The sequence below is a fragment of the Natrinema sp. H-ect4 genome (assembly GCF_041894845.1).
Taxonomy (GTDB): Archaea; Halobacteriota; Halobacteria; order Halobacteriales; family Natrialbaceae; genus Natrinema.
Genome location: NZ_JBHDYC010000011.1, coordinates 56,780 through 169,351, shown reverse-complemented (window position 1 = coordinate 169,351; position 112,572 = coordinate 56,780). Strand labels below are relative to the sequence as shown.

The window sequence follows — 112,572 nt, the reverse complement described above, 5'->3', positions numbered from 1 at the left end:
TTCGAGTCGTTCGCGACCCTCGCGACGTTCGTCGGGTTGCCGGCGGATCTCGCTCTCGGCTACGGGCTCTTTCTCATCGCCGGAACGACGGTCTGGCCCCTGTTGTTCCTCTCGCTGGGCGAGTACCTGCCGGGCGAGCTCACCCTCGTCACCGGACTGTGGTATGCGACGGTCATTTCACCCGGGTTCGCGCTCGCCTTCTATACCGGACAGACCGGTCTCGAACTGGTGACGTTCCTCATCTTTGTCCCGCTCGCTCACTGGATCTACGGGCTCGGACTCGCGGGAACGATTACGTATCTCGGTGGTCGTCGACGCCGTCCGTCGACGGGGGAGGACGAGCACGAATGAGCGACGGTAACGGCGCATCTCCCGGCTCGGACGAACCTCCCGCTGCCGACGAACCGACCGCTACTGACGTCCCACCCATCACCGACGAGACGGGACCGGTGGAACCGACCGCATCCGCCGAGTCGCTGCTGTTGACGTACGCTGCGCCCTTTCTCGGTGTCGTCCTGATCGCCATCGGGCTCCCCCTCGCAATCGTCGGCGGCTACGTCGTCGTTCAGGACGGCGTCGGCCTCTGTGGGGAACCCACGCTCACGACGACACCGGCCGACGAATACGAGGGGGCGTTGGCGACCATCGAGACGTTGCCCGCCGAGGAGCTCTCGGCGGCCGAACGGACGGCCCTCGAGGAGGCGATCGATAGCCCGCTTCGGGAAGGGAAGGTTACCGGCGAACTGGCGAACCGGGAGGCGCTGCTCGAGGGAGCGATCGTCGAGTACGAGGGCGATCGCTACTACGTCCAGATCGCGTCCCTGAACTCCTGCCTCGAGGTCGCCCCGTTGCTCTTCCCGATCGGTGCCATCGCAATCGTCGTGGGAATCCTCGGCGTCCTGACGCCACCGATCTATCGGAAGATGGCCGGTTTCGAGGAGCGCATGCGGAACGGTCGGACGGAGTGAGCGCGCTGCCCAGTCACGTCCGAGCGGCGAATTCGAGCGAAATCAGCGAGTTGGGTGGCTGGTGGCCAGAGCGGTCGCCAAACAGGCCGCATCGATCCGATGTTAGTCGCTCGAGTCGGACGATTCGTCCGTCCTGTTCGGCGTGTCGTTCGTCATCGGACTGGGCTGGGGTGCGATGACTTCGCCGTCGCCCGGCTGTTCGGCGGCGTAGGAGAACTGTCCCTTGCCGTCCGGGGCTTCGCCCTGGGTCCAGGGGTACTCGGGATCCGGCTGTGCCTCCCGCCTGGTCGACATGAACGTGTAGTTGAACTCCTGATTCTCCTGTTCCTGCGGAAAGCTCGCGGGCACTGGAACCGGGTCGTCGAGCGTCTCGAGGGCCTGTAGCCACTGGTTTTGGTGCATGGTGTCCCGAGCGATGAGATAGGAGAGCATGTCCTTCATGCCGGGATCGTCGGTATACTCCCAGAGCCGCGTTGCGAGGGTCCGACCGGTCGATTCGGCCATCACGTTCGCGTAGAGGTCGCCGGCGAGGTTCCCCGACGCGACGATGTAGTTGCCGGTGAACGGGGCACCGTTACTGTCGACGGGCATGGCCGATTCACCCGCCGAGAGGAACTGGCGCGGACTCTGCCCCGTCATCGCCTCGGCCGTTGCCGCGGTCTCCTGGGCGTCCTCGCTCATCTGCTGAGACGACCCCCGGAGATTCTTCGTGACGGCCGACGCGAGCATCTCGATATGGCCGAGTTCCTCGGCAGCGGTCTCCATCAGCAAATTTCGATACTCCTCGTACCCCTCGGGGAGGGCCCAGGCCTGGAACATGTACTGCATGGCGACGCGCATCTCACCTTCCTGGCCGCCGATCGCTTGCTGGAGGAGCTTCGCGAAGTGCGGGTCCGGTTCTTCGACGGTGACCTCGTACTGGAGTTCCGGTTCTTGGAAGAACATCGCACTCGTTCCTGCCCACATCCAGTGGGATAAACCACTGTTCCGGCTCCGTCTGAACCTTTTACCGACTGGTAATTGATTGATGCAGATCACTCAGATCCCGTGGAACGGACGCTGTCAGTTCCGCTACCGTCGATCAGTGGGCCACGGGGCAGTGAGACAGTAGTGAATCCGCCGAGGCCGTCCCGTCACTTGTATTCGATCGGCCACCGGGGGTTTTTCTATGCTGGCTGTGGTACAAATCGGTCCCTGAGGTGACCCTGGTGGGTAACACCGACGACAAACAACGAGCGGCGGCGACGTGTGAACACTGCGGAGAGATCGGTATCGTCCAGATCTGGCCCGACGGCACTCTCCAGCCCCTCGGCCAGACGGATTTCTGCGACTGTGCGTCTCCCACGCTCGAGGTCCTCGAGACGGATCTCGATCACGACGAGATACCGTGACCTCGTCTGCAACGGATGGGCGAAACCAGTCGGACGACCAGCCCCGTCACACCGACGCGCCGACGTAGAGGACGACGACGAGGAAGATCCAGACGGCGTCGACGAAGTGCCAGTACAGCGAGACGGTCGCGACGGACGTGTCCCGATTCGGGCCGTAGTGACCCCGAAGCGCCCGCCAGCAGAGCACGGCGATGCCACCGACGCCCAGCGTGACGTGGAGGCCGTGGAGCCCGGTCAGTCCGAAGAACGCGCTCCCGAAGATGCCACTTGCGAGCGAAAATCCCTCGTGAGCCACGAACTCGTAGTACTCGTAGATCTGCCCGGCGAGGAAGACGAGGCCGAGTCCGAGCGTCGTTCCGAGCAGCCCGATGAATCGTCGTCGGTTGTCGTCCTCGAGCGCCTTGTGCGCGTAGTGGAAGGTGACGCTGCTCGCGATCAGGATGGCTGTGTTGACGACCACGAGGGAACCGAGCAGCGGCGGGAGCGTTTCCGGTGGCCACGAGCCGATCCTGACGAAGAAGTAGTAGATAAAGAGCGCGCCGAACGTCGAGACGTCGGTCACGAGAAAGAGTAGCGTCGTCGAGACGTACGACTCGCGCGATTTGAGCGTTCCCTGTGCGTCTCGAGCCGGTGCCAGAAACGCCTGATCGACCCAGCCCGCGATGCCGGCCAGCAAGACGATCGCTCCGACGACGGCGAGGCCGATGCCGATGAGCGGCGGAACGAGGCCAGTTTCGTTCCCGAGAATAGAGATCGCGACCCCACTGTACAGCCCGGCGGCTCCCGCAGCGGCGACGAGCGGCCAGCGACTCCGGTGGTCGTGCTCGTCGTGGTCACCGTGGCCGCGATGGTCGCCGTACTCTTCGGGAGCCTGCCCCTCGGGAACGCGATGTCCGGAGCCGTCGGCTCGAGGAGGGCCGTCATCGGACGTATCGGTGCGTCCACCAGAGTCCATATCCCCGCTTCTACGTCGGCCCCGAAAAAGGCTCACCGCGTACAAGCAATGAGGGATGTGTTAGAGTTGCGGCCGCGATTTCGGATCCCCACAAGATCGGTTCGTCGACAGTCGAGTCCCCGTTCCCGGCCCGATCCCGAACCACTGGAACCGGCCGGCTCAGTAGAAGTAGTCGGCTTCCGAAAGCTGGACGTAGCGACCGTCGCGGTACTTGAACTTCTGGCGCTTGTACGCCGTGAGGATCTTCGCGGCGTCGATTCCGGCAGTGTAGCGCCTGTTGATCAGGACGTTGTCCGACCCGTTGCCCTGCATATCGTTGACGGTGTCGAAGGCCCAGTCCCAGTCGTCGGGCCCGTAGTCCGCGACGATGTCCGCGAAGGCGACGTTCCGCAGGATCTCGTCGCCGATCGCGCGCTTCCAGATGTCGTTGTAGTTCGCGATCGAGTCCGTTGCGGCGAGTCGGCCGGCTATCTTGCCGGTGCGGACGGCGACGTGGTAGCCACCCTCGTGGAACGCCGAGGTTGTCCCCATCGCGCCGCCGGCGACGGCGATATTCGCGCCGACGGGCGACTCAATTGGTCGCGTCGAGGAGATCGGATACGTCTCGGTGCCCTTTGACTTCCCGCGGTCTTTGACGCGCGGAATGTCCTCCTCGATATCGTACTCGTCGCCGTACTCCTGCTCGAGGAGGCGACTGATGTACTCGGCACCCGAGGGGATCCGGTCGTCGTCCGGTCGCAGGAGCTTGTAGGAGCCGGGATTCTCGACGTCGGCGAGGTCCATCCCGATGGGCATCGTCAGGCCGACGCGGGCGACCGTGCCGTCGTTCGGGAACACCCACGGGTAGGCGGTCTCGCCGGGCATGTACCCCCACCAGAATGTGAGTCGGTCCTCGAACGCTTCGAACAGTTCGGGGGGAAACTCCCGATACTCCTGATACGCGATATGATTCGCGTCCGGCGGCGAGAGGTGATCGGAGACGCTCCGGCCGGGTGCCGTGAACTGGTCGAGCGCGTCGAGCGTGATCCGTCGCTGTGGGCCGTCCGCGAGGACGACGTACTGGGCCTCGAGTTCGTCGCCGTTCGAGAGCGTCAGCGTGTGGGTCGGTCCCTTCGGACCGGACGCTCGCAGATCGGTCTCGAGATCCTTGACACCGGTCCCGACGCGAAGGTCGGCACCCGCATCGGTCGCGCGCTCGTAGAGCCAGTCGTCCATGCGCGCGCGGTGGAAGGTGTACCCGAATTTGGGGTAGCTGGCCTCCATCCCCGTCGTCCGCAACTCGACATTGCTGTTCGGGCCGACGAACTCCGTGGCCTCGAGCTCCCGGTGAATGACCTCGTCGGGAATCTCCCGGTAGTCGAACTCCATGATGTCGATCCAGTAATCGAGCATCCCGGCGGCGTCGGTCGAGTCCGGCCCCGGCCCATCCCGGTCCTCTCGGGGCACTCCCTGCTCGAAGAGTACCGTTTCGGCACCGTGGGTCGCGGCCTGCTCGGCCGCGGACGCACCAGCGGGGCCGCCGCCGACGATCGCGACGTCTACGCGTTCCATACGCCGTGAAGACTCAGTGGTCCATTATAAAAACTGCGAGGCGAATGTCTGCGCAGTGGACCGGTTGTCGAATCGGTCCGTCCGCAGTGATATCACTCGGATGACTACTATTATGGCATCCGCGAACGGTCAGATCGGTTCGTCGACGTTAGAAGAAGCCCCTGAGAAGCACCAGCAGGACTCCGGAGAGGATGACGAAACCGAGGAACCCGAAGAAGATGATCGCCGCCTGCCGTCCGGTAAGCGTTTCGCCATCGAGGAACTCGTCTGAAGGCATTGCAATCAACTTCGCATCTCCCCCGCTTAAACATAATGATCTGATTACTCGGCTCGCGGTCGGAGACCGGCCTGGAGGGCCCTAGACCTTGTTCAGTGGCTACGATACCGAACGACGGGTTTCCCACGCCTGACCGCTGAGAAATCCATCTCTCACATCGAGCACCGTGCCGCGAGACGAACGTTTTTGATCGCACTGGACGAGTCCACGGACATGAGCGATACTGCCGCGCCGGACGTGCTCGTCCTCCGGAAGGGGACTCACGGCATTCCGATCGAACAGTACGCCGACGCGATTCGCGACCGACTGCCGGACCACACCGTCGCGCTCGCGCGCACGCCGGCCGAGGAGCGCGATGCGATCCGGGACGCGACGTTCGTCACCGGCATGACCCTCGAGGCGGACCTGCTCGACGCGGCCGAGAATCTCTCCGTCTTCGCCTGTGCGTACGCAGGGACCGGCCACCTTCCCCTCGAGAAACTCGAGGAACGAGGCGTCGCGGTGACGAACGCTTCGGGCGTCCACGGGCCGAACATCGGCGAGCACGTGCTGGGGTCGATTTTGCACTTCACCCGACGGTTCCACGTCGGCGCGCGCCGCCAGCGCCGCCGCGAGTGGCGACATTACAGGGCGCGCGAACTGCAGGGATCGACGGTCACCATCGTCGGATTGGGCGCGATCGGACGGGCGGTCTGTGACCGGCTCGAGCCGTTCGGCGTCGAGACGATCGGCGTTCGCTACACGCCCGAGAAGGGCGGCCCGACCGACGAGGTGATCGGATTCGAGGGCGCGGCGTTCGACGACGCGCTCGCGCGCACGGACTACCTCGTGCTCGCCTGTCCGCTGACGGAGACGACCCGCGGTCTGCTCGACCACGAGGCGTTCGTGACGATCGATCCCGACGCCGTGCTGGTCAACGTGGCCCGCGGCCCGGTCGTCGAGACGGACGCGCTGGTCGAGGCCCTGCGGTCGAACTGGATCCGCGGCGCGTCGCTTGACGTGACCGATCCCGAACCGCTGCCCGAGGAGCACCCGCTCTGGACGTTCGAAAACGTCCAGATCACGCCCCACAACGCGGGTCACACGCCGCAGTACTACGACCGGCTGGCCGATATCGTCGCCGAAAACGTCACGCGGATCGACGACGACGGGGCCGACGCCGATCTCGAGAATCAGGTTCTCCCCTGATCGGTGACGGCCGAACGGTTCCGTCACCGACCCACTCGAACGGTGTCATCATCCGTCCGTCCCCGCGACCGAACTCACTTTTTTAGCTGTCTGCTGCGAAGTATACGTATGGAACTGATACTACTGACCGTTCGCACGCGAGCGGAGGAGCGACGATGACACTGACATTCGATGGAACAGTTCTGGTTCCCGTCGCCGATCCGGACGACGGGGAGCGAACGGCTGTGGCGCTCGCGCCGCACCTCTCACCCTCGAGTACGGTGCTCGTCGTCAACGTAATCGAGAAGGCCGGCGGTGCGCCCGACAAGGCCTCCGTCGAACAGCGCGAGGAGTACGCTCGGGATATTTTCGAGCGCACTCAGGGGCCGCTCGAGGGGGCGGCCGGAACGGTCGAGACGGTGATCCTCTTTGGGACCGACGTCGTCGAGACGATCATGGACGCGGCCGAGGAGCGACGCGTCGACGCCGTGGTCTTTGAACCTCGGAAGGGAAACCGGTTCGTGGAACTGCTCACCGGCGATGTGGCCCGTCGGCTAGTGAGGCGGGCGTCAGTTCCCGTCGTCGCGCTGCCGCGAACCGACGACTAGCGACTACTATATCGCCCCGTCTCCCGCCTTCACACCACCCTGCTTCGTTTCTTCTCGGCGGCCGGTCTTCGTCTCGAGTCGATTATTGCCGATCGGCGAGGACGACCCAGCCGGTCTGGTCGACCGTGACTCGATAGTCGGCGTACTCGAACGTGACGCAGCAGGCGGATCGGTCGGCCGTTCCCATCGGCTGGAACAGCGAATCGAGCGCGGACGGGTCGATCACGTCGTACAGCGGTCCGAACTCGTCGGCGATCTCGAGCGCGTCCAGTTCGGAGTTCGTGGCAATCGCCTCGACGACCGCCCCGGAAAGTGACTGATCCGGATCTGCCTGATACGTCCCGTTTCCGCCTTTCGGTTGCGACTCGTCGGTCGGGGTTTCAGTTTCCATACCCATCCTATCGGTGCAACGGGGGAAACGATCCCCCTTGGAGGGTCAACGATTTAAGAGGGGGCACGCTCGCGGAGCGTGTTTCGGAGCAGGTTGGCCTGCCCCCGCCGGAGGCGAGCGGAGAGGGCCTGATCCGAGATGTCCAGTTTCGCGGCGACCGCCGAGAGCGTCGTCTCCCGCGGCACGTCGAAGTAGCCCTCCTCAAGCGCGATGAGAAGCGCTTCTCGCTGTCTGTCCGTGATCTCGTACCGATCGCCGGACTGCGTCGATTCGCTGAAGATCCGTTCGATTCGGAACGGAATGTCCCGTTCGCGACAGGCGTCGCGGTAGGCGAACAGCGCCTCGCGAGTCGGGACGCGAGCGCGGATTCTCGTGCCCTTCGTGACAGTGACATCCAGATACGCGATATCGTATTCGGCAGCCGTCGGATAGGTCAGGTGTTTCTCGCCCCGTTCCGACAGCGTGCCGCTGTAGAGACGGCGGTCGCCCGTCGCCTCGAGGAGGGTGAACTCGGAGACGGTCTCGTCGTCGCCCAGCGCGTCGTCGACGCCCTCGAGGTCCTCGCCGTCGGTCCAGAAGATGAGCTTCGTCTCGCCCGCCGCCGAGTAAAAAATCTCCTCGACGTCGATTCTCGAGACGGCGTCGGACACTCGTCGGAGGATCGGCGTCTCGATCTCGAACTCGACGATGAGGACCATAGATAATCGTCGGTTCCTACGGGACGCACGACTGTTATACTGTCACAGTGATCGGGCCGGTCCGCACAACGCGTGCACAGCACGGCCCGCCTCGAGCCGCTACGTGGGGAAGAAACCGGTCGAACGACTAGATGTAGCCGTTCTCGAGCAACAGTTCGCCGTTGAGGACGCTCGCGCCGGCGGCACCGCGGATCGTATTGTGTGCGAGACAGTTGTACTGGAGGCCAAACGGCGACTCCTGCAGACCGCCCGCGGCGATGGCCATCCCGTCGCCGAGCGTGCGGTCCATCCGCGGCTGCGGTCGATCCGGCTCCTCGAAGACGTGGATGAGCGGGTCAGGCGAGGAGCGCAGGTCGAGCGAGGGGTACTCCCGCATGGCCTCGGCCGCCGCCTCGGGGGTGAGATCGTCTTCGGTCTCGACCCAGACGTTCTCGAGGTGGCCGTCGATCGTCGGGATGCGATTACACGACGCCGAGACCGCCATGTCGTTGTGGCTGAGCGACGCGCCGTCGAAGTCGCCGAGCAGCTTTCGGGACTCCGTCTCGAGTTTGTCCTCCTCGCCGCCGATGTAGGGGATGGCGTTGTCGATGATCTCCATCGAGGAGACGCCGTCGTAGCCCGCGCCGGAAACGGCCTGCAGCGTCGAGACATGGACCTTCTCGAGTCCGAACTCGGTCAGGGCCGCGAGTGTGGGGACGAAGGTGATCGTCGAGCAGTTCGGATTCTTGACCATCGCGCCGTCCCAGCCGCGCTCGTCGCGCTGGACCTCGAGCAAGTCGAGGTGTTCGGCGTTGACCTCCGGAATCACGAGGGGAATGTCGTCGTCCATCCGTCCGTTCGAGGAGTTCGAGGAGACGACGTAGCCCGCGTCACAGAATCCGGGCTCGACCGCTGCGCCGACGCTCGAGGGGAGCGACGAGAACAGGAGGTCGATATCGTCGGGAACCTCGTCGGGGTCGGTCGCCGTGACGGTCGAATCGGCGACATCCGCCGGGATGGGGCTGTCGACGCGCCACTTCGCGGCCTGTCGATACGTCTTGCCGGCGCTGGCGTCGCTCGCGGTCAGCGCTGCGATCTCGAACTCCGGGTGGGGGTCGAGAAGCTGGATGAGTCGCTGTCCGACGGCGCCGGTCGCACCGAGTACGCCTACTCGTACTGCCATTTTCCGCCACTCCGAGTCGTGTCCGCAAAACCGTTTGGGTTTTCGGTAGCGCGTGTCAATCGACGGAGGCACCGACCGGAGGGGATTCGAACAGTGCTCTGGGAAACGCATCCGATCCGAGAGCTCTGCCATCGCGAGACAGCGGATCGCGACGGTCGGATAGAAGATATTAAGAAACGGGAGCGGCTCCTAGCGACCGATGCACTACCGACAGGATCGACTCGAGGCCGCCAGCCAGAGGTGGTCCCGATGACGAGTTCGACCACGAGTACGAGCGATCGGGGACTGCTCGAGACGCGGTTCAGCATGGGTGCGGCGGCCCTCGCGGCCGTCGCGGCACTGTTGGCCCTCGCCTTTGGCTATCTCGGGTTTATCGACGGCGTGTTGCCGGGGATCGGCTACCAGCTCTCCATTTTGACGGGTGCCGTCGGGCTCGTGTTCGGGCTCGGCGTCGCCCTCGTGGCGCTCGTCGCCGCGTTCTACATGGAACCCGGCCTCGACAAATAACTCGATTTTTCGGTCGCGTTACGACTGATTCTCGATTGCTGACGCTTCATTACGATTTCGACTGTCAGTGAGTCGAAACGCTGACGCTACGCGCGAACTGTCCAGTAACGGTGTGGCGCATACTGCCGATCGATGGCGCTCGAGCGATCCGACCGGGTCCCGCGGCTCGCTGTCGGTCGACGTAACGACTGTTCGCAGTGAAAATACCGACTTAGGCGGGGACTTCCGCGCCTTTCTTTCGAGTCACGTAGCCCGCGATGCGGTTGCGGACGCCCTTGGACTCGACGTTCGTAAGTTTCGTGACGCTCTCTTTGTTCTGCTCGAAATCGGTCGTGAACGCCTCCGGATACCGCTCCAGGAGGAGGGTCCCGGTCTTCTTGACGTAGGCCGGTTTGATTGCCATGTGGAGTGGTTCCGTCCAGAGGCTCTTAATCCCTTTCTCTTCGCCGCTCCGGAATATCGATCGAGTCACTCCTCGCTTCGAGGCTACCACTTCGAGTGCTCCCGCACTCGCTCGAGCGCCTCGCGCTCGCGCGGTCCCCCGGCCCGATCGACGACGGAGGCGCAGTACGCGAGCTGATCGCGGAGTTCAGTTTCGTCGAAGTCCGCAACCGAGAGCCGCGAGGCGGCGACGGTCGCCTCGATGACGGCTCCGAATCCGCGGTCGATCGTCGGGACCCGTTGGCTCACGGTCTTCGACTCGAGTGGGGTGAGCGTCCACGTCTCCCAGTCGGTGCCGCCGTCGGTTCCGGACTCGACGCGCTCGACGCTCACGCGCGACCACGCGCTCGCGGACTCGAGGATCGGCTCCTCGCGTTCGACGATCGAGAGGGCGGCGTCGGCGAAGTCGACGGGGTCGTCAACGAACTGCACGTAGGCCTCGCCCCGTCGGTGGAAGTTCCGGCGAGTACGAGTATTCCCCCAGGTCCGTGCGGTGACGGGATCGCCGGCGCGAAGGCCGAGCGCGGCGGCGTTCCACAGACCGTTGGGTCCAAGCGTGGTCACGACCGACTCGGTGACGCCCGAGAGGGTGACAGGCCACTCCGCCGGCGCGGATTCGTCGCATTCGCTTTCGGCCGTCCCATCGGCGCTATCGTCGTCCACCGCTCGGCTCTCACGCATCGTCCGATCGTCGGTCATAGCTCGATCGCCTCGTGCTCGAGCGCGACGAACAACCCTGCCGCGGTGACGTCCGCCGTCGTCCCCGGGTTGATCCCGCGATCGACGAGGTCGTCGGCGAAGGCCTCGACGGTGTCGCGATCCGTCTCGAGGGCGTCGTCCGCGACCAGTTCCGTGGCGCGGTCGGTCACCTCCCGGGCGGTCGCCTCGTTATGGCGCGTCGCGACGAGGGTGTCGGGCCGCTCGGCGAGCAGTGAGAGGAAGACCGCCGCGGTCCGCTCCGAGACTGTGCCGTCCGCCTCGGCGAGCCGTTCGGCGGCCCCGAACGAGCGGTCGAATCCTCGGACCCACTCACGAGCGACGTCGTCCCCCGGGACGCTTCGCTCCATGATGTCGAATAACGTCAGTCCACGCTCCTCGAGGGCCGGAATCGCGTCCGCGCCCCGACGGACGTCGAGGGCCGTCATGTCCGCGGGCGGCTCGTCGACGCCCACGTCGACGTGATCGAACGCGCGGTAGAACGACGCCGCGTCGCCGACGGTTGTCTCCCGAACGACGGCCTCGGCGACGGGCTGGGAGAGGTCGTCGCGGGCGGCCCGCACGAGCGGGACGAGCAACAGGAGCGCCCCGAACTGCGTGTTTCCGCCCTTCTGGGCGGCCATCTCCTCGACGGCCCGCTCGAACGCCGGCCCGACCGCCGCGCCGTCGGCCGCTAACTCGAGCCCCTCGCGGGCCCCCACCGCTCCGGCGAGGAAGTGTTCGAACCGCAGCTCCGCGAGGTCGCGGTGGCGGTCGACGTTGCCCGGTTTGGGCGTCCCCGCCACCTCGAGGAGCAGCGCCAGTTCCGCGTTCTGTGCCGGCGATCGCATACGTCTCGATGCGTCCCGGGACGGCTTAGGGATGGGGGTTGTGGCGATCGGGTGGCGGCCGTCGGCCGGTCTCGAGTGGCCGTCGGGTGGGCGGGTTCGCCGTCCCACTGCTTTAAGGGTCGAACCGTAAACCATGGAGTATGGGCTACGATACTGCAGCCAAGACCGATCCGGACTCAGTCATCGACGAGGAGTGGGGCGGCATGTGGTTCCTCAAGGACGCGCTCGCGACTGACGAACTCGGAATCTCCGTGCTCGAGCTCGAGCCCGGTGGCAAGGGGATGGAACACGCCGAGGCCGACTCCGGACAGGAAGAGGTGTACTACGTGGTCGCCGGGACGGTCGACATCGAGCTTCCAGACGCGGACGAGACGGTGACGCTCGAGACGGACGAGGCGATTCGACTGGACCCCGAGGAGACCCGGCAGATCCACAACGGCGGCGACGAGCGCGCGAAGCTCGTGCTGGTCGGCGCGCCGCTGTGAGGTGCCGTCGCTGTCCGCTGTACTGCCACGATTGCTGTCCAAAAGACTGGTTCTAAGCGTTTACCGATCGGGACGAGGGGCGTTTTTCGCGGCTTCGACCTCGTCCGGTTTCTCGACGCGCGAGTAGAGTTCTTGCCAGTGTTCCCTCGGCAGGCTTCCACGACGGAATCCGGCGTGCCGACGACCGTCAGGACTCGAGGTCGCGCTGTCGGCCCTTCGGCACCATCGAGCGCAGTTCGCCGTGGACGTAGAGGCCGACGCCGAGGGGTTCGAGCGCTTCGCGCTCGACGGCCTCTTCTCGCGGGCTTCGCCCGCTCGAACTGTTCGAGGCGCTGCGCGCCTCGCTTTCACCGTCTCGCGATGATCTGCCCTCCGACCCGACCCCGACCTCGTGGGCGGCGATGAGATAGCCCCAGTCGCCGTCCCACTCAAGTTCCTGGTCCTCACCGGTCGCGAATCGGCGGGCCTGCTCGCGTTCGAGTTCGATCACGCACTCGGTCGCGTGTTGGCCGAAGCGCTGGACGAAGTCCGTCGTGGGCTTCCAGTGTTCCTGTCGGGTCCGCAGGCAGGTCATCCCGATTGCCTCGATTTCGATCGGTGTCGGCGCGCCGCCGGCGTAGATCCAGATCTTGCCCGCGCCCTTCTCCCAGAAGGTGTAGTCGTCGAACGTCTCGGGCGGGATCCCGAACCGATCGGCGAAGAGAGTGACCACCTCTTCGCGCGTGGCCCGACCCTCGACGGTTCGCTCCGCTTCGGTGGTGGGCAGTCGGTCGAACCGCTGACCGTCGTTCGTCTCCGGCACGGTACCGTCGCCGTCTCGTTCGTCGCTCATTCGGCGGTCACCTCGAGTTTCGCGACGAAGAAGCCGCCCGTGTCGTTCTGGTGTGGATAGATCCGGGCCGCGTTCGCGAGACTCGAGTCGAACGCCTCGCCGTCCCACTCGGTCAGTCCCGGCGAGTGCTCGAGGCCGAGGTCGAAGTCGACGACCCGACAGGACTCGGTCTCGAGGGCGTGCTGGACGACGGTTTCGTTCTCCTCGGGCGCGAAGGTACACGTCGAGTAGACGACGGTCCCCCCCTCGCGGGTGGCCTGGATCGCTCGGCGGATGATCCCCTTCTGGATGCCCGCGACGGAGGAGATGTGCCCCTCAGACCAGTTGTCGAGCGCGTCGGGGTTCTTCCGGATCGTCCCCTCGCAGGAACAGGGCGCGTCGACGAGCGTTCGATCGAACTCGTCGAAGTCGAAGCGGGACAGCGAGTAGTTGCGCGCGTCGACGTTGGTCACCGCGAGGCTGGTCGCGCCGAGCCGTTCGGCGTTGAATCGCAGCGCGGAGATGCGCCCGAGGTTGTTGTCGTTCGCGACGACCGTTCCCCGATCGTCCATCAGGGCCGCGATCTGGGTGGCCTTCCCGCCGGGAGCGGCACAGCAGTCCCAGACCCGCTCGCCAGGCTTGGGAGCGAGGACGACCGGCGGCACCGCCGAGACCTCCTCCTGGCCGTGCGTAAAGCCGTGAAAGGAGGTCCACGTCGAACCCGGCGAGTCGGTCTCGAGGTTCAGGACGCGCGGGTTCCAGTCGGCCTGCTCGTAGGCTATGCCTTCCTCGGCGAGGGCCGCAAGCGTCCGCTCGACGGAGGCTTTGATCGTATTGACGCGGACGGCGTTACCGAGTGGCCGCTCGCAGGCCGCCAGAAAGGCGTCGAAGTCGTCGATGATCGGTCGATACCGCTCGAGTGGCTCCATCAAGCGCGGATTCGAGTGCGGAGCGCTTGTGGGTTTCGAAGGCGAGGGAAGCGGACCATCGTTGCGGTCGCGACTGTATACAGCTGCCTATCCCATCGGATCTCTCAATAGCCCTCCTAGAAACCGCTTTCAGCGAGGGTGAGAGACGTGCGTTCGTATGTCAACGGGTTCACCGAGCGACGACGAATCGGCGCGAACGCAGGCTACCCTGGAGTCGCGGGACCGTTCGATCGAGTGCCCGCTCTGTCAGCTGACCGGCGAGAGCCCGGACCACGTCTATCGCCACCTCCAGGTCGGTCACCGGAAGAGCGCGATCGCCGACGCGCTCGTCGCTGTCGTCTCGGCTCGAGAGGGGGCATCCCTCCCCGAGTGAGGGCGGCGAGCCGTCGGCGACGACACCCGGTCGTTCGCACCGTCGTGCCGCCCTCGATTTTATGCCGCTGATAGCCGTCGGTCCGAGTATGGCTGAAATCCGCGTGCAGGGACCGGAACCGGAACTCGAGGAGCCGACGCTGGTCGAGGGGTTTCCGGGCGTCGGTCTCGTCGGGAAAATCGCGACCGATCACCTCGTCGAGGAACTCGAAATGCGCTACTACGCGAGTGTCCACTGCGAGGGGTTGCCCCGGATCGGCGTCTATCGGAGCGGTGACCGAACCGCGCGCCCCCCGGTGCGGCTCTACGTCAGCGAAGACCACAACCTCATCGCCCTCCAGAGCGACGCGCCGATCGCCTCGCAGGCGGTCGAAAGCGTCGCCGACTGCCTGACCGGCTGGATCGTCGAGCAGGGGGCCACGCCGATCTACCTGAGCGGGCTCCCCGCTGAACGCGACGAGGAGGAGCCCGGCCTCTACGGGATCGCGACCGGCAACGGCGGCGAGCGACTCGAGGCGGCCGACATCGCGATTCCGTCGGAAGACGGCGTCATCACCGGGCCGACGGGGGCGCTCATCAACCGCGCCGCACAGGAAGACTACGGTAGTCTCGGCCTCGTCGTCGAGTGCAGCCCGCAGTTCCCCGACCCCGAAGCCGCGAGCGTCCTGCTCGAGGACGGTATCGCGCCGGTCACCGGCCTCAAGATCGACGTGACGGAACTCGTCGACCGCGCCGAAGAGATTCGGGCGAAACGGGAGCAGTTGGCCCAGCAGATGCAGGCGATCGGCCAGGACGAGAGTTCGCAGGCCCAGCCGTTGCGAATGTACCAGTAGTTGGGAAGGCGGGTTGTACAGACAGCGTCTGCTGCGAAACTTGTGCTCGGTATAGGCGACTCACATACCGGTGTAGATCGGTATATGGCTGATTCCTGGCAGTAATCGCCTGCAAGATAGAGAACGTACAGTCAGCACCCGGACGTAAGCGATTTTGGGCCTCAGTGTCTCCTGAGGATTCTATCTAGTTGTCGGTCAGACGCCGCTTCAGCAGGTATACTGCGCCACCAATACCCGTGAGTGTGCCACCAATTCCGAATCCGGGAACGCTCTCGCCGATGTCTCCATCGTCGTCAGTACCCGAGACATCGTTGGCGTTATCGTCGGTCTCGTCATCGGTGCCATTGGAATTACTGGCTTCTCCATCGCCCACAGCGCCGTCAGTCTCGTGGTCAAGGACAGCTATGTTCCCCTCCTGGTCAACCGAGAGGACTTCCGTGCCGTCGTACTCGGTTCCACTCTCGAGGATGGTGGTAAGCGTGATGCTGTACTCCCCAGTTTCCTCGAATTCGTGCGTCACGGTCTCACCGACTGCCGTCGCGCCATCACCGAATGCCCAGAGAAACCTACTTATGTCGCTGACGCCGCCGTCGCTCTGACTGGCGTCGAACTCGACAGTGCCATCCTCGGCGGAATCGACCTCGAACGTGACGGTTGGAACGATCGTTTCCCCCATCTCGGAGACATCGTCTCCCGTGATGCTTCGTTGATGGAATTCGACGATGTCGTCCATCGCGGGACGCGGCGTATGTCCGGTGTCCTCGTACACACGGAACGTAGCATCGATGCCGGCTTCGCGGTACGTCTCCTGACAGGTCGGGAACCGCTCAGCGATCATGTCGTCGCCGTAGATGTCGAGGGCCAGTTCGCGCAGTTCGTCGTCGGTCCAAGCGTCGTCATACGGGATAGTGTCGTTGTCGTCGTCTGCCCCCATATAGAGGAATTGGTTCACCTCGTCGAGTTCGTCGGGGTTGAACGGTTCCCCCGTGAGTTCCTCGACATCCGCAACACCGACGTGGTATGGGAGTTCGCGGCCGTCTCGCTCCGCGACCGGAAGGATCGCCATCCCGTTCAGTCCCCCAGCTGTTACCGAGACAACCTCGTCTGGGTGGAGCACAGTGAACCGGTCAGCGAAGTTGCCTGACGCCGAGAAGCCGTTGAGCATGATCCCGTCATCAACCGGGTAGTCCTCGGCCGCGAGTTTCTCTCTGGCGTGCTCACCCATCCGGAGGAGTTGCAGGTCGACCCGCTCAAGCGGACCGGAGTCGATTCCCATCGTCGTCTCGTCGAGTTGGTGGACGTAGTGCGTCCCGTCGACAGGTTCCGTCCGGGGCCGGGGAAACACCGGGACCAGCAGCGGCGCGCCGAGGCGGCTGGCAAGCGTCCCGGCACCACCCTCTGCGCGGTCGCGAGCGCGCTCCAAGTGCTGATCGAAGTCGTCGGTCGCTGTCCCTGTATTGTTCGGCTCCACCAACAGCGGTGTGTCAGGGTCCGATTCCACGCGGTCCGGCGCGTACAGGTAGTACGGATAGGTGAACCCGGCATCGGGATCGGCGTCAACAAGTCGCGTGTCGAACCCCGGCGTCACCTCCGGAGCGTCCCCGACCTGTACCGTCGCGTCGTCGGTGTCGAGCGTGCCGCCGTTGGACTCCAGTAACCGAGCCGTCAGTTGGTGATTCCCCTCCGAGAGCGGCCCGTCGTCCGGTTCGAGTTCCACATTCTCGACGACATCGCCGGCATCGAGGTTGAGCCGCGTCGACGGCTCGCCGACGACATCCGCAAAATTGTCCCGTCCGATGACCACGAACGCATCCACGTCCGTCGCGGCGGAGGTGACTGTGAGTGATGTCCCGTCCGATTTCTGGTTCTCGAACCGCACTTCCGGTTCGGGGGCAGACGCAGCCGCGCCGGATGCACCGAACAGAGTTGTGCTGGCGACGGCACCGCTTAACACTCTGAGTGCCGACCGTCGAGCGACCTGCGTCGTTTCGGTAGAAGCGTCTTCGTCGGTGATTGCTGTGTCTGCCGTCACGAACTAGAAATACTACGATTGTGATATAATTCTATTGACCGTTCTCGTAGCAGATACAGCTGACGACCGGGTGAGTGTTCAGATTCTCTCACGCTGCTCGGATCAGAATCGCTCGTTCCATGCCCGACCTTTTGATCCCACGGCAAAGCTACGATTCACGCCCCAACATCCCGAAAGTCAAGCTAACGTATATCACGACACCGGATGGTCCTAGCGGTATGTCACGCGAAACGGATCTCACACGGCTCTCCGCGATGGAGCTCGCCGACCGAATCCGAAACGGGGACGTAACGGCGACCGAGGCCGTCGAGGCCCATCTCGAGCGAATCGACGAGCGCGACGACGAAATCAACGCCTTCGTCACGGTCTGTGCAGACGAGGCGCTCGAGGCCGCGGCGGAAGCCGACCGGACGCTCGAAGACGACGAGAACGTCGGAGCGCTCCACGGCGTCCCGCTGGCGCTGAAAGACCTCGGCGCGGAGAAGGAAGGGATCCGCCACACCTATGGGTCGGCGCTCTTCGCGGACCACGTCGCGGATCGGACCGCGGCAATCGTCGAGCGCCTTGAGGCCGCCGGTGCGATCGTGATCGGGAAGACGAACACGCCGGAGCTGGGTCACAAGGGGACGACCGACAACGAGGTGATCGGCGCGACTGCGTCGCCGATCGACACCGACCTGAACGCGGGCGGTTCCTCGGGGGGCTCGGCGGCGGCGGTTTCGGCCGGGATGACGCCGATCGCGACGGGCAGCGACGCGGGCGGCTCGCTTCGCATTCCGGCCGCGGCCTGCGGGGTCTATGGGTTCAAGCCAACGTTCGGACTGGTTCCGGACGACGGGAGACCGAGCGCATTCGGCCGGGAACTCCAGCACACGACGAAGGGGCCGATGACTCGCACGGTCGAAGACGCTGCCCTGTTGCTGTCGGTGATGGACGGGCCGCACCCGGCCGACCCCAACAGCGTGCCAGTCGAGATCGACTATCAGGGTGCCCTCGAGCGCCCAATCGACGACTACCGGATCGCGTACAGCCCCGATCTCGATGTCTTCCCGGTCGCCGACGAGGTGCGCGCAGTCGTCGACGAGACGGTCTCCGCGCTCGCCGACGCCGGCGCGACGGTCGAGGAAATCTCGGTCGATCACGGCTACTCGATGGCCAAGTTGAGCGAGGCCGCGATGCCGGCGTACACGACCTCCGTCCTCGAGAGCGCGACGATCGTCGAGGAAGCCCACGGCGTCGGCTTTCGGGACCGTTCCGACGAGGTCTCCGATAGCCTGCTGGCGATGCTCCACGTCGCCGACGAGCACGGTCCCGCGGACGTCGCTCGCTCCGGGATCGTCCGGACCGGCGTCTACGACGCCGTCCAGGACGTGCTCGCGGAGTACGACCTGCTCGTGGCGCCGACGCTGTCGCGGGCCGATCTCGGGCTCCACGCCGACCTCGGCGCGGAGGCCTGGGAGTGGCCGCTGACCTGGCCGTTCAACTGGACCGGCCACCCCGTCGCGTCCGCGCCTGCCGGCCTGACCGACCGCGGCCACCCCGTCGGCGTGCAACTCGTCGGTGGCCGGTTCGCCGACGACGATGTCCTCGCGGCGAGCGCGGCGCTCGAGCGCGAGCGACCCTGGGATCATCTCTACGAGTAACTCGAGAGAGACTGCCCAGCCGACGATATACGAGCAATGTTCTCGAGGCACACATCAACACTCCGTCACACCCGCTGTCGCACGGCGAACCGCTGTCCGCAACCCAAACCCATTTTCGCGTTCTCCTCCATCGTTCGACCATGGGAACTGAAGACGCCGAAGCGATCGCTCCGGGTACGTGTCCGACCGCCAGCGGCATGCCGATGTTGGGTCTCGGTACCTGGCAGAACGACGATGCCGACCAGTGCGCCGAGAGCGTGCGGACGGCCCTCGAGACGGATTACCGACACATCGACACTGCCCAGGCCTACGGCAACGAGGAAGCCGTCGGCGACGGTATCGCGGCCGCGGACATCGACCGCGAGGACGTCTTCCTCGCGACCAAGCTCTGGCACTCGAACCTCGCGTACGACGACGTCCTCGAGACGGCTCGAGACAGCCTCGATCGGCTGGGCGTCGACTCGCTCGACCTGCTGTACGTCCACTGGCCGTCGGGAACGTACGACCCCGAGGAGACCCTGTCGGGCCTCTCCGAACTGTACGACGAGGGCCTGATCGAGAACGTCGGGGTCAGTAACTTCCTCCCCTCCGATCTCGAGGTGGCCGTGGACGTCTGCGACGCGCCGATCTTCGCAAACCAGGTCGAACTCCACCCGCTGCTCCCCCAGAAGCAGATCCGCGAGGCCTGTGAGAACTACGATATCGAGGTCGTCGGCTACTCGCCGCTGGCACGCGGGCGAGTCTTCAACCAGGCCGAGATTCAGGAGGTGGCCGCGAAACACGATGCCAGCGAGGCGCAGGTCAGCCTCGCCTGGGCGCGCGAGAAGGGGGTCACGGCGATTCCGAAAGCAACCGGTGCGGACCACATTGGCGACAACTGGGAGTCGCTGACCGTGGAACTCGATCGAGAGGATATCAACACGATCGACGCGATCGACGAGACGAGCCGCCAGGTCGATCCCGACTTCGCCCCCTGGAACTGATCGACGACACTGGTCCGCGCGGCGTTCATTTGAATCACCCTGCTCACTGTCGATAGCCGCTGTACGGTCTCACAGCGCGGTTATCAGCGACATATCACTCGGAAAGAAAAAGCAGGAAAGTTTACGGTTCACCGGCTTTTTGGCTCGCGTATGTCTACCCGCTCACAACGCGCTGGCGGCGGTGGGCTCGTCGGCGCGATCAAGGCCGACGTTCGGCGGTTACACGGGGCCTGGATGGAGATTGTTTTCCCTAGGCAACGCGGCCGCGGCCACTCCGTCATGGGTAAGTGGAAGCCCGAGTCCCTCCCGCAGAAGATCGGCTATCACGGCTGGAGCGTGCTCGGGGTCATCGGCTTGCTCTTCCTCTATCCGCTAACTGTACTCGGTCTCGGAACCCGCTTCTACGCGGCGAAACTCGACTCGACCAGGACCAGACTGGGCATCGTCGGCGTCACCGGCGTCGCGCTGCTCGGCTGGGGGCTGCTGACGATCGCCTGGGGTGCGATGTCGTACATGGATCAGGTCGAGATCCCACTCGAGGCGGTCCTCGCGGTCGCAGCGGCGAGTGGCGTCGCGACGGTTTCGACCGCACTCGCCGCGACGTTCTCGAAGGTCGGCGGCCGCGGCACGACGGCCGTCCTCGCGTACCCGTTCGCGATGACGGCGCTGTTCCTCCCGCCCGTCGTCGCCGCGCTCGTCACACCGTCGCTGCATCCCTACGTCCTCGACCCGAGCTACGACTTCGCCGTCTGGGCGCTCGACAACGTGCTGTTCGTCGGCGGTCTGAGTGACTATCTGCGCGACAATTACACGCTCGAGGGGCCGGCCTACGCCGCGATGTGGGTCGGGATCTCGTTCCCGCTGGGCTGGTTCCTCGGGACCGTCGTGGCACTGGCGAATCTGGTTCGTCCGTCGCAGTAGTTCGGTCGCCGTCTCTCATTCACCGTTCAATCTTCGTGAACGGACTGCCGATTCCCGATACCATTAGTCATCGGACTCCCAACCACAGCACATGGAGTTCGATCTTCCCACGACCGCTGCCGCGTTTATCGCCGTCATCGCAATCGGCGTCATTAGCCTAATCGCCGCGCCAATGATGGGGATGGACACCGTACTGATGATGGTCGCACCGTCGATGATCGTCTTTGGACTCATCATGCTGGGACTCGGGATCAAACACGGCGAGTACCGTACAGCGGGCCGGTAGCAACGGACAGGGAGAATTACCCGAGACGAACGATTTCGTCGATTGCGGGAGAGACGGCTCGTATTGCCACTCTTTCGAGCGAACGAAAACTGAGAAAATCGGTAGCTGTGTGTCAGTCAACGATCGCGGCGAGGCAGCCTACATGTAGCCCAGATCGCGCAGGCGCTCCATCAGGTCCTCTTTGTCCTGGGCGCGGCCCGCGCGCTCGGTGGTCCCCTCGAGGTCCTGCAGCCAGGCGGGATCCTCGTTGGCCTTCTCCGTGCTGACTTCGCTGCCCAGCGAGCGGAAGCCGGCGAAGTATTTCGGCGAAATCGGGATGTCGTCCTGTTCGACGCCCTCGGGGAGGTCGGTGTCGCTTTCGGGGACGTAGCCTTCCTCGGGGAAGTTCTCGACCGTGTCCGGGACCACGAAGTTCCAGAAGGCCTGCCACACGGCAGCCTCGTCGAACTGCAGGATGGGCTGAATGCGGTCGTGTGGCGGGTAGATGTCCGGATCGTGGCGTGGCGAGAAGAACGTCTCGTCGGCGCGGGCCTCCTGTTCGTCCCAGCGGACGCCGGAGATGACGCCGTCGATATCGTACTCCTCGAGCGCGTCGTTGAGCGCGACTGTCTTCAGCAGGTGGTTACCGACGTAGGTGTCGAGCAGGAAGGGGAACTCGTCCTCCTCGTACTCGAGGATGTTCTCGACGTGGTGTTGGTTGTGCTCGGAGAGTTCCGAGATGTCGATGTCGTCGCCGGGCTCGAGGCCGCGTTCGTCGACGTACTCGCCGACGTCCTCGTTGCGCGCGTAGATGACCTCGAGGTCCCACTCGTCGGCCCAGTGGTCGACGAAGTCGTGGATCTCGTCGAAGTGCTGGTAGTGGTCGATGAAGACCGCCGGCGGTACCTCGAGATCGAATCGGTCGGCGACCTCCTTGATGAAGTACAGCGTGAGCGTCGAGTCCTTGCCGCCGGTCCACATGACCGCCGGGTTCTCGTACTCTTCTAGGCCCTCACGGGTGACCTCGATCGCTTTTTCGATTTTGTCCTGAATGTGGGGATATGTCTCGGGATCTTCGCCGTCGCCGTCGGAATAGTCGACGTTCACGTAGTCGGGGAAGTTCTCAGCCATCTCGTAATTAGATATAATTAGGAAGTGTAAATCCTTTGGGTCGCCGGAAAACTCTGTCGGCATTCCGGACCGCGTGGGTCGTCGCGGGTCAATCGACAACGATGCGTCGACGTGGGAGATCGGACACCGTGTTTTCGTACTCCCACCGAGGACTCGAGTCGGATGGCGGAACGGGGAACAATGTCGGAGCTGACGGCAATTTTCGCCCTCCAACGGCACGGACCGTCTGACCAGCGAACGGCCACGAACGCCCGATTCGTCGCCCAGTTTATTCGCGATCGGTTGGTCGGCCGAACGTATACAGATTGGTCGAAGAAGAGGACGAACAGGGTTCAGTTAGATAGATGTGGGCGCGAATATTTCCTTCCGCGAAAAATTCTTGTATGATGTTCACGGAGGGTGGTGTGTGGGTAAGTAGCAAGGCAATGTGTGGTACGTGAACTGAACGACCCAGCGATCTCCCGAGTCAAAATCGCAACCGAGACAACTGTGGTAGCACACGAATCCGAACCGATACGACGGAGCATCGAAGTCGAGTACTGGGTGGTCGACAATGATGGACGACTGGTCGAACCCGGAGAGCTCGTCGACGCGTCGGCGGGTGCCGAACGGGAGTTCGTCGAACCATTGCTCGAGATCAAAACGACGCCGTGTGAGACGACGGCGGAGCTGCGCGACGAGCTATTCGACCGGGTCGAGAGCGTCGTGCGACGTGCCGACGAACTCGACCGGGGACTCGTCCCGCTCGCGACGCCGATACACGCTGGCGAGATTCCGGACCGCGCGAGCGACAGGACGAGAATCCAGGACCGCGTCATCGGCGACGATTTCGAGTACGTCCGACACTGTGCGGGAACCCATATCCACGTCGAACAACAACCGGGACGCGAGATCGACCAGCTGAATGCGCTCATCGCACTCGATCCCGCACTGGCGCTGGCGAACTCCTCGCCGTATTTCCGGGGTCGAAACCTGGCCGTCGGGGCTCGATCGAAACTCTACCGCTGGATGGCGTACGACGGCGTCCCTCACCAGGGTCGGCTGTGGCCCTACGTCGACGATACCGAGGAGTGGACCCGGCGTCTCGAGCGGCGATACGAGGAGTTCGTGACGGCGGCCATCGAGGCGGGAGCCGACCGCGCGACTATCGAGTCGAACTTCGACCCTGAAAGCGCGGTGTGGACGCCCGTTCAGTTCCGCGACACGTTTGGGACCGTCGAGTGGCGCTCGCCCGACGCTGCCCTTCCGAGTCAGATTATCCAATTGGCCGATCGAGTGGCCGAAATCGTCGGTCACCTCGGCGACGCCGACGTGCGAATCGAGGGGAGGACCGGTTCCGTGACCGAGGACGCGATCGTCCTCCCGGAGTTCGACGCGGTCATCGAGTACGTCACCGCCGCGATCCGAGAGGGTGTCGCGTCGGACGCGGTATGGTCCTACCTCGATCGGATGGGGTTTGATATCGCCGCCTATGAGCCCGTATCACACGAAATCGACGGGCTTGGACCTGTTTCCCCCGCGGATGCGCGCCGTTTTCGACTCGACCACGCCGAGCGCCTCGAGCGGGACGTTCGACAGACCAGTCCGATCACCGGCGACTGACGATCCACGGCGGACGATCGGTCGCCGACATCTCGCTTCGATCGACTCGAGCGGGCGTTCACTGGGGAACGTATTACTCTGTGGATACCGACGATCACTCCATGGCGACTCTCACCAACGAGACGATCATCGTGACCGGCGCGAGCAAGGGACTCGGACGCTCGATGGCGCTGCACCTCTCGGAACTCGGGGCGAACGTCGTCCTCGTGGCCCGCAGCGAAGACGACCTCGAGGCCGTGGCCGACGCGGCGGACGGCGAGACGCTGGTCGCGCCGGCGGACGTTCGCGACGCCGATGCCGTCGACCGCGTCGTCGAGTCGACGCTCGACCGCTTCGGCGGGATCGATACGCTGATCAACAACGCCGGGATCTCGGGGCTCAGTTTCGGCGAGGAGCGCCGGTCACTGGTCGAGACGAGCGAAGACGAGTGGGACCGGATTATGGACGTCAACGTGAAAGGTGTCTATCTGTTCACGAAACGCGTCCTCGAGGCAATGCTCGAGAGGGGACAGAAGTCGGGACAGATCATCAACGTCTCTTCCGGTCTCGGTCGCTACGCGATTCCGGACGCCGCAGCGTACATCACGTCGAAGTGGGGCCTCGAGGGGTTCACGCAGGGAGTCGCACTCGAGGTCGAGGACGACGGAATCAACGTCAACGCGATCGATCCCGGCGGTCGGGTGAACACGCGGATCTGGGAACATCTCCCCGACGACGAACGCCAGGAGATCCTGCAACCCGACGTGATGGACGATGCCGCGGCGTTACTGGCCGCGCAGGGACCGGACGGCGTCACCGGCGAGTCGATGACCGCCGCGGAGTGGGAAGACCGACTCGAGTGACGAGCGAACGGGGCTACGACGGACCGGCCGTCAGCACCGACTCGAACCGGGTTGCGTCGAACCGGCCGTCAGGACGATTCGAGTCGGTGCTGACAGCCGTGACAGTACGTCACGCCCGCTCGGTTCACCGTTCCACACGCGGGACACCGAACTGTCGACGAGCCGTCGGCCTCGACGCCAATCTCGTTCGCTACCACGGCGAGTACGTCGTCGTGCTCCGTGATGTCGTGAGCGTCGTCACCTCCTCGTGTCCGCGCCCACTCGTTGATTAGATCGTCGTCCCGCAGCCGCTCGAGTCCCCGGACCAGTCCCAGAAAGCACAGCGTCGGGGCGATCATCACGAAGGCCGCCACGGCGAGACGACCGAGGAGCGCGTACGGGCCCGGATCGTCCATACTCGTCGTTCGCTATCGGGACTACAAACGTCTATCGCCGGCTGGATGGCCCCAGTAGGCGGACTCTCCTCGCCCGTCGGGATTCGCGTCACCGGCGTCCGACCGCGGTGTCCGTGGATCGTGCGAGGCGTATTCACTCGGTGGGGACCACGCGAAAGACCCCGCCCCCGCCGGTAGCCGTGCCGAGCGCGTACACCTCTCCTTCGTCATCGCGACCGAAAGAGAGTAGTCGCTCGAGGGACGTTTCGCCGTCGATCTCGAGGACGGTGGTCGGCCACAGTTCGTCGCCGTCGTCGGGTCGAGTGGCGGCGAACAGCCGCCCTTCGGGCAGGAAGTCACCGAAGACGTACGCGCCCTCCAGCGCCGGGAGCGTCGAACCGCGGTAGACGTAGCCGCCGATGACCGACACGCCGCTGACCGCCGATTCCGTCGGTGGGTGCGGATACTCGATGATCGGATCGCGGAACGGCTCGCCGCCGCCGTTGCGTTCGGCGGAGCGGTCCGGACAGGTATCCTCCCGGTAGCAGTGGGTCCCCTCTCTGACGTTCCAGCCGTAGTTCCCGCCCTTCTCGAGGCGGTTGACCTCTTCGTAGTCGCTCTCGCCGACGTCCGCGACGAAGCAGTCGCCGTCGTCGAACGAGAGCCGCCAGGGGTTCCGAAAACCCCACGCGTAGTACTCGTCGAGGCCGGTCCGTCCAACGAGCGGGTTGTCGTCGGGGACGGCGTACGCCCGATCGGCCGTCCGATCGTCGACGTCGAGTCGCAGGACGCTACCCAGAACGTCCGTCGTAACATCTTGACCGCCGCCGCCTCCGCCGCCGCCCGCGCCGATGCCGACGTAGAGGAACCCGTCCGGTCCGAACGCGAGATCGCCCCCGTTGTGGAAGTCCGCCGGTTGGGGGATTTCGAGGACGACGCGGCCGGTGTCTCGGCGAACCTTCCTTCCGTCGTTGGTCGCTCGGAACGACGCGAGGATCCCCGTGTGGTCGAAATCCGCCGGCGTTCCAGACTGACGCGGTGCGCTGAAGTGGACGAACAGCCGGCGGTTCTCGGCGAAATCCGGATGGAGTGTCATGCCCAGTAACCCGCGTTCGCCACCGGTCCGGACGGTGTCGCGCAGGTCGAGAAACGGCTCGTCGCGGAGCCCGTCCGATTCGTGAGCAAAAATGCGGCCACCGCGATCGGCGACGTATCGACGATTCGCTCTGGGGGCGAACTCGAGCGCTAGCGGCATCTCCAGTCCGTCGACCACCGTCTCGAGGCCGACCGCGTTCGGGACTCGATCGATCGCGTCCAGTGCGTTCGTCGCCGTGGCATCGTCGGCTCGAGACCGTCTCGCGAAGCCGGCGAGACCCATCGTCGCGCCGACGGCCGCATTCGTCAGGAATCGCCGTCGGCTGGTGCGGGGTTCCATGGAGGGGGTCGTACAGGCTCGAGGAGGATATAGACCTATTCGGTCGCGATGAACGCTGTTCGAACTCGGAGATTCAGGATCGCGTTGCCGAGGCGTCGATGACCTCGCCGCTAGTCGTCGATGAGTCGGGGCGAGCGATCGGTTCCCGCTTCGTTCATATGGGCCGTTGTAAGTCATTTCCGACGCAACCTCGAACCGTCCTGCGGTTGCTCCGGGTAATCGTTACAATAGACCGTATCAGTCCGTGATGAACTTGTTGTCCCGCCAGTTGACGCCGCCCTCGCCCGAGCCGTGATCGCGGGGCCCTTCGACGACTTCGATGTCGGCCGGGCGGGGTTCGCCGTCGACGATCCGGGTCGCTTCGAGGTCGCCGTTGCGCTCCGAAATTGCGGTTAGGGTGCCCTTCTCGGCCGCTTCGGCGATCTCACAGAGAACGAGGAACATCTCGTATTGCAACAGCGAGTTCTGGAGGACGGTCTCTCGGTCGCCCTTGAAGGCGGCGAACTCGACGAGTTCGGATTCGATCTCTTCTTCTTCCTCTTCGTCCCAGCTGAAGGACTTCTGTCGCCGCTCGTCGGGATCTTCCTCATAGACCCGATTTTCCGTGACGCTGGCCTTGAGCTGTGCCGTCGGCGTATACTTACTGACGGACTGGTCCTCGGCGACGGCCTTGAGGATGAGCGTATTGTTCCGTCGCGTGATTTCGACGTCGTTGATCCCGTCAGGGTACTTCGCCTCGTCGATATGCTCGCGAAGGTCTTCGAGGGGCAGTTCGAGTGTCGAGTGCAGCCGATATACGTGTCTGGATTCCTCTGTTGACATTGTGGGGAAGGTGTGTACGGCGATAGTCGTGATCGTCTAGTACGAGGGCGTGACTTATATGACCTGCTATTAAATGTGTGAAATATCAAATTAAATGAATGAACGACGTATTCGTGTCGTTACGCGGCGTTGAGCGTCTCAGCGAGTTCATTACGCTCCTCGAGTTCCTCGAGGATGTCGGAGCCGCCGACGAATTCGCCATCGACGAACGTCTGCGGGATAGTCTCCCAGTCGCTGCGTTCGGACAGCGCCCGCCGGAACTCATCGAGCGACTCGAGAACGTCGACGGTTTCGAACTCGTCGCGGTGCTGGTCGAGCAGCCCGAGCGCCTTGCGGGAGTAGCCACACTGGGGCATCAGTTCGGTTCCCTTCATGAAGAGCACGACCTCGTTCTCCTCGAGCGCTTCGGCGACCTGCTCGTCGACTTCCTCTTGATCGAGACCCTGGTTCGGTGGAAATTCCATACATACCTATATGGTAGTGTGGGGGATATGCCTTGCGCCATCGGCACTCTCGATGTTGGAACTGCGGCCTGCTGTGCGGGCGAATGGAGCAAGGGAGGAACGAAGCAAAGCAGGGACGGAGCAGAACAAGAACGGAGCAGAACAAGAACGGAGCAGAGCAGGGACGGAATAAGGGAGGAACGAAGGTGGGCAGGTGTGTCTCGTGGGTGCTGGCTCAGTCAGCCGTCGCGGGCGTCTCGAGCACGTCCACTTTCTCGGCGCTGTAGCCGAAGACGTTCCGGTAGCCGTTCGACGACATGAGGACCGGGTAAAACGACTCGTCGGCGACCTGCTTCTCGCCGTCGGCGGCGGCGAACGGCGCGCCGGCCTCGACCTCGGTGAAGTTCTCGACGAACACTTCGTAGGTGTCGGCCTGATCCTTGCGGATGACGTCGGTGAGCCGGTAGACCGGGAGGTCGCGGCGGACGGTGTCGCCGGGCAACGCGCCCACTGCGGTGAGGAACGATCGCGTCAGTCGGTCGGCGTTCTCGGCGGCCGTCTCCGATCCCTGTAGTCCGCACTCGACTTCGATGGTGTCGATCGCGGAGAAGAGTCGTCCCTCCGCGAAGTTACTCGTCTCGACCATCGCCGCGACGGGCAGTTGCGGGACGATATCTTTGGCCGTCTCGTTGACCCCGTTGACGATCGCGAAGGGGTCGGCGTGGCTCTGCGTGGAGTGCATCGAGAAGGTTAGACAGCCGTCGAGTTCGTCGACGAGTTCGTGTGCAAGCTGTCCCTCGTGCGTCGTCGCGTCCGGACTGCCGGGGAACGCGCGGTTGAGATCCTCGTCGACGAACCGCACCTGTCGCTCGAGTGCCGGTTCGTTGGCGACGATGAGTTTGACGGGCCGTTCGACGGTCGGGCGGTCGTCGAGAAGGCGTTCGATCGCCCGGACGCCACAGGGTTCGTCCCCGTGGACGCCCGCCACGACTGCGATTTCCGGCGTTCCCGACCCCAACTGTGCGACTCTCATTACTAGTTAGTTCGGCTGAAAGGGGAAAGGCGATTCGGTCCTTCACAGCGTCGACCGATCGCGGATCGCGTCCGGTTCTTCGCTCGGACGGACTCGAGCACGACCGCGATACGCTGCGAGTCGCCTACCTCATCGAGGGAGTCGCCTCACTCTTCGAGGGAGTCGGCGTATTCGTACTCGACGGCTCGAGCAGTCGGTCGCTCGTCGTCCAGTCGTATCCGCCAGTCGTCGATAGCAGCCGGTTCCTCGAGGGCGTTCGTGAGCGCGGCTCGGACCGCGAGCACGTCGACTCCGTAGTAGTCGCTCGGGACGCCACGGAGGTACTGCAGTGCCGTCTCGAAGAGGCTCCGCATGCCGTCGTCGTTCTCGAAATCGACGTGTTTGTAGGCTCCCGCAGCCACCTGGACCATCCCGTGGCAGAACTTGCTCTCCGCGGTGCCGGCTCCGTAGTTGTACCACTCTGCCTGGAAGATGGGCGATGATATGGGAAGAAAGGAACTGGAGGTGCACCATATCGTATCGATGGCAGTACCGAAGGGAACGCATCGGGTCACAAATCTCTGTACTCTGTGTAAAGACGGTCACGATGTGATACCGACAGTCTAGACGTATCTATAACCGTGTTTTCACCCCTAAGTAAGTGCAATTTTATAGAACTGAGTCAAACTAGCCGATATTATTTTTATCTTGAATTAAAAAAAGTAATGTACATAGGTTGGATATCCGTATTCATGGATAATACAGAGGCAGTAATGATGTACAGTCTGTGTTTAATAACATTTGCCATTTTCACCCACATAGCAGGTACTATTTCTTTAGAAATTATAGGAGAATATGCACTTATCATGGGAATGATTCTTTCTACAATAGCAGTACTTGTGGAATTGGCAAAAGGAAATCTTGAGACATAGGCACGTAAATTCACTCTTGTATTTTATATCCAATTTGTGCGTGGCAGAAAATTATAAGTAGACATAGCTATAACAAATTCTTGCTGATAATATGGTTGATTCAAGAAGAAGCCTAATTAAGAGGATGTCCGCACTCGGTGCTGTATCATTTATCGGATCAGCATCTGCTCAAAGCGATTCAAGCAGTGGAGTTCCAATCAAGTATGTGAAAAAGGATTCTAGTGACCCAGTTACTGAAGCTGAAATCAGTGAGGTTCGAAAAGAAGTGGTCACCCAAGTGAAGAGTGGATCAAATATACATGGAATAAGCACTCAATCTGCTAAGACAAGTTCTCCGGATAAGGTACTGGTCAATGGTGATTCATCTAGTGAAGGTGAAATAGTCACGGGATATGCGATGTCGATGGTCAACGGGAAGATGGAGGAGCAGATTGTAAGAGCTCCGAAGAGAGTAGCAAACAATTCAAGAGGTAGGCTTACAGTCCAGTCTAGTAGTTCTCTTGAAAGGGCAGACTCGAGTATCGACAAATTCGTTGAAAAAGAGAAACGGAAGGCAGGACAGAAAGAGGGATTATCTGCACAAAGTGTGACTACTGCACAAACTGGGGGTCAGACAGAGCCAAGAGGCAATATTACACAGCTCGGTACCATCAATAGTCAGATGCCAGTATATGATTTTGAACCTCCCGTTAGAGATTATGTGAAAGTAGGTCAATTGCAACTCTCACTGAGTGCATTTGAGGTTAACGCCGAAGATGGGGGCTACTTCGCTACATTCAATACTACTCAAGTACCTAGCGGGTATTCTAAACAGGAGGGTGAAAGTACTGCAAGAAATGATTATACCTGGTCTCGTCAGTACTGGAATAAAACAGAGCTCGGGCTCGACCTGGTGTCAAAATGGGCACCAGATAGTGACATAACAAAAAGTATTGATACACAGCTGAATATTGGCGGTTCATTTGGAACAGGAGGAGGTTCAGTAAGCGCTGGATTGAGTGCTGACGTAAATGTTCCAGCAGTAACATTAGACGAAAAATCCGACCCAGGTGAAACGGTCGAGCATGGCTACCAATATCATAAGAAACCCTTGAATCCCGATTCAATGACTGATCATGTAACGTATGTCTCTCTTGCACACGCATACGTCAATGAGGAAGATCCCACCGCATCAACGTGTACTCCACCAGTATTAGGAGATGATGATTGGGGAACGACTCTTCTTGAGGCCGAAATGAAAGGGAAGTTTGATTATAAGCCTCATGTGGATCCTCCCCACCGTGTAGAAACGACAGGTGATACGACGATCGACGGTAGGTTAGGCTGCTTCTGATCTACAATCCTGTTTTGCCCCTGAGTCAGGGGTAAAGACGGATAGAACCGGGGTTCCTCGACCGGGATCTATCGTATCGAAGGATGGGGTGACGGCAGGGGTAGCAGGATAATGCATTGGGGCTTTCCGTCTGGTTGGGCTCTTCTTCATCACCACCCACCATCCCCAGTGGAGATGGTGTTCTGCCCCCTAACGAGTCAGGTGTAGGCAGAACAGGTGTTCCTCGAGTGGTCGATAGCAGTGAAAGCTACGTCGAGTTGGGAGTCGGTGGTAGCTTTCGTGGTGGTGTGTCACGGAGCAGGGGGATGGATATTTGGGACGCGACACAACGTCTCCCCCCGCACGCCACTTTGACAATCACAATAGCCCCGGGGCCTGTTTTTGCCAGCCTCGAGCGGAGTAGGTTGCTATTCGGGGGATACGATTTGTTATATTGAACTGTGGTGCCAGATTGCCCCTGTCTGGCCCAAATTACACCGTAAATAGCGTTATATTTGCCTAACCTACCATATTGGAAGAGAGGTTTTCACGCTGTCGACGGTGGTCCCCGTTCTCAGAACCCGATTCGAGGTCGGTACAAATATACACACGAACATATGCGGGGTTCCCGCCACCCTGTGGATTCTTTACCAGTCTCGAATAGCATTACCCTATGATCGAACAAATCTTCGATCTGGAAACGGGAATCGCTCTCACAATCATGCTCGGAACTGCTTGGGGGTTAGCGTGGGGATTGTCACGGCTGCTCAGAGAAATCAAAGCCTCGAATCAAAGTAGTAGTCGATAATCCGCTTGGGTTGGATAGGTCCGCTGCATATATCGAACTATGTGTATGCAAAGGTGAGTTGCATGGGGAAGTTTGGTTGTTTCCTCAAGCAATTGACCAGGACTCCTTTATCCGCGGTCAACGATGGGGGGAGACTCAATGGTCATGTTTGCAGTTGGTGCGCTGACGAATGCATCTTTGACGAGAGTGACGACTCCTTCCGCAACCCAATGGGCGACTTCGTAGAGCCTGAACTCGATGACTAAACCACCGACCATGAACGTGATTGAGTCTATGGCTGCCCCTAACCCAGTCAGGGCTTTTCCAGCAACTGATGAAGTTCTGAGGGAGAGGGGAAGGTTCTTGAGGCTCTTGAGCCCCCCTACGCATTGTTTTATGCGTCCGTGCCAAGGGTCGGTGAGGCCGATTATGACATCGCCATCGCTGTAGTCCAAGCGAGCATAGATTGGTGATTTCGTCCTCGCTTGCATGCCCCTTCTTGACACCAGTCACCAATAAGCATTCCTCTGGATTACTTCAAGCCCGAGTGAATACTGATGCGCTTTTCAGACCAGCCAAGAACTCGTTCTCTCATTAAGTGCTTCTCGCCACAAGGTAGAGATATAGCAGGGAGTTGTTCTCCCCGTTCTCATACTTGACAGTCGCAGCTCGGCCAATCAGCGCCCTTGAGAAGTGGGTTGTATAGGCAGGATAGTGTGAAAACCACTCGTCTCAGGCTTGTCCGAGAAGCTATCACTTATGGTGATATATGAGATGGCTGTGAGGGAAAGGGCAACTTCTAAATGGGTGTCGCTACTTGTACTACTTGGAGCGCCACAGGTACTGGCGTTTGAAGCCCGTCGCACCGCTCCTGCCATCCCGGTAAGACGCGGTCTGAACGGGGGCGCATCAAAATTATATCACGTCCTCGGATAGGATCCGCGTGGAAACGGGGGTGGAGGCGGGAAAATGTACCTTTTCACTACTTTCCATCAAGCCACATAGCGACATTTTCGCATCCCATAGCATTAAGTCGTCCAACAACGGGCTGAACTCCATCACTCTCTGGAGGAGGAGCATGAGTTTTTCCGAAGAGTCCATGGAACCAGCAGCTGACGCGTTCTCGAACGGAATCAGCATATCGCTGTTCGTATGTTGCCTGTTGTACCTCTCCCTCTCCACGTGCTACAGCAGAATATGCGCGTCCCCACCTCTTCTTCCGGGATTCCGGCGTTGTGTCCATCATCGCCTTAACAGGGCCGTCTAGCGAGGCCGAGGAGAAAGCCGTAGGATTCGCTGTAATAGTATCTGCTACAATACCAGCAACAAGATCTGCTAGAAGAAGATGAGGGTAGTAGAGTTCTGACTGAACACAGTTTGTGATTGACGGTGGGATAACATCGATAGCTGAAGCTGCTTGACACAGTTGGTCTGCTCGAGCTTGGTCACCATCGACTATGGCAATGGTGTCATTTGAAGCTATATTAAGTTCGTCAAGAATAATAGCAGAATGAACTGCTTCAGCGTATGCGAGCGTAACATCATCTTGATGAATGCAGATCCCAACCTTTCCGTTACACTGGAGAAGAAGATTTTGGACTTTTTTAGATGGTAGCGAGAGGTCTCGACTCTTTGTTCGGAACGGACGGTAGCCATCATCGTAGATTGTCTCATAGAAATTGTCAAGGAGCATAGCTTCCTGTGTCCGATTAACAAGGACACCGACTGTCACGACGATATTCTCCCGGTCTGTCGCATCAAAGCCGATAGACTGGGGGTGCAAGCTATCGTCCACCATGAAATCCTGCATTCGTGCGTACCCAGTCTGCGAACTATAGGGTAATGAAATGCACCTTATTCGTCTCCTCTATGAGTTCTCACCCCGATCTTGAACTTAGCCAACCGACATCCAAGAAAAGAAATGCTGTAACTATGCGTCTGTGCTCGCTCGAGGGACCAGCCTAACTCTCGCCGAGTACGATCGTCCCCTCTCCCCCGATACTACCCGTTACCTCTGCCGTCGTCTTGTTGACCGTAACCGAAGCCGTGTCCGTTGCTTCTAGTGTCTTGAGGTCGCGTCCGTCGTTCCGCACGGTCATTTTCACCCGGACATTGAACTCGAGGCTCTTGGACTCTCCTACGTTCTGTGGAGAGAGGTCCATCGGGTCGATCATCGAATGGTCGAATAGGTTCCCCTCGAGTGTGTAGGAATCCTCTTGAGACGGCTGTAGCGTACCAGGAACGGTCTTCCCTTCGAGTTGTTCCCAACCTACCCGCATAGTTCAACTCAAGGCGTAGAATCACCTTGTCAGGCGTGACAGACGTTTCGTACTGGTAGCGTCCGTTGACCTGGATTCTGGCCTTGTTGATCGGGTTGCTTGCATCGTAGTCCTTATCAGGGACGTTCAACCCATCCACACTGAGTTCATTTGCTTTCGCGGAATCGCTTGTAACGGCGAATCCGAGTGCTGTTACGGTACTTCCCCCCACGGCGGCTAAGACTGTTCTTCGTCTCATCCGGCCTATGCTGCCACGAATCGGGTGTTAAGAGCAAGCCAAACGTAGCCAAATACTCAAAATCAACCTCTGTAGCTTCTGGTGATTTTCCATCAAGTTCGATCTGCCAACCATGCAACTCTGTCGGATCATTTAGCGCATTCGCGACTGTTTTTCTCACTTCTAAGACGTCGACCCCGTAGTAGTCGTTCGGGACGCCGTGGAGGTACTGCAGCGCCGTCTCGAAGAGGCTCCGCATGCCGTCGTCGTTCTCGAAATCAAAGTGCTTGTACGCGCCTGCCGCGACCTGCACCATTCCATGTAGAAACGCCCTTTCTGTGGTGCCGGCTCCGTAGTTATACCATTCTGCTTCAAAGCAATCATGCGATTCGTGGAATTCGCTAGAATTGAAGAGCGCAACTCCGTGGATTACGGCTCGGCGAAGGGTCCCATGTTCCCACCCATTAGACTCCCCCCGTGTTCTTTTCCATCCGGTTGGATTACCCGAAACCGGTGGACCTACGGTTTGGTCTCGAGTATGGTCCTTCATCGGTTTCCAATAGTCCGTTCTCGGCTGTATTTCTTAGTCACGAATTGTTTACACTTGAGCAACCAATCTCGAAGCAATCGTGGGATTCGTGGTACGCGCCGTCGTTGAACAGCCGAACGCCGCAGTCGGTCGCCCGGCGGAGCGTCGCGTGCTCCCAGCGACCCGCGGACGGATCCCAGCCGGTCGGATTCCCGGCCGGCGGCTCGACGGTCGGGTCGCGGGTGTGGTCGTCCATAGTCGATGTCGGGGGCCGAGAGGCGGTAGTTCCGTCGGTTAGGCGACCCGTAGCGTGTGTAAGCACCGTATTTATCACGGTAGGGTGCCTCATACCGAACTAGATGGTCCAGCCCTACGGCCGCTGTCAGCACTGCGGGGAGCGCCTCTACGCGCACATCGAGGGCGGGTACCAGTGTCTGAACTGCGATCGGCGCTACACCGAGGCGGCCCTCGATGAGCGGATGGCCTGAACTGACGGGACTACCTCAGTGGGGGGAATCTCGGCGAGCAAGAGTGAGCCGACACGCAGCCTCGTTTCGAGATACCGTTTTGGAGACCCGTCTGGACGCGATTGGACACTACTGAGGTTCGAGCGGAGGGTCAGACGACGGACTCCCAGCGTCGGCCGAAGACGCGTTCCGCTGTCCCGCTGTCCAGTCGGCGATGGGAGTGGCAGTGGAGATCCGATATCATAGCACGCCTCTCAGGAACAGATACGGCTCACGATGGAGTACCGCTGCAAGACTGTGCCGTGTGATTGCGATACTCAGCAACGCCACTCCGAGAAGGAGAACCAGCCCACCGAACACAATAGAGACGACCAGTTGCGTTCCTTCCGGCGTCGTAGCTAATACCACTCCGGAAAGCACGGCGAATGCGTTGTTCAGGTAATGCAGGACGATCGGATAAATCGGAGCGATCCAGAGCAAATCGTTCAAATTCCGCTCTTCGAACGTAGTGTAAACCGCAACGGAAATCATCGTTAAAACCGAGTGAAACAGAACGCGATACAGGTAGAGTATGTCCGGTTCTCCGGCGTACGTGCTCGAGTGTTCGACCAGACCGAAAATACAGCCGATTACGAGAGCGATAGCGATGCGAGAATAGATCGATCTACCGAATATGGCTGCGCCGATAGTCAATGCGACACCGAATTTCAGTAACTCCTCGAAAATCGGAGCGATGATCACGATTCGTTGCACCATGTTCAACCCGACGAAAAGCACGCTCCATAACCCGATTATAGTGCAAGTGAGAGCGAAATAGATGGGTGATTCAGCCAACTCATGCAGCCCGCTCGGAGCGGAATACGACGGTCTTTCGGTATCTAGTACCGCACCACTAACAAGTGAAATCCCGGCTGGAACGAGGAGAATGAGAAGCCACCAATCGGGTAAGAATTCCTCAGGGGGAAGAATCACGCGACCGTTTCGAATTTCAAAGACAGCAGCTATTCCGCCGAACAGAACGGAAACGGCAATCCAGATCAGGGACGCAACCAGAATCACGGATACGACTCCGATGGCGACAGTTCGACGAATCGGATTCTCCCGAGCGAAATCATGATAGAGACCGACATAGAATGCCAGTGAAAATGATAGTAACAGTATAATCGTCGGTGGAGCAAGCGAGAGATCGACGCGCCCAGTGTGAAACAGATAAAGCGTCGACAGAAACGCAATCGTCACTGTCGCGGCTACCAGCCGAAAAATACGGATTGTATTCATCGTTACTCACCTCGCAATGCGGCGCTTCAGACGTCGTCTTGGGCGTCTACTTTGATAGTTACTTCATCAGCCGTATATCGCTTGTACGCCGCGTAGGCAACGTTTCCGATTCCGAGAGTCCACCAAAGAGTTAACAGGGCGACAACGATGTGTCCGAGAGCCGATCCCCAATCTTTATCCTTCACTCGGGCGCTTCGCTCCCCTTGACTTTTCACTTGGTACCCTTGCGTAATATAATCGTCAATAACTCGCTCCATCTCGCGTTGATCGTCAACCCTTCGGATTCGACTCATAGTAACTCACCTGATACGGCAGGGTTATAAATATTGATGTTTACTGACTAAACATCGCACGGGTAGATTCCATCTTTCCTGACTCTATCGCTGACTATCTCGCGTATTCACCATCCTTCACATGGCATGATACGTCTATACGTAGTAAGAAAACCATCACACGGATATAGAATAAAAGACCTTCCGAGGTGGTGGCGTATTCCGGACGTAGATTTCTCGTCTCGAGGACCGTACCGAGAGCTAAACCGGGCCATTTAACCCATGGACGGGCCTACAAAAAGGCGCGTGCGAGGGTAGCCAAGCGGTCAACGGCGGCGGACTCAAGATCCGCTCTCGTAGGAGTTCGTGGGTTCGATCCCCTCCCCTCGCACTCACCACAGTGCGCGGCAAGACGGAGCGTCTTGCCCTCGCAAACTTCTGATACCGACCTACCCTGACCGAGCTATAGTAGCCACTGAAACGATTTACATACTGATCGCAACGCTGTCGTGCGATCAGCTGTGCAATGACGTTCAGTGGCTACTATACTGCTACAGCTACTGGCTCATCGAATGTGTCCGACGAGAGACCGCCCGCTCGAGGGGCCCGACGACGACGGCTCGAGGCGCGTAGTACGACCACTTTTCACCCCCGACCGACGAGGATGGGCCATGTATGAACCCGAATCGGACCCCGATCGCGCGGCCGTCGCGGCTCGAGCAGCGGGCGAGGGGGCCGCCGTCGCGGCCGACTCGTTTCGAACCGATCTCGCCGTCGAGGAGAAAAGCGGCAAGACGGACGCCGTGACGCAGGTCGATCGCGATGCACAGGTGACCGTCATCGAGACCATCCGCGAGGCGTTCCCGGACGATCCGATCGTCGGCGAGGAGGAAGACGCGCTGAAGGAGGTCCCCGAAACCGGACCGGCCTGGATCGTCGACCCCATCGACGGGACGAACAACTACGTCGACGAGACTCGAGCGTTCGGGACCGCTGTCGCGGCCGTCGTGGACGGCGAACCGGTCGGCGCCGCGTTCGACTGTCCCGCCCTTTCCGACACCTACCGCGTCGGCCCCGAGGGGGCGTTCCGAAACGACGAGGCGCTATCGGTCAGCGACTGTACCGACCCGGAGGCGGCTACCGTCTGCCCGACGTTCTGGTGGGACTTCGACCAGCGCGACCAGTACGCCGCGGCCACCCGCGCCGTCGTCGAGCGGTTCGGCGACATGCGCCGCTTTGGCTGTGCCCAGCTCGAGCTGGCGATGGTCGCCTCGGGCGCGCTCGAGGGGACGATGACCAACCTGCGAGCGAACTCGTGGGACACCGTCGCCGGCGTTCAGTTGATCCGTGAGGCCGGCGGCGTCGTCACCGATCTCGAGGGCGACCGCTGGCGACACGATAGTGCGGGGATCGTCGCCTCGAACGGCGGGATTCACGACGAACTGCTCGCGGCGGCCCGCGAAATAGAAGAGTGAACAGAACGTTGGGCTTGGTCGGGACCGACGGTTCTCGGCCGGAGCTCGGATATCGACGTTCTCTAGCGTCGTGAATGGAACGGTGTGTTTTGGAGAACGGGTGAGACAAAGCGTCCTGCTATCGTGGCACCAGGGAATCGCCACGCCCTCCCCAACCGATTCGCTCACTCTTACAGTCGTTCGCTCATCCCTCGCACGTCTTCAGGCCGCGGCTCACCCGGCTCACGGTTCCCTGCGGCCACCGTTCGCTTTCCGAGGCGCTCACTTCGTTCACGCCTCGCAATTCGCCGCGGCCCAGCGCGCGCCACCGCACGCCGGTTGACCGGTCCGGAGCGATACGTTGTTTCCTCTATTGAGGGTTCTCGTCGAACCCGGTCGGGGAACAGTCACGCGCGTTGAAAATCGGAAACGGTAAGCGGCCCCCACTACGGGATTCGGTATGGACGATGTCATCGACCGGTTCGGGGCCGAGCGCGTCTGGGTCGCGACCGTCGCGAGTCTCGCGGCCGCGGTGGTCCTCGGCGCGCTCTTGTTCCCACAGCAGGTCTACGTCGAGATCATCTGGCAGTACTTTTGGGGCCCGGTCGTCGCCGACGCCCACAGCTGGAACTGCGCAACGTTAGTTGACGGCCAGGCGGTATCCTGTGCCGAAGCCCCCGCCGACGCCAGTCCGACCGCCGAACCCGGCTATACGTTCGTCTCCTACGCCGGTTACATCCCGACTCTGGTCCTGATGCTGACCGGAGTTATCTTCCTCGTTCGACGCCTCGAGATCGAGCGCTACCGCGCGGGCTTTTTTGCACTGTTCCCGTTCATGCTCTTCGGCGGCGCGCTGCGGGTCGTCGAGGACGCCAACGCCGCGGCCTTCGTGTACACCGGAGAGATGGCCATCGACCTGCCGTGGTCCGGCTTCATCATCAGCCCGCTGATTTACTTCACCGTCTTCTTCGTCGCGCTGCTCGCGGTCGTGAGTTCGGTCTGGCTCGAGCGAAACGACTACGTCTCGGGCTACGAGTACCCGCTGGCCGGAATTGGAACGGGCCTGCTGACCCTGACGGTCCTCTTTCTGGCCTACACGGCGGCGACGAAGGGATACGCGGAGTTCTACCCGCTGGTCCCGCTGGTCATCCTCGTCGGCGCGACGCTGACGACGGCGATCACGTGGGTCGCACTCGAGCGGTTCGCGCCGGAACTGAACCGCGGTACCGGATACATGGGGATCGTCGTCATCTGGGCGCACGCAGTTGACGGCGTCGCGAACGTCATCGGCCTCGATTGGGCGACCTCGCTCGGGCTCCCGGCGAACCTCGTTCCAAAGCACCCGATCAACCGGGCAATCGCGAACACGACGGCTGACGTGCTTCCGGCCAATATCGTCTCGATCACCGGCTCGGCCTGGCCGTTCCTGTTCGTGAAGATCGCCGCCGCCGTCTTCGTCATCTGGATCTTCGACGAGACGGTCTTCGAGGACAGCCCGCGCTACGCGGTCTTGCTCATGATCACCGTCGTTGCCGTCGGTCTCGGCCCGGGAACCCGCGACATGCTGCGTGCGACGTTCGGCGTCTGAATTCGCTTTTTCGCGTTTCGTCTCGAGTTTCCCGTCCCCTCAGCCGCTGTGTCGTCCGACGGTGGCCCCGCTCGAGTGGCGACCGCGAACGGGGGCTTTAATCGCTCGCGGCGGGAACGAGCGTTCATGACCGATACGGACGGGTGGTTCGCGGCCGTCGACCGCGACGATCCCGACGCGATGGCGGCCGCGATTCGCGAGGGACGCGCCGACGAGCCCCACGACTGGCCCGCCCTCGCGCTCGAGGCGGCGTTCGCGAGCGACGAAGACGAGTATTACGATGCCCTGCGCGACGCGACCACGGCCGCGACACGGGCCGCGGTGACCGAGCGCGAGCGGGCCGACGACCGCCAGCTCGTCCACGCGGTGCGGGCCATGGACGACTGCGATCGGACGGCCAATGAGCTCGCCGAGCGGCTGGCGGAGTGGGCCGGCACCGTCGATCCCGAGGCGGGAACCGGCGTCGAATACGCTCGCAAGCTGACACGCGGCGAGACGGACGACGACCTCGAGGAGCCTGCAATCCGTTCGCTCGCCGAACGGGTCGCCGACCTCGCCGGCGAGGCGGACGACCTTCGCGAGTTCGTCGAGCGCCAGACCCCGGCCGTCGCGCCGAACCTCTCGGCGCTGGCCGATCCCGTGCTCGCGGCCCGGTTGATCTCGCTTGCAGGAGGGCTCGAGACGCTGGCCAAGAAACCCAGTGGAACGATTCAGGTACTCGGCGCGGAGGACGCGCTATTCGCCCACCTGCGGGGGCACGCGCCCTCGCCCAAGCACGGGATCATCTACACGCACGATGCGGTTCGGGGCACCCATCCCGAAAACAGGGGCTCCGCGGCGCGTGCGGTCGCGGGCAAACTCGCCATCGCGGCCCGCGTCGATCACTACTCGGGCGAGTCCAAGCCCGAACTCGAGGCGGAACTCGCAGAGCGGATCGAGACGATTCAGGCGCGGACGACGGATGAGGACGACGAGACCGACGGAGGTGCCGACGATGAGTGAGAAGCTTCCGGCCGGGGTCCAGCGCCGCGAGTTCGACGGGTCCGAGCGACTCGCGACTCGAGGCGAGCCAGTCTACGGCGAACCCACCGACGGCGAGTGGCGTGCCTGGAACCCGAATCGGTCGAAATTGGGCGCGATGCTCGAGTTGGGAATGGAGACCGGCCTCGCAGGCAGCGAAACCGTGCTCTATCTGGGTGCCGCGAGCGGGACGACGGTGAGCCACGTGGCTGATTTCGCCGGCCCGACCTACGCCGTCGAGTTCGCCGCGCGACCGGTTCGAGATCTGCTCGAGACCGCCGAGAGCCGGGATCGGCTCTTTCCGCTCCTAAAAGATGCGCGGAAACCAGAGACCTACGCCCACGTCGTGGAGTCCGATGTCGACGTGATCGTCCAGGACGTGGCGACGCGCGGACAGGCGCGGGTGGCGCTCGAGAACCGGCGCTTTTTGGCCGACGACGGCCGGCTCCTGTTGGCTGTCAAGGCTCGGAGTGAAGACGTGACTCGAGAGCCGTCGGCCGTGTTCGAGGACGTTCGGTCAGAATTGGAGGAGGGGTACGAGGTTTTGGAGGAGAAGGAACTTGAGACCTATCACGAGGACCATTTCGGAGTCGTTGCAGAGAAAGTAAAATAATATTTTTTATAATTCTTCTCCACCTATGCCTACCGATTAAGATATGATCTAATTGATAAGGACATACCAAGAATACCTACAAATATGGTTGAAATTATGTAGGGTAGAGCCAACCCACCATTGACTGTCATAATGCATCCTGCAAGTAGGATTGGACCTCCGAGAACTAGTTGTATATGATACCGCTTCGAACCTTTGATAGCAATAAGCAGTGATGAAAGTACTACTGAGAAAAAGAGTAGTTGGATCGACGGTGAATATGATATCTCATAGTATATGAACACCACTACTAGCATAAATATTGTTTTGTGACGGGTGTTCGGCGGTTCCAGGAACTTGACTGAAATCCCCTGCTGTCAAGTTGCTGTTGGCCGTAAAGGCGCGGAGTGAGGACGTGACTCGAGTGCCGGGAGCGGTGTTCGAGGATGTTCGAGAGGAGTTAGCTGAGGGGTATGAAATTTTGGAGAGTAGGCGGCTCGAGGAATATTATATGGGCCATTCATCAGTGATGTCCTAAATATAAAAGCAGTTGAAACAGAAAGTTTCTTAAATCATGGGTAATAATTATATCCCATGGAGGAAACCAATGGCATGTCGAGGCGCAAAGTACTGAAACTCTCTGTTGGGACCGTTGGTGGCGGCTCAGCAATAATCGGAAATGCCGCTGGTAGCACAGATGAAAGAACCAGTACCGAAATATATAATCGGGCACTCGAGATCCTTAACGAGACGAATAATAGAGATAGATTTAAAAACTTTCTTAAAAATAATGGTTTCAGAGTTGAATCAAGTAGTCGGAAAATAAGTTTTAGAGATAAAACTGATACTGGAGGTATTTCGACGCAACAATTGTATGTTCGAACAATGGACGCTGAGATAACCTTATCAGAGTATTGTAGATCTCCAGAATATACCTTTGTTGACTTTTCATGGGGATTTGATATGGGTGAAATGTATCAAAGCGGAGATAAAGCAAACGATGTTATTGGTATTTACTATCCATATGACTCGTATAACAGAATTGTAGGTTCGCAACATGGCGGAGAATATGTGGAAGCTCCTGGAGAAAACGACCCGTCTGTAGGGGATCTTGATACTAATGGCGTTGCTTTTGAATGGAATGATAAGAAGCACCATAATAATGTATCTGACTCATCATGGCCTCAGCTCGGTTCGCACTGTGGCTTAAAGCTCAAAAAAGACAATCCGAGTGATCCTCCTGAAGAGCGGATTGTTATCGTAGATTACAAACATTCATATCGGCGGTATCCAGTACCAACTGCGGCAATTGAAAGCATCTCAATTAGCGTTGGGGGATTGTCAGTAGGGTTCGGAGCAAATGTTCAAAGTTGGGATGCGAACTGGGAAAAAAGTGAGAAGGAGCTAGAAAAGCATTGCGTTCCTCGAATCGGACCTTAAGAAACTTGCATAGAATTATATTGGTGTTTTTATACAGTTTATCAACTACTGTAACACATAGCGGCCACTCCAATCACTCAATAAACAATCGCTAGCGGTCCACCACCGGAGATAAATATACATGTGTGTAACCACTCGTGAAAACAATGTCTGATACAGATGGTCTCAAATTGATCATATTTGGACTTCATATCACCGTTATCGGTATCGCAGTCGATAACCCGTTTCCATTCATAATCGTCGGGTTCTTACTGTCAATACTTGGTTTTTTACGGGATCGACTTCAAGGCCTTCAAAGATCTAATTAATATAGTTGAACTCCTTGCCCTATATTGAACACCGAACTTCCGTCTAACTCCGAATAAAAACCGTACTATCAACTACTGCTATTATCTGCTACTGTCTGAGATGCGAAATATAAAACTCTCAAGTGTCGAGAGGTCTTCATGCATACTCGCCCATTTTTTTTCTAACGTTCTCGCATCGAGGTCGTCTTGGAGATACCGTTCACCGTCTTGAGTGATCGTGTACACTCCATTTCCAATGATCTGTGTGAGGCCGTACTCCTCGAGCTTCATACAACGATTGTTGATATGCTGTCAAGAGAACGGAATCGGCCCCCTCCTCCTTGATTTTTGTCGGGGTTCGCGGTCCGCTTTCGTGCAAAAACTCGAGAATCCTGTCATCGGCTAAAACCATTCAGTCGGAAGAAACCCGCATACTACTCAGATACCCGCTGACAATCAAATCATCGTCGGAAAGAAACCCACCAGTGCATGCACGACGATTCGTGAGACCCTGAATATCTCGCTCGAGCGGACGTATCACCCTCTACCTACCCACCCACGAACGGCCGGTGTGCGTGGATTGGCCTCATTGCCTTCCAGCGCGATTGTCTCGAGGCGATCGCCCGCCTCGAGCGCGACGGCGTGCCGTGCGACGAACGCGCGATCGGACAGACGCTCGAGCGAGCGTATCCCAGCGTCGAGCGATTGAGACTCGATCCGAACCTGCGTACCCTCGTCGGACGCGACCTCCTCGAGAATCGGCGACCCGAGGCCCGCGCGGAGTACCACCTCACCGATGACGGCCGCGCGCTCCTGTTGCAACGCGCCGAGCGCTTCGCTGACGCCTGCGGGATCGGCGCGGCCGAGTCCGGAGCGGACGAGGTAACCGCTCGAGAGGCGGGTGAGCGGGGATGATCGGGGCTCGAGACGCGGAGCCGATTCGGTGTCCCGACTGCGACGGGGCGCTCCCCGAACGCGATCCGCTGATCGGGTGGTGGCTCTGTGACGACTGCGAACTCGCGGTCGACGGCGACGGGAGTCAGATCGCGTGACCGGGCTGTCGAGACGCCTCGAGCGTGCAGCCCTGTCGATGGTATCGTCGCGCGGCCGCGGTGAGGGTTCTCAGCAACAGTTGTTCTGAATCAGCGTTCGACCCGCTTTTCGAAGCGACCGATGGCCTCGAGGTGATCCCTCGAGAGAGACTGCCGTGCGAACGGAGGCGATTGGTGGTTGATTACCCGCGCGTAGGGAGCAAACTCGCGCGAAAAAAGACGCGCGTCGCGACGCCCTCGTCTCGTTTGCTCTCTAGTCGTCCGTCTCGTTCATCTCGTCCTCGAACGTGATCAGCGCGTCGTCGATCACTGGCTCTTCGTCAGCTATGTAGGGGTCGTCAGCCTCGGGGAACTCGTACGTCTCGTTGTCGTTCGTGTCCTGGTGAGCCATCGCGATCAACACCTGACTCTCCTCGAGGGACTCGTTGAGTTCGATGGTCACGTTCTCGTGGTCGCCGGACTCGAGGTAGGTGGAGTTACCCAGGACCTCCCCGGGCTCGTACTCTTCGGACATGTTCGTAACGATCTCGTTCTCTTCTTCCGTCGCGTTGTCCGCGTCGGCGGGTGCGGCCGCGTGGATGACGGCGAAGCCGCCCTCGGGCAGCGACGTGTTGTTTACCACGACTGCGGTCCCATTCGATGTCTGGTTCTCGAACGTCACCGTGGCCGTTTCGTTCTCCGTTTCGTTATCTTGGACGGTCGTACCGGCGTCTGTCGCAGCGAACGCGATGCTCGCCCCCGAAAGGAAGACGAGCGCCGCGAGGACTGCGACGCCGACGGTTATTGCACGTGACATCGCATCATTGGTGCCGCCGTAGTTCGGCAAAAATCGGATGATTCGTTCGAACGTTTCGACGCTAGAAACGCTCGAATTCGGTAGAAGGGAGGTGAAAGGTAATCCGCTTATTCCGATCGTTAGTCCCGCAATCGTCTGTGTGAGATCGTGTTCTGTTGACCTCTTCTCGAGAGACACACCGGACTCCCACCAGTGTTCAGGGAACTCGACAGGGTTCTGAACTGCTGCGCTCTTCCGGCCACACTCGGAGGACCGTCGATCGACCCCGTGAGAGTCGATTTCGGGTGTCGTCGCGACGCCTCGAGATCGCGGCGCGACGCAACGGGACCTCGTCTGAACCGATCTCGACGGTAGACTCCCGATTTCGGGTCCGGAGAGGGGGGCGAAACGCTCGCTCAAGAGCACACCCTTGTCGGTAGCATCGTCGCGCGACCACGGTGACCAGTGAACGTCTCAATGAGACGTCCACTTTGGTCACGTGGCGACCGTGTTATCCGAATCACTTCCGTCCGCATAACCTGAGAATCAAGCATTACAGAACGTGAGGCTACCGAAATGCCCATATCGATCCAACCCCCAGACGAATAGTGTATGGTCCGCTATGCCGAAGAGCCCTGCGCCGACTGTAGTGGGAAGAAGATTCGACGGGCAGACGGGTCGGAGTGGTGCCCGAACTGCGCGTTGTTCGATCCGTGCCAGCAGGCCGCGTGAGACGGCCGGCTTCGAGGGGAAACGGAAAGCGGTGAGTGACAGCGGATACGACCCGATCCGCCCCGTTTCCGCCGACCGAATTCCCGCACGCTTCCGTCCCCACGAACTCTTGAGCGGCTTGATTGATCGTCGCTTTCGAGACCGCAGCGTCGAGCGCTCCAGCGAGAGACGATTCGCCGAGACCTGCGTTCCGTCGTCGACCCAATCGAGGAATTCCCAACCGACGATCCGTCCTCCATCCCGGTGACTGCCGGAACCGAACCCCTGGTTTAACTCCCGGAAGCATTGGCCGCCTACGTAACTGAAACAACCTGAGTATTGCTAGCCACAGCAACGACTCACCCGTGGCGCATCCGATACAGACGATCAGACGGAACGCGAAGGAGACGACAGGTGACCTGTGGGCCGGCGGGCGCGGCTGGATTCTCCTCGCCGTGGGTGCCGGGTGGGCGCTCTCTATCGGTGTGCGGTTTGTCTATCCCGCGCTCGTCCCCTACTTGCAGGACGACTTCGGGATCGGTCTGACCACGACAGGTCTGCTGTTGACGCTGCTCTGGGGAGCATACGCCGTCGGTCACGTGCCCGGCGGGTTCCTCGGCGACCGAATCGGCGAGGGCAACGTGGTGGTCATCAGCACCCTCATTTCGGCCGGAACCGTTCTCGTCGTCGCCACGGCCATAAACGTCTGGATGCTGTTTGCGGGAACGATCGTGTTCGGCCTCGCGACCGCGCTGTACGGACCGACTCGATTCACCATCTTCACGGACATCTATCCGGATCGTGCCGGCTCGGCCATCGGGCTGACGATGGCTGCGGGGAACATCGGAAACACGGTCTTTCCCGTCGCGGCGGCCGTTATCGCTTCGTACGCGACGTGGCGGTACGGAATCGGCGCGTTCAGCCCCCTCTTTCTCGTCGTCGCCGTCGGACTCTGGATGACCGTTCCGAACCGCACGTCGAGCGGGGAAAGCGCGGTCGACGAACTCTCGAGCGACACGCTCACACGGATCAGAAGCGGGATCACTCGCGAATCCATCCCGATCGTCGTCGCGATTCAGGTCACTGCCTCGTTCGTGATACAGGGGTTTTCCTCCTTCTATCCAACGTATCTCACAGCGGCGAAGGGGATCTCTCCGGCGGTCGCAGCGACGCTGTTCGGGTTGTTCTTCGCCGTCGGTGCGATTATACAGCCCTTTTCGGGAACCATGCTCGACCGTTTCGGCGCGCGTCCGACGCTCGTCCTGTATTTTGGCGGCTGCGTCGCCGGGCTGTGGTTGCTCCCGTTCGTCAACGGTTTCGTCCCGCTCGTCGCGGTCACGGTTCTCATCAGTAGCTGGAACGGGTGCGGCGTCGTCACGCAGACGTATATCGCGGACTCGCTCCCCGACGATATGCAGGGAACGGGACTGGGCACCTTGAAGGCGGGCTGGATGGTCGTCGGTGCGACGTCGCCCCTGCTCATCGGCACGCTCGCCGATTACGGCTCGTTCGACTACGGATTCTTGCTACTGGCTTCGGTCGGCACCGTCGGATTGGTGCTCTCGATCACGCGGCTCTAGGATCCCCAGTCGTTCGTCCCCATTTGGATCGGAATCGTGAGCCGTTTTGGCTTCCTCTCAGTCGACCAAGCATCGAGCGAGTACTGGCAAATCGGATGCGGATCGGTCGGTTTCGGCACCGACCTCGACACGAACCGGTGCTCTTCTCATTAAAGAATATAAGGACATCCGTGGTAGGTAGTGGTGGTATGTCAGATCACCCCACGATAGGAGACACCCTCGAACAGACGGTCGATCGCTATCCCGATCGCGACGCGATCATCTATCCGCGGAAAGACCAGCACTGGACCTACGCGGAGTTCAACGAGCGGGTAAATCGGTTGGCAAACGCCTTGCTCGAGGCCGGAATCGAAACGGGAGACAGAGTCGCGACGGTGCTGTACAACGGCTCGGAGATGGCGCTTACCGTCTACGCGTGCGCGAAGATCGGTGCCGTCTTCACCCCGCTGAACTTCCGCCTCCCGGCGGGTGAGATCGAGTACATCGTCAACGATGCCGAGGCGAAGATGGTCCTCTTCGAGTCCGAAACGCGGGAGGCCGTCGAGGGGGCGCGACCAAGCCTCGAGTCCGTCGCGGAGTACGTGTTCATCGACGACGACCGCGAGGACGCGGACGGTCCGGAGTACGCGCGTGGGTTCTATGACCTCCTCGAGTCCGGGTCCGCCGAACGGCCCGATGTCCGCGTCGACGAAGACGACGTCTACGCCTTCATCTACACGTCGGGAACCACGGGTCGGCCGAAGGGGGTCGTCCACGAGCATCGGGACATGGTCGAGCACAATCTACTGTGTATCGCGGAGATGAACCTCACCCGCGACGACGTGGGCCTGTCGATGATGCCGCTGTATCACTGCGCCGAACTCCACTGTAACCTGTTCGCACGGGTCCACCGCGGCGCGGCGAACGTCATCCACCACGAGTTCGAACCAGAGGCAGTGCTCGAGGCGATCGAGGACCGCGATGTGACGGTTCTCTTCGCCGCACCAACCGCCTGGAACGCGCTCTCGATGACCGCCGCCGAAATGGACGTCGATCTCTCGTCGCTCCGACTCGGACTGTACGGCGCGGCCCCGATGCCCGAACAGGTGCTCGAGAACTGCATGGAACACCTCTGTGAGGAGTACGTCCAGGCCTACGGAATGACCGAGATCGGGCCGGCCGGGATCTTCCAGTCGGCGGCCGATCAGCTCCCGAAACAGGGCTCGGCCGGATTGCCCGGACTCAATCACGAACTGCGCATCGTCGAACCTGACGCGGACCCGGACCAGGTGGTCGAGCGGGGCGAGATCGGCGAGATACTGATCGCCAGCCCGTGTACGATGCGGGAGTACTGGAACCGCCCCGAGGCGACCGCGCAGTCGCTGCGCGAGGCCGACGGGACAACGTGGTACTACACCGGCGATCTCGGGTACCGCGACGACGATGGCTACCTCTACGTCGTCGACCGGAAGGACGACATGATCGTCTCCGGCGGCGAGAACGTCTATCCTGCCGAGGTTGAAGACGTGCTGTTCACCCACGACGCCGTCGAGGAGGCGGCCGTCGTCGGCGAACCCGACGAGGAGTGGGGCGAGACGGTTGCCGCCTACGTCGTCGCTGCGGGCGTCGACGCGGCCGCCCTCGACGAGTTCATCCTCGAGAGTGATCGGCTCGCTGACTTCAAGCGGCCGCGAACGTACTACTTCGTCGACGAACTACCAAAGAATCCCAGCGGCAAGATCCAGAAGTTCAAGCTTCGCGAGGACGAGGCGGGCCTCGAGCCCGAGTCTGAAACCGTCGCGTCCTGATCTTTGCACGAGAAACCCCCGGCTCGAGGATCCGGTCGGTCGCACCGACTCCAAATCGTATTTACTATCGGCGACGAAAGCACGACACGATGGAACGCGGGTCGCGAGAATCGTTTACGCGCATGGGTACGCTGGGGATCGAAGAGGAGTGTTTCGTCGTCGACGCCGACGGACGCCCGACCAGCGGGACCGACGAACTCGTCTACGAACACGACCCGCCCGAGATCCTCGAGGGCCGACTCGATCACGAACTGTTCAAATTCGTCATCGAAACCCAGACGCCGCTGATCGAGTCTCCCGACGACGCCCGCGACTCGTTGCTCGCGATCCGCGAGGCACTGGTCGAACACGCCGAGAACCACGGCTATCGCATCGCGGCCGCCGGCCTCCACCCGCTCGCGAAGTGGCAGGAACTCGAGCACGCGGAGAAACCCCGCTATCGCTCGCAGCTCGACCGTATCCAGTACCCACAACACCGAAACACGACGGCGGGCGTCCACGTCCACGTCGGCGTTGACGACGCTGACAAGGCGGTCTGGATCGCCAACGAACTGCGGTGGTACGTCCCGATTATGCTCGCGCTCTCCGCGAATTCGCCCTACTGGAACGGGTTCGACACCGGGCTCCAGTCCGCCCGCGCGAAGATTTTCGAGGCGCTGCCCAACACCGGGATGCCGACCCACTTCGAAGACTTCGAGGCGTTCGATCGGTTCGAGCGACTGATGCTCGAGACCGAGTCGATCAACGATCGCGGCGAACTCTGGTACGACGTCCGGCCTCACACCGCCCACGGTACGGTCGAACTGCGCACGCCGGACGGGCAGGCCGATCCCGAGATCGTGCTGGCGTTCGTCGAGTACGCCCACGCACTCGTCGGGGCCCTCGCCGAGGACTACGAAGATGGCGCGAGCGGTCACCGGCACCGCCGGGAACTGCTCGATGAGAACAAGTGGCGGGCCATCCGCCACGGGCAGGATGCCTCTTTCATCGACCGCGACCTCGAGGGAACCGTCGATCTGGGAGAACTCGTCGACCGCGAGTGCGAGCGCCTCGGAATCGACGGCATCAGAGACGTTTACGAGCGGGAGAGCGGCGCGGATCGGCAACGCCGTTTGCTCGAGGAGGAGGGACCCGACGCGCTATGCGAATCGCTTATTCTGCAAACCGAGTGACTACCCCGCAAAGGTTTAACTCCGCTCGAGGCCTCGTCCTGTACGAGAACCCACATGAGCTCCGATGATACGGACGAGCATCCGGTCGATACCGACGACGGAGACGAATCGCTCGAGGGACCGGACGACTTCGTCGAGAGCGAGGCCGGCCGAAGCCCGGCTGTCGAGGAGCTCGACCAGCGCATCGTCGACCTGCTCTCGTGGATCCTGGACACGGAAACTCGCGCGAAGATCTACGTCTATCTGCTGGCGAATCCGGGAAGTACCTCCGAAGAGGTCGCGAAGGGGACCGGGCTCTATCCCAGCACGGTTCGCGAAGCGCTCGCGGAACTCCACGAGGAAGACCGCGTCACCCGCGAAAAGCGCGCCAGCGAGGGGGCCGGGAACAACCCCTACGAGTACACCGCGATCCAGCCCAGCGACCTCGTCGGCGGCGTCGTCGATCAGGTCCAGCGGGAACTGAACACCATCTTCACGCTCGATCGCGTCCTCGATCGTGAGGGTAATCGCGACGCTCGAGCCGAACTCGAGGAGCACGTCGAACCGGTGACGATCACCGTCGACGACACGACACCGATGATCGACGGCGATTCCGAGACAGAGACGGACCCCGAGACCGATCCCGATGCCGACGTCATCGAGTTCGAGGACGACATGCAGATCGACACCGTCGATACCGAATCCGACGGGTCCGATAGACCCGATAAGTCTGACGAGTCCGACGACGGCGTCGGGAGTAATACGACCGACGAGAATGACGACTTCGACGCACGATCGAGCGGCGAATAGGGTTCGACGGGTCTGCGTCCTCCCTCGTCGTTAGTCCTCGAGTTCGAGCACGTCCGGCCGCTCGAGTTCGACGTCCCGATCGACCGCGGAGACGGTCGTCGTCGGCCAGCGATCCGTCGCCGTCAGCGTCTCGATTTCCTCGTCGGTGACCAGTGCGGTATCCTCGCTTTTCGCGCCCTGTACCGTCGGGTTCCACGCGTAGGCCATCGGCGCTTCGACCGGTGCGTCGTGGTCCGGCGTGGCGATCCATTCGCGACCGGCGAAGCCGGCGGCTCCGCCCTGATGGTGGTGCTCCCACTCGCCGTCGTGGCCGACCGCGTCGTAAGCATCCTGAATGGCGGCGAAGACATCGCTGGCGGTTCCGCCGTTATCGCCCGCGCGACTGTCACTCGCTGCTGCCGTCTGCGTTGCCGCCAGCGCCGTCGTTTCCACGCGAGCGGCGGCTTCGTGACGCTCCGCGAGCCACGACGGCGGATCGAAGGCGACGGTCCGGGTGCAACTCGCGTGAAGGCCGGCCCGCTGGGCGGTCACGGAGACGAGCGCGTAGTCGCCGAGTTCGGCCCCGGTCGGCGTGTAGTGGCGGTACCGCTGTGCCCGTTCCGAGCCACCGACGAGGACGACCGGTGCTTCGATGTCTCGAGCCGAGAGAGCGATTCGCAGCGCGGATGCGACCTCGTGTTCCGTGTCGGCGGACTGCAACTCGCGACAGACCGATTCGACGGCGGACGCCGTCTGGCCGCCGAGGTCGCGATAGCGGTCGCGATCGCGCTCGGTCAGCGGTTGACGCAGCGATGTCGGATCGACGCGCTCGAACCCCGGCAGTTCGATGTCGATCGCGGCCCGCTCGTCGCTCCCGACGTGTTCGGTGATCGCTTCGGCCAGCGATGACGCATACCAGGGGAACCGCTCGATCGAGATCTCGCTCGCCTCGAGATCCGGCAGTTCCTCGGCCGCGATGCGGTCGGCTTCGATGTTGTTCGTCACGATCACGAGTTCGTCACCATCGTAGCCGACGGCTGCGACGCCGGTATCACCCTCCCGATCGATGACGCTGTTCCCGCCGGTGAGCCACGCAAACGAGTTCGGCCGGGCGAACCAGACCGAATCGAGCCCATCGGACTCGAGGGAGGCCTCGAGTCGCTCGCGTTTGTCCATGTCGGGTGCTGGCGAGGGCGGCTCTTGAATGCGGCGAACACCGAGCCATCGGTTCGCGTGAGCGTTCGAAGCGAGCGGGCACACCTCGAGCCGAAGCCGGTCGCTCAGCTGTCGGCGATAACCACTCGATTCCCGCCGAATCGGACGACTCGGTCAACCTAAGTACGGGCCGTCCTAACCCTCGACAGAACGCCCGTGTCGTACGACAATCACGCGCCCGACTCGAGACTTCGGTCGTTGATCGATCGGTTCAGCTATCCGCACCTGCTGACCGCAACGCTCGCGCTGGTCGCGGCGACGATTCTGCTGGGCGTCGCGGCGAAGGCGACCGGTTCAGGACTTGCCTGCGAGGCCAACTGGCCCCGGTGTGACGCCGGGCCGTACAACCTGCTACCGGGGAGCATGCCGAGTTTCTACGAGTGGTTCCACCGCTTCGTCTCGATGTTCGCCGGGTTCGCAATCGTCGGCTCCGCGCTCGCTGCGTGGCGGCTCCCAGACGTCGACCGGCGGGTCACCGGACTGGTCGTGGCCGGAATGGTCCTCACGCCGGTCCAGGTCGCGCTTGGCCGCGAAACCGTCCAGCAGTACACGATGGACATCCTCTCCTTGCACTTCTGGACGGCCGTGACCATCTTCACGCTCTTTCTGATCGCAACCGTCCTGGTCTGGGCGCCGCGACTGACGGGAACGCACGTCACCGGCGCGCTCGCGCTCGGAATCGTTGCACTGCCCGCACACGTCGCCCTCAGCCCGGTCGTCGGCACCGAAATCTCGAGCTACTCGCCGACGATGCAACTGATCCAGTACGCCGTGGCTCTCACGCTGCTCGGTGCGGCCGTCGTCGCCGCGTTGGTCGGTCACCGGCGGTTCACGGGACGGGCCGTTACCCCGCTACTCGCGGCCCCGCCGCTCGTGGTCGTCGTTCTCTTCTTCGGTCGGCAGGCGGCGAACCCGACCATCGAAATTCCGTACCTCGTCGCCGCCGTCGCGCTTCTCGCGACGTTCGTCGCCGGAATCGTGCTTACGCGACGGGGGACCGCCTCGAGCGAGACGTAGACACACTCTCACCGTAAAGTGGGGTTCCGTTGTGAGAGCGAGTTAGCCGAAGACGACGACGATCCCTATTCCTGCGAGAACGGCGACGACGCCCAGTCCGAGCAGTCCGTAGTTGGCGATCGGGTTCGCGGCCGTCGTCACCGAGAGGGAGTATCGACGCCGCGAAACCGGCCAGAGCGGACGGATTCCCATCGGCGTCAGCGCGTCCGTGAGGAGATGGGAAGCGATCGAGACGAAACCGACGAGGAACGCGAAGCTCACGACCCCGGCGTCGACGAATGCGGAGGAGGCGTCGACGAGGGCGGCGGTCAGCGCCGCGAGCCCGGCCCCGACGAGTAGCGCGAATAGAATCGTGTGGGTTGGGCCGCGGTGTTCGATCAGCGGCAGCCGGTGGTCGTAGTCCGGAACCGTCGACAGGGCGACGCAGACCAGACCGCCAACGATGGCGATCTCGCCGTATCCACCCAGGGCGACGATGGTGCCCAGCGGCGCGTACGCCGCGAGCGCACCGCCGTAGTGCCCCACCTGATACATGTACGACACGAGACACGCGAGCGGAGTATAAACCCACCGTCATCCGTCCGACGCGACGAGTTCGCCAGGGACGGAATCACGTCGGTTCCGGATCGGCCCGCCGCGATCGCTGGGGTTTTGACCGCTGACGGCATTCTCCCGGTCGTGCGAAACGTGACCGACAGGACGAGTAACCCGTTCGGACTCCGACCGCCGTTCGACCGGTCCGACCCGGATGACCGAACGGCCGTCTTCGGCTACGGAGACGCTAACGCCGATTTCCACGTGATTGGCGACTACCCCGGCATCCACGGCGGCGAATCCACCGGCGTCCCGTTCACCGAAACCGAGAGCGGACTCGCAATCCAGGACGTTCTTCGCGAGACGGGCTTTGCGAGCGGCCCGCGGGACGAACCCGTCCTCGAGAACTGCTTTCTGAGCTATATTCACATGTGCAGCCTCCCGGATGGGGAGGCACCGACCGCCGAGGGGTACGCTGACCTCGAGCGATTCTTCGACGCCGAACTCCGTGCGATCAACGCCCACATCCTCCTGCCGGTCGGAGCCCAGGCGACCGACCACGTCCTCCGAGAGTACACGACCCAGCGGCGACGGTTCGACCTCGAGATGGGAGCGCTCCACGCCGCCGAGATCCGCGGCCGCGGCTTCATGGTCGTCCCGATCGAGGATCCCGCGGAGTGGGGCGACGGCGATTTCGCGGCGATCGTCTCGCGACTCGAGGCGCTGTTGGCCAGCGATTACCGGCAGACGAAGGGCGTCGCGACAACGGTCGGTTGAGACGGACTGCTGTCAGTCAGTTCCAGGGCAACCACAGGACGATTCGTGGGTGAGCCTGTAAATCGGTACGGCAGACCGTCTGAACGGTGAGCGCGCCGCTCGGCCGAGCACGAACTGGGCGCTCGTTACGAGCCTACGAGTCTGTTTTCGGTGCGAAGACGAGCAGCGCCGTGCTCTCATCGATCGCGTGCGGAGAGATGTCCTGATCGCCGTCGAACTGGGCGATGTCTCCCGATTCGAGGGTATAGATTTCGTCGCCGAGCGTGAGTTCGACCTCCCCCTCGAGCAGGTGAAGAACCACGTTCGACTCTGGATGGCGATGCGCGGGCACGCTATCGTCTGCCTTGAGCCGTAATCGCACCGTTCGTGGGTTCCGTTCGTCGAAAACCTCGGCGTGTGGCGTCGTCTCGAGCTCGTCTACCGACGTGATCGCTGGCATGAGCGAACTGTGTCGGTTCTCCCAGTTGTACTTTCGGATGAACTCGTTCGGGGCGGTCGGTACTGACACGGTAATCCTCGAGAGCGATCGTCGAGCGTTTCCGCTCGAACGTCTCGGCGAGAACGACGTAAACACTAATCGTCTTCGACATACACACTCATACGTATGCAGGTGATCAATCCGGCCACTGGCGAACGAGAGGAAACGGTCGAGGAACACAGCGAATCCGACGTACAGGATGCCCTCGAGCGATCGACGGCGGCGTACGAGGAGTGGCGCGAGCGTCCGGTTCGGGAGCGCGAGGAACTGCTGGCGGCCGCGGGCGATGTCCTCCGCGAGAACAAGCGCGAGTACGCCGAAACGATGACCCGCGAGATGGGGAAACCGATTTCGCAGGCGTTCGCCGAGGTCGAGAAGTGCGCGTGGGTCTGTGACCACTACGCCCAACACGGGAGCGCCTATCTCGAGGCGGACTCCCATCCGAGCCCGCCAGGATCGGACGTCAAAACCGTCTACGATCCGCTCGGCCCTATTCTGGCGGTGATGCCGTGGAATTTCCCGTTCTGGCAGGTCTTCCGGTTTGCGGCCCCGCACCTCACCTCGGGGAACGTCGGATTGCTCAAACACGCCTCGAACGTTCCCGGCTGTGCGCAGGCCATCGAGGACGTGTTCCGCAAGGCCGGCTACCCCGAGGACGTCTTCCAGTCATTACTGATTCCGTCCGATCTGGTCGACGACGTCATCGAGGACGAACGGGTCAAAGCCGCGACCGTCACCGGTAGCGGTCCGGCGGGTCGCGCGGTCGCGTCGACGGCCGGCGACCAGCTCAAGAAGTCCGTCCTCGAACTGGGCGGGAGCGACCCGTTCGTCGTCCTCGACGATGCCGATGTCGCGGATGCGGCAGAGACGGGCGCGTGGGCGCGCAACCAGAACGGCGGGCAGTCCTGTATCGCGGGGAAGCGCTTTCTCGTCCACACCGACGTCTACGACGAGTTCCTCGAGCGGTTCGTCGCCGAGGTCGAATCGCTCACGGTGGGTGACCCGATGGACGAGGACACGGATGTCGGCCCGCAGGCCCGCGAAGACCTCATGGAAACCCTCCACGAACAGGTCGAAGCGAGCGCCGAAGCCGGTGCTCGTGTGCTCACCGGTGGCGAGCCGATGGACCGCGACGGCGCGTTCTATCCGCCGACCGTGCTCGCCGACGTCCCGGAGGGGTGTCCGGCCGACAGCGAGGAGACGTTCGGCCCCGTCGCCGCCGTCTATGAAATCGACGACGAGGACGGACTCCTCGAGAAGGCCAACGACACGGAATTCGGTCTCGGCGCGAGCATCTGGACGACCGACCGGGCTCGCGGTCAACGCCTCGCCCGCGAGATAGACGCTGGCTGCGTCTACATCAACCAGCTCGTCACGTCCGATCCGCGTGTCCCGTTCGGCGGCGTCAAGGAGTCGGGCTACGGCCGCGAACTCGCTCGAGAGGGGATGCTCGAGTTCGTCAACCGGAAGACGGTCTGGACCGAATAATCGATCGCAAGCGGGGACCACGAACCGCTGACAGGGGTGACCTCGGTTCGGGAGAGATATTCCAGTGGACGACGGTATCGGCAGTTCGCTGTCGCTTCGTTTAAATAGAACTCGTGAACATGTTCTCGTGATTTCCCGATCCATAAGAACCGGCTCGACCCGTTATACATCGGTACTTTTTCTGACCAGTTGTTATGAGTGACCGTATTGGCGCACCCGGACTGGGACTATCGCGACGCGAATTCGTTGCTGCGACTGGCGGTGTGGCGGCGCTGACCGGCCTGGCGGGCTGTATGAGCCAGGGGGCCACACAGGACTCCGAGCCGGCGGATTCGTCCGAGGGATCCGCTAACTCCTCCGGGTCTGATCTCCCGTGGACGAGTTCCCCGGAGGTCGTGCAGGTCGATGAGCAGGGCGGCAGTGTCACGCTACGGTCGGTGACATCCCGTCACGCCGTTCATCCGATGGACTCGATGGGCGGCCCGGTGGAACTGCCGAAGGTCTGGGCGTTCCAGGCCGACGACGGGACGCCGAGCGTTCCGGGGCCAATCCTCCGAACGACCGAAGGCAACGACATCGAAGTAACGCTGGACAACACTGACGCCAGCATGCCCCACACGCTGCACTTCCACGGCTCGAAGTTGACGTGGGAAAACGACGGCGTTCCGACGACGACGGGCATTACGGTTACCGGCGGTGAGAAACACACGTACACCATTCCCGCGAACGTTCCGGGGACACACATCTATCACTGTCACTACCAAACACACCAGCATATTGATATGGGGATGTACGGCATCTTCCGCGTCGATCCGAAGGGGTACGAACCCGCGGACAAGGAGTACTTCTTCACACTGAAGGACTGGGACTCCCGTGTAAACCGACAGATGGCCGGCGAGGACGTCGACTACAGTCCCCGCAACCGCAACCCGGACGTGTTTACGATGAACGGGAAGAGCCTCCCGCGGACGCTCCACCCGGAGGAGGGCTCGCCGATCATCGTCGACCACGGCGACACCGTCCGCCTCCACATGGTCAACGCGGGGTATATGTCCCACCCGATGCACACGCACAACCACCGGTTCCGCCTCGTCGAAAAAGACGGCGGGCAGGTCCCCGAAGCGGCCCAGTACGAACAGGACGTCACCAATATCGCACCCGCAGAACGACACACCATCGAGTTCGAGGCCAACGCCGACCCCGGCATCTACCTCATGCACTGCCACAAGGTCAACCACGCGATGAACGGGAACTCCTACCCCGGCGGAATGGTCAACGGCATCGTCTACCGCGACGCGATGGATACCGATATCTTCGCGGACCTCATGGAGCACGCGGGCTACGAGGGATAAGCGATATCCAGAACGAATACGATCGCCGTTGCAACTGATTTTACGTTCGACCTTCCGTCTCCGTCGGAGTCTCCGATTCGACGGGCAGCGAGTTCGCACCGGCGAGTTGGTGACGACCCGACGCGGTGATCGCGTACCGCTGGCAGCCGATCGACCGAACCGCCCCGTCTTCGTGGAGGCGGTCGCAGGCGTGCTCGACCGCGACCGGATGCTCGTCTATCGTCGCGGCGAGGTCGACGACGTAGCTCGGCGTTCCGTCAGCAAGCGCGTCGAGAATCTCGCGCTCGAGTCGGTGCCCGAACATCTATCGATCACGGGCCTCCCCGTACGCGTCCAGTAGTTCTCGATAGCGGTTTCGGACCGTGACCTTGCTCACGCCGGTTTCGGCACCGACGGTCTCCTGGGTAATCCGTTCGTTCGTCAGCCGCGCCGCACCGTAGATCGCCGCGGCCGCCAGCCCGGCCGGACTTCGGCCGCTGTGGAGATCCTGCTCCATGGCCGCCTCGAGGATCTCGCGAGCGAGCCGTTCGGCGTCGTCGCTGATCTCGAGTTCGGAAGCGTACTGCGGAAGGTAGTGGATCGGATCGGCGGGTTCGATCTGCAGATCGAGTTCGACCGAGAGATAGCGATACGCTCGCTGGACGGGGAGTTTCTCGACGCGACTCACCGAGGCGAACGCGACCAGCGTCCGCGGCGTGCCGTGTTGCCGAGCGGCGGCGTACAGACACGCGGTCGACATCGCCTCGATCGACCGTCCCGGAAGCAGTCCCTCCTCGACGGCACGGCGATACAGGACGCCGGCCGTTTCGCGACAGGGCTTCGGTAAGCCGAGCGCCGACGCCATGCGCTCGATCTCGCCGAACGCGTGTTTGAGGTTCCGTTCCGCGGCGTTTTTCGAGGTGAAGCGTTCGTTCCACGTCCGCAGCCGCCGGAGCTGTTCGCGCTTTCGCCCCGAGAGCTGGTTGCCGTAGGCGTCCTGATCCTCCCAGCCGATGGTCGTACTCAGGCCCTTGTCGTGTCGAAGCGTCGTCACCGGCGCGCCGACCCGTCGTCGGTCCCCCTCGTCGTCGAACGCCCGCCACTCGGGGCCGTAATCGATCTCGTCCGTATCGATAACCAGACCACACTCCGCACACGCCCGTTCGCCGCGTTCCTCGTCGTGGTGGATCGAGCCTGCGCATTCCGGACACTCGGATCCCCGACGCTCAGGAACGGTCTCGCGCTCTCCGTTCCGGGTCGATCTCCCGTCAGCCGTATCGACGATCGTCTGACTCATTGGTCTGTGTCCGCCGGAGTGCATTCCGGCCGTGTGATTGCCTCTCTTGGATTGCGGTGGAGCAACAGTATCAACGACCGGCGGATTCCCAGGCCGTGGGAATGGTCGGAGACGCGCGTCTCTCTTCGAGTCGTGTCCGCTGGATTCGAGGGCCCCGTTCAGGTGAGGGGCTGAAGAGTGATGCGGTCACATTCCAGGTGGTTTCACCTGAACTCAGCCGCTTCACCGATACTACCGCTCGCATTCAGTCGGGCTTTGTGGAGGCAAAGTCGACGCCGTCTGCGTCGCTTCGACGGAGTATCCGGCACCAGTTGCAGGAGTATGAACGAGAACGGTGGCTCTTCCCTGTCGACGAGTCGGCCAGAACGGGAGTCCGCGCCGAACCCCACCGATTTAGCGGTGGGTTGCTCAACTCGTTCGGATACTCAAGCGTGCGACTGTTACTGATATCGATTCCCTACTCCGATTCGGAAAGCAACTCGCCGACGTACTGGTCTTCCCACTCTCTGCGAGCCTCGAGTTCGCGCCGACCGCGAGCCGTGATCGTGTAGTAATTCGTTCGCTGGTCGAGTTCGCCTTTCTCGACGAGCCCTTTGTCGACGACCTCGTCGAGGTTCGGATAGAGCCGTCCGTGATGGATCTCCTTCTCGTAGTAGTCCTCGAGTTCGTCTTTGATCGCGAGGCCGTGCGGGTCGTCTTGCCCGGCGATCGTATACAGCAGGTCGCGCTGGAAGCCGGTAAGATCGTACATATCGGAATTTCTGCGTGTCGTCAGATAAGGTTTCCGAGAACAAACGAGTGGAGATAGCGTCGGGAATACGCGTTCACTCACGAAGCGTCTCACGTTTCTCGAGGGGGGCTAACCAGCCGTTTGGGAGGTCATCAGGGGTGCCGGTGGCAGCTCGGTTATGACGCTGACCGTATTCTCACCACGTGACGCTTCTCAGCACGGGCACAGCCATCTCGAGTACCAACGAGGAAAGCACCACGAGACCGCCGAAAACAGCCGATTAACTGCGAAGCGCCGTTCCCAAATTTTACTGTCACTCCGGTTGGCTCACGTATATACGGGGACCGACACAATACAGGGGCTGAAGAGCATGGGTTTGGAGGGAGGCTCACGCGCTCACGGATCACCTGTCACCAAACACGCGTCCGATTCCAGACGAATCCAGTCGGACGACACCGTGACCCCGTCATGACTAGTAACCCTATGAGTCACGACCGCTCCATCTCCGGTTCGGACCTCGGTGTAGCGATGACCGGTCTCTGTGGTAGCTGTTGGTTTCGGCCGAACGCTGTCCCCGCGACAATTGGAGTCGGGCCGACTGTTCACCCGACGACTCCATCGTATCCAAATACCGTGACGGAATTTCTATGATCAAATTAAAACGCATTTTCACTCGAAACCGGGAGCAAACCCTGTTCGAATGCCGGCGGTGCGGGAAAAATGTGAGTGCAGATGCCGAAGCCTGCCCTGAATGCGATTCGGACGATAGTATTCGATACGAGCTATAGTACCAACTGAAATGAGGCACATACCGGTCGGACGGTAACGATGCGATTAGCGTGGCAATCGTTTCAGTGGCTGCTATCGCTATTGCAGATCGCGCTTCGATTTGAGAGGAACAACGTTTATTCGTTCCGAGACGACACCACAGACAGATGGATCGAGACGGGGATCGAACCGAACACGGCGGGCCCGATGTCGATGCGGACCTCGAGGCGGACGATCACCGCGTCGAACTCGGACTGGCGTTGCTCGCCCGACTCGAACACGAATCGCTCCCACTGGCCGCAGTGATCGACCGCCTCGAGACGGTCACGAGCGATCCGACGGTAACTCGAACGATCCTCGATCGGGCCGAACTCCGTGGCCTCATCGAACGCGATGACGGGATCGTCCGCCCGAAGAGCCGTCAGTACGTCCGCTTCGAACAGGATGTCAGTACGAAAGAGGGTGAGTTTACCTGCCGGCGCTGTGGCTCCGGGCTGTCGACCGGTTACTTCATCGATCTCGAGGCGGGCGAACTCGGTCCCTTCGGCTCTTCGTGTATTCGAAAAGTGACCGGACGGGAGGACTAACCGGGTTTCATCGGTGGCTGAGAGCGGATCACTTCGCAGTTCCCGATTCCACCGTTCAGTGGAGCACGGAAACGACGCTACCGGCCCTGTCGGAGTTCCGCGATCAACTGCTCGATCGTCTCTCCCTGTTGCTCGATAATCTCGCTTTGGCGCTCGACCGCCACCTCGAGTGCGTCGAGGCGCTCGAGGAGTTCTGGATCGGTTCCGGCTGTGGCTTCGGGGGTGTTAACGTCGGCATGCCCTGCGGGATCGGCGGCACTGGCCGACGCATCGGCGTCGTCGCCCGCGTCGAAGAGGGAGGCGGTCTCCGTGGTTCCCACCGGGCTGTCACGGTCGCGATCCGCGGTCGCCGATGCCTGTGTCGACGTGGACTGTCCGCCGTCGCTCTCGTTTGACTGCCGTCCCGGTTCGGCGGTCGTAATGTCGTCCGTCTCGCCGCCGGCGAGCGGATCCGTGCTCCCCGACCCGGCAGCATCGCGTGCTGCCTCGACGGTCGCGTCGTGATCGTCCGGTTCGGGCGGATCGGCGTCGAGGGGGTCGACGCCGCCGCCGAAGTCGACCGATCCCCCACGACTGGTATCGTCCTCGTCGTCCCTGCCGACCGCCTCGTTGAGTTCCTCGAGCGAGCCGACGTCGTGGTAGTCGAACAGGGCCCGTTGCAGTCGTTCCCGGAGATCGTTCGCTTGCTCGTTCGGGGCTTTGATCCGCTGGGGTCGCCCGTCGACGGTAAGGACGATCTGGGTGGCGACGCTACCGTCTTCGAAGGCGAGTTGCGTCACGTCCTCGAAGTGATACTCCTCGAAGTCTCCATCCCAGACCGCCCCGCCGATGTGTTTGACGAGCCGGTCGCTCGTGATGATCAGGGTCAGTTCACTGAATCGATAGGTCTTGACGACTGTCTCGCCTGGATCGGTGATCCCGTTGCCGTTTAGCACGCCGGCGAGGACGGGATGTAACACGTCGTCAGTGACGCTCGAGGGGATCGAAAACGTCCGCTCCCCGTCGAGGGCGTACTCGAGCGTAACCTTCGTCTTGCGACGACCTTCGGAGAGCGTCAGTCGGTCGGCGTCGTGTGGGTATTCGTCGGCCGATTCGTCGCTCAGAAGGCCGTCTGCACGGTAGACGATGGTCCGTGTGGGCGTGATAAAGAGCTCGTCGTCGCTGCCAAGAGAGACGCGCGCTGCGATCTCTTCGCCATCGAGAGTAGAGTTGACGATGCCGGGAACGCTCATGCACTGGCGTTCGTAATACCGTATGATAAATCCGTGGGTCCGCGTTGCACGGCGGCTTCGAATACAAAGCTTAAAGAAATGCACCCCACTACTCGTAATCGAGCCCGGGTGGCTTAGCTGGACATAGCGCCGCACTCATAGGGTTCAGAGATTCGGTGCGGTTTCGCCTTGGAAGCCTCCGTGTCCCTCGAGGACTGCCGAGCCTCGAACCTGGGACATGCGGAGATCGAGGGTTCGGAGCCCTCCCCGGGCACTGGCTTTCTACGCGACGTCACGAACGGAGTGAGTGACGAGTCTGAAAGCCAGTGCCCAAATGGGCGACGAACCCGTAGGTCCTCGAGAGTGAACGGAGTGAACGATCGAGGGCACGGAAGAGCAAAGCTCTTCCGGGGGTTCGGAGCCCTCCCCGGGCATGCTTCTCAATACCATTACGAGTCGAAGACGAGTGATAACTCTGAGAAGCATGCCCGGTTCGCTTCGAACCCGGTGGTCTTCACCGAGCGAAGCGAGGTGAAGGCAGGAAAGACGAACGGAGTGAGTCTTTCCGTGGTTCGGAGCCCCCGGGCATTTTCCACGAGGCAGTCACGAACCCAGTGAGTGATGACGCTGCGAAACTCCCCGGAGAGGCGGAGGATCCGGTGGACTCCGGGCGATCCACAGGTATAACTTTCACCCGCGAATACCCGACTGCGAATGGTCGTCGCCGCCACCATCGCGGTCGTGTTGCTGTTCGCCCTCGTTAGTCGGCACCGATCGCGGCTGTACCGCGTCGCTGGCGGTGTCGCCCTCGCGGGGCATCTCCTGTTCGCGATCGTGGTTCTTCCCCTGCTGCCCTACGACTGGGACATTGACGTGTTCCATTCGATAGCCGTGGGCATCCTGGGCGGTGGCGACACAAGCCCCCTTTCGTCGCTCGATGCGTTCGGTACGGTGCAAGCCGTCCTGTACGCCGTATTCGGGACCGATCCGACGGTACTGGCAGTCTTCAACGGACTGCTGGCCGTGCTGATTCCACTCCCGGCGTGTTACGTCGCCCGGCGACTCTACGACCCGTTGGAGTCGACCAACGGCCTGCTACTCGTGCTCTTGTTTCTCCCCTTCCCGTTCCTGTTCAACAGCCTCCCGATGCGCGATGCGCTCTCGACACTGGCCGCAGTAACGCTCCTCTCCATTTGCGTGCGAGCGATCATCGACCGTCGGTACTGGTGGGCGCTTACCGCGCCGCCGCTCTGGGGGCTACTGTTTTTGTTGCGGGAGGAACTGGCGCTGCTGATTCTACTCGGCGTAGTGGGGGCGCTTCTCGTCGCCGCGGTCAGGCGGGTCGTCGATGAAGACGTCTCGCTGTGCTCGCTGGCGCTGTCCTCGGTTCCGGTCGGCGTCTGTGGGTTCGCGTTGTTCGCCGTCTTGTTCCCCGTCGATGCGCTCAACGCACGGCTACAGTACCGGGCGATGGGCGGTGCGGCGTACCTCGAATTCATGCGGTACGAGTCGTGGCTGGACGTGTTGCTGGCCGCGCCGGTCCGCGCCATCTACTTCCAGTTCGCGCCCTTCCCGCTGCACGTCACCTCGACATTCGATCTCGTCGCCATACTTTCGCTGCCGCTGTTGATCGCACTCGCCGTGACGGCGTACCGGTCGATCCAGGCCGTCGAAACCGATTCCCTCGTAGAGATTCTCCTCGGTATCGTGTACGTCGGCGGTATCGTCGGCTACGGGTTGATCGACTCGAACTTCGGGACGACAATCAGACACCGCTCGGTGTTCGTATTCCTGCTCGCCGTGTTCAGTGCGCCCATTCTCGAATCATGGTACCGTTCACTCCGTCAGCGGGTCGACGAAGCGATCTATCAGCGCCGCAAGACAGACGAAAAACAGTGCGAAGCTCAGGAACTTGACGCCAGCCCCGAGGTTCGATCTGAACACCGAGACCACGCTCACTAGTACGAAGACGGCAAGACTACCGAGCAACACCCGCTCGCTACCCAGCAGCGAGATAACCGTGCTACTGTCCGTCCACCGGTGTAGTGTCTGCAACACGTCGTACGTTCTCGACTCGGAGAACGGTTCGAGGCCCCGGCCCATCGGTCGGTCCGCAGTACGGCCGAGCCGCACATAACTGTTGATACTCCGACGACGACTCAGTCGAGTAGCCCCTCGAAGCGCCGTTCGAGGCTGTCAGTGACGTGTTCCCACGTGTACCCCTCATCGATCACGTAGGACCGGCAAGCTCCACCCGCACTCGTACGTTCCGCCTCTCCCACTCGCGCCCACGAAGCCAGTCGCGCGGCCAGGGCGTCGGCATCGCCCGCGTCGACCAGCAGCGGCTCCGTGATCGCCGATCGACGCTCTAGATTTCCGAGAATTTCCGGCGTCGCGCCGGCTCGCGTCCCGATCACGGGCGTCCCTGCGGCCAGCGCCTCGAGCGTCGCGAGCCCGAACCCCTCGAGTTCGAGCGTCGGCAGAACGAACACGTCCGCGCCGGCGTACAGGGACGCCAGTTGCTCCTCCGGAACGTATCCGAGGAACGTGACGGCCGAGTCGATACCGAGACGGGCGGCTCGCTCGTACAGTTCGTCGCGCAGCGGGCCGTCGCCCCCGACGTAGAGGTGTGCGTCGTCGCCGTCCGCGACGACCGACGCGAACGCATCGAGCAGCGTCTCCAGACCCATGCGCGGCGTGAGACGGCGGACTGTGAGAAATGAGGTTTCGTCATCGGCGAACGTCTCCGGGCCGGGGCCGTCGATCGGGGCGAACCGCTCGACGTCGACGCCGCCCGGGACGACCGAACAGGATGGCGCTCCCGGGTGGTGGTCGCGGAGGCGCTCGCGCATGAACTCGCTCAACACGATGGCGGCGTCGCTGTGGTCGAGCACGCGAGCCTCGATTCGGTGACGAAGCGCGCGGTTGAGCCGGTGCCACGGCGCCGCCCACCGGCTCGGGGCGACCAGTCTGTCGCGGTACTCGACCGCCCAGAGCCCGTGGATCGTGTACGTTCGGGGGATCCGATTCGAGATTGCCCGGTCGACGCCGAACGAACTCAATGCGCCGTGAAAACTGACGACGTCGACGGGGGCGTTTGACTCGATCGACGCCACCGTCCGATCGATTTCCCGCAGCGTCGCCGGGAGTCGCGGAATCGACGCGTCGTACCGGTATACGTCCATCCCGTCGACCGTCTCTCGCGCATGCGCGTCGCCGCGCAGCCTGGTGACGACCGAGACGTCGTGTCCCCGTTCGACGAGCTCGCGACCGACTTCGTAGTTATACCGCCCGGAGCCGGTCGCTTCCGGGTCGGGATAGAGGTTGTTCGTCGCGGAGAGGACGTGCATACGCGGTCTCGATAGCGGCACGAAATCAGTGTTCCGTTCGAGAGGCGCCCGTGCGGTCGTGTTCGGCCGTGTCCCCGACCGTCCCGAACCGATGGCGAAACACTAATCCTGCGGCTCTGGCGAGATAGTGACACATGGACACGCGTTCGCGACTGTCCCGTGCGCTCCGCACCCCAATCCTGTTTTGCCGACACGCCAACCGGCTGTATCACCGCCGATTCGGCCGCCGCGAGTGCAACGAGGACGGCGTGGATCCGTTCGAGGCCGACTGGGACAACCTCTTCATCCTCGACGCGTGCAGGTACGACATGTTCGAGCGCCGGACGGAGCTGCCGGGCCGGCTGGAACGCGCCGAGTCCCGGGCGTCCACGACCGTCGAGTTTCTCCGCGCGAACGTCGACGGCCGAGACCTCAGCGACACCGTCTACGTGACCGCGAACCCACAGCTCTCCCAGCACCGCGAGTCGATCGATGCGCAGTTCGCGGCCGTCGTCGACGTCTGGCGTGCGGACGGGTGGAGCAACGAACACGGTACGGTGCTCCCCGAAACGGTGACCGAGCACGCGCTCCGGGCCGCCGAGGAGTACCCGAACAAGCGCCTCGTCGTCCACTACATGCAACCCCACTACCCGTTCGTTGGGTCCGACGCTGACTTCGACGGCGGGGACTTCTCCGACCCGGAGGCGACCGAGGAAAACGTCTGGGTACAGCTCTTACAGGGACAAACCGACGTGGATCGGGACGAAATTTGGGAACTCTACGACGGCAACCTCGACCGGGCGCTTCCCCACGTCGAAGACGCCATGCGAGAACTCGGCGGCAAGACGATCGTAACGGCCGACCACGGCAACATGGTCGGCGAACGCGCGTTCCCGATCCCGTTTCGGGAGTGGGGGCACCCTCGCGGCGTGTATACGCCGGAGCTCGTCGACGTGCCGTGGCTGGTATACGAGAGCGGGGCCCGCCGGACGATCCGCGCGGCGACTCCCGACGATCGCGACGAATCGCCCGACGACGACGTTGTCGCCGAACGGTTGCGCGATCTCGGATACGCCGAATGACCACCACGAGGGAGACGGCGTGAAACTGGGTTTCGTCCACCCGAGTTATCCGCAGAGCGAGGGAACGGGCGCGACGCACAGCGCTTCGCGCATCGTGTTCGAGCTGGCCGATCGCGGCCACGACGTGACGGTGTACCCCTGGGAGCGACCGCCCGAGGACGCCGCGATCGACGCCGACGTTTCGATTCGCCCGCTCGAGCTGTCGGGCTACCCGTACCACTCAGCGTTCCAGCTTAACGACGCGCTCCGGAAGCGCGTCGCCGAGTTCGCCGAGTACGACGTCGTGCACAGCTACGTCATGAACAGTATGCCGGTACTGGGCGAGATCGCCGCGCGAACGAGCGCGGCGACGGTCGTAACGCTGAACGCCTACGGCGGGATCTGCCCGAAAAATGATCTCCGCTACATGGACCGCGAGCCCTGCACTAGCAATGGGCTGGCCAAGTGTACGGCCTGCTCGCTCGCGACCAGCGGCAGCCACGACGAGGACGGCCCGCTCTATCGCTCGGCGAGCAGGCTCGGTTACCTGAAGCTGATCCGAGAGGGCGAACGCATGGTCGACGAGATCGACGCCTACCACGCCCTCTCGCCACACATCGAGGCCACGTACGCCGACTTCGGGTTCCCGCCCGAGCGGCTGACCGTGATTCCGAACATCCTTGACGAGCGGTTCAGTCGCCCGCACGAGAGCGACTTCGACGCTCCCTACGACCTGCTGTACGTCGGATCGCTCGACGAACACAAGGGTGTCGACCGACTCGTCCCGATCCTGAACCGACTGAACGACCGGGTCTCCGGGGCTGTCCGGCTGACCGTCGTTGGCGATGGTGGCCTCCGGACAGACATGGAACAACGGGCCGCGGACAGCGCCATTGAGGACCGCGTCACGTTCACCGGGTGGCTGCCGAACGACGACCTCCCGAGTGTGTTCGCGGCCCACGACTGCTTCGTCTACCCCGGCCGGTGGGACGAGCCGTTCGGCCGCGTGTTCCTCGAAGCGCTCGCGACGGGGACACCGGTCGTCGCCAGCGATGTCGGCAGCGTCGCGGAGATCGTCGGCGACGGCGGCGTCACCACCGACGGCTCCGTGGACGGGTTCGTCGCCGCGCTGCGCGACCTGTTCGACGGCGAGAAACTAGCGACCCGCTCGTCGGCGGCCGGGCGCGAGGTGGCGGCCTACCGGGCCGAGACTGTCGTTCCGCAGTTCGAGGAGCTGTACGAGCGCGTGATCGAACGGTGAAGTCGCCTCATCGGCTCTGTGCCGCGTAGAGGTCGGCGTACTCCCCGTCGTTCTCGACGAGTTCGTCGTGGGCCCCGACCTCCGAGATTTCTCCGTCCTCGAGCGTGTAGATGCGGTCAGCGTTCTGGACCGTGGTCAACCGATGGGCGACGGTGACGACGAGATACTCCCGGTCCATCGTCTCGATCCCTGCTTGAACGTCTTGCTCTAGGTTCGAGTCCAGATCGCTCGTCGCCTCGTCCAGCAACAACACGTCCACGTCGTCGAGCAGTGCCCGGGCGATGGCGACGCGCTGTTTCTGTCCGCCCGAGAGCCGCACGCCGTCGTCTCCGACCTGCGTCTCGTAGCCGTCCGGAAGGTCGTCGAGGAACTCGTCGACCTGGGCGATCTCGCAGACCCGCTCGACCTCCTCCCAGGAGGCGTCCCTGTCGGCGATCGTCAGGTTGTACTCGAGTGTGTCGTCGAAGATGTAGGGGTCTTGCTCCACGACGGCGATGTGGTCGCGCCACTCGTCGATATCCATCTCGCCAATCGAAACGCCGTTCGCCCGGATCTCGCCGTCGGTCGGTTCGTGCATCCGTGCGAGCAGCGAGATGACGGTCGACTTCCCCGCCCCCGACTGGCCCACGAAGGCGACGAACTCCCCGCGGTCCACCGAGAAGTCGACGGTACGGAGTACCTCGGTATCCTCGTCGTAGGCGAAGCTCACGTCGTCGAAAGCGACCGATTCGATCGTCCCGGGGACCTCGCGACAAGCGGTGTCTGGCTCGGCGTTGCGAGCGAGATCGCGCGTGAACTGGCGCGTGCGAACGAGATGCGGAAGGTCCTGCTCGATCCGATAGAACAGTTCGTTGGCCCGACTCGCCTTGGGTCCCAGCCGGAACATCGCGAAGAGGAACAGGCCCAGCGAACTGAGCGTCAACTCCACGTACGTAAGCGAGACGTAGATGAGCGCGAACACAGACACTGCGACGGTCAGCTGATAGGCGTTGTCGATCGCGGCTTCGTTGCGACGGAGCTTCACGCGCGCTCGAGTATACTTGTCGACCGCTTCGACGAAATCACCGTACAGTTCGTCGACGAGGCCGAATATTCGGCTCTCCCGCATTCCCTGCGTACCGGCCTGGGCGGCTTTCTGGCGTCGCTCGTTCGCGTCCGCGACGCGGTTGCCGATATCGTAGCCCGGTTCGACGACGACGCGCAATAGCACCGTCACGCCGCCGAGTACAATGACCGTGAGGATCGTAAGCACCGGCGAAACGGCGAATGCGATGAGTCCGTAGACGATGCCGAGAAAGGACTGCTCAACGAACAGGACCAGCCGCTCGATCACCTGGCCCGCGTAGAACGTCTGGGTGATAATCGCGTTCAGTACGTCGTCGGATCCCGTTTCGTCGAGGTACGCGATGTCGGCGTCGAAGGCGTTTCCGAACGCCTCCGTCTGGAGGTCCCTGATGTAAGACATCCGGAGCGTCTCCCGGAACCACGCCACCAGAAAACTCGCCGTGAACCGGACGATCATGACGGCGGCGACGCCCAGCACCGCCGTCCCGAGCGTGAGCGGCACGTTTACGCGCTGGTAGACTGCCGCGAAGATCCCGGCAATGCCGCCATCGGTGGGCTGGCCGCCCGACTGGACCAGGTCGATGATCGGGAGGATAAAACTCAGTCCGACCCCTTCGAGCACGGCAGCGATGATCCCGAGACCGACGATCGCGCCCGTGAGCTTCGGGTCGTATTCGAGAACGCTGACCAACGCGTCGAGTTTTTCGCGCCGCGAAGCGGGAGGGGAATCAGGCTCTGGCATACGAAAGACTGTATCTACATCGCTACTCCCGGCTGGGGCGTATAAATCCATTCATCTCCATATCGGCGCTGTCACGGCGTGAGGGGCGTGGTTTAGGCGCGCCAAATGATATGTGAAAGGCTTTTACCGAGGACCGAAGATTCACGAGTAGTTCAAGATCCGAACCATGGACACGGCAACAGATCGACCGTCCGTCTGGGGGCACTCCCCGTGAACGTCATCGACGAGAACGGCCGACTGTTCGGTCGCGTCAACGTCTACGACGCGCTGGTCGTCTTGCTCGTCTTGGGGGCGATCGTCGCGGGCGTCGTTTTCCTCGATCCGCTCGGTGGGGGTGACAGCGCCGGCGGAAACGGCGGCGAATCCGCCACGCGCTATGCGACGGTCGACCTCGGCAATCGGTCGCCAGCGGTCGCCGAGCGAGTCGCGGACGGTACGACGTCCGCGCCCGACCTCACGATCACCGACACGTACGTGGGTCCTACGGACGGCAAGAACCTCTCCGTCGTCGTTCGGGTTCGCATCGACGGCACGCTCACCGACGGCGAGGAGAGCGACGGACGGTCCATCACGTTCGCAGATACCCGAGTACAGCGCGGTAGCGACCTCGACATCGAGACGGCGGAGTACGACGTGGCCGGTGAGGTGCTGGAACTGAGCACCGAGGGGGAGACGCTGAACACGAGTACGCTCCCTGTCCTCGTCAAAGCGGACCTGGGACCGTCGACGGCTGCCCTCGTCGACCGCGGCGACACCTACCGGATCGACGGGCGGACGATGGCGACCGTCGAGCAAGCGGTCGTCAACCCGAGGACGAACCGGACGAACCGGACCGGCCTCGTGGGACTCTCCCTGCGCACGATCCGATACGACGGCGCCACCTACTTCGGGGCCGACCGAGTGCTCGTTGACCGGCCACTCGAGTTCCGGACGGACCGATACGCATTCTCCGGTACGGTGGCGCGATGGGGGAACGCCTCGCTGCCCGGTGACCCCGTCGAACGGACCGTCACCGTAAGAGCCGCGAACGTCCCGCCTCATGTCGCCGACCGGATCGAAGCGGGAATGGTCGAGCGCCGGGGGAACGCCACGATTGCACGCGTCACGGACGTACGGACCGAACCGGCGTCGGTCGTTCTCACGAGTGCGGACGGGAACATCTACGAACGCGAACACCCCCGGAATGAAGACGTGTTCCTCACCGTCGAGTTGCGAGCGCGATCCACCGGCTACGAGCTTCGGTTCCGGACGCGTCGAGTGCGGGCAGGGACCACCCTGCCCCTGGACTTCGACACCGTCTCGGTCGTGGGTGAGGTATTAGACGTTCAATAGTAGTGAGATTCCCGGAACCTCCGTTACGGGTATTCGGCCGTCTGAGGCGTCGACTGTGGAATCTAAATACTTTTAAGGCTTGCCTAAAAATGTGCGTGCAAGAGATCGAGAGATGAACGCTCACACGATGAACCGACCGTTCAGAGCCGTCGTCCGGCGGGTGGACCGACGGGGGGAAGCAGTATGACCGGACCGCGGGAGACGGTGCGGTCGGGGTACAGTTATCTCACAACCGATCCCGACCTCGAGAAGTCCATCGGTTTCCGGGAGGTGGATCCGGACCGCGACCTCGGTCGCCTTCACGCGTGGCTCAACAGCGATCACGTCCTCCCCTACTGGGAGCAGGACGATCCGCTGTTGCAGGTACGGGAGACGATCAACGAGCGAGCGCAAAACGAGGACCAAACGCTTTACATCGGCTATCTGGACCACACGCCAATGAGCTACTGGGAATCGTACTGGGCCGCCCGAGATCGGATCGGCGACTACTACGACGCGGACCCGGCCGATCAGGGGATCCACTTGCTCATCGGCCCGCGCGAGTACCTCGGCGAGGGGTACGGGGCCCCGCTGGTGCGGGCGATGGTTGACTTCCAGTTCCAGCACCCCGAGACGGAGCGCATCGTCACCGAACCGGACATCCGGAACGAGCGGGCCATCCGCGTGTTCGAGAAATGCGGCTTCGAGGCCGCACACGAGGTCGATCTGCCGGACAAAACTGGACTGCTCATGTTCTGTGACCGGGACCGCTTCGAGGAGGGGGGCACATGACCGATCACGTCCACGACCTCCTCGGTATCGGCGTCGGCCCGTTCAACCTCGGACTTGCAGCACTGATCGACGACGCAGCCGCCGACCTCGACGTCGCCTTCCTCGAGCAGAAGCCGGCGTTCAACTGGCACGAGGGGATGCTCATCGAGGGGACGACACTCGAGGTCCCGTTCCTCGCGGACCTGGTCACGATGGTCGACCCGACGAACCCCTACAGCTACCTCAACTACCTTCGCGAGCAGAACCGTCTCTACGAGTTCTACTTCTACGAGGAGTTTTTCATCCCGCGCCGCGAGTACAACGACTACTGTCGGTGGGTGGCCGACCAGCTCCCGTCCCTGCGCTTCGACCAGCGGGTCACCGACGTGCGCGAGGACGACGGGGTGTTCGTCGTCGAGACCGTCGATTCGGTGACGGGCGACCGGGCGAGCTACGCCGCCGAGAACGTGGTCATGGGGATCGGGACCCAACGTCATATCCCCGAGCAGTTCGAGGACTTCCTCGGCCCCGACGTGTTCCACTCGGCGTCGTACCTTCACAACAGAGACCGGTGTCTCGACGCCGACTCCATCACGATCGTCGGCTCCGGACAGAGCGCGGCGGAGGTGTTTCGCGACCTCGTCGAGCGCCAGCCCGACCGGGCCTACAGCATCGACTGGATCACCCGTTCGCGTGGCTTCTTCCAGATGGCTGACGCCAAACTGGGCCACATGATCTACACGCCGGACTACATCGACTACTTCTACGATCTGGATCAGGAGACAAAAGACCAGTTGCTCGGGTCACAGGATCTCCTCTACAAGGGGATCGACGGGGAGACGAGCGCGAAGATCTACGACGCGCTCTACCGGAACTCCATCGGTGACGCCGAGCCCGATGTCGGACTGCTCGCGGCGACCGAGATCACCGACATCGGGCCGGCCCGCTCGCACGGCGAGGGCTACCAGTTGATCTGCGAGCAGTGGCAGGAAGGCGACCGGTTCCTTCACGAGAGCGAGGTGGTGATCCTGGCAACCGGCTACACCCGGACCGACCCGCCCTTCCTCGCACCGCTGGAAGACCGGATCCGGCGCGACGACGAGGGGCGACTCGCCATCACTCGCGACTTCCGTCTGGAGACCGACGGGCTCGCGGGCGAGATCTTCGTCCAGAACGCGGAGTTGCACACCCACGGCCTCAACGCGCCCGATCTGGGTCTCGGACCGTACCGAAACGCCACCATCGTCAACGCGGTCGCCGATGAGGAGGTCTACGAACCCCGTAGCGCCGACACGTTCCAGCGCTTCTCCGTCGATGACTTCGTGGCCGAACGCGGGGCACACCGGCTCGAGTCGGCCGCGCCGAAGCCGAGCGACGGGGCTTGAGATGGTCGGTCTCTCCGGTGTATTCGGCGGGGACGCTCACAGCGTCGAGGTGGAGACGGTCCCCGAGATCATCGCCGGTGGCGAGGTGGCCGACACCTACCGCGAACACGGGGTCGTCATTCGCGCGGCGTTCCACGAGGGGACGGCAACCGACCAGCCCGCCGAGACCGACGACGGGTCGCTCGTGTGGATCTGGGGCGAAGTGTACAGCGTCACCGACGAGGGCGGCGAGCGGCGCTCGGTCGACCCCAACGAATCGGCACAGGTCTGTGCCCGGCAGTATAGCGCCCACGGTCTCGACTTCGTGTCCCGTCTCGACGGCGAGTTCACCGGTTGCGTCTACGAACCGGCCGCCGACACCGTTTCGTTTTTCACCGATCGGCTCGGTGCGCGGCCGCTGTACTACGCCCGAGGGGATGACGGCCTCGCGTTCTCGACGGCCGTCCAGACGGTGCCCGTGCTGCCGGGGTTCGAGCCGGCGTTCGACAAACGATTCCTCGCTGAGTACCTCTACTGTCGGCGCACGTTCGGCACCAAGACGCCGATCACGGGACTCGAGCAACTGCCGCCGGCGACGATCCTGACCTGCGATATCGAGAGCGGCGACACCGATCGCCGTCGCTACTGGGAGCCCCGATACCGGCCCCAAGACCGACCGTTCTCGTACTTCGTGCGGGAACTCACCGACCGATTCGAACGGGCGGTCCACGACCGGACGCGAGACGACCGCGACCACGGCCTCCTGCTGAGTGGCGGGAGCGACTCTCGAGCGGTGCTGGCGGCTGCCGACGAGCCACTCACGGCCTTTCACCTGGGCGACGGCTGGAATCGCGAGGCACGGATCGCCAAACGGGCGGCCGACGCCGCCGACTCCCGATTCGAACTGCTGAATCGCGGGCCAAACTACCACGCCACGCTACTGGAGCGGGCCGGACCGATTCAGGAGTTCGTCGGGCCGTTTCACACGGGTCACGCACTCGGGTTCGCCGATGAAATCGACGCCGAGGTCGACACGCTACTGACGGGTCTGTACAGCGACGATCTCTTCGGAGCCTGGAGCATCCCGCAGGCGACGCTTCAGTTCCCGTTCGACATCCAGTTCTGGTTCCCGTTCGAGCGCCTGCCGTCGACCATCGACGACTTCGTATGCGAGCAGGTGACCGCTGGGCCCACGCGCCGGCCCGACTTTCTCGATGCGGCACCGCTCGAGGAGATCCTGCGCGAGAACATCCGGTTCGAGAACGGCGAGGTGGAGTTCCACGGCGTCGGCTACGAGTCGGTCGAACAGCTCGGCCTCAATTCGACGCTGTATCCGATCACGAACGGGATCGGGTTCGACCTATTCAGCGCAGTACAGATCGCGCCGACGCGGAACCCGTTCCTCGACCGCCGACTGGTGGATCTAGCCCTCTCGATGCCCCTGAAGCACCGATTGCGCCGCGGTCCGCTGCACCGAGCCGTGGACCGACTCGACGGCTCGCTGGCCGATATTCCGCACGCTTCGTCGCGCGTCCCGTTGAAACAGCCCAAGGCGGCGCACGTGGTCGGCAATCGCGCGATGAACCTGTTCGACAAACTCGACGGGACCGACTCGTATCGGACGCAGGGACCGTGGCAGGACAAAAACGAAGTGATCAGAACCCATGACTTCGTGGGTCGGGCGCTGGAGCGACACGAGGAGACTGGTCGACGGCTACCCGGCCTCGACTGGGATGCGGTGCGTGACACGTATCGACGTCACCGCGCGGGCGAGACGAACGCCGCCGAGGAACTATATCGGCTGGTCACCGTCCTCGAAATGCCGCTTACGGGACGAATTGTCGGCGATTGAGACGGACTTTTGCCTGTCAGTTCAGGCGTGACCGCAGAATGGTTCGCGGCACATCGGTACAGTAGACCGTATGAGGGGACGATTGACGGATTTCAGGCCGACGGGAACCACACCAGCGGGTGGTTCGCGACGAGTTCGACGCGAACCGACTCGCCGATGTCGAACACCTCCGTGTGGCCGTGAAGACACTGTATGGTGTCGCCGCTGTCGGTCTCGACGCGGTAGATAAACGACGGGCCCTGGTACTGGCGTCGCGTGATCGTGCCGTCGGCCTCATCGGTCGTCGTCGGGCTCACGCGGAGGTCATCGGGGCGAACCAGCACGTCGACCGTCGGCTCGTCGGACAGTGCCCCCCAGTCCGATCGATCGACGCCGACGAGCGCATTGGTGTCGAGCTGGCCGACATCGGTCACGAGCACGCCGTCCTCGACGCTCGCCGAGAGGAACCCGGCGCGACCGAGGAAGGAGGCGACGAACCGCGAAGCCGGACGCTCGAACACCTTTGCCGGCCGCCCGACCTGTTGGAGCTGGCCATCGTGCATCACGCCGACACGATCGGCGACCGACAGCGCCTCTTCTTGATCGTGGGTGACCCAGATCGTCGTGACGCCCGTCTCGTCGATGATCCGGCGGATCTCCTCGCGCATGGAGACGCGAAGGCTCACGTCGAGGTTCGAAAGCGGTTCGTCCAGCAGGAGAACGTCGGGCTCAGGTGCCAGCGAGCGCGCGAGCGCGATGCGCTGTTTCTGTCCGCCCGAGAGCTCGCTCGGTCGATCGTCGCCGTGGTCCGACAGGTCGACGAGGTCGAGCAATTGCTCGACGCGGGCCTGACGCTCGCTCTCGGGCCACTCTGTGAGCCCGAATCCAACGTTTTCGGCCGCCGTCAGGTGCGGAAAGAGCGCGAAGTCCTGAAACACCAGCCCGATACCGCGCTCTTCGGGCGGTACGAACCTTCCGTCGACGTCAGCGAGGACGCGATCGCCCAGTTTGATGGTTCCATCGTTTGGGCGTTCGAGCCCGCCAATCAACCGTAGTGTCGTGGTTTTCCCGCAGCCTGATGGACCCAATAGCGTCAGCACTTCGCCGTCGCCGACGGAAAAGGAAAGGTCCTCGACCGCCGTCTCGGTCGCGTACGACCGTGCGATGTTGTCCAGTTCGAGTACTGTCGACTGTCGGGAATCGCCGTCGGTGTCGGCGGTCGACGTCGCCGGTTCAGACGATGCGAGCGATTCGTGTGTATAGTTGTGTTCTGACATGAGTTACTCCTCCTGTGAGAGGATGACGACCATCGAAAGACCCGAGACGACGATCAACACCAGCGCGGGAACGGCTGCGAACCCGTAGTAGCCGGATTCGCGGACGCTCCAGATGTACGTGACGAGCGTCTCGAAGCCTGTCGGGTGAAGCACCAGTGTTGCAGGCAACTCTTTCATCGTGGTGAGAAAGACCAGCGCCGCGCCGCCGATCACGCCGGGTGCGATCAGCGGGAGCGTGATCCGGCGGAACGCGCCCGCGGGCGTCCGACCGAGCGTTCGCGCAGCTTCGGTCAGACTCCGGTCGACGCGCAGCACCGACGACCGCGTCGACCCGACGGCCTGCGGGAGAAAGCGGATGACATACGCAAAGATCAACAGTGGGAGCGTCTGGTACAGCGTTGGGGTGACGTCGACGCCGAAAAGCAAGAGGTCGCCGACGGACGATTCGTAATAGACGGCGAAGAACACGAGCGCGAGACCGAGGACGATTCCGGGCATCGCGTACCCCACGTAGGTCATCCGGTCGAACAGCTCAGACAGCCTGGACCGATGTCTCGCGGCAAGGTAAGCAACCGGAACCGCGGCGGCCGCACAGACGACTGCCGCCGCCAGTGAGACGGACACCGAGTTGATCGCGAACTGCCACTGGAAGCCGACGCCCTGTCGGGTGGCCTGGCTCGGACTCCGGACCAGCCAGTGGGTCAGGACGGCCAGTGGCACGACGAGACAGAGGAAGACGATACTCGTACAGAATGCGAGCGCGGGGGCTTTCCACGCGCCCAGCGAGACCGTCGTGTCGCTTCCTGAACTCGCGCCTGTGCCGACGTAGGCCCCGCGACTCGAGTCACCGATGCGCGACTCGATCGAGAGGATCACTGCGGTGATCGCCAGCAACTGCAAGGAGAGCATGGCGGCTGTCTCGCGACCGAACGCGTTGTACTCGACGAAGATGACGCGGGTGAATACGTCCAATCGCATAAGCGACGGAGTACCGAAATCCGAGAGCGTGTACAGCGCGACCAAGAGAGACCCCGATGCGATCCCGGGCAGGAGTTGTCGAAGCGTTACGCGCCTGAATGCTCGCCAGCGTGTCGTCCCGAGCGTCCGTGCGGCCTCGACGAGTTGCTGGTCGAACGACAGCAGCGACGCCCGAGTTGTGATGAACACGTACGGATAGGTGTACAGCGTGAGCACGAGCGTCGTGCCCCAGAACCCGTAGACCGGTGGAATCGACTCGATGCCGAGGGGCGCGAGTGCGTTTGCGAGTTGTCCGCCGGGGCCGAACGCGGAGATGAAGGTAAACGCCCCTAGATAACTCGGGATGACCAGCGGCAGGGCGACGGCGATGGTCCAGAACCGCCGGAACGGGAGATCCGTGCGGACGGTGAGAAAGGCGAGTGGAACGCCAATGCAGATCGATGCGCCGGTGACGGCGGCGACGAGGCCGAGGCTCGTCAACAGGATCTCGACGGTCATCGGGCGCGCGACGATCGACAGCGCGTAGTCGGTGTCGACCTGGAGCACGCGCATGACGATCCACACGATCGGTGAGAGTACCACCGCGGCGATCGCACCGCTCAGGAGCGTCAGGCCGGTCGGATAGCCGTCCGTCTCCCCTCGGTCAAACCGTGACACTAGCCTATCGCCCACGGACATGTTAGAGTGCGCCCACCTCGCGCATGAGTTGCAGCGTCGGCTCGAGGTCCGCGAGCTGGGAGAGATCGAAATCCGGCGGGTTCAATTCGTCGATAGTTGGGAGGTCTCCGATCGGCGGGACGCTGGGGAGCAGCGGATATTCGTACCCCCGCGTCGCCAGGAACTCCTGGGCTTCGATGCTGAGCAGGTGATGGATGAAATCCACCGCCAGCGTCTCGTTTGCCGTGTTCTTGATGATCTCGGTTCCCGAGCAGTTCACGAGCGCGCCCGCGTCGCCCTGCGTGAACGCGAGATCGAGCGGGGCGTTGGGACGCTCTTCGAACACGAGCCGCGAGTAGTAGTGATTTGAGAACCCAGCGCTCAACTCGCCGCTCGCGACCCTGTTGGCGACGACCAACTCGTTGTCGTACGTGTTGACGCCCTGTTCTTGCATCCCGTTGAGCCACTGGCGCGCTTCGCTTTCCCCGTCGATGAGTCTCATCGCGGTGACGAACGCTTGGAACGCGCCGTAAGTCGGAGCCCAACCCATCGCGTTGTTAAATCGTGAATCCTGCGCGAACGTCAAGATGTCGTTTGGAATCTCCGACTCCGAGAACTCCTCCGTGTTGTAGGGAATGCTTCGGGCTCGACCCATGACCCCAACCCACTGATCCGTCGGGTGGTACGTGTCCGGAATTTCGGAGACGAGGTGGTCCGGGAGCGACACGGTCGCGTCGTTTTCGGCGACGATGCCGATCGATCCGGCGTCGATTGCCCAGAAGATGTCCGCCGGACTCTGGCCGGCGTTGACCTCCTCGCTGATGGTGTTCGCAAGCTGGGATGAGGGCGCCTCTCGGATGTTCACGATGAAGTCCTGGTACGTGTTCTGGACCCGCTTCATCAGGTTCGCGTACAGCCCGCCCTCGCCGCCGCCGAGGTAGACCGTTAGTTCGCCCCGCAGATCCGGAAGATCGAGCATCGACCGGCCGGTGTACTCCGAGGGGCGGTCGTCGATCAGCGGACCGGACCCCCGCCACTCTTCGAGGGAAAAGAGTTCGTCGACCGTGTACGTCTTGGGATCGGGTATCGACCCCTCTCGCTCGTACGTCGACTCGTCGCTGTTGCTGGCACACCCCACGAGCGACACGGCTCCGGTCGCTGTTCCGGTGAGTTTCAGGAACTGTCGCCGGCCCCGTCCGGTCGCGTCACTCCGGTGGTCGTCGCCTTCGTATTCGGCCATATACGCCGTATTTTTTGGCTACCCTAAAATGACTTTACATTTGCCGCCGGCCAGGGGTATCAGTCGACGGGCGTTCGTCTTCGGAAACGATGAACTTAACTCGTGAGCCTATCGATCCGGCCATGAACGCGCGTGAAAACGAGCATCATCATCCCCGTGTACAACGATCCAGAGGGGCTGGGAGTGACCGTCGACTCGCTCCTCAACCAGACTGCAACCGACTACGAAGTCGTCATCGCGGACAACGGATCGACCGACGAAACAGCGGCCGTCGGCCGGGAGTTTGCGCAGTCGGACCGTGTTCGCCACGTCGTCGAAGAGGACGTTCAAAGCTCTTACGCGGCTCGAAACGCCGGTATCGAAGTTGCACGGGGGGACATCCTCGGGTTCGTCGACGCGGACATGTGGGTCGAGACCGACTACGTCGAGTCGGTCACCGACAAGATGACGGCCGACGACCGGGACTACATGGGGTGTAACGTCGAACTTGTCACCGACGACGGCACGATAGGCCGCTACAGATCTACCACCGGATTCGACGTCGAAAAATACGTCCGAGAGAAGCGGTTCGCACCGACGTGCTGTGTCGTGACCCGCAAGCGGGTGTTCGACGCCGTCGGGCTCTTTGACAGCCGATTGCGTTCAAACGGGGACCTCGAGTTCGGCCGCCGCGTCCACGAGGCCGGCTTCGACCTCGTGTTCGAGCCCGACATCACGCTCTATCATCCCGCTCGGTCGACGGTCGGTGAACTTATCGCTCAAAGTACTCGGATCGGCCGGGGTCGCGGAGAGATCCGGGCGTATCACGGCGATCGGTTCAGTGTGCAAACAACCCTGAATCCGCGACACTATCTCCCGGTAAATCCCATTGCGTTCCACGAGAGGGTGTCCGGAGCGTACCGCTCACTCACTGAATTTCTCCTGTGGTATCTGCTCGCGTGTATCCAGAAGTGGTCGATCACGGGGGGCTATCTGCGACAGACCGTCTCTTCGCCGATGGACGCACCGGATCCTCGTTGACCGTGAGGCGGTATAGTAGCCGTCACTCTACGGTCACGCTCTTCGCCAGGTTCCGTGGTTTGTCGATCGGCCGACCTAATCGGTTCGCCACCCAGTACGCCACCAGCTGTAACTGCACGTTCGCGAGGATCGGCGTGAGACGTGGTCCCGCGGTTGGCACCTCCAAGACGTGGTCTACATACTGATCGACGTCCGCGGGCGAATCAGTCACCGCGACGACGGGTGCATCGCGCGCCTCGACTTCCGTTACGTTCCCGAGCGTCCTCGTGGCGGTTGCGTCGCCGGTGACGAGCGCGAAAACAGGCGTCCGATCGCTCACCATCGCGAGTGGCCCGTGTTTCAGTTCGCCGGCCGCAAACCCTTCGGCGTGTTTGTACGTAATTTCCTTCATCTTCAGCGCACCCTCGCGGGCGACGGGCGCGTTGTACCCTCTCCCAATGAAGAAGTAGGCGTCGGCATCTTCGTACGTCTCCGCGATGGACCGGGCGTTCGACGTGTCCAAGACCCATTGGACTTGATCGGGAAGGGTACGCAATCGTTTGACCGGGGGTGCTGAACACGTCTCCGAGAGCACGCTCGCGAGCATCGCCAGCGCGACCTGCTGACTCGCGAACGTCTTCGTCGCGGCCACGCTGATCTCCGGGCCCGCACGGATGAGCATCGCGTGATCGCACTCCCGGACGGCTGAACTGCCGACAGTGTTCGTCAGCGCGAGCGTCGTCGCACCGGTGCGATTCGCAGCGCGGAGTGCACGCATCGTATCGGCCGTCTCGCCGCTCTGGGTTACACCCACGACGAGCGTCCCGTCGGACACTGGTATCGAGGCTGCGTCGTACTCGCTGGCGAGAAAACACTGAGCCGACACGTCCCACTCGCGCAGCAGTTGTGCGCCGTAGCAGGCAGCGTGATACGAGGTTCCACACGCGACGAACTGTACCGGCCCGTCGCAGTCGAGGGATGCCAATTCCTCGATCGTCACGTCCCCATCTAGTTCAGTGACGCGCTGGCGAAGACACTGGCGAATCGCCCGTGGCTGTTCGTGAATCTCTTTGAGCATGTAGTGATCGTACCCGCTCTTGCCGGCGTCCTCGGGATCCCACGCGACCGTCTCGATAGCGGTTTCGACGATGGCACCCTGTGCGTCGGTGACGACCATACCTGCAGGGTTGATCCGCGCGAACTGCCCGTCATCGAGGTAGACGACTCGATCCGTGTACTCGATGAACGCTGGCACGTCGCTCGCCAGATAGTGACCGTCGTCCCCGATTCCGAGCACGAGCGGTGACTCGTGACGCGCAGCGTATACCGTTTCGCTGTCGGAGAACACCGCCGCGATGGCGTAGCTTCCGTCGAGTCGGGAGACTGCCTCCCGGAACGCTTCCTCGCGGCTGGCCCCCGTCGTGAGTGCATTCTCGATCAGATGGGGGATGACTTCGGTGTCCGTCGCACTCTCAAACGTGTGCTCACTGGCCTCGAGCTCGTCTCGGAGCGACTGGTCGTTTTCGATAATACCGTTGTGGACCACGGCGACCGATTCGGTACAGTCCGTATGTGGATGAGCGTTCTCGTCAGTCGGTGGCCCATGCGTACTCCAGCGAGTATGCCCGATTCCGGCCGTGCCGTCGAGTCCCTCGTCCGGAACGGCGGCCTCGAGGGCCGACACCTCGCCTCGACGCTTGTAGACCATCAACGACTCGCCCGAAACTGACAGTCCAGCGGAATCGTAGCCACGATACTCGAGTCCAGACAAGCCAGTCAGCAGGATATCACTGGCGACTCTCTCGGTCCCGGTGTAGCCGATAATGCCACACATCAGGGCCGTACCTCCGTCCCCTCGGGTATCGTTCCGCGGACGGTCGCACCGGTTTCGACCACCGCATCCGAGCCGACAATCGCGCCTGGGACATACGTGTTTCCACCCCGGTCCGTCACGTGATCGGCAAGCAATGCACCGAGGTGTTCGTCTTCGAAGATACGATCGCCGACGCGGACATCTCCGGGGCCGCCGGGAATCGTCGTCCCGTTACCGATCGTTACGCCGACCCCAGTGACGCAATCGACGACGGTCGCTCCGGCTCCGATGCGCGTATCCGCATCGACGACGCTTCGCTCGACGACCGCGTTCGAACCGACCGTCGCGTTGTCGCCCAAACAGACGTATGGGCCGACGACTGCTCCGGGACCGATTTCGCAGTCGGGGCCAAGGACGATCGGCTCGCGGATGACCGCCGACTCGTGGATCGTCGCGGATGCCTCGGTGGTCGCGCCCTTGCTGCCGTCGACGATGCCGGCCTCGAACAGTTCGAACGAGACATCGAGTAGGTCCCACGGATACGTTGCATCGGTCCAGAGCCCGTCCGAGATGACGCCTTGCACGACGGCGTCCGACGCGAGAAGTTCCTGGATCCCGTCGATCAACGACTGTTCGCCGGTATGCGGGTCGGCGGCGCGAATCGCATCGAAAATACGGGAATCGAACAGATAGACGCCCGCGTTGAGACGATACGGGCGCTCGTCCTCGGGGTGTTCAACGATCGTCGTAACCTGTCCGTCACGAAGGAGGACACCACCGTACTCGCCGACATCTATGTGAGTAAGGAGGCCGAGCGTCGCCGCCGTAGTGGTCTTCCTATGCGCGTCGAGAACATCGGTAATAATTCCGTGCTCGACCAGTTGATCGCCATTGACGACTAACACTGGACCGTCGACCTCGTCTTCGGCGGCGAGCAGTGCGTGGCCGCTCCCGAACTGATTCTTCTGTGTGACGTACGTCAATGGGACGTTCTTGTACGTCGGACCGAAGTAGGTCTGGACGCGGTTCCGTCCGTAGCCGACGACGATCGTGATCTCCGTCACGCCGGCCGCGAGCAACTGATCGAAGACGTGCTCGAGGATCGGCGTGGTCGCAGCCGGCAGCATCGGCTTGGGCCGGTGTTGTGTCAGCGGGCGAAGCCGCGTCCCCTCGCCCCCGGCGAGGACGACAGCGGAGACCGAGTTCATGACCGTATCAGATGACGGTAACTCCTTAGTACTGTTGTCTCGGTCGAATACCGCCTGTTACGGTGGGTATCAGCAATCACGGCCAACGGTCGACGTGAGTACGTGCTGTGTGGCACGGCTCGGTCGGTTCCCGTCGATAGAACGAATAGTTCGTTCTGAGACCCCAGGCGGACTGCGAACGTGCGGCACCCATCGGCCGTGATTCGATAGCCGTCTGACCGTGTCGGATACCTATACCACTGACAGTCACTGCACATCTGATCGCACGACTGGAGCGCGGTTCGGAACGTGCGCGGTTCGGAGCGGGTGCGGTTCGGAGCGGGTGCGGTTCGGAGCGGATGCGGTTCGGAGCGGATGCGGTTCGGAGCGGATGCGGTTCGGAGCGAATGCGGTTCGGAGCGGATGCGGTTCGGAGCGAACACAGTGAGCGAGAACCGCAGAAATGCGAACGGTGAGCGATGCGAGCCGTGAGCGAACATAGTGAGCGAGAACCGCAGAAATGCGAACGGTGAGCAAAGCGAGCCGTGAGCGAACATAGTGAGCGAGAACCGCAGAAATGCGAACGGTGAGCAAAGCGAGCCGTGAGCGAACATAGTGAGCGAGAACCGCAGAAATGCGAACGGTGAGCAAAGCGAGCACCGCGAGTAAGAACCGCGGACTATGCGATCGGTGTGGAAATCGTTTCAGTAGTACTATATCACACCGCAAACGGCGTCGGCCCCGGAAGTGGTGTTAGTTCGTCGTTTCGCTCCCAGCGACGTAGAAACCTCCGTTCTCTCCGAAAAACTGTCTTTCCCCAGCCGCCGTTCGCTCGAGACACGGGACGAACGTCAATGCGGTGCGAGAAGGGGTCGTCCTGAACAGGACCATGTCAAGAAGTGTGATAAAATTTTGGTCAGACGATCATGAGTCCACTGAGTATCGCTAGCATCCCGAGGCCAATACAGACGCCCCAAAACGGGAGTTCGTCGACGATGCGAAGCAGCGTTCCGATAGTTGCGTAGCCGACGACGGCGGCGGCACCGAGCGCAACTGCCGCAGCGAGGATGCTGATGTCAAGCCCGGAATCCGAGTATGCGAGCAGGCCGCCACCGACAGAGGCCGGGATCGAAAGCAAAAAAGAAAGGCGGAACGATTGTGTGCCGTCGTGCCCGCGGAGCAGGAGCGTTCCGGTGGTTACGCCCGACCGGGATACGCCCGGCAGAATGGCCGATCCCTGTGCGACGCCGACCAGTACCGCGTCGATCCCGTCCGGTGTCGTTCGTCTGCCACCGGGATCTGCGTGCGAAACGTACTGAAATCCACCAGTGAGGACGAGGAACGCACCGATGAGTGTGACGAGTACACCGCCTGTCAGTCTCGAGAACAGATCGATGAGGAGTACGTAGGTCGTGATACCGACGGCACCGGAGACGAGCGTCCCAATGGCGAGAAACGTGAGTACCGCCTGTTCGCCGTCAAAGCGGGTATCCGCCCGCCAGACAGGAAGAAGCGTAAGAAGGTCCCAGAGATCGTGACGGTAGTAAACCGTCGCCGAGAGCGCAGTGCCAAGGTGAAGGAACAATGCAAACGCAACCACCGTTTCGGGAGAACTCCCGAGCACCGAGAGGACGACCGCCACGTTTCCCTCACTCGAGATCGGCAGCCACTCGAAAATCCCCTGAAAAACGCCGGCGATGAGTGCGATGAGGAATTCCCGATCCATACAATGAGGGAGTGATCGAACGGTATGATTGTTCCGTCTGGGGATGCGTTCGGCCGTCGATTCGGAGCTCTACGTCCCGGTTTCACGGTCGGTTCGACTCGACATCCTCGACGTGAGGAGCGATATTACGTCAATGAATACCATCCAAAGCTGTCGAACGACGATCTTCGAATCGAACCAGAGTGATTGGTTTTTGATATACGTGAGATCGTACTGCAATTTCGCTCGGGGAGTTTCACTCGAGGCGTTGTTAATCTGAGCGAGTCCAGTCAGTCCCGGTTTGACGAACCATCGTTTCTGCCACGTCTGTATCTCGTCTTGCAGGAGTTGCTCCTCTGCAGTCCAGGCTGCCCGTGGTCCGACGACGCTCATCTGACCGATAATGATTGCCCAGAGCTGGGGGAGTTCATCCAGGTGCGTTTTGCGAAGGAGCCGACCGAACCGAGTGATGCGATCGTGGTCGTCACCGGGTACCGCTGATTCGCTTTCCGGGATCATACTCCGGAATTTATACACCTGAAACGTCTCTCCGAACTGTGTCGTCCGCTCTTGGGTATAGAAAACGGGTCCAGGGCTGTCTACCTTCACGGCGATAGCAATCCCTATCAGTAGTGGCAGTGCACAGAGGAGCCCGAGACCGGCGAAAACCAGGTCAAACAGGCGCTTACACACGCGGTTCTGTAGATCCCACGGTTGCAGGTTGATGCCGACGAGGTTCGAGCGGTTCTCGGCTGCGACGGCCTGCTCTTCTTTGACGAGAACGCTTTCGTTGTGTTCGTCGAGTATCTCGACGCTAACGTCGTGTCGATGACACGCCTCGAGAATGCCGAAGAACTCGGCACGATCAGTCTGGGGCAGGGCCGGAACGACTGTGCCGACGTTCGACTGTTTGAGAACCTCGTCTAACACCGAGAGTTCGCCCACCCGCTCGAATTTCGCTAATTTTGGGGCTGTCTTCTCGGTGCCTCCGTCAGTACTGAGTTGGGTCTCACGCCCGTCTTCACTCGAGTGTGTTGACGTGTACGTGTAGCCGACAATCGGCTTCGTCGTTGCCTGAATTGCGGCCTCGATCTGGTTCGGATCGGTTCCAACGATAAGGGTTCCGTCGGTTCGTTTGAGTTGCAACTGTTGTAGACCGACGAACCATAGCGGTAACGCGACAGAGAGACATCCAACCAGTAGCACGAGCGTTGTCTGGGGAAGACGAAATGAGAAGCCGAAGTATCCGATAGTTGCCAAAAACAGGGCAACGATCAACAGCGACCGGAGCGCGGTGATGATCGTATCGAGAATGCGCCGCGATTGCGGTTTACAGAGCGGAAGCACTCCGATGACTGTCACAGCGACCAGTACTGCGAGCGTGAGACGTGGTTCGGTACTGGTGGCCGACTGTGTCGACGGTCCGCCCAGCGTGATCAAATACTTGTCAAACGATAGCCGAATCACCGGGATATTTACGATGAGAAAACAAGCTACTGTTAGCGTAATCGTTCCTGTGAACGCCAGGAGACGATAGGCGGTTTTCGGGCGTATTGTCGCCTTTTTCCCCTGAACCGTTTCCATCAACTGTGACTGTTCGTCCGCGGCCATTGGCGATTTTAGGCACACCTAAAATAAAAGTATAGGGGTTTTGTCGTCACGAGTGAGAGACAAAGACACACTGTGAAATATACACCCATTCGACATTTCAGTCCTCATAGGATGACGTCTTCTTCCGGTTTTCCCGACGCGAACACCAGGGTGGTGAGTCGGTGTGCTTCGCTGGCAGGGCCGAACCGATGTGCCCCAACGCGACGGAACCTCAGAGTCACCTGCGATCGGAAGCATTTCGATGGCTGTCAGTCGCATCGTCGGTATAGGTAGGGTTATCCTTCTGTGAAATAACTCGCATCCAAGGCAGGTATGGCAGATAAGCCACCGATTACACGACGGCTTTCCACGTCTCTCGTTCGGTCTTCGACTACCGGTAGCGATGCCTATGCCGTGTCTGCAGCGCTCTTGATCACCCTGTTCGTTTTCGTTGTCCCGTCAGCGGCGATCGTGACGGACATCTCTGTAACGCGGCTACTCATCGCGGCAGCCACAACGTACGTCCTCGCGATATACTCGATGAAGATCGTCTTTGAGGGGATCTGCGCCGCAACGATCGTACTTGCAGTGTTCAACATCACTGCCGTCGTGACCGGTTCCCATATCGGGGGTCGTCAAATACGCATCGTCGACGTGCTGTTGGTGGGTACGCTGTGTTGTCTCCTCGTCCGGCAGCAGTACGATTCCCTCTCGAACCTGGGCAACAGCGGCCGGCTGACTATCGGCTCGTTCCTGCTCTTCGTGCTCTGGACGTTTCTCGCGGGCGTTGTCGGGAACGGCCCGTCGAGTACTGAAGCATTTCTCTACGCACAAACGCAGCTTCGGTACGGGCTATTGCTCATCACGGCGGCATTACTCGTCGGAACGACCGACGTTCGGTCCGTTATCTATCCGCTCGTGTATGCACTCGGCGGTGCGCTCGTTTTTGCTGTCGACGAAGTGTTCTCCGGAAAGAGTGGATATCCGAGTCACCTCGGCGTTCTCGGAGCCGAATTGCAACAAATATGGCCAGCACCCTCGCTCACATCGTTCCCGGTCGATTCGACGGTACTCTACGTTGGTCCACCCATTGGCCAGAGTCGTATCATGGTCGGGATGGCTATCTTTTTTATCCCACTGGTCGTCGCAGCAGTGGCGCAGTCCCGCGTACACACGGTACTCTCACTAGCCGGTTCGCTCGGCATCGTGAGCGTTCTCGCAAGTAGTTCGCATTCGGGAATGCTCGCTATGTATGCGGTCATCGGTATCGTTCTGCTATACTGGTTCTACCGCGTTCTCGGTCGCTACGAACTGTATCGAGCCCGGGCGATGCTTGTCCCCCTCTCGGTGCTCGTCGGAGCGACCGTGATCGCCTGGACTATTGCTGCAACTGCAGCGGGAAGAGATGAGATACTGTTGATTCAGACGAATAATCTAAACGTCCGTCTGAGACAGTATGCGGCCGCTATCGATATCGCCGCTCGGTATCCGGTGTTCGGTATCGGCGGCGGGGAAAACTTCGAACGAGTAGTTAACAGCCGATGGGGCGTTCACAACCTGTTCCTGGCAAATTTGGTCGCAACGGGCGTTCCGGGGTTTTTGGCGTACGTGATCAGCGTGGCAACTGCTACCTGGATCGGGATACAACAGCTCATACGGTCCTCCGTTGACGAGAAATGGATATGGGTCGGGATCCTTGCCGCGATGGTCGGGTTTTACACCTATTCGTTCTGGACGATTGCGTTCCAGCGGGAATCGTTGAATGCGATCTACTGGATACTGGCTGGAAGCGTGGTCGGGGCGTCGTGGAGAGCAACCAGTCGCGACCACTGACGCCCGTCTGCAATCCCTGCGAACTGTCCGTCACCCCTCGCACAATCGAAGTTTTTTTCACTTTTTCACACACAGCGGAATCATGACTCCTCGAGAGAAACGACCCGTGGGACGAAGCACGCGACGATATCCGGTGTATCCAGTCGGATCGGTCTCTCGGCTCCCCGATCGTCCTGTAGCCAGCGCGGCTTCCAGCCGTCGAAATAGCTGGTTCACGATTTGTTCGGGGTCTCTCGTCGACTATCGTCGTCAGAACTACCGTTCGATATCGATCAATGCCAGAGACCACAGCAACTGACGACACGGTCAACGTCTTGCAGGTGTGTACGTACTACTACCCGTTTACCGGGGGGATACAGAATATCGTTCGAAGCCTGGTTACCGGGATCGATTCCGTTACGTTTCGCGTTCTCACATCACAGCCTCGCGGACGGGGCAGCGTCGACGAGGATGACGGAACGAAGATCATTCGTACCGGGAGCCTCGGGAACGTCAAATCGACACCGATCAGTCCGACGTTCCCGTATCGACTGCGCCAACAGCTTGCATGGGCAGATATCGTCCACTACCATCTGCCGTTTCCGCTCGGTCCGGTGAGCCATCTCCTCAACCGAACAGGTGACGTTCCGGTCGTCGTAACGTTTCACGACGATATAATCGGAAAGGAACCATTCATTTATCCGTACAATCCGATACTCGATCGGGTCCTCAGTGAGGCGCAAGCCATCATCGTCTCCTCACCGAACATGAGAGAGACGTGTGCTCGGATCTCGAAATTCGAGGAGAAAGCGACGGTCATTCCGCTCGGTATCGACGTTCAGGAGACGGAAATCGAGCCTCGGACACTCGACGGAAACACGCTCCTGTTTGTTGGACGGCTGGTGGAGTTCAAAGGGGTAAGATACCTCATCTCGGCGATGAACGGCCTCGATGCATCGCTCTCGATTGTCGGAAAAGGGCCCGCCCGGCGTTCGCTCGAGCGGCATGCAGCGCTGGAGGGGGTTTCGCACAAGGTGACGTTCGAGGGGTTCGTCTCGGACGATCGGTTGGAACAGCTGTATCGCGACGCAAACATTTTCGTCCTTCCGTCGGTCGGAGAAAACGAATCGTTCGGCATCGTTCAACTCGAGGCGATGAGTCACGGGCTCCCGGTCATCAACACTGCGCTTCCGACCGGCGTCCCCTTCGTTAGCGTCGACGGGAAAACCGGATTCACCGTTCCTCCCGGAAACCCTGACCGAATCGCCGAGGCTGCGAGAACACTGTTCGAAGATTCCGATCGATATCGGCGCTATTCGATCAATGCACAACGGCGCGTCCGCAGCAAGTTCGACCGTGAGCGGATGCTCGAGAAAACCGTCGAGGTCTATCGCGATGTGCTGTGAGTGTGTCGGCGTGCTCGATCACGACAGCAAGTTGGTCGCCCAGCTGGTACTGTTCTCGGGCATCAATCTGCTTGGCCTCGCTGACGTTCGCTGCAATATCGGACTCGAAGCCAGTCGGCTCGAGCGTTCAGTGCAGTGTGTTCTCGACAACTCGGTGGCCATAATACCTCAAGTATGAGGACGACGAACGAACAGTATAGGTTCCGGACGATGACTGCAATCGATATTAACTGCGACATGGGCGAGAGCTTCGGCAACTGGACGATGGGGCGCGACGCCGAGGTGATGCCGTACGTCACCTCTGCGAACATCGCTGGCGGCTACCACGCAGGTGACCCTCACGTTATGCGTGAAACCGTCTCCCTCGCTGCGGAACACGATGTCGGGATCGGGATCCATCCCGGCCTCCCGGACAAGATGGGATTCGGTCGCCGGTCGATGGACGCGACGCCCGAGGAAGTGCGCGACTACGTCGTCTACCAGTTGGGTGCGCTGATGGCATTCGCGAATCGCCACGGAGCGAGCGTCCAGCACGTCAAACCTCACGGTGCGATGTACTCGATGCTCTCCGAGAGTGAAGCTCACTGCCGTGCCGTCATGGAAGCGCTTCTCGAGGTCGATCCTAGTCTCGTCTATTTGGCAACCGATATGAACATCTACGAGGTCGCCCAGGAGTACGACGAGTTAGACGCCGTCTTCGAAGGGTACGTCGACCTCGACTACAACCCCGACCGCACGCTGATCGTCGAGAAAGAAGTCGAACCGAAAGATCCGGACCTGGTCGCAGATCGGGTCATTTCCATCGCGACGCGGGGCGAAGTCGAGGCCGTCGACGGAACAGTAATCGACGTTCCCGCGTCGTCGATCTGTATCCACGGTGACGGGCCGAACTCGGTCGAACTGCTCGAGACGATCCACGAACGACTCGAGGCCGAAGGGATCGAACGAGCTCGTCTCGACGAACTCGTGTGAATGACCAAAGTGCCGCGCCGTTCGACCGAATACCGTCCCATTGGGCGGTGCCGTCCGCCTACTCGGACTCAGTTACCCCTTCGAACTGTTGATCGAGATATTTCGTCGTGTGGTCGCTCTCGACGAACACGTCGTCCTCGAGAACGGCGAGATGAAACGGAATTGTTGTCGAGATCCCCTCTATCTGTGTCTCCTCGAGGACTCGCTTGCTGCGTTCGAGTACCTCTTGACGGTCCTGTGCGGTAACGATAAATTTCCCGACGAGCGAATCGTAGAACGGACTGATCCTGTCGCCCTCGTTGACACCGTCGTCGACGCGGACTCCCATTCCCGTCGGCGGTCGATACGTTTCGAGCGTTCCCGGTGTCGGATTGAACTCCTCGGAGGGATCTTCGGCGTTGATACGGAACTCCATCGCAACACCTCGAGAGTCGACTTCGGACTGTTCGAACGAGAGTTCCTTACCTGCAGCGACGCGGAACTGTTCTTTGACGATATCGATGCCCGTCACCGCTTCGGTGATCGTGTGTTCGACTTGGATCCGAGCGTTCACCTCGAGGAAGTAGAAGTCACCGTCCTCGTAGAGGAACTCGACGGTGCCGGCGCTGCTGTACCCGGCTTCTGCAACGCCCGATCTGGCGGCTTCACAGAGTTCCTCCCGCGTCTCTTCGTCGAGGACAGGCGAGGGCGTCTCCTCGATGAGTTTCTGCTGACGACGCTGTACCGAGCAGTCGCGTTCGTAGAGATGGCGGACGGTCCCGTGGCTGTCGCCGATGACCTGAACCTCAATATGGCGTGGGTTCTCGAGGAAGCGCTCGACGTAGACAGCGTCGTTGTCGAAGTACGCCTCGCCCTCACGTTTGGCGTTCGTGAACGCCTCCTCGGCCTCCTCGGGACCGGTAACGACTTTCAGCCCGCGACCGCCGCCACCGCCGTCCGCCTTGATCGCGACCGGGTAGCCGTGTTCCTCGGCGAAGTCTTTCACCTGGTCGGGATCGTCGATCGGTTCGTCCGTTCCTGGAACGATCGGGACGCCCGCCGCGTCCATAATGGCTCGTGCTTTCGTCTTTTCACCGAAGTCGGCCATCACGTCCGACGGGGGGCCGATCCAGCTGAACTCGGACTCCTCGACCCGACGGGCGAACGACTCGTTTTCCGCAAGGAACCCGTATCCCGGATGGATCGCATCGGCCCCAGTTTCGGCTGCTGCGTCCAGCAACGACTCCTGATCGAGATAGCTCTTGCCGGCGACCGAGGATCCCACGTGAGCGGCCTCGTCGGCGCGGCGAACGTGTTTCGCTGTTTCGTCGGCGTCACTGTAAACGGCGACCGTCTCGATTCCAAGTTCCTTCGCTGCCTGTACCACGCGGACTGCTATTTCGCCTCGATTCGCGACGAGTACTTTGTCAATCATTTACTGGAGAATCCCCACTACAACGACTCTTGAATGCTTTCGAGATGGGCGTCTCGCTCCTGACGAATCTCGAGTGCTTCTTCGACGTCGACGGCGGTGAAATCGACGGTGCTATGTGTTCGACACTGGGCGAGCGCATCGCGCTCGGGACTCACGACGGTTCCCACGGTCACGTAGCCGCCACCCGTAACGGCGTCTCGCATCAGAATAATCGGTTGACCGGCCATCTGGATGGAGCCGACGGGATAGCCGAGGTCGACGACGTTGGTGACGTCCGTTCCGGCACCGAAGGGCTGCTCGCGTTCTTCGAACATATCGGTGATATCCGGCCCCTCGAACCGGTAGCCGACCCGGTCGGCCTCGTCGGAAACGTTCCAGTCGGCGTCGAGGAACCGCTGTCGTCCCTCGTCGGTGAGCCGATAGTCACAGAGTCCCATCACGACGTTGATCTCGCTCTGGGAGTAATCCGGCCGATCCGCCTCGTCGATCGAAGCGCCGAGTAGTTCGTCGGTGTCCGCTGACGATTCACCGATCGGGAGTTTGTCGCCCTCCTCGAGCGACCGACCCTCGTGGCCGCCGATTCCGATCAGGGTGTACGTCGCACGGCTCCCCATCACCGGCTCGATATCGATACCACCAGCGACTGCGAGATACGCGCGTGCGCCTTCCGTTGCGAACCCGAAGCTGAGGGTGTCGCCGGCCTCGGCCTGGACGGCAGTCCACGTCGGGATCGGTTCGTCCTCGAGGGATGGATCCATATCTGCACCGGTAACGGCGAAGACGATGTCCTCCTCGAACTCGATCTCCGCTCCCATATAGGTCATCTCGAGGGTCGCATCTGATTCGTCGTTTCCGACGAGCCAGTTGCCGACTTTGTGGGCGAACTGGTCCATTGCGCCGGAGGGTGGCATTCCGATGTGATAGTGTCCGTACCGGCCGGTATCCTGAACGGTCGTGACGAGTCCACCGTCGAGAATACGCATCAGTCGAGCACCTCCAGAAGTTGCTCGTTGTATCCGTGTGGATCGTCGAAGAACGCCTGTGTCTCGAACTCGACCCGATCGTAGTTGTACTGGTAGGTCCCGTCTTCGACCTCCGAACGGATTGCATCGTACTCATCGTGATCGATCTGCCGAAAGTTGAGGATGTCTCCCGGGTTCGGAAGTACCATCGAGTCTTCGAACGCCGACAGCTCCTGGTCGACGTCTAACACCTCGACGGGAGTTCGACCGTAGAGCTGATAGCCGCCGGCCCCGGGGACGGGATAGATCGCGGTGAACGCGCCACCGAATCCGATCGCACGGCTCGGTGTCGCTGTCCGCGGCTGCTCGTACTTCGGCACCTCGATCTGCTCGTCGTGTGGAACCATCTGGAAGCAAAAGGGAAGCCCGGGGACGAAGCCGATCATCGTCACCATGTGCGGTGCGCCGGAGTGGTGATCGATGAACGCCTCGACGGAATCGAAGCCGTTGAGTTCTGCGGAGTACTCGAGATCCGTCGCGTCCGGGTCTTGATGGCGTTCTCGGAAGTCCATCAGCGTCTCGTGCGTCCACGGATCGTCGTAAAAGACGGGAATATCGAACACCCGTGCCTCCCACTGGTACTCCGAGACATCGATCTCCTCCTCGAGCGATTTCAGCTCATCGATCAGTTCGTCCGGGTGAAGTACGCTCGGATCGAACTGGATTAGGTAGGAGGCGTTCGACGGTGCGACCTCGACGAGTCCCTCGAGACTGTTCTGCCGAATCTCCTGTGTAATCGCCTGTGCTTTGAAGTTCGCATCGAAACTCATCGCTTCGGCGAGTTCGACGAACACCCAGTCGTCCCCCCCGTACTCGTATCGCGGAGACTGAAGCTCCTGTCTAGTTATCGTTTTCTCACTCATCCTGCTGAATGAGAGGACGGTTATCACTGTATAGATACCGACTAGATTAGGATGGTGAATATGTATGTGTGATCATAATAACTCGTAAACAAATCTGTCAGTGCGTGTTTACGCCCGTGTGGTAAGGGTATAGCTTTGTCAAGTATTATATGTCTGGAGGATCTATTTAAGCATAAGATATCATAAATGACGACAGAACACATCGAATCGCCGATGCCCGGCGTCTTCTACACGCGACCGGATCCGGACGAAGCAACGTTTGCCGACGAAGGTGACGAGGTCGCCGAGGGAGACGTCGTCGGATTGGTCGGTGTCATGAAGAACTTCCACGATATCACGGCCCCTGCGGACGGAACGATCACCGAGGTCATCGCGGAAAACGAACAGGAAGTCGACGCCGGTGACGAACTCCTGGTTCTCGAGACCAACTGACGCCGTTTCGATCACCGACCGAGTTCGAGCACTGTTGTCGTCGTATTTTCAACTGCATACGAGCGTTCTCGAGCAACTGCAAGAGCGGCGAGAGTGGGAATCACAGTACATTGATTTCTAAGGATTACTTCCCTGTCGCTGGCTCGAAGTCGACGATAAAGGTCTCATCGTCTTGCACTCGGAACAGGACACCGAACTGGTTGCCTTCAGGATCAGCTACCGGGTATAGGTGATCCTCTGTATCAAGGGTGAGGACGGGCGGTCGATATCGATCCCTTAGCAGAACTCGTAGCAATGGCTGACAAACAGTCATAACGGACCCACAGGGCCCTCATTCATCGTTTAACTATCGGCGTGACTGGGGTAATCGTGAGATATCAAAGCGAAAGAAATGGCCGAGAACGCCGGCCACGCGTTTTCCGAACACGATTCGTGACATCCTCACCCGCGTACGTCAGATCCCCTCACGGTCTCGCAGCGAGGCCCGCCGGACTTTGCCGGTGGCGGTCTTGGGAAGTTCGTCGACAACTTCGATTTCGCGCGGGTACTCGTACTTCGCAAGGCGGTCGCGGACATGCTGGCGGATCGACTCTCGCAGATCGTCGCTCGGTTCGGCGTCGGTGGTCAGCACCACGAACGCTTTCGGCACCTCCCCGCGCTCGTCGTCGGGAACGCCGATCACCGCGGCGTCAGCGACGGCCTCGTAGCCGGCGACGCTGTCCTCGACTTCTTCCGGGCCGATACGGTAACCCGCGGAGATGATTACGTCGTCTTTCCGTCCGACGAACGCCACGTAGCCGTCCTCGTCCATCTGCCCGAGATCCTCGGTGAGCAGCCAGCCGTTTCGTACTTTGCCTGACGTCTTCTCCGGTTTGTTCCAGTACTCCACGAAACAGACGGGGTTGTTCTCGTACCGAACGGCGATTTCGCCGGTCTCACCAGTCTCGACGGTCGGTTCGGCTGTCTCGGGATCGACGATTGTCACCTCGTGACCGGGGCCGGCACGGCCGATATAGCCCTCGCGGAACTCCGTCAGGGCGGTGCAGTCGCCGATGAGCATGTTCGCCTCGGTCTGACCGTAGCCCTCGTGGACGGCGGTGTCCCCGAAGGTGTCCTGTGCCCAGTCGACGATGGACTGGCCCAGCGACTCGCCGCCGCTGGCGATGGTTCTGAGCGTCCCAACGTCGAACCGATCGGTGTCCTCGACCTGCATCATCATGCGCAGGGCGGTCGGTGGCGCGAAGAAGTTCGAGACGCCGTACTGTTCGATGACCTGGAAGGCCGCTGCGGGGTCGAACTGCCCCCCGTTGTAGGCGACGACCGGCTTCCCGTAGTAAAGGGCGGGCATTACCACGTCGAACAGGGACGCGATCCAGGCCCACTCGGCGGGCGTCCAGAACACGTCGCCCTCCTGTAGGTCCATGTTTCCGAAGGTCGTGACGAAAAGCGGCAGGTGTCCGAGTATCAGTCGCTGGGCGTGGCGCACGCCCTTCGGATCGCCGGTCGTCCCGGACGTGTAGATGAGAATCGCGTCGTCCTCGGCGTCCGTCTCGACGGTGTCGAACTCTCGAGAGAGGTCGTCGATGGCGTCCCAGAAGGCTGCTTCACCGACCGCCTCGTCCGGCGTGACGTCACCGACGGTCAGCGTGGTATCGAGGGCTGGCAGCGACTCACAGGCCTCCCGGAAGTTCCCGATATTGGATTCGTCGACGACGGCCGCGACGGCATCGCAGTCGTCGAGTCGGTACTCGATAGCGTCGGGGCCAAAAAGCGTCGAGAGGGGGACCGACATCGCACCGAGTTTCCAGGCGGCGAGATGAGCGAATACCGTCTCCGGCCGCTGCGGTGCGTTCACGCCAACCCGATCGCCCTCTTCGACGCCCTGTGCCCGCAGGTAGTTCGCCAGTCGGTTCGTCACGTTTCGCATCTGCCAGAACGTGTACGTCTCCTCGGTACCCGCCGCATCCGCGGCGAACAGTGCGACGCGGCTCTTGTCGTCGGCCCACCGATCACACAGATACGTCGCCATATTGAATCGATCGGGTACGTCCCACTCGAACGCCTCGTGTAACTGCTCGTAACTGTCCCAGTCGTCCTCGTAGAAGTGGTATGCGTCCAAGCGTTGTCCTCGTGTCATAGGTGGCTATGGTGCCGTGGCATGGTTTTCCAGTATTCACTCGCTCGGTGCGATAACAAATGACACGTTGGCGGCCGGTAACAAAAAGGTAAGGTGAAAATGGACAAATGGTTAACAACGGAAATAGAATTAGTGGATACCCGCGTGTCATAGAATACGTCTCACACCCTCTACCTGACGATTATACAGCACTCAATTCGCGTATGAGCCTGTAGTTTCGCCAGTCATTGGCTTTGTTCAATACATATCCCGTGAATAATACCTGTTGAGAACCATTGTATGACACGCTCAGAAGGGTTGTGCTCTGCGAGAAGATATGCCTGAACATTATCAGGTCATTCGGAGCAGCTGTCTGAATCCGAAGTTCACCATCCGACGCGGATAGTTTCTTTACATAGTGCTCGACTTGGGATCTTGACCCAAACTCGAGCGTTTGACTGTACTCTTGAACGGTATTTCGAAGCCTCGCATTGGCATCAATTGCTCCTGATTTCACCGCGACACGATAGCCTGTCTCCTCCCCAGGTTTGATCGGTTCATCTCTGTCGACTGAATCGGTCGGTTGCTCATCCAGAACCAGATTGCCATCATGAAATCGATACTGATCAGAATCATTCATGTGTAGAGATGTGCCTGTGGTCGTGGCTGATTCGGTAGTTCGAACGTAGTATCAAACTCGGCCAATATTTTTCGATTCACGACTTCAGAGATACTGACTTGGCAGTTCCTTGGACCACAACCAGTAGCAACCAGATATGTGAGTCTTACTGTATGGCGCAATCACGAGCACAGGGAATCTTACTGGGGCTGGCATGTGGGGACACACTCGGACGCCCAGTCGAATTCCAGAACCCGAACCGAGTCAAGGAAACGCGCGGGCGGGTAACCGAAATGCTCGCTCACGGGACTCACGGGCAGCCCGCAGGAACCATCACTGACGATACGGAGATGGCACTCTGTATCGGTCGCAGTCTCGCGGAACACGGCACATTTGAGCCAAAAGACGTTGCCGCGCGATTCGTCGAGTGGAAGCGTTCTGGTCCGTTCGACATCGGGATTATGACCTCGAGTGCACTCCAGCGAATCCAGAACGGCGAACCGTGGGACGAAGCTGGCCACCGTGAGTGGGAAGCGAGCGTAGAGGGGAGCAACGCTGGCAACGGCAGCCTGATGCGGTGTGCGCCGTACGCGATCGCGTATCGAGACGCACCAGACGAACTCGTCAAGGTCAGCCGGCAGTCGTCAGCAATTACGCACGCCGATCCACGCTGTCAGTGGAGTTGCGTGCTTTTCAATCGGACGCTCGCCAATCTCCTGACCGATGTTGAGCGGCCACTCGAACCGGTCTTAGATGATCTTGGCCCAGACCTCCCTGACGAGATTCGAAGTGCCGTTGAACCGATCACTGCCGCCCTCCGTGGTGAACCGGTGGATATCTCCCTCGAAAATTCGGGATACGTCGTCACGACGCTGCAGGTAGGTCTGTATCACGGGCTAACCGCCGAGAGTGCTGCAGATGCGATTGTCGACGCGGTGATGATGGGCGGCGATACGGATACGATTGGTGCTGTTGCCGGCGCAGTCGCAGGTGCCCGGTTCGGTGCAGATGCTCTTCCGGAACGATGGCTCGTCGAGATTGACGAAGCAGACGAGCTGCGACAGTTAGCATCTGAACTGACCAAGAAACGATCGAAGTAGTCTCAGTTGTAGCTCGGCAATTCTTCTTCGAGACTGTTCGATGACTGGCTTCGCTCTGTTTCGAGTGGCTCTGTAGTTCACATTCCAGGGGGCGTCCCCCTTTTGCAAGTCATTAAGTGGGGGACTACCAACCTGACCGATGGGAATACATATTCCGTCGCCAGTCGTTGCGGAGCGTATGAAGGCCGCCGTCCGGACGAACTTCGACGACAGCGTCTCCGCCTACGACGCCTACGAGCAGCGAACCGGCCGGTTCACCGCCCTCGCAAAACTGTTGGCCGCCGAACTGTCGGCTCGAGTGGACAGCCCCGTCAACGCCGTCCTTGACGCCGGTGCCGGCACTGGCGTGAGCACGCGCGTCTTCGCCGAGCGGGCACAGCGAACGGTCGCGCTGGACATCAGCCGCGAGATGCTGCGCAAACTCAAGGCTGCGCCGCGGATCGAGGCAGACTTCGATCATTTGCCGTTCGTCGACAACTCATTTGACGGCGTCGCGTTTACCGCGTCGCTCTTTCTCGTCCCCGATCCTGCAGTCGCGGCGCGGGAGGCTGCCCGCGTCCTGCGTCCGGACGGGGTCGTCGGTGCCGTCGCGCCGCTTGGTTGGGTCGATGCCGACGGAACGGACGTCTTCGCGGACCTCGAGCGGGAGTCGCGGTCGCCAACGGGCGCAGATGCGGTCGAGGCGGCGCTCGCCAACGAGTTTACCGTCACCACGGGTACCTGGTGCTTTGCGACGACGGCCGAGGACGTTCGGCGTTTCCACGCGATTCCAGCGATGGCGGCGCGTCTCTATCCGAAACTCACCGTCGACGAGCGCGTCACGAAGGCACGTGCGTTGCTCGCAGGCCTCGAAGGCACCGTCGAACAGCGGTGGCGATGGATCGTCGGCGTCGCGGAGTAGGTCATCTCCGATAATCCATACCCGGTCTCTTTTTGCACTAGCTCTGATGGCGACCTGCCCTATTCACTCGTGAACTCTTGAAGAGCACTCTCCGCACGATCTCTGACAGTGTCGTCGAGAGTATTCGCTCGAAGGTCGCGGAGTGTCTCAACTGAAACCGGGATGTCGGCGTTCGCAACGAGCGTACAGGCGTTTGCCCGCACCTGGGGGCAGGTATCTCAAGCATCGTTTCCAGCTGCGAGTGTTTGCTCTGGACACTCTCCCAGTTCGCTTTTCCAGCACGAAAGAATACGATCGAGGCGTTGAGCCGGGCTTGAATGTTCGGGTTGGTAAACCGTGCTGTGAGTGCATCGGCGTGACGGATCACGACATCAAGTTGGTTGACTGGCTAACTAACGGCGAGAAGCCGAACAGACCAACTGATCAAGTCCATACTCCACTCAGTCCACCGCTGGATCATCGAGATCTTTTTCATGGACCCATACCGTCGAAATTCGGGTCCCCTCGACGCTCGTTACCTCAACGACGTGACCGTCGACCTCGACGCGGTCGCCAGGTTCTGGCGCACGGTTGAGTTGCCCGAGCACCAGTCCACCGATCGTTTCGACCTCCTCGCTTTCGAAGTCTCCAGCCAGAGCATTGTTAACGTTCGACAATTGGACACCTCCGTCAATGTCGTACCCTCATCGTCATGCTGGCGCATCGAGGGTTCGCGCTCATCGAGATCAAACCCGTCTCGAAGGTCTTCGACGAGGGCCTCCACGATGTCTTCAACCGTTGCAATCCCCTCGAATGCTCCCCACTCGTCGATGACCGCCGCCATCTGCTGTCGATCCTCCCTGAACTGTATCAGGAGATCGCTAATTGCCATTGTCTCGGGGACGATGAGAATGTCGCGGGCGATGTCATCGACTATCTCGGCATCCCCATTGTCAACCTCTGCTCGCAGCATGTCCTTGACATCTACGAATCCAACCACTTGGTCACCGTTGTTGGCATCAAGCACCGGATAGCGCGTGTGTCCGGCCTCTAAGACGATTGAATGAAGTTCGGATAGTGTGGCATCCGCCGGAACGCTCACCACGTCCGGTCGTGGAACCATGACCTCCCGCACCACGGTGTCGTCAAGATCGAAGACGCGCTCGATCATCGTCACTTCTGCCACGTCAATGTCCCCGCCCTCGCCGGATTGTGTTAGCACCCGAAGGAGCTCCTGCTCACCGAGTGTCTCATCCGTTTCGGAAGCGGGTGGCACACCGAGCCACCGCGTGAACGCGTTGGCCGCCCCGTTGAAGATGACAATTCCCGGATAGAGTTGTAATAGAAGGGTGCGGTAATGAATTGAAGCTGATCCAGCCGTCACTCGATCCGCATAACGGTGCACACGCACGGGTCAGTTGCGAATGTGGCTGGGCTGGAGAAGCCGTCGATCCAGAGAGCGCCGGTTGACAACCAAATACCGCTGAGAAATTTTTCTCGTCTCCATCCAAGCGATAAGTCAGTTGCCGGGACTTAGTACGGCGAGGCTGATCGGGCTGCCACGAACCGCGTCGGCGCTCCGTCGCCTCGCCTGAGGGCCAGCGGAAATCCGAAGACGGTCGGACGAGCGCCGACCAGCGAATGCGGGATTCTGAGGTGTTCCGCGATGAGGACACCCTCAGACAGCAGCGTCTGATGGATAGGGTAGTCGTCCCAGTCGTCAGGTCGCGTCGCCCGGGGTCGGTCGGGACTCGGGACGTCCACGGCCAACAGCGACACGTCCTGCTCGAGCAGCCAATCGCCGACACCGGCCGCGAACCACGGATAGCGCTCGTAGTCCTCGTCGCCGTACCGCTCGCCCCATCCCGTCCGGACGAGGAGAATATCGCCGGATCGAACGTCGCCCGCTGCCGCTGCCAGTTCGTCCGCAGGGATCGCTTCGGACTTGTCACGGCTCACGTCCGCGACCGTCGCGTCGCCGACGAACCGAGCAAGCGGAATCTCGTCGATCGTCGCACCGTCAGGGATCATGTGTCGGGGCGCGTCGACGTGTGTCCCGACGTGAGTCGGCGTTCCGATCCATTGGGCGTTGGCTCCGTCGCGATCGACGTCACTGAGCGTCTCGAACTCGGGCGCGGGGAGCGCCGCCGAGTGCGGTACGTCGGCGTCGAACGGCTGGGTGAGATCCACCCAGTCCGCGGTATCTTCGTCGATGGCAGCTGTCTCTCGGCCATTCGAATCGATCCCGTCGTCGTTCCCTGTAGCGCCATCTCGAGCAGTCATCGTTCCAGAGCGGTCTCACGAACGAACTCGATCGTTTCTTCGGCCGACGTGATCGGGCCGAAGATCGCCGCAACACCCTCTTTGAGGCCGTCCGTGATCTTCGGGACGAGCGTGTCGTGGGTGCCCAAGGGGCTCGCGACCTCCTCCTGGACTGCCGCCCGAACGATCTCGTCGAGGGATTTGTGCAACCTGGAGTAGATGGCCTCGAAGCCCGTCTTGTGGAATGCACGCGCGATGACGTGTGCGCCGCGGTCGTGGCTGTTGAGTCCGACTTTCGCCGTGAGACATCGAATCGATTGCTGTTTGTTCCCAATATTCACAGAACGAGCTATTCTTGGCGGGCCTATTGTTCTATCGGACGGGAAGATAATCATCGCACAACTCACCGCTGAGCAGATGCGCGGTCAAACGGGCCCCCATCCCGTGATCTGTGGGTCGAACGCTACCGGGCGCGATTTCTTCCTGATAGCTACCGTGGTGTTCTACGAAGACTGTCATGATCTTGTTCATCGTCGCGTAGGTCTTTACCGAAACAGCGCCGTCGGTACCGAGCACATAGAAGAGATCGTCGAGCGTTTCGAAACTCTGTTCGATGAACGTCTGTTCCTCCTGCAGTGTTCACTCTTGCACCTTGTACTCAGAGACGTCCCGTTAGAAGCCGACTTGACATCCTCCCCTCCCTAACGCCCGAATGGCTGCAGGTAGTCCGTTTCCGTGCCGGCTCCAACCGCCGGACACCAGAGCGGTTCGGATTGACTTTGTGCTGTTTGCGGTCACTCGAGGTCCGCGATGAGCGTCTCGACCGGGTTGTGTCCGCTCTCCGTGACGTTGTCACCGTGGCTAAGCAGGACCGTCTCAAACTCGTACTCGGTGAGAACCGAGACGCTGTTGCGCGTCTGCTCATCGTCGGCATTGTAGTCTGGGGCGATGACTGCCAACGGCCCGCTCCAGTCCCCCGCCGCAGCGAACGGCGAGTCAGCGGAAACAACTGTATCTCCGGCCACGAGAATCTCCTCGTAGAGATAGGCCATATTGTCCGGCGTGTGGCCGGGCGCTGCAATCGGGGTGATGCCCCAATAGATGTTGTCGGTTGTGAGCGGATCGTCGACCTCGAGCCCGGCCGCTTCGAGAGCCACGACATCGCCGGCCGGGGCGGCAACGTCGAGGTCGTCGGTGGCCGCGCGCAACGCCGGGACGCCCCCATAGTGGTCGGTATCGCCGTGTTCGACGATAGCGACATCGATACCGTGTGCAGTCGCGATTTCGGTCAGTTGGTCGGCAGTATCCTCGCTTCCGGCGCCGAACAGGACCGTAGCGCGCTCGGTGTCGAGTACGTGGACCCCAAGTGGTTCATCGTACGCCCATTCCAATTCGTAGCTGTACACTCCGGGTCGGATTTCCATGCCACTCCTCATCTCACTATGGGCATTGTTACTAATCCTCATATAATGTGAGGGGGTGACAGCGATCAACTCTCGTCACAGCAGCGATCGATAGCTTTGGATAGCTCAGTCTGCCTGCCGGAGGCACAACCTCCACATAGTAATCTATTGTATCGGGTGACTATGGTCGACAACGGGGATGAAACGCGGACGGTCGAGTTGTCGCTATCAGCGTCCGAGTACGACCGATTACAAGCGGTAAGTAACGATCCAGACGGGGTCCTCAAGGATGCCCTTCGCCGGGAGTTGCGTGTCCGGGAGGGGATGGAAGCCGTTGAGGCACGGCGGCGCGGGGAAACCAATGACGATCTCGATCTCCCCTCACCGGGACCACCCTCGGACTCTCCCATCGGAAACCTGCTTGGCTGGGAGGTCGAGTCACTCGGCGACGGCGAAGCCGTCCTCTCGATGGAGGCAACTAGCCGGCACGCGAACCGGGGCGGTCCCGTTCAGGGCGGCGTCATCACCGCGCTGGCGGACACGACGACTGCGGTCGCGTTCATGACGACGCTCGAGGAGGGCGAATCGACGACGAACATCGAACTCAAGATTAACTTCCTTCGGCCGGTGTTCGAGGACCGCCTCGAGGCGACGGCCACGGTCGTCAACCGAGGCCGGACCCTCGGTCTCGTCCAGTGTGATGTACAGACATCTGAGGGAAAACTCGTCGCACGGCTCTCGACCACTTACATGGTCTTGCGTGGCGATCGAGCCGAGGGGCGCTGACTCGAGCGCTGTAGGCCTCCCCTGGGCATGTAGCGGTTCGGCAGCGGATGGAGTCCGAGACTGCGCTAGCAGATCGGATAGCCCGGCAAAACGGGGAAATCGCAAGACGGCGTGGCTGTGTGTGGATCCTTCGAATGTACTTGACCTAGGCGTTGAGTCGAACATGGATGACCTCTGCAGGCCAAAACCGCAAGAAGGGAACCGGATTGGGATGCTCCGACTGGGATTCGAACCCGATGCAAATCCTCGCTCCGCTCGGATTTCCGTGCTTCGAATCCCACCCGTGCGCGCTTCGCTCACTACGTTCGCTACAGTGCTCCGACTGGGATTCGAACCCAGGTCATTGCCGTGAGAGGGCAATATGATTGGCCGGACTACACCATCGGAGCGCGACGCGCCGTCTCGTTCCGGGCCCTGCGCCGCGGTGGTACACAGGACATCGAAGCGGGCGTCGTCTCTATTCAATCGTTGCGCAGTACGATGTTTAAGGATTCCGTTTCATTTCGGGGCTGTCGATCCCTGCCATGCGAGAGCGGATCAGTGGCCGACGTTTCGTCGGTAGTCGCTACTCGTCGAACGGCGACTTGGTCGCTTCCGGTTCGAATCCCTCGAGGCTGATGATGTTTTCGCGGCCAACGCGGAGCTTGCTGATGGTGCCGTCGTCTTCCATATCGGAGAGCAGCATGCTGACCTTGGACTTCGACCAGCCGGTTTCCTCGACGATGTTGACCTGTTTCATCCGGCCGCCGTTCTCTTGGATGAGCGTGACGACGCGGTCCTCGTCCGTCATGAGTTCCTCGTCGGAGAGTGGTTCGGGCTCACCGTCGGACTCACCATTCGTGTCGGCCGCTGCTGGCGGCGGCGCCGAACCGTCGGTAGAATCGGACGCTGTAGCGGCGACTTCCTCGCTACCGGGCCCGCGTCGTCGGTACCAGACCACTGCTGCAACGCCGATGCCTACACAGAGGAGGGCACCGACGAGATACCAGCCCAGACTGAGATCACTCATCGTCGCGAGGAGTCCGGTTTCGGCACTCCCGGCGCCGGGTCGATCGAACACCGCCCGGGGCCGGCCATCGATAAACTCTCGCTGGCCGCTCCACCGAACCGACGTCGCGTCCTCGAGCGAGGTGCCGGCGTACTGTCCGTCGTCGGGTTCGATAGATCGGAAGGTGAGATCGCCGCCCGCCTCGATCACGATCGCCTGATTGGATGCGAGCGGGAGACGTTCGAAGACGTCGCCGACGACGATCCGGTCCGCTTCGACGACGCCAAACTCCGTCCAGGTAAACGACATTTCGACAATGCCCGTCGCGGTAGATTCGTTCCCGGAAGCACCCGTGGCAGTGAACTGTTCTTCGACCTGCGCTGAGCGACGGAAGTTCGTCGCGTCCATCTCTCGACCGGTCGTCTGTGCACCGATTTCGGTCAGGGTACGCGATTGATTGGTGAATCCGTCGTACAGATCCGTCTCGTTGGCTTCGAACTCCTCGGCGAAGGTCTCGAAGTTCTCCCTGGCAGCGGTCGCGTTGTCATCGTTCGCGAACAGCCGTTCGTATCTGAAGGTCCACGTCGCGCTGCCGTTCTCGTGGACGGTGATCTCGAACGTCGTCTCGTCGAAGTCCTGCGTTTCCTGGGTAATGAGCGGGCTCCCGTCTGCCTGGGCGACCATCGTCGCGGATCGCGTCTCGGTTGGAGCCGGCTCCGTCACTGCTGGCGAAGCGGACCCAGTGTCGGCCAACGCGATCGGTCCGTAGACCCCGGTCACGAGCGCGAGGATAAGGAGAACGACGAATCCGACGGAGCCCGGCCGGTTCATTCGTCTACTCAGTACGTGCCAGAGCTAAAAATCCTTGTGAATAGCGGGATAGATGCAAATCGGATCACAGACCGGATGATCGGTGGAGCATTTCCGAGAGCCATGTGCTCGGGACTATCCAGACACTGGACTGGATCGTGGTGTCTTTGCTATCGCTGCTCAGGCCCGTGTCGATAGCCACAAATCACTCGACCGAGTAGCGCCAGCCATGATCACGAACCTCGCAGAAGGCGTACAGGCGTTTACCAGCAACGTCTTTCTCGTCCCCGGCGACCGGCCCGTGCTCGTCGATACGGGTGCGAACTTCGATCTCGTCGACGCCGTTCACGATCGAATCGACGACATCGACGCCGTCATCCTGACGCATACGCACCGCGATCATGTTGGAAACCTCCCGGCGGTGAAAGACGCCTTTGATGTCGACGCTTGGGGGTATGACACCTCGATCGACGGCGTCGACCACGCGATCGCGGACGAGGAGACGGTTCAACTGGGCGACCACGAGTACGTCGCGCTCCACACGCCGGGACACAAGGACGATCACCTCTGTTTTCACTCGAGCGACGCGAGCGTGTTGTTCGCGGGCGATCTCGTCTTCCAGAACGGGAGCTTCGGCCGTACCGATCTCGAGGAGGGCGACCGAGACGCCCTGATCGAGAGCATCGATCGGGTGCTCGAGCGGATCGATCCGAAACTCGAGGCGATGCACACCGGTCACGGACCGAGCGTGACGAGCGACCCCTACGATCACGTCGAACTGTCGGCGCAGATGGCGCGACAGATGTAGACTCGGCTCGTCCGGCCTCGAGTTTGCGAACTGGCTCCTCGTGGAGAGCCGTTAGAGCAGTCGGAAATCGGTTAGACCGATACTCGTCCGGCAGCGTCGAGTAACTCGTCGTAGGCGTGATCGTACGCGCGGGCGATCCGTGCGGGATCGTCCCGTGCGTCACTGTCGAGCGGTGGCAGCCGGACGCGCTCGAGCGGATCGAGATAGTCGAGTGCGTCGGGGACGCGTTTCTCGAGCGTTCCGTCTCTGGGGCTCGAGCTTGCGACCTCGCAGGCCCGACAGTAGCGATCGCCGTCGTATATCCGAACGCGACCGGGTTCGACGGCCGCGACGGCGGCGATCGACGCGGGATCAAGTGACGCGAGCGGGAGTGCAATGTCGCTGTAGGATTCGACGACGGCGACCTCGGCCGCCTCGATCTCGTCGGCCAGCCGTTCGAACGCGGGGACGTACTCCCGTTCGGCGAGGTCGTTGAACTCCTCGACGGTCTCGACGGGAATCGCGTCCGCGAGCGGAAGGGCGTCGGCGACAGCGTTCGGAATCTCGGCGGTCGCGTTGCGGACGAATAACGACTCGTCGACCCCGCGACCGATCCGGTCAACGACGAACTCCCGATCGGTCCGCCCGAGTAGGCCGCTTCCGCCATCAGGGGTGGGCCGCCAGAGCCGGTGGACGGGATTGAGTCGTTCGGGCGGTCGGCCCCGGCCGTCTGCTGCCGTGAGCCGCATTGCATCTTTGCCATAGAGCCGCCCGCCGTCGAGGGCGCGACGGCAGTCGTCGTGGTCGAACCAGAAGTCGTTGCCGGCGCGGGGCTTGTAGCCGGCCGCGCCGGTTCGATCGAGCAGACCGGCCGAGAACGTGGTCTTGCCGGCATCGACGCGATCGGCACCGACCACGAGGAGGATCATTCGCTCAGGCCGTAGTAGCCGGGTTCGTCTTCGTCGCGGGGCTCAGCGACCACGAGGTCGTCGGCGTTGGTCATGACCCACGGAATCGCCCAGTCGAGCAGGATGTCCTCGGTTTCGGGCTCGAGTTCGGCGTCGGGTTCGACGCCCTGCAACAATCGAGCGATCTCGTAGACGGTGTACATCTGGTCGTCTTCGAGGAGCTCCGCCGGCGTGTAGAAGTCACACGGCGGGAGGTTCTCGAATTCCGATTTGGGGACGGGCATACACCACCGTACCGTCGGCCAGTGCCTAAATGGTTCGTTCCCGATCGACCGATCGAGACGGGAGCGGACCGCCGACCACGATCTTCACGCGTTTGTGATGAGCGCCGCTTTCGGACCGGCGAAAGCGTTGGAAGCGTGCGAAATGGCCATTGCACTTTATATACTCGGTACTCGACTACGAACGATGATACAGGGACTTGACCCCATCCTCTTGATTTACATTCTTTCGGCGCTGTTGAGCGGTGCACTCGCGGTGATTCTCTGGCAGCACCACGGGAAGACCGGTGTGATCCCGCTTCTCGGGACCGTCCTCGCGGTGGGGTTGTGGGACGTGTCGCTAGTGTTGCTATCCGTTATCGGTCATCCCCTTGCAACTACCGTACTGACCGGAACGTTATTCCTGGGCGTCGGATTCGCGACGATGACGTTTCTCGTCTTTACCCTCGTGTACACCGGACGGGAGCAGTTCCTCACGACGCCGATACTCGCCGTCCTGTCGGCCGAACCAATATTGTTGGCCGTCCTCGCCGTCGTCAATCCGTCTCATCTCTTTTTCGAGTCGTTCAACGGTACCCTCGAGCCCGGCCCGCTACTCTGGATTCACCTCGGCTACGCCTACCTCGTTTTGGGACTGGTGACGGTCCTCATACTCGGATTTCTCTACCGGTCCCGGTCGCTGTACAAGGGCCAGAGTGCAGCACTCCTCGTCGGAACGCTCGCGACCTGGATCGCAAACGGCGTCTACGTCGCCGGCTTCGTCGAGTTCGATACGTCACCGATCGGATTCGTCGTGGCCGGATCGTTGTACGCGGTCGCCATCGTTCGCTACCGACTGGCCGACGTCGTCCCGATCGCCCGCGATCGCGTCATCGATACCGTCACTGACGGCGTCTTCGTCATCGACACGGACGACCGGATCATCGATATCAACCCCGCCGCGCGGGACCTGTTCGAGGGCGCCGACAGCTCCGTGATCGGAACCGACGTCCACTCGTTTATTGCCGGCTATCCCGTGCTGGAAGAGCAGTACGACGAGATCACGACTGCCCCCGTCGAGTCGGAGCGGGAGTTTTCGCTCGGTACCGTCGCCTACCACGTCCGGTCGACGCCGATCGAGGACAGCCGAGATCGCCACGTCGGCTGGCTGCTCATCATCCGTGACATTACCGAACGGAAACGCCACGAAGAACGCCTCGAGCAACAGAATGACCGTCTGGAACAGTTCGCGAACATCGTATCCCACGACCTTCGAAACCCGCTGAACGTCGCGGACGGCTACCTCGATCTCGCTCGCGAGGCCGACAATCCGGCCCAGTATTTCGACGAGATCGATCGATCACACGACCGAATGGAGACGATCATCGAGGACGTGCTCGCGCTCGCCCGGGAGGGCTCGGCGGTCACCGATCCCGAACCGGTCTCACTCGCCGATCTCGCCGAGCAAGCCTGGGAGAGCGTCGACACCGGCGATGCCACTCTCTCCGTGACGTCCGATCTGACGATTCTCGTCGACCCGAAGCGGATTACACGCCTATTCGAGAACCTGTTTCGGAACAGCGTCGAACACGGGACACCGGACGAAACGGACGACGGCGCGGACCCGATCGGGTCGCCGCTCGAGGTCGAGGTGGGCACTATCGGCGCGGACGATGGCGGAGGGTCGATGGGATTCTACGTTTCCGACGATGGTCTGGGACTGCCCGACGAGGGTGAAGACGTCTTCGAGGACGGCTACACGACCAACGCGGAGGGAACCGGATTCGGCCTGAGCATCGTCCAGGGAATCGCGACCGCTCACGGCTGGACCGTCACTGCCGGTGAGGGCGAGCGCGGCGGTGCCAGATTTGACTTTACCGGTGTCGATTCCGACGGTGCCAGCGAGTCCGGCGCGGACGGTTCAGTTGGGACACTCGGATCTCCCGTGCGAGCCTCCGATGGACAGTCATCGGATACGACGCCGTCCTGAACCGACGCCGTCGGGCAGTCTATTGGTCGTTTGACCGATACTATCGGCCGGTGCCTATTACTTGATCCGGGCTACCTATCAGGCGATGGCGGATCTCCTGTCGATCACCCAGACGATCTATCTGCTCGCCACGCTCACGGCCATCGTGGCGAGCGCCTTCCTCTGGCAGTATCGGAATCGAACCGGCGCGGTGACGCTCCTGTCGCTGCTGGGTGGGCTCGCGATCTGGAACGGATCGGTCTCGCTCCTCCTCGTCACTGATAGCGTCACGGTCGCCTCGATTTCGCTCCGAACGGTGTCGGTCGGTGTCGCACTCGTCTCGCTGATGAAACTCCTGTTCGTCCTCGAGTACACCGGGCGGGAACGCTTGCTTCGGCCGCGGATCGTCGGTGCGCTCGCGATTCCGTCGGTGGCTCTCGTGCTCTTGGCGTACACCAATCCGGGCAATCTCCTGTATACGACGCTGGAGCCGGCCACGGCGGGAGCGATACCGATCACCTACGAGTTCGGCCCCGCAGTCGTGCTCTACCTCGGGTACGCGTACGCAGTGAACGCCGCTACTACCGCGATGATCCTCAAGTTCCTGTATCGATCGCGGGCGGTGTATCGCGGACAGAGTTTCGTCCTGCTCGGTGCGGCGGTGGCACCCTGGCTCGCACACGGAATTTACTTGCTCGACCTCGTCGCGATCGATCTGATGCCGATCGGTGGTATCACGTCGGGCATTCTGTTTACGGTCGCCGTCGTTCGGTACCGACTGTTGGACCTCATGCCAATCGCCCGCGATCGAGTGTTCGACAGCGTCTCCGACGCGATCTTCGTCATCGACGATACCGACCGCCTCATCGATATCAACCCCGAAGGCCACCGGCTGCTCGATCGCGTCGGCGACGATACCGCGTCCCCCATCGGTCGACCGTTCCAACCGTTGTTCGCCGGAACGGAGTTCTGTGACCACTACGAGACCCTCACCGACGGCGGGGAACGGACGGCCGTACGAGCGACGATCGACTCATCCCATTTCCTGCTGACGGGGACGCCGATCGACGACGACCGAAATCAACACGTCGGCTGGCTGTTGATCGCCCGCGACATCACCGACCGGACGAACCGCGAATCGAAACTCGAGGAATCGAATGCCCGTCTCGAGGAGTTCGCCACCATCGTCTCGCACGATCTCCGGAACCCGCTAACCGTCGCCAGGGGCTATCTCGAACTCGCGTCCGAAACGGACGACAACGACGGGTATTTCGACGAAATCGAACGCTCTCACGAGCGGATGGAAACGATCATCGAGGACGTCCTCACGCTCGCCCGCGAGGGGACGGCCGTCACCGATCCGGAGCCCGTTGCGCTCGCTACGGTCGCCGAAACGGCCTGGAACGGCGTCGATACCGGCTCGGCATCGCTCGCTATCGACGCGGACGTCTCGGTCTTCGCGGACCGGACGCGGTTGACGCGGTTGCTCGAGAACCTGTTTCGCAATTCGATCGACCACGGGACGGAGAGCACGGACGGTGCCGGCCTCGAGATTCGAGTGGGAACGATCGACGACTCCGCAGACGACTCTTTCGGCGGGTTTTACGTCGAGGACGACGGCATCGGTATTCCGGCCTGCCGACGGGAGAGGGTCTTCGAAGGCGGGTACACGACGGACGAGGAGGGAACGGGGTTCGGGCTCTCGATCGTCGACCGGATTTCGACGGCCCACGGCTGGACGAGCGGCAGTACCGAAAGCGAGACCGGCGGTGCCAGATTCGAATTCCGTGGGGTCGATTCGGCCCCCGATTCGAGCCCGACGGAGTCCGCTTCCGGGGCTGATATCGAGGCCGAGTTGCCACGGGACTGAACCGCTCGTTCGACTCGCGCCTATCGGACAGAACTCGCGATTTGTCCTCTTTCCCCGGTAATTCGTCCAGATCCTCCGCCATTCATCCAGTTTCTCCGGTCATTCGTCTCGCGTCCCACCGTCCAGATAGTACCGGATCCGGTCCCGACTCGATTCGGCTACCTTCACGAACTCGACGACGCGCTCATCGTCTTCCCGGCGATCGGCCTCGAACTCGAGCGTCAGTGATTGCTCGCGCAGGTGCTCGAGAAGCGCGTCGATCGAGTCGGGATCGCCCCTGACCGTGTGTCGTTCCCCGACGGTTTCGCCGTCCGCCACGTCCCGAATAGTCGAGACCATCGGCTCGAGGATCGATTCGCCGAGCGCATGCGCCCGCGCCCTGAGGCGAGCATCGGTTCCGTCCAACTCGGCCGCCTGAAACGCGTCCCGAACGATTCGGGAAAAGACGAAGTCACGGCCGTGATCGAAGGGGAGCGAGAACGCGTACGCGAGCTCCTCGTGGTGCTGTGATTCGGTCGTGTACTTGACCATCGACTGCCCGTCTGCCGACTTCAGGACGACGCCCTCCCGTCCCGCCGCATCGAGTTCGTCGATCGTCTCTTCGACCGTCTCACGTGCGGTCGACGGCTCCGTCCGACCGAAGTGTCGCGGTTGTCCGAACCCGTACTCCTCGCAGCGGGACCGGCGATCGGCGACGGAAAGTGGCGCACCGGACTCGCGGTCACGGATGTCGATCACCCTGAACTCGTGGGTGTCGACGCCCTCGTAGTCGTGGGTCGTGTACGGCGTCTCCGGTCCGATCAGTTCGGTACAGAGGACTGTCTCCGGATGGCTCGAAAAGAACTCCTCGAGCGGGAGGCGCTCGTGCGCCCGTGCCGTCGTAAACGGGCAGACGTAACCGCTTCTGGTAAACGCGAGGGGCTTTCCGGAGCCGGCTCCAACAGCTGCGATCCGGACGTTGAACCCGTCGAGTTTCTCCTCGATCGCGACCGTCTCGTTCGCCTCGAAAAACGAGGGAATACCGGGATCGAGAACGAGGATCCGCGGAACGCTCGGATAGCCGCGAACGACGACGTCACTCTCCTCGACGATGACGGTTCCACGCTCCACGCCGTGGCGAGTTGCGGTGAGCACGTGGTGTGTTCGGCCGGCAGCCGACCGCTCCTCGAAGTGCTCGAAGAGGTCGGCGGCCTCCTCCGTGGTCGCACCGAGCCGCTCGAGGTACTCGTCGCGGTCCATACGTCGTCGACCACGTTCCCGGTGAAAAACACCCGGTCGATCACCGATCGTCGATCGCTTCGGCCGTCCGCCGCGCCGAATCGATCGCGGGATGAGGTCTATGTGGATTCCCGTCCAACTGAGGACTATGCCCGGTGAACTGC

General features: G+C 61.5%; 107 protein-coding genes, 3 tRNA genes and 4 pseudogenes (2 of these 114 only partly in view). 57 read left to right on the top strand and 57 right to left on the bottom strand.

What is annotated here, in order from left to right:
• A protein-coding gene (locus ACEWFR_RS15680; RefSeq protein ID WP_374061938.1) for a DUF6789 family protein crosses the window boundary here: on the top strand, positions 1–351 show its 3' end. It extends 1,938 nt beyond the left edge of the window; the window shows 351 of its 2,289 coding nt (coding positions 1,939–2,289); the start codon falls outside the window, past its left edge; the stop codon is at positions 349–351.
• Positions 348–968 carry a hypothetical protein gene (locus ACEWFR_RS15675; protein WP_374061937.1) on the top strand — a complete coding sequence of 207 codons (621 nt, stop codon included), beginning with the start codon at positions 348–350 and terminating at the stop codon, positions 966–968. Before ACEWFR_RS15680 ends, ACEWFR_RS15675 begins: the two co-directional genes overlap by 4 nt.
• A 102-nt stretch (positions 969–1,070) precedes the next feature.
• On the opposite strand, the gene ACEWFR_RS15670 is transcribed toward ACEWFR_RS15675, so the two are convergent.
• Entirely contained in the window at positions 1,071–1,913 is an 843-nt protein-coding gene (locus ACEWFR_RS15670) for a manganese catalase family protein (RefSeq protein WP_374061942.1), read from the bottom strand.
• 263 nt (positions 1,914–2,176) lie between these two features.
• Between ACEWFR_RS15670 and ACEWFR_RS15665 the strand changes: the two genes are divergently transcribed.
• Positions 2,177–2,359, top strand: coding sequence for a hypothetical protein (locus ACEWFR_RS15665; protein ID WP_374061936.1), 183 nt, complete (start codon positions 2,177–2,179; stop codon positions 2,357–2,359).
• 46 nt (positions 2,360–2,405) lie between these two features.
• Here the strand turns inward: ACEWFR_RS15665 and ACEWFR_RS15660 are convergent, their stop codons facing one another.
• The 3 genes from ACEWFR_RS15660 to ACEWFR_RS15650 form a co-directional block, all read right to left on the bottom strand.
• Positions 2,406–3,314 carry a heme-copper oxidase subunit III gene (locus ACEWFR_RS15660; protein WP_374061935.1) on the bottom strand — a complete coding sequence of 303 codons (909 nt, stop codon included), beginning with the start codon at positions 3,312–3,314 and terminating at the stop codon, positions 2,406–2,408.
• 159 nt (positions 3,315–3,473) lie between these two features.
• Entirely contained in the window at positions 3,474–4,865 is a 1,392-nt protein-coding gene (locus ACEWFR_RS15655) for an NAD(P)/FAD-dependent oxidoreductase (protein ID WP_374061934.1), read from the bottom strand.
• Positions 4,866–5,013: 148 nt separating this feature from the next.
• A complete protein-coding gene (locus tag ACEWFR_RS15650) occupies positions 5,014–5,142 on the bottom strand; it encodes a hypothetical protein (protein ID WP_374061933.1) in 129 nt (42 codons plus the stop codon).
• Between the two features lie 213 nt (positions 5,143–5,355).
• On the opposite strand from ACEWFR_RS15650, the gene ACEWFR_RS15645 reads away from it, so the two are divergent.
• Both ACEWFR_RS15645 and ACEWFR_RS15640 read left to right on the top strand, forming a co-directional pair.
• A complete protein-coding gene (locus ACEWFR_RS15645; RefSeq protein ID WP_374061932.1) occupies positions 5,356–6,330 on the top strand; it encodes a D-2-hydroxyacid dehydrogenase in 975 nt (324 codons plus the stop codon).
• A 155-nt stretch (positions 6,331–6,485) separates the two neighbouring features.
• The gene (locus tag ACEWFR_RS15640; RefSeq protein ID WP_374061931.1) at positions 6,486–6,917 is read left to right on the top strand and encodes a universal stress protein; all 432 of its coding nucleotides are present in this window, start codon (positions 6,486–6,488) and stop codon (positions 6,915–6,917) included.
• A gap of 82 nt (positions 6,918–6,999) precedes the next feature.
• Here ACEWFR_RS15640 and ACEWFR_RS15635 read toward each other — a convergent pair whose 3' ends face one another.
• From ACEWFR_RS15635 to asd, 3 genes are all read right to left on the bottom strand, one after another.
• Positions 7,000–7,308: a HalOD1 output domain-containing protein gene (locus ACEWFR_RS15635; RefSeq protein WP_374061930.1), complete on the bottom strand. Its 309-nt coding sequence runs from the start codon at positions 7,306–7,308 to the stop codon at positions 7,000–7,002.
• A 53-nt stretch (positions 7,309–7,361) separates the two neighbouring features.
• The gene (locus ACEWFR_RS15630) at positions 7,362–8,006 is read right to left on the bottom strand and encodes a helix-turn-helix domain-containing protein (RefSeq protein ID WP_374061929.1); all 645 of its coding nucleotides are present in this window, start codon (positions 8,004–8,006) and stop codon (positions 7,362–7,364) included.
• 127 nt (positions 8,007–8,133) lie between these two features.
• Entirely contained in the window at positions 8,134–9,168 is a 1,035-nt protein-coding gene (gene asd / locus ACEWFR_RS15625; RefSeq protein WP_374061928.1) for an aspartate-semialdehyde dehydrogenase, read from the bottom strand.
• Positions 9,169–9,408: 240 nt separating this feature from the next.
• On the opposite strand from asd, the gene ACEWFR_RS15620 reads away from it, so the two are divergent.
• A complete protein-coding gene (locus ACEWFR_RS15620) occupies positions 9,409–9,675 on the top strand; it encodes a hypothetical protein (protein WP_374061927.1) in 267 nt (88 codons plus the stop codon).
• Between the two features lie 211 nt (positions 9,676–9,886).
• Here the strand turns inward: ACEWFR_RS15620 and ACEWFR_RS15615 are convergent, their stop codons facing one another.
• The 3 genes from ACEWFR_RS15615 to ACEWFR_RS15605 form a co-directional block, all read right to left on the bottom strand.
• Complete coding sequence (locus ACEWFR_RS15615) at positions 9,887–10,078, bottom strand: 30S ribosomal protein S17e (protein ID WP_006432730.1); 192 nt, start codon at positions 10,076–10,078, stop codon at positions 9,887–9,889.
• Between the two features lie 83 nt (positions 10,079–10,161).
• Positions 10,162–10,815, bottom strand: coding sequence for a DUF447 domain-containing protein (locus ACEWFR_RS15610; protein WP_374061926.1), 654 nt, complete (start codon positions 10,813–10,815; stop codon positions 10,162–10,164).
• Complete coding sequence (locus tag ACEWFR_RS15605) at positions 10,812–11,663, bottom strand: triphosphoribosyl-dephospho-CoA synthase (protein WP_374061925.1); 852 nt, start codon at positions 11,661–11,663, stop codon at positions 10,812–10,814. Before ACEWFR_RS15605 ends, ACEWFR_RS15610 begins: the two co-directional genes overlap by 4 nt.
• Positions 11,664–11,803: 140 nt before the next feature.
• Between ACEWFR_RS15605 and ACEWFR_RS15600 the strand changes: the two genes are divergently transcribed.
• Entirely contained in the window at positions 11,804–12,148 is a 345-nt protein-coding gene (locus ACEWFR_RS15600) for a cupin domain-containing protein (RefSeq protein ID WP_098727023.1), read from the top strand.
• Positions 12,149–12,335: 187 nt separating this feature from the next.
• Here ACEWFR_RS15600 and ACEWFR_RS15595 read toward each other — a convergent pair whose 3' ends face one another.
• Together ACEWFR_RS15595 and ACEWFR_RS15590 are read right to left on the bottom strand one after the other, a co-directional pair.
• The gene (locus tag ACEWFR_RS15595; protein ID WP_374061941.1) at positions 12,336–12,950 is read right to left on the bottom strand and encodes a hypothetical protein; all 615 of its coding nucleotides are present in this window, start codon (positions 12,948–12,950) and stop codon (positions 12,336–12,338) included.
• Between the two features lie 26 nt (positions 12,951–12,976).
• A complete protein-coding gene (locus tag ACEWFR_RS15590) occupies positions 12,977–13,888 on the bottom strand; it encodes an RsmB/NOP family class I SAM-dependent RNA methyltransferase (RefSeq protein WP_374061924.1) in 912 nt (303 codons plus the stop codon).
• Positions 13,889–14,045: 157 nt separating this feature from the next.
• On the opposite strand from ACEWFR_RS15590, the gene ACEWFR_RS15585 reads away from it, so the two are divergent.
• Entirely contained in the window at positions 14,046–14,261 is a 216-nt protein-coding gene (locus ACEWFR_RS15585; RefSeq protein WP_374061923.1) for a hypothetical protein, read from the top strand.
• An 88-nt stretch (positions 14,262–14,349) separates the two neighbouring features.
• Positions 14,350–15,093, top strand: a complete 744-nt coding sequence (locus ACEWFR_RS15580) for a proteasome assembly chaperone family protein (protein WP_374061922.1) — start codon at positions 14,350–14,352, stop codon at positions 15,091–15,093.
• 184 nt (positions 15,094–15,277) lie between these two features.
• Here ACEWFR_RS15580 and ACEWFR_RS15575 read toward each other — a convergent pair whose 3' ends face one another.
• On the bottom strand, positions 15,278–17,125 hold the full coding sequence (locus tag ACEWFR_RS15575; RefSeq protein ID WP_374061921.1) for a PKD domain-containing protein: 1,848 nt from the start codon (positions 17,123–17,125) through the stop codon (positions 15,278–15,280).
• 218 nt (positions 17,126–17,343) lie between these two features.
• On the opposite strand from ACEWFR_RS15575, the gene ACEWFR_RS15570 reads away from it, so the two are divergent.
• From ACEWFR_RS15570 to ACEWFR_RS15555, 4 genes are all read left to right on the top strand, one after another.
• Positions 17,344–18,768, top strand: a complete 1,425-nt coding sequence (locus tag ACEWFR_RS15570) for an amidase (protein WP_374061920.1) — start codon at positions 17,344–17,346, stop codon at positions 18,766–18,768.
• A 140-nt stretch (positions 18,769–18,908) separates the two neighbouring features.
• On the top strand, positions 18,909–19,751 hold the full coding sequence (locus ACEWFR_RS15565; protein ID WP_374061919.1) for an aldo/keto reductase: 843 nt from the start codon (positions 18,909–18,911) through the stop codon (positions 19,749–19,751).
• A 150-nt stretch (positions 19,752–19,901) separates the two neighbouring features.
• Positions 19,902–20,672 (top strand): hypothetical protein, encoded by a 771-nt coding sequence (locus ACEWFR_RS15560; protein WP_374061918.1) that lies wholly within the window; start codon positions 19,902–19,904, stop codon positions 20,670–20,672.
• A gap of 91 nt (positions 20,673–20,763) precedes the next feature.
• Positions 20,764–20,958 (top strand): hypothetical protein, encoded by a 195-nt coding sequence (locus ACEWFR_RS15555; RefSeq protein WP_374061917.1) that lies wholly within the window; start codon positions 20,764–20,766, stop codon positions 20,956–20,958.
• Positions 20,959–21,096: 138 nt separating this feature from the next.
• Here ACEWFR_RS15555 and ACEWFR_RS15550 read toward each other — a convergent pair whose 3' ends face one another.
• Positions 21,097–22,068 (bottom strand): phosphoadenosine phosphosulfate reductase family protein, encoded by a 972-nt coding sequence (locus tag ACEWFR_RS15550; RefSeq protein ID WP_374061916.1) that lies wholly within the window; start codon positions 22,066–22,068, stop codon positions 21,097–21,099.
• 489 nt (positions 22,069–22,557) lie between these two features.
• Between ACEWFR_RS15550 and ACEWFR_RS15545 the strand changes: the two genes are divergently transcribed.
• Both ACEWFR_RS15545 and ACEWFR_RS15540 read left to right on the top strand, forming a co-directional pair.
• Positions 22,558–23,670: a glutamate-cysteine ligase family protein gene (locus ACEWFR_RS15545; RefSeq protein ID WP_374061915.1), complete on the top strand. Its 1,113-nt coding sequence runs from the start codon at positions 22,558–22,560 to the stop codon at positions 23,668–23,670.
• Positions 23,671–23,771: 101 nt separating this feature from the next.
• The gene (locus ACEWFR_RS15540; RefSeq protein ID WP_374061914.1) at positions 23,772–24,512 is read left to right on the top strand and encodes an SDR family NAD(P)-dependent oxidoreductase; all 741 of its coding nucleotides are present in this window, start codon (positions 23,772–23,774) and stop codon (positions 24,510–24,512) included.
• A 68-nt stretch (positions 24,513–24,580) separates the two neighbouring features.
• Here the strand turns inward: ACEWFR_RS15540 and ACEWFR_RS15535 are convergent, their stop codons facing one another.
• From ACEWFR_RS15535 to ACEWFR_RS15510, 6 genes and pseudogenes are all read right to left on the bottom strand, one after another.
• Positions 24,581–24,907 (bottom strand): zinc ribbon domain-containing protein, encoded by a 327-nt coding sequence (locus ACEWFR_RS15535; RefSeq protein ID WP_374061913.1) that lies wholly within the window; start codon positions 24,905–24,907, stop codon positions 24,581–24,583.
• Between the two features lie 133 nt (positions 24,908–25,040).
• Positions 25,041–26,321, bottom strand: coding sequence for a sorbosone dehydrogenase family protein (locus tag ACEWFR_RS15530; RefSeq protein ID WP_374061912.1), 1,281 nt, complete (start codon positions 26,319–26,321; stop codon positions 25,041–25,043).
• 237 nt (positions 26,322–26,558) lie between these two features.
• Positions 26,559–27,143: a hypothetical protein gene (locus ACEWFR_RS15525; RefSeq protein ID WP_374061911.1), complete on the bottom strand. Its 585-nt coding sequence runs from the start codon at positions 27,141–27,143 to the stop codon at positions 26,559–26,561.
• Between the two features lie 119 nt (positions 27,144–27,262).
• Positions 27,263–27,607 carry a glutaredoxin gene (locus ACEWFR_RS15520; protein ID WP_098727037.1) on the bottom strand — a complete coding sequence of 115 codons (345 nt, stop codon included), beginning with the start codon at positions 27,605–27,607 and terminating at the stop codon, positions 27,263–27,265.
• A 214-nt stretch (positions 27,608–27,821) separates the two neighbouring features.
• On the bottom strand, positions 27,822–28,619 hold the full coding sequence (locus tag ACEWFR_RS15515; RefSeq protein WP_374061910.1) for a succinylglutamate desuccinylase/aspartoacylase family protein: 798 nt from the start codon (positions 28,617–28,619) through the stop codon (positions 27,822–27,824).
• A 146-nt stretch (positions 28,620–28,765) separates the two neighbouring features.
• A pseudogene (locus ACEWFR_RS15510) lies at positions 28,766–29,089 on the bottom strand (DUF309 domain-containing protein); the annotation flags it as partial.
• 1 nt (position 29,090) lies between these two features.
• On the opposite strand from ACEWFR_RS15510, the gene ACEWFR_RS15505 reads away from it, so the two are divergent.
• The 3 genes from ACEWFR_RS15505 (at position 29,091) to ACEWFR_RS15495 (ending at position 30,863) form a co-directional block, all read left to right on the top strand.
• On the top strand, positions 29,091–29,225 hold the full coding sequence (locus ACEWFR_RS15505) for an HNH endonuclease (RefSeq protein ID WP_374061909.1): 135 nt from the start codon (positions 29,091–29,093) through the stop codon (positions 29,223–29,225).
• Between the two features lie 125 nt (positions 29,226–29,350).
• Positions 29,351–29,530 (top strand): hypothetical protein, encoded by a 180-nt coding sequence (locus ACEWFR_RS15500; RefSeq protein ID WP_374061908.1) that lies wholly within the window; start codon positions 29,351–29,353, stop codon positions 29,528–29,530.
• A 91-nt stretch (positions 29,531–29,621) separates the two neighbouring features.
• A complete protein-coding gene (locus ACEWFR_RS15495; RefSeq protein ID WP_374061907.1) occupies positions 29,622–30,863 on the top strand; it encodes a hypothetical protein in 1,242 nt (413 codons plus the stop codon).
• Positions 30,864–31,757: 894 nt separating this feature from the next.
• Here the strand turns inward: ACEWFR_RS15495 and ACEWFR_RS15490 are convergent.
• The 5 genes and pseudogenes from ACEWFR_RS15490 to ACEWFR_RS15470 all read right to left on the bottom strand — a co-directional run bounded on the left by ACEWFR_RS15490 (position 31,758) and on the right by ACEWFR_RS15470 (position 34,910).
• Positions 31,758–32,120 carry a hypothetical protein gene (locus tag ACEWFR_RS15490; protein ID WP_374061906.1) on the bottom strand — a complete coding sequence of 121 codons (363 nt, stop codon included), beginning with the start codon at positions 32,118–32,120 and terminating at the stop codon, positions 31,758–31,760.
• Positions 32,121–32,611: 491 nt separating this feature from the next.
• Positions 32,612–33,439 (bottom strand): hypothetical protein, encoded by an 828-nt coding sequence (locus ACEWFR_RS15485; RefSeq protein WP_374061905.1) that lies wholly within the window; start codon positions 33,437–33,439, stop codon positions 32,612–32,614.
• Positions 33,440–33,590: 151 nt separating this feature from the next.
• A complete protein-coding gene (locus tag ACEWFR_RS15480; RefSeq protein WP_374061904.1) occupies positions 33,591–33,803 on the bottom strand; it encodes a hypothetical protein in 213 nt (70 codons plus the stop codon).
• Between the two features lie 392 nt (positions 33,804–34,195).
• Positions 34,196–34,675: pseudogene (locus ACEWFR_RS15475) on the bottom strand (DUF309 domain-containing protein); the annotation flags it as partial.
• A gap of 37 nt (positions 34,676–34,712) precedes the next feature.
• Positions 34,713–34,910 (bottom strand): hypothetical protein, encoded by a 198-nt coding sequence (locus tag ACEWFR_RS15470; protein ID WP_374061903.1) that lies wholly within the window; start codon positions 34,908–34,910, stop codon positions 34,713–34,715.
• A gap of 103 nt (positions 34,911–35,013) precedes the next feature.
• On the opposite strand from ACEWFR_RS15470, the gene ACEWFR_RS15465 reads away from it, so the two are divergent.
• Positions 35,014–35,142, top strand: coding sequence for a hypothetical protein (locus ACEWFR_RS15465; protein WP_374061902.1), 129 nt, complete (start codon positions 35,014–35,016; stop codon positions 35,140–35,142).
• 219 nt (positions 35,143–35,361) lie between these two features.
• Here the strand turns inward: ACEWFR_RS15465 and ACEWFR_RS15460 are convergent, their stop codons facing one another.
• Complete coding sequence (locus ACEWFR_RS15460; RefSeq protein WP_374061901.1) at positions 35,362–36,399, bottom strand: hypothetical protein; 1,038 nt, start codon at positions 36,397–36,399, stop codon at positions 35,362–35,364.
• Positions 36,400–36,979: 580 nt separating this feature from the next.
• On the opposite strand from ACEWFR_RS15460, the gene ACEWFR_RS15455 reads away from it, so the two are divergent.
• The 7 genes and pseudogenes from ACEWFR_RS15455 (at position 36,980) to ACEWFR_RS15425 (ending at position 42,765) form a co-directional block, all read left to right on the top strand.
• Positions 36,980–37,062 (top strand) — tRNA-Leu (locus ACEWFR_RS15455).
• Between the two features lie 280 nt (positions 37,063–37,342).
• Entirely contained in the window at positions 37,343–38,146 is an 804-nt protein-coding gene (locus ACEWFR_RS15450) for an inositol monophosphatase (protein ID WP_374061900.1), read from the top strand.
• Between the two features lie 439 nt (positions 38,147–38,585).
• On the top strand, positions 38,586–39,713 hold the full coding sequence (locus ACEWFR_RS15445; RefSeq protein WP_374061899.1) for a DUF63 family protein: 1,128 nt from the start codon (positions 38,586–38,588) through the stop codon (positions 39,711–39,713).
• A gap of 126 nt (positions 39,714–39,839) precedes the next feature.
• The gene (locus ACEWFR_RS15440) at positions 39,840–40,715 is read left to right on the top strand and encodes an NOP5/NOP56 family protein (RefSeq protein WP_374061898.1); all 876 of its coding nucleotides are present in this window, start codon (positions 39,840–39,842) and stop codon (positions 40,713–40,715) included.
• The gene (locus ACEWFR_RS15435) at positions 40,708–41,346 is read left to right on the top strand and encodes a fibrillarin-like rRNA/tRNA 2'-O-methyltransferase (protein ID WP_374061897.1); all 639 of its coding nucleotides are present in this window, start codon (positions 40,708–40,710) and stop codon (positions 41,344–41,346) included. Before ACEWFR_RS15440 ends, ACEWFR_RS15435 begins: the two co-directional genes overlap by 8 nt.
• Positions 41,347–41,704: 358 nt before the next feature.
• A pseudogene (locus ACEWFR_RS15430) lies at positions 41,705–41,863 on the top strand (fibrillarin-like rRNA/tRNA 2'-O-methyltransferase); the annotation flags it as partial.
• A 56-nt stretch (positions 41,864–41,919) separates the two neighbouring features.
• The gene (locus ACEWFR_RS15425) at positions 41,920–42,765 is read left to right on the top strand and encodes a hypothetical protein (protein ID WP_374061896.1); all 846 of its coding nucleotides are present in this window, start codon (positions 41,920–41,922) and stop codon (positions 42,763–42,765) included.
• A 389-nt stretch (positions 42,766–43,154) separates the two neighbouring features.
• On the opposite strand, the gene ACEWFR_RS15420 is transcribed toward ACEWFR_RS15425, so the two are convergent.
• Positions 43,155–43,343: a hypothetical protein gene (locus ACEWFR_RS15420; protein ID WP_374061895.1), complete on the bottom strand. Its 189-nt coding sequence runs from the start codon at positions 43,341–43,343 to the stop codon at positions 43,155–43,157.
• Positions 43,344–43,694: 351 nt separating this feature from the next.
• Here ACEWFR_RS15420 and ACEWFR_RS15415 point away from each other — a divergent pair, with 351 nt between their 5' ends.
• Both ACEWFR_RS15415 and ACEWFR_RS15410 read left to right on the top strand, forming a co-directional pair.
• Positions 43,695–43,967 carry a hypothetical protein gene (locus ACEWFR_RS15415; protein ID WP_374061894.1) on the top strand — a complete coding sequence of 91 codons (273 nt, stop codon included), beginning with the start codon at positions 43,695–43,697 and terminating at the stop codon, positions 43,965–43,967.
• Positions 43,964–44,104 carry a hypothetical protein gene (locus tag ACEWFR_RS15410; RefSeq protein WP_374061893.1) on the top strand — a complete coding sequence of 47 codons (141 nt, stop codon included), beginning with the start codon at positions 43,964–43,966 and terminating at the stop codon, positions 44,102–44,104. The genes ACEWFR_RS15415 and ACEWFR_RS15410 overlap by 4 nt, the downstream gene beginning before the upstream one ends.
• Before the next feature lie 253 nt (positions 44,105–44,357).
• Here ACEWFR_RS15410 and ACEWFR_RS15405 read toward each other — a convergent pair whose 3' ends face one another.
• Complete coding sequence (locus tag ACEWFR_RS15405; protein ID WP_374061892.1) at positions 44,358–44,900, bottom strand: hypothetical protein; 543 nt, start codon at positions 44,898–44,900, stop codon at positions 44,358–44,360.
• 1,055 nt (positions 44,901–45,955) lie between these two features.
• Between ACEWFR_RS15405 and ACEWFR_RS15400 the strand changes: the two genes are divergently transcribed.
• From ACEWFR_RS15400 to ACEWFR_RS15385, 4 genes are all read left to right on the top strand, one after another.
• A complete protein-coding gene (locus ACEWFR_RS15400; protein WP_374061891.1) occupies positions 45,956–47,170 on the top strand; it encodes an MFS transporter in 1,215 nt (404 codons plus the stop codon).
• A gap of 188 nt (positions 47,171–47,358) precedes the next feature.
• Positions 47,359–48,957, top strand: coding sequence for a long-chain-fatty-acid--CoA ligase (locus ACEWFR_RS15395; protein WP_374061890.1), 1,599 nt, complete (start codon positions 47,359–47,361; stop codon positions 48,955–48,957).
• Between the two features lie 89 nt (positions 48,958–49,046).
• Complete coding sequence (locus ACEWFR_RS15390) at positions 49,047–50,129, top strand: glutamate--cysteine ligase (protein ID WP_374061889.1); 1,083 nt, start codon at positions 49,047–49,049, stop codon at positions 50,127–50,129.
• Between the two features lie 54 nt (positions 50,130–50,183).
• The gene (locus tag ACEWFR_RS15385; RefSeq protein ID WP_374061888.1) at positions 50,184–50,918 is read left to right on the top strand and encodes a helix-turn-helix domain-containing protein; all 735 of its coding nucleotides are present in this window, start codon (positions 50,184–50,186) and stop codon (positions 50,916–50,918) included.
• Positions 50,919–50,948: 30 nt separating this feature from the next.
• Here the strand turns inward: ACEWFR_RS15385 and ACEWFR_RS15380 are convergent, their stop codons facing one another.
• The gene (locus tag ACEWFR_RS15380; RefSeq protein WP_374061887.1) at positions 50,949–52,073 is read right to left on the bottom strand and encodes a M24 family metallopeptidase; all 1,125 of its coding nucleotides are present in this window, start codon (positions 52,071–52,073) and stop codon (positions 50,949–50,951) included.
• 195 nt (positions 52,074–52,268) lie between these two features.
• Between ACEWFR_RS15380 and ACEWFR_RS15375 the strand changes: the two genes are divergently transcribed.
• Positions 52,269–53,129 (top strand): cytochrome oxidase assembly protein, encoded by an 861-nt coding sequence (locus ACEWFR_RS15375; RefSeq protein WP_374061886.1) that lies wholly within the window; start codon positions 52,269–52,271, stop codon positions 53,127–53,129.
• 42 nt (positions 53,130–53,171) lie between these two features.
• Here the strand turns inward: ACEWFR_RS15375 and ACEWFR_RS15370 are convergent, their stop codons facing one another.
• Positions 53,172–53,663, bottom strand: coding sequence for a metal-dependent hydrolase (locus ACEWFR_RS15370; protein ID WP_374061885.1), 492 nt, complete (start codon positions 53,661–53,663; stop codon positions 53,172–53,174).
• Between the two features lie 144 nt (positions 53,664–53,807).
• Between ACEWFR_RS15370 and ACEWFR_RS15365 the strand changes: the two genes are divergently transcribed.
• Positions 53,808–54,440 (top strand): uracil-DNA glycosylase family protein, encoded by a 633-nt coding sequence (locus tag ACEWFR_RS15365; RefSeq protein ID WP_374061884.1) that lies wholly within the window; start codon positions 53,808–53,810, stop codon positions 54,438–54,440.
• 133 nt (positions 54,441–54,573) lie between these two features.
• Here ACEWFR_RS15365 and ACEWFR_RS15360 read toward each other — a convergent pair whose 3' ends face one another.
• Positions 54,574–54,879, bottom strand: coding sequence for a cupin domain-containing protein (locus ACEWFR_RS15360; RefSeq protein ID WP_374061940.1), 306 nt, complete (start codon positions 54,877–54,879; stop codon positions 54,574–54,576).
• A gap of 165 nt (positions 54,880–55,044) precedes the next feature.
• Between ACEWFR_RS15360 and ACEWFR_RS15355 the strand changes: the two genes are divergently transcribed.
• A complete protein-coding gene (locus ACEWFR_RS15355; protein WP_374061883.1) occupies positions 55,045–56,406 on the top strand; it encodes an NAD-dependent succinate-semialdehyde dehydrogenase in 1,362 nt (453 codons plus the stop codon).
• A gap of 194 nt (positions 56,407–56,600) precedes the next feature.
• Positions 56,601–57,758 (top strand): multicopper oxidase domain-containing protein, encoded by a 1,158-nt coding sequence (locus ACEWFR_RS15350; RefSeq protein ID WP_374061882.1) that lies wholly within the window; start codon positions 56,601–56,603, stop codon positions 57,756–57,758.
• A 40-nt stretch (positions 57,759–57,798) separates the two neighbouring features.
• Here the strand turns inward: ACEWFR_RS15350 and ACEWFR_RS15345 are convergent, their stop codons facing one another.
• The 3 genes from ACEWFR_RS15345 to ACEWFR_RS15335 all read right to left on the bottom strand — a co-directional run bounded on the left by ACEWFR_RS15345 (position 57,799) and on the right by ACEWFR_RS15335 (position 59,785).
• Positions 57,799–58,062 (bottom strand): hypothetical protein, encoded by a 264-nt coding sequence (locus tag ACEWFR_RS15345; RefSeq protein WP_098727056.1) that lies wholly within the window; start codon positions 58,060–58,062, stop codon positions 57,799–57,801.
• Complete coding sequence (locus ACEWFR_RS15340; RefSeq protein ID WP_374061881.1) at positions 58,063–59,034, bottom strand: transcription initiation factor IIB family protein; 972 nt, start codon at positions 59,032–59,034, stop codon at positions 58,063–58,065.
• Between the two features lie 457 nt (positions 59,035–59,491).
• Positions 59,492–59,785: a PadR family transcriptional regulator gene (locus tag ACEWFR_RS15335; RefSeq protein WP_098727058.1), complete on the bottom strand. Its 294-nt coding sequence runs from the start codon at positions 59,783–59,785 to the stop codon at positions 59,492–59,494.
• A 914-nt stretch (positions 59,786–60,699) separates the two neighbouring features.
• Between ACEWFR_RS15335 and ACEWFR_RS15330 the strand changes: the two genes are divergently transcribed.
• Positions 60,700–61,119, top strand: a complete 420-nt coding sequence (locus ACEWFR_RS15330; protein WP_374061880.1) for a DUF5830 family protein — start codon at positions 60,700–60,702, stop codon at positions 61,117–61,119.
• Between the two features lie 77 nt (positions 61,120–61,196).
• On the opposite strand, the gene ACEWFR_RS15325 is transcribed toward ACEWFR_RS15330, so the two are convergent.
• Positions 61,197–62,351, bottom strand: a complete 1,155-nt coding sequence (locus tag ACEWFR_RS15325; protein ID WP_374061878.1) for a hypothetical protein — start codon at positions 62,349–62,351, stop codon at positions 61,197–61,199.
• A gap of 102 nt (positions 62,352–62,453) precedes the next feature.
• Between ACEWFR_RS15325 and ACEWFR_RS15320 the strand changes: the two genes are divergently transcribed.
• Both ACEWFR_RS15320 and ACEWFR_RS15315 read left to right on the top strand, forming a co-directional pair.
• Positions 62,454–62,604 (top strand) — tRNA-Met (locus ACEWFR_RS15320).
• 440 nt (positions 62,605–63,044) lie between these two features.
• On the top strand, positions 63,045–64,292 hold the full coding sequence (locus tag ACEWFR_RS15315) for a hypothetical protein (RefSeq protein ID WP_374061877.1): 1,248 nt from the start codon (positions 63,045–63,047) through the stop codon (positions 64,290–64,292).
• A 197-nt stretch (positions 64,293–64,489) separates the two neighbouring features.
• Here the strand turns inward: ACEWFR_RS15315 and ACEWFR_RS15310 are convergent, their stop codons facing one another.
• Positions 64,490–65,680: a glycosyltransferase family 4 protein gene (locus tag ACEWFR_RS15310; protein WP_374061876.1), complete on the bottom strand. Its 1,191-nt coding sequence runs from the start codon at positions 65,678–65,680 to the stop codon at positions 64,490–64,492.
• A 134-nt stretch (positions 65,681–65,814) separates the two neighbouring features.
• On the opposite strand from ACEWFR_RS15310, the gene ACEWFR_RS15305 reads away from it, so the two are divergent.
• Together ACEWFR_RS15305 and ACEWFR_RS15300 are read left to right on the top strand one after the other, a co-directional pair.
• On the top strand, positions 65,815–66,741 hold the full coding sequence (locus ACEWFR_RS15305) for a hypothetical protein (protein WP_374061875.1): 927 nt from the start codon (positions 65,815–65,817) through the stop codon (positions 66,739–66,741).
• Positions 66,742–66,760: 19 nt separating this feature from the next.
• A complete protein-coding gene (locus ACEWFR_RS15300) occupies positions 66,761–67,981 on the top strand; it encodes a glycosyltransferase family 4 protein (RefSeq protein ID WP_374061874.1) in 1,221 nt (406 codons plus the stop codon).
• Between the two features lie 7 nt (positions 67,982–67,988).
• Here the strand turns inward: ACEWFR_RS15300 and ACEWFR_RS15295 are convergent, their stop codons facing one another.
• The gene (locus ACEWFR_RS15295) at positions 67,989–69,788 is read right to left on the bottom strand and encodes an ABC transporter ATP-binding protein (protein ID WP_374061873.1); all 1,800 of its coding nucleotides are present in this window, start codon (positions 69,786–69,788) and stop codon (positions 67,989–67,991) included.
• A gap of 210 nt (positions 69,789–69,998) precedes the next feature.
• On the opposite strand from ACEWFR_RS15295, the gene ACEWFR_RS15290 reads away from it, so the two are divergent.
• The 4 genes from ACEWFR_RS15290 (at position 69,999) to ACEWFR_RS15275 (ending at position 75,086) form a co-directional block, all read left to right on the top strand.
• Complete coding sequence (locus ACEWFR_RS15290) at positions 69,999–71,120, top strand: DUF4330 domain-containing protein (RefSeq protein WP_374061871.1); 1,122 nt, start codon at positions 69,999–70,001, stop codon at positions 71,118–71,120.
• Positions 71,121–71,303: 183 nt separating this feature from the next.
• Entirely contained in the window at positions 71,304–71,891 is a 588-nt protein-coding gene (locus tag ACEWFR_RS15285; protein ID WP_374061870.1) for a GNAT family N-acetyltransferase, read from the top strand.
• On the top strand, positions 71,888–73,255 hold the full coding sequence (locus tag ACEWFR_RS15280) for a lysine N(6)-hydroxylase/L-ornithine N(5)-oxygenase family protein (protein ID WP_374061869.1): 1,368 nt from the start codon (positions 71,888–71,890) through the stop codon (positions 73,253–73,255). The genes ACEWFR_RS15285 and ACEWFR_RS15280 overlap by 4 nt, the downstream gene beginning before the upstream one ends.
• Positions 73,185–75,086: an asparagine synthase-related protein gene (locus ACEWFR_RS15275; protein ID WP_374061868.1), complete on the top strand. Its 1,902-nt coding sequence runs from the start codon at positions 73,185–73,187 to the stop codon at positions 75,084–75,086. The genes ACEWFR_RS15280 and ACEWFR_RS15275 overlap by 71 nt, the downstream gene beginning before the upstream one ends.
• A gap of 92 nt (positions 75,087–75,178) precedes the next feature.
• On the opposite strand, the gene ACEWFR_RS15270 is transcribed toward ACEWFR_RS15275, so the two are convergent.
• Genes ACEWFR_RS15270 through ACEWFR_RS15260 form a run of 3 tightly spaced genes read right to left on the bottom strand, consistent with a single transcriptional unit; the run spans position 75,179 to position 79,217 of the window.
• Positions 75,179–76,342, bottom strand: coding sequence for an ABC transporter ATP-binding protein (locus ACEWFR_RS15270; protein WP_374061867.1), 1,164 nt, complete (start codon positions 76,340–76,342; stop codon positions 75,179–75,181).
• Between the two features lie 3 nt (positions 76,343–76,345).
• Positions 76,346–77,998 (bottom strand): ABC transporter permease, encoded by a 1,653-nt coding sequence (locus ACEWFR_RS15265; RefSeq protein ID WP_374061866.1) that lies wholly within the window; start codon positions 77,996–77,998, stop codon positions 76,346–76,348.
• Between the two features lies 1 nt (position 77,999).
• Complete coding sequence (locus ACEWFR_RS15260; protein ID WP_374061865.1) at positions 78,000–79,217, bottom strand: substrate-binding domain-containing protein; 1,218 nt, start codon at positions 79,215–79,217, stop codon at positions 78,000–78,002.
• A 132-nt stretch (positions 79,218–79,349) separates the two neighbouring features.
• Between ACEWFR_RS15260 and ACEWFR_RS15255 the strand changes: the two genes are divergently transcribed.
• Complete coding sequence (locus tag ACEWFR_RS15255) at positions 79,350–80,237, top strand: glycosyltransferase family 2 protein (protein WP_374061864.1); 888 nt, start codon at positions 79,350–79,352, stop codon at positions 80,235–80,237.
• Between the two features lie 22 nt (positions 80,238–80,259).
• Here the strand turns inward: ACEWFR_RS15255 and glmS are convergent, their stop codons facing one another.
• From glmS to ACEWFR_RS15235, 4 genes are all read right to left on the bottom strand, one after another.
• Entirely contained in the window at positions 80,260–82,050 is a 1,791-nt protein-coding gene (gene glmS / locus ACEWFR_RS15250) for a glutamine--fructose-6-phosphate transaminase (isomerizing) (RefSeq protein ID WP_374061863.1), read from the bottom strand.
• Complete coding sequence (locus ACEWFR_RS15245; protein WP_374061862.1) at positions 82,050–83,237, bottom strand: sugar phosphate nucleotidyltransferase; 1,188 nt, start codon at positions 83,235–83,237, stop codon at positions 82,050–82,052. Before ACEWFR_RS15245 ends, glmS begins: the two co-directional genes overlap by 1 nt.
• An 895-nt stretch (positions 83,238–84,132) precedes the next feature.
• Positions 84,133–84,942 (bottom strand): undecaprenyl-diphosphate phosphatase, encoded by an 810-nt coding sequence (locus ACEWFR_RS15240; RefSeq protein ID WP_374061861.1) that lies wholly within the window; start codon positions 84,940–84,942, stop codon positions 84,133–84,135.
• Between the two features lie 69 nt (positions 84,943–85,011).
• Positions 85,012–86,283: a sugar transferase gene (locus tag ACEWFR_RS15235; RefSeq protein ID WP_374061860.1), complete on the bottom strand. Its 1,272-nt coding sequence runs from the start codon at positions 86,281–86,283 to the stop codon at positions 85,012–85,014.
• 699 nt (positions 86,284–86,982) lie between these two features.
• On the opposite strand from ACEWFR_RS15235, the gene ACEWFR_RS15230 reads away from it, so the two are divergent.
• The 3 genes from ACEWFR_RS15230 (at position 86,983) to ACEWFR_RS15220 (ending at position 90,701) form a co-directional block, all read left to right on the top strand.
• Positions 86,983–88,344 (top strand): O-antigen ligase family protein, encoded by a 1,362-nt coding sequence (locus tag ACEWFR_RS15230; protein ID WP_374061859.1) that lies wholly within the window; start codon positions 86,983–86,985, stop codon positions 88,342–88,344.
• A 275-nt stretch (positions 88,345–88,619) separates the two neighbouring features.
• Entirely contained in the window at positions 88,620–89,729 is a 1,110-nt protein-coding gene (locus ACEWFR_RS15225) for a glycosyltransferase (protein WP_374061858.1), read from the top strand.
• 210 nt (positions 89,730–89,939) lie between these two features.
• A complete protein-coding gene (locus ACEWFR_RS15220; RefSeq protein WP_374061857.1) occupies positions 89,940–90,701 on the top strand; it encodes a LamB/YcsF family protein in 762 nt (253 codons plus the stop codon).
• Positions 90,702–90,759: 58 nt separating this feature from the next.
• On the opposite strand, the gene ACEWFR_RS15215 is transcribed toward ACEWFR_RS15220, so the two are convergent.
• From ACEWFR_RS15215 to ACEWFR_RS15205, 3 genes are read right to left on the bottom strand one after another with little or no spacing between them, the layout of a single operon-like run.
• The gene (locus ACEWFR_RS15215; RefSeq protein ID WP_374061856.1) at positions 90,760–92,115 is read right to left on the bottom strand and encodes an acetyl/propionyl/methylcrotonyl-CoA carboxylase subunit alpha; all 1,356 of its coding nucleotides are present in this window, start codon (positions 92,113–92,115) and stop codon (positions 90,760–90,762) included.
• Between the two features lie 17 nt (positions 92,116–92,132).
• Positions 92,133–93,098, bottom strand: coding sequence for a biotin-dependent carboxyltransferase family protein (locus ACEWFR_RS15210; RefSeq protein ID WP_374061855.1), 966 nt, complete (start codon positions 93,096–93,098; stop codon positions 92,133–92,135).
• On the bottom strand, positions 93,098–94,000 hold the full coding sequence (locus tag ACEWFR_RS15205) for an allophanate hydrolase subunit 1 (RefSeq protein WP_374061854.1): 903 nt from the start codon (positions 93,998–94,000) through the stop codon (positions 93,098–93,100). Before ACEWFR_RS15205 ends, ACEWFR_RS15210 begins: the two co-directional genes overlap by 1 nt.
• A 186-nt stretch (positions 94,001–94,186) precedes the next feature.
• On the opposite strand from ACEWFR_RS15205, the gene ACEWFR_RS15200 reads away from it, so the two are divergent.
• Entirely contained in the window at positions 94,187–94,432 is a 246-nt protein-coding gene (locus ACEWFR_RS15200) for an acetyl-CoA carboxylase (protein ID WP_374061853.1), read from the top strand.
• Positions 94,433–94,886: 454 nt separating this feature from the next.
• Here the strand turns inward: ACEWFR_RS15200 and ACEWFR_RS15195 are convergent, their stop codons facing one another.
• Positions 94,887–96,551 carry an acyl-CoA synthetase gene (locus ACEWFR_RS15195; RefSeq protein WP_374061852.1) on the bottom strand — a complete coding sequence of 555 codons (1,665 nt, stop codon included), beginning with the start codon at positions 96,549–96,551 and terminating at the stop codon, positions 94,887–94,889.
• Between the two features lie 789 nt (positions 96,552–97,340).
• Here ACEWFR_RS15195 and ACEWFR_RS15190 point away from each other — a divergent pair.
• Both ACEWFR_RS15190 and ACEWFR_RS15185 read left to right on the top strand, forming a co-directional pair.
• Positions 97,341–98,267, top strand: a complete 927-nt coding sequence (locus ACEWFR_RS15190; RefSeq protein WP_374061851.1) for an ADP-ribosylglycohydrolase family protein — start codon at positions 97,341–97,343, stop codon at positions 98,265–98,267.
• 178 nt (positions 98,268–98,445) lie between these two features.
• Positions 98,446–99,168 carry a class I SAM-dependent methyltransferase gene (locus tag ACEWFR_RS15185; RefSeq protein ID WP_374061849.1) on the top strand — a complete coding sequence of 241 codons (723 nt, stop codon included), beginning with the start codon at positions 98,446–98,448 and terminating at the stop codon, positions 99,166–99,168.
• 440 nt (positions 99,169–99,608) lie between these two features.
• Here ACEWFR_RS15185 and ACEWFR_RS15180 read toward each other — a convergent pair.
• The 4 genes and pseudogenes from ACEWFR_RS15180 to ACEWFR_RS15165 form a co-directional block, all read right to left on the bottom strand.
• A pseudogene (locus ACEWFR_RS15180) lies at positions 99,609–100,494 on the bottom strand (hemolysin family protein); the annotation flags it as partial.
• Positions 100,495–100,680: 186 nt separating this feature from the next.
• Positions 100,681–101,430 carry a cyclase family protein gene (locus tag ACEWFR_RS15175; RefSeq protein WP_374061848.1) on the bottom strand — a complete coding sequence of 250 codons (750 nt, stop codon included), beginning with the start codon at positions 101,428–101,430 and terminating at the stop codon, positions 100,681–100,683.
• Entirely contained in the window at positions 101,427–101,750 is a 324-nt protein-coding gene (locus ACEWFR_RS15170; protein ID WP_374061847.1) for a methylmalonyl-CoA mutase, read from the bottom strand. Before ACEWFR_RS15170 ends, ACEWFR_RS15175 begins: the two co-directional genes overlap by 4 nt.
• 453 nt (positions 101,751–102,203) lie before the next feature.
• Entirely contained in the window at positions 102,204–102,833 is a 630-nt protein-coding gene (locus ACEWFR_RS15165; protein WP_374061846.1) for an MBL fold metallo-hydrolase, read from the bottom strand.
• Positions 102,834–102,995: 162 nt separating this feature from the next.
• Between ACEWFR_RS15165 and ACEWFR_RS15160 the strand changes: the two genes are divergently transcribed.
• The gene (locus ACEWFR_RS15160) at positions 102,996–103,598 is read left to right on the top strand and encodes a PaaI family thioesterase (protein ID WP_374061845.1); all 603 of its coding nucleotides are present in this window, start codon (positions 102,996–102,998) and stop codon (positions 103,596–103,598) included.
• A gap of 314 nt (positions 103,599–103,912) precedes the next feature.
• On the opposite strand, the gene ACEWFR_RS15155 is transcribed toward ACEWFR_RS15160, so the two are convergent.
• Both ACEWFR_RS15155 and ACEWFR_RS15150 read right to left on the bottom strand, forming a co-directional pair.
• A tRNA-Glu gene (locus ACEWFR_RS15155) sits at positions 103,913–103,987 on the bottom strand.
• Positions 103,988–104,163: 176 nt separating this feature from the next.
• Positions 104,164–105,417, bottom strand: a complete 1,254-nt coding sequence (locus tag ACEWFR_RS15150) for a hypothetical protein (RefSeq protein ID WP_374061844.1) — start codon at positions 105,415–105,417, stop codon at positions 104,164–104,166.
• A 208-nt stretch (positions 105,418–105,625) separates the two neighbouring features.
• Between ACEWFR_RS15150 and ACEWFR_RS15145 the strand changes: the two genes are divergently transcribed.
• Positions 105,626–106,204, top strand: a complete 579-nt coding sequence (locus ACEWFR_RS15145) for an MBL fold metallo-hydrolase (protein ID WP_374061843.1) — start codon at positions 105,626–105,628, stop codon at positions 106,202–106,204.
• Between the two features lie 71 nt (positions 106,205–106,275).
• Here the strand turns inward: ACEWFR_RS15145 and ACEWFR_RS15140 are convergent, their stop codons facing one another.
• The gene (locus ACEWFR_RS15140) at positions 106,276–107,112 is read right to left on the bottom strand and encodes an ATPase (RefSeq protein ID WP_374061842.1); all 837 of its coding nucleotides are present in this window, start codon (positions 107,110–107,112) and stop codon (positions 106,276–106,278) included.
• Complete coding sequence (locus ACEWFR_RS15135) at positions 107,109–107,375, bottom strand: DUF5827 family protein (RefSeq protein ID WP_098726989.1); 267 nt, start codon at positions 107,373–107,375, stop codon at positions 107,109–107,111. Before ACEWFR_RS15135 ends, ACEWFR_RS15140 begins: the two co-directional genes overlap by 4 nt.
• 184 nt (positions 107,376–107,559) lie before the next feature.
• On the opposite strand from ACEWFR_RS15135, the gene ACEWFR_RS15130 reads away from it, so the two are divergent.
• Together ACEWFR_RS15130 and ACEWFR_RS15125 are read left to right on the top strand one after the other, a co-directional pair.
• Positions 107,560–109,341, top strand: a complete 1,782-nt coding sequence (locus tag ACEWFR_RS15130) for a histidine kinase N-terminal 7TM domain-containing protein (protein ID WP_374061841.1) — start codon at positions 107,560–107,562, stop codon at positions 109,339–109,341.
• An 85-nt stretch (positions 109,342–109,426) separates the two neighbouring features.
• The gene (locus tag ACEWFR_RS15125; RefSeq protein ID WP_374061840.1) at positions 109,427–111,190 is read left to right on the top strand and encodes a histidine kinase N-terminal 7TM domain-containing protein; all 1,764 of its coding nucleotides are present in this window, start codon (positions 109,427–109,429) and stop codon (positions 111,188–111,190) included.
• 99 nt (positions 111,191–111,289) lie between these two features.
• Here the strand turns inward: ACEWFR_RS15125 and ACEWFR_RS15120 are convergent, their stop codons facing one another.
• On the bottom strand, positions 111,290–112,429 hold the full coding sequence (locus tag ACEWFR_RS15120) for an RNA ligase (protein ID WP_374061839.1): 1,140 nt from the start codon (positions 112,427–112,429) through the stop codon (positions 111,290–111,292).
• A gap of 127 nt (positions 112,430–112,556) precedes the next feature.
• Here ACEWFR_RS15120 and ACEWFR_RS15115 point away from each other — a divergent pair, with 127 nt between their 5' ends.
• Positions 112,557–112,572, top strand: the beginning of a protein-coding gene (locus ACEWFR_RS15115; RefSeq protein ID WP_374061838.1) for an RNA ligase partner protein. 677 nt of this gene lie beyond the right edge of the window; 16 of the gene's 693 nt are visible here — the first part of the coding sequence; its start codon is at positions 112,557–112,559; its stop codon lies off the right edge, out of view.

What these genes read in the sequence shown, in the direction of transcription:
- ACEWFR_RS15675 (WP_374061937.1), top strand. Translation starts at nt 348, where the DNA reads ATGAGCGACGGTAACGGCGCATCTCCCGGCTCGGACGAACCTCCCGCT.
- ACEWFR_RS15670 (WP_374061942.1), bottom strand. Translation starts at nt 1,913, where the DNA reads ATGTTCTTCCAAGAACCGGAACTCCAGTACGAGGTCACCGTCGAAGAA.
- ACEWFR_RS15660 (WP_374061935.1), bottom strand. Translation starts at nt 3,314, where the DNA reads ATGGACTCTGGTGGACGCACCGATACGTCCGATGACGGCCCTCCTCGA.
- ACEWFR_RS15655 (WP_374061934.1), bottom strand. Translation starts at nt 4,865, where the DNA reads ATGGAACGCGTAGACGTCGCGATCGTCGGCGGCGGCCCCGCTGGTGCG.
- ACEWFR_RS15650 (WP_374061933.1), bottom strand. Translation starts at nt 5,142, where the DNA reads ATGCCTTCAGACGAGTTCCTCGATGGCGAAACGCTTACCGGACGGCAG.
- ACEWFR_RS15645 (WP_374061932.1), top strand. Translation starts at nt 5,356, where the DNA reads ATGAGCGATACTGCCGCGCCGGACGTGCTCGTCCTCCGGAAGGGGACT.
- ACEWFR_RS15640 (WP_374061931.1), top strand. Translation starts at nt 6,486, where the DNA reads ATGACACTGACATTCGATGGAACAGTTCTGGTTCCCGTCGCCGATCCG.
- ACEWFR_RS15635 (WP_374061930.1), bottom strand. Translation starts at nt 7,308, where the DNA reads ATGGAAACTGAAACCCCGACCGACGAGTCGCAACCGAAAGGCGGAAAC.
- ACEWFR_RS15630 (WP_374061929.1), bottom strand. Translation starts at nt 8,006, where the DNA reads ATGGTCCTCATCGTCGAGTTCGAGATCGAGACGCCGATCCTCCGACGA.
- asd (WP_374061928.1), bottom strand. Translation starts at nt 9,168, where the DNA reads ATGGCAGTACGAGTAGGCGTACTCGGTGCGACCGGCGCCGTCGGACAG.
- ACEWFR_RS15615 (WP_006432730.1), bottom strand. Translation starts at nt 10,078, where the DNA reads ATGGCAATCAAACCGGCCTACGTCAAGAAGACCGGGACCCTCCTCCTG.
- ACEWFR_RS15610 (WP_374061926.1), bottom strand. Translation starts at nt 10,815, where the DNA reads ATGACCGACGATCGGACGATGCGTGAGAGCCGAGCGGTGGACGACGAT.
- ACEWFR_RS15605 (WP_374061925.1), bottom strand. Translation starts at nt 11,663, where the DNA reads ATGCGATCGCCGGCACAGAACGCGGAACTGGCGCTGCTCCTCGAGGTG.
- ACEWFR_RS15600 (WP_098727023.1), top strand. Translation starts at nt 11,804, where the DNA reads ATGGGCTACGATACTGCAGCCAAGACCGATCCGGACTCAGTCATCGAC.
- ACEWFR_RS15590 (WP_374061924.1), bottom strand. Translation starts at nt 13,888, where the DNA reads ATGGAGCCACTCGAGCGGTATCGACCGATCATCGACGACTTCGACGCC.
- ACEWFR_RS15585 (WP_374061923.1), top strand. Translation starts at nt 14,046, where the DNA reads ATGTCAACGGGTTCACCGAGCGACGACGAATCGGCGCGAACGCAGGCT.
- ACEWFR_RS15580 (WP_374061922.1), top strand. Translation starts at nt 14,350, where the DNA reads ATGGCTGAAATCCGCGTGCAGGGACCGGAACCGGAACTCGAGGAGCCG.
- ACEWFR_RS15570 (WP_374061920.1), top strand. Translation starts at nt 17,344, where the DNA reads ATGTCACGCGAAACGGATCTCACACGGCTCTCCGCGATGGAGCTCGCC.
- ACEWFR_RS15565 (WP_374061919.1), top strand. Translation starts at nt 18,909, where the DNA reads ATGGGAACTGAAGACGCCGAAGCGATCGCTCCGGGTACGTGTCCGACC.
- ACEWFR_RS15560 (WP_374061918.1), top strand. Translation starts at nt 19,902, where the DNA reads ATGTCTACCCGCTCACAACGCGCTGGCGGCGGTGGGCTCGTCGGCGCG.
- ACEWFR_RS15555 (WP_374061917.1), top strand. Translation starts at nt 20,764, where the DNA reads ATGGAGTTCGATCTTCCCACGACCGCTGCCGCGTTTATCGCCGTCATC.
- ACEWFR_RS15550 (WP_374061916.1), bottom strand. Translation starts at nt 22,068, where the DNA reads ATGGCTGAGAACTTCCCCGACTACGTGAACGTCGACTATTCCGACGGC.
- ACEWFR_RS15540 (WP_374061914.1), top strand. Translation starts at nt 23,772, where the DNA reads ATGGCGACTCTCACCAACGAGACGATCATCGTGACCGGCGCGAGCAAG.
- ACEWFR_RS15535 (WP_374061913.1), bottom strand. Translation starts at nt 24,907, where the DNA reads ATGGACGATCCGGGCCCGTACGCGCTCCTCGGTCGTCTCGCCGTGGCG.
- ACEWFR_RS15530 (WP_374061912.1), bottom strand. Translation starts at nt 26,321, where the DNA reads ATGGAACCCCGCACCAGCCGACGGCGATTCCTGACGAATGCGGCCGTC.
- ACEWFR_RS15525 (WP_374061911.1), bottom strand. Translation starts at nt 27,143, where the DNA reads ATGTCAACAGAGGAATCCAGACACGTATATCGGCTGCACTCGACACTC.
- ACEWFR_RS15520 (WP_098727037.1), bottom strand. Translation starts at nt 27,607, where the DNA reads ATGGAATTTCCACCGAACCAGGGTCTCGATCAAGAGGAAGTCGACGAG.
- ACEWFR_RS15515 (WP_374061910.1), bottom strand. Translation starts at nt 28,619, where the DNA reads ATGAGAGTCGCACAGTTGGGGTCGGGAACGCCGGAAATCGCAGTCGTG.
- ACEWFR_RS15505 (WP_374061909.1), top strand. Translation starts at nt 29,091, where the DNA reads ATGGGCGATGATATGGGAAGAAAGGAACTGGAGGTGCACCATATCGTA.
- ACEWFR_RS15500 (WP_374061908.1), top strand. Translation starts at nt 29,351, where the DNA reads ATGGATAATACAGAGGCAGTAATGATGTACAGTCTGTGTTTAATAACA.
- ACEWFR_RS15495 (WP_374061907.1), top strand. Translation starts at nt 29,622, where the DNA reads ATGGTTGATTCAAGAAGAAGCCTAATTAAGAGGATGTCCGCACTCGGT.
- ACEWFR_RS15490 (WP_374061906.1), bottom strand. Translation starts at nt 32,120, where the DNA reads ATGCAAGCGAGGACGAAATCACCAATCTATGCTCGCTTGGACTACAGC.
- ACEWFR_RS15485 (WP_374061905.1), bottom strand. Translation starts at nt 33,439, where the DNA reads ATGCAGGATTTCATGGTGGACGATAGCTTGCACCCCCAGTCTATCGGC.
- ACEWFR_RS15480 (WP_374061904.1), bottom strand. Translation starts at nt 33,803, where the DNA reads ATGATCGACCCGATGGACCTCTCTCCACAGAACGTAGGAGAGTCCAAG.
- ACEWFR_RS15470 (WP_374061903.1), bottom strand. Translation starts at nt 34,910, where the DNA reads ATGGACGACCACACCCGCGACCCGACCGTCGAGCCGCCGGCCGGGAAT.
- ACEWFR_RS15465 (WP_374061902.1), top strand. Translation starts at nt 35,014, where the DNA reads ATGGTCCAGCCCTACGGCCGCTGTCAGCACTGCGGGGAGCGCCTCTAC.
- ACEWFR_RS15460 (WP_374061901.1), bottom strand. Translation starts at nt 36,399, where the DNA reads ATGAATACAATCCGTATTTTTCGGCTGGTAGCCGCGACAGTGACGATT.
- ACEWFR_RS15450 (WP_374061900.1), top strand. Translation starts at nt 37,343, where the DNA reads ATGTATGAACCCGAATCGGACCCCGATCGCGCGGCCGTCGCGGCTCGA.
- ACEWFR_RS15445 (WP_374061899.1), top strand. Translation starts at nt 38,586, where the DNA reads ATGGACGATGTCATCGACCGGTTCGGGGCCGAGCGCGTCTGGGTCGCG.
- ACEWFR_RS15440 (WP_374061898.1), top strand. Translation starts at nt 39,840, where the DNA reads ATGACCGATACGGACGGGTGGTTCGCGGCCGTCGACCGCGACGATCCC.
- ACEWFR_RS15435 (WP_374061897.1), top strand. Translation starts at nt 40,708, where the DNA reads ATGAGTGAGAAGCTTCCGGCCGGGGTCCAGCGCCGCGAGTTCGACGGG.
- ACEWFR_RS15425 (WP_374061896.1), top strand. Translation starts at nt 41,920, where the DNA reads ATGGAGGAAACCAATGGCATGTCGAGGCGCAAAGTACTGAAACTCTCT.
- ACEWFR_RS15420 (WP_374061895.1), bottom strand. Translation starts at nt 43,343, where the DNA reads ATGAAGCTCGAGGAGTACGGCCTCACACAGATCATTGGAAATGGAGTG.
- ACEWFR_RS15410 (WP_374061893.1), top strand. Translation starts at nt 43,964, where the DNA reads ATGATCGGGGCTCGAGACGCGGAGCCGATTCGGTGTCCCGACTGCGAC.
- ACEWFR_RS15405 (WP_374061892.1), bottom strand. Translation starts at nt 44,900, where the DNA reads ATGTCACGTGCAATAACCGTCGGCGTCGCAGTCCTCGCGGCGCTCGTC.
- ACEWFR_RS15395 (WP_374061890.1), top strand. Translation starts at nt 47,359, where the DNA reads ATGTCAGATCACCCCACGATAGGAGACACCCTCGAACAGACGGTCGAT.
- ACEWFR_RS15390 (WP_374061889.1), top strand. Translation starts at nt 49,047, where the DNA reads ATGGAACGCGGGTCGCGAGAATCGTTTACGCGCATGGGTACGCTGGGG.
- ACEWFR_RS15385 (WP_374061888.1), top strand. Translation starts at nt 50,184, where the DNA reads ATGAGCTCCGATGATACGGACGAGCATCCGGTCGATACCGACGACGGA.
- ACEWFR_RS15380 (WP_374061887.1), bottom strand. Translation starts at nt 52,073, where the DNA reads ATGGACAAACGCGAGCGACTCGAGGCCTCCCTCGAGTCCGATGGGCTC.
- ACEWFR_RS15370 (WP_374061885.1), bottom strand. Translation starts at nt 53,663, where the DNA reads ATGTATCAGGTGGGGCACTACGGCGGTGCGCTCGCGGCGTACGCGCCG.
- ACEWFR_RS15360 (WP_374061940.1), bottom strand. Translation starts at nt 54,879, where the DNA reads ATGCCAGCGATCACGTCGGTAGACGAGCTCGAGACGACGCCACACGCC.
- ACEWFR_RS15355 (WP_374061883.1), top strand. Translation starts at nt 55,045, where the DNA reads ATGCAGGTGATCAATCCGGCCACTGGCGAACGAGAGGAAACGGTCGAG.
- ACEWFR_RS15350 (WP_374061882.1), top strand. Translation starts at nt 56,601, where the DNA reads ATGAGTGACCGTATTGGCGCACCCGGACTGGGACTATCGCGACGCGAA.
- ACEWFR_RS15345 (WP_098727056.1), bottom strand. Translation starts at nt 58,062, where the DNA reads ATGTTCGGGCACCGACTCGAGCGCGAGATTCTCGACGCGCTTGCTGAC.
- ACEWFR_RS15340 (WP_374061881.1), bottom strand. Translation starts at nt 59,034, where the DNA reads ATGAGTCAGACGATCGTCGATACGGCTGACGGGAGATCGACCCGGAAC.
- ACEWFR_RS15335 (WP_098727058.1), bottom strand. Translation starts at nt 59,785, where the DNA reads ATGTACGATCTTACCGGCTTCCAGCGCGACCTGCTGTATACGATCGCC.
- ACEWFR_RS15330 (WP_374061880.1), top strand. Translation starts at nt 60,700, where the DNA reads ATGGATCGAGACGGGGATCGAACCGAACACGGCGGGCCCGATGTCGAT.
- ACEWFR_RS15325 (WP_374061878.1), bottom strand. Translation starts at nt 62,351, where the DNA reads ATGAGCGTTCCCGGCATCGTCAACTCTACTCTCGATGGCGAAGAGATC.
- ACEWFR_RS15315 (WP_374061877.1), top strand. Translation starts at nt 63,045, where the DNA reads ATGGTCGTCGCCGCCACCATCGCGGTCGTGTTGCTGTTCGCCCTCGTT.
- ACEWFR_RS15310 (WP_374061876.1), bottom strand. Translation starts at nt 65,680, where the DNA reads ATGCACGTCCTCTCCGCGACGAACAACCTCTATCCCGACCCGGAAGCG.
- ACEWFR_RS15305 (WP_374061875.1), top strand. Translation starts at nt 65,815, where the DNA reads ATGGACACGCGTTCGCGACTGTCCCGTGCGCTCCGCACCCCAATCCTG.
- ACEWFR_RS15295 (WP_374061873.1), bottom strand. Translation starts at nt 69,788, where the DNA reads ATGCCAGAGCCTGATTCCCCTCCCGCTTCGCGGCGCGAAAAACTCGAC.
- ACEWFR_RS15285 (WP_374061870.1), top strand. Translation starts at nt 71,304, where the DNA reads ATGACCGGACCGCGGGAGACGGTGCGGTCGGGGTACAGTTATCTCACA.
- ACEWFR_RS15280 (WP_374061869.1), top strand. Translation starts at nt 71,888, where the DNA reads ATGACCGATCACGTCCACGACCTCCTCGGTATCGGCGTCGGCCCGTTC.
- ACEWFR_RS15275 (WP_374061868.1), top strand. Translation starts at nt 73,185, where the DNA reads ATGACTTCGTGGCCGAACGCGGGGCACACCGGCTCGAGTCGGCCGCGC.
- ACEWFR_RS15270 (WP_374061867.1), bottom strand. Translation starts at nt 76,342, where the DNA reads ATGTCAGAACACAACTATACACACGAATCGCTCGCATCGTCTGAACCG.
- ACEWFR_RS15265 (WP_374061866.1), bottom strand. Translation starts at nt 77,998, where the DNA reads ATGTCCGTGGGCGATAGGCTAGTGTCACGGTTTGACCGAGGGGAGACG.
- ACEWFR_RS15260 (WP_374061865.1), bottom strand. Translation starts at nt 79,217, where the DNA reads ATGGCCGAATACGAAGGCGACGACCACCGGAGTGACGCGACCGGACGG.
- glmS (WP_374061863.1), bottom strand. Translation starts at nt 82,050, where the DNA reads ATGTGTGGCATTATCGGCTACACCGGGACCGAGAGAGTCGCCAGTGAT.
- ACEWFR_RS15245 (WP_374061862.1), bottom strand. Translation starts at nt 83,237, where the DNA reads ATGAACTCGGTCTCCGCTGTCGTCCTCGCCGGGGGCGAGGGGACGCGG.
- ACEWFR_RS15240 (WP_374061861.1), bottom strand. Translation starts at nt 84,942, where the DNA reads ATGGATCGGGAATTCCTCATCGCACTCATCGCCGGCGTTTTTCAGGGG.
- ACEWFR_RS15225 (WP_374061858.1), top strand. Translation starts at nt 88,620, where the DNA reads ATGCCAGAGACCACAGCAACTGACGACACGGTCAACGTCTTGCAGGTG.
- ACEWFR_RS15220 (WP_374061857.1), top strand. Translation starts at nt 89,940, where the DNA reads ATGACTGCAATCGATATTAACTGCGACATGGGCGAGAGCTTCGGCAAC.
- ACEWFR_RS15215 (WP_374061856.1), bottom strand. Translation starts at nt 92,115, where the DNA reads ATGATTGACAAAGTACTCGTCGCGAATCGAGGCGAAATAGCAGTCCGC.
- ACEWFR_RS15210 (WP_374061855.1), bottom strand. Translation starts at nt 93,098, where the DNA reads ATGCGTATTCTCGACGGTGGACTCGTCACGACCGTTCAGGATACCGGC.
- ACEWFR_RS15205 (WP_374061854.1), bottom strand. Translation starts at nt 94,000, where the DNA reads ATGAGTGAGAAAACGATAACTAGACAGGAGCTTCAGTCTCCGCGATAC.
- ACEWFR_RS15200 (WP_374061853.1), top strand. Translation starts at nt 94,187, where the DNA reads ATGACGACAGAACACATCGAATCGCCGATGCCCGGCGTCTTCTACACG.
- ACEWFR_RS15190 (WP_374061851.1), top strand. Translation starts at nt 97,341, where the DNA reads ATGGCGCAATCACGAGCACAGGGAATCTTACTGGGGCTGGCATGTGGG.
- ACEWFR_RS15185 (WP_374061849.1), top strand. Translation starts at nt 98,446, where the DNA reads ATGAAGGCCGCCGTCCGGACGAACTTCGACGACAGCGTCTCCGCCTAC.
- ACEWFR_RS15175 (WP_374061848.1), bottom strand. Translation starts at nt 101,430, where the DNA reads ATGACTGCTCGAGATGGCGCTACAGGGAACGACGACGGGATCGATTCG.
- ACEWFR_RS15165 (WP_374061846.1), bottom strand. Translation starts at nt 102,833, where the DNA reads ATGGAAATCCGACCCGGAGTGTACAGCTACGAATTGGAATGGGCGTAC.
- ACEWFR_RS15160 (WP_374061845.1), top strand. Translation starts at nt 102,996, where the DNA reads ATGGTCGACAACGGGGATGAAACGCGGACGGTCGAGTTGTCGCTATCA.
- ACEWFR_RS15150 (WP_374061844.1), bottom strand. Translation starts at nt 105,417, where the DNA reads ATGAACCGGCCGGGCTCCGTCGGATTCGTCGTTCTCCTTATCCTCGCG.
- ACEWFR_RS15145 (WP_374061843.1), top strand. Translation starts at nt 105,626, where the DNA reads ATGATCACGAACCTCGCAGAAGGCGTACAGGCGTTTACCAGCAACGTC.
- ACEWFR_RS15140 (WP_374061842.1), bottom strand. Translation starts at nt 107,112, where the DNA reads ATGATCCTCCTCGTGGTCGGTGCCGATCGCGTCGATGCCGGCAAGACC.
- ACEWFR_RS15135 (WP_098726989.1), bottom strand. Translation starts at nt 107,375, where the DNA reads ATGCCCGTCCCCAAATCGGAATTCGAGAACCTCCCGCCGTGTGACTTC.
- ACEWFR_RS15130 (WP_374061841.1), top strand. Translation starts at nt 107,560, where the DNA reads ATGATACAGGGACTTGACCCCATCCTCTTGATTTACATTCTTTCGGCG.
- ACEWFR_RS15125 (WP_374061840.1), top strand. Translation starts at nt 109,427, where the DNA reads ATGGCGGATCTCCTGTCGATCACCCAGACGATCTATCTGCTCGCCACG.
- ACEWFR_RS15120 (WP_374061839.1), bottom strand. Translation starts at nt 112,429, where the DNA reads ATGGACCGCGACGAGTACCTCGAGCGGCTCGGTGCGACCACGGAGGAG.